The following is a 95,143-nucleotide window of genomic DNA, read 5'->3' on the forward strand; positions in this document are numbered from 1 at the left end:
GCTTCGGATCGTCTTTCGGAAGGAAGTCGTCGCCGAAGAACTGGATGTCGTAGGACACGATCTCGTAGCCGAGGTCCAGAAGCTGCGGGATTAGCAGGCTCCCAACATAGCCCGCGCCACCCGTGATCAGAACCTTGTTGAAACGTCGTGACAAAATACTTCCTCCTCACCCCCCACCTCTTCTCGACGCAGGGAAGCTCAGTTGATTTCTATGCTGAACCCCGCCGAGACCGCATCGTCGTGGAACATTTTCACGGTCTCGAGAGACAATGTGTCAAGGTCCCTGCCGATCCACTGCAGCTTCTTCAACAGGTCGTCCGTAACGGTGATGATATCGCAGCCGCATTCGTCGGCCTGGAAAATATTCAGCAGCTCGCGCGGGCTTGCCCAAAGCAGCTTCGCCTTCGGCTTTCCGGCCAGCAGGCGTTTGCTCTCGACCATGTAGGGGACCGGGTCCCGCCCGGTATCGGCAATGCGGCCCGCGAAGACGGAAACGATCGCCGGCGTATCGGCCGACAGCGCCTCTGCGACCTTGGCCACCTGCTCTGTTGTCAAGATCGCGGTCACATTCACCGTGATGCCATCCGCCGAAAGAGCCCTGATCAGCGGCGCGGCGGACTCTCCTCTGGTGTTCGTGACGGGAATTTTCACCGCAACATTGGTTCCCCATGACGCGATTTTCCGCGCCTGTTTTTCCATGGTCGGAAAATCGTCGGCAAAGACCTCGAAGCTGATCGGGCGGTTCCCGACAATCGCGAGTGCATCCTCGGCAAACCGCTCGTAATCCTCGATCCCGCTCTTCCTCATCAGCGTCGGGTTTGTCGTGAACCCGCTGATCCGCGGATCGGCGGCGCGCGCCGCGATGGTATCCAGATCGGCGCCGTCGGCATAAATCGCGATATTCAGTCCATTTTTCGAAATCATCGCTCTGCCTGTCTGCCGCGCAATTGTCTGGTCACCACTTGGTTGCGGTTATCTGTAGATCCGGATGACTGACAAGCGCATGCCAGACAACGGCCTGGAACGCTTCCGATATCGGTGTGACCAGGGCCGCGTCAACCTGCGGCACCACGACGGCGTGGGTGCTGTGCCTGGCGGCATGGCCCTGATCCCGGCCGACGACCGAACAGATCTTCATCCCGCGCTCGCGGGCGAGGTCGATGGCATGTACAAGGTTCATGGATACCCCGTGCTCGGCGTCTCCACCGCCGACGGAGAAGACGAGCAGCGCGTCCTCGCTCCGGGCACGGCTCGTCTTCAGCCATTCGCGAAACACGGTCTCCCAACCTTCATCATTGGTGCGTGCGGTCAGTTCGGAGACATTGTCGGTCGGCGCATAGGCTTCCATCCCGCACAGCTTGCGGAAGTCGTTGACCGCGTGGCTCGCATTTCCGGCGCTGCCGCCGACCCCGAGAATGAAGAGCCGCCCGCCCTGATCGCGCACCTCTTTCAGGCATCGGGCCATGGCTTCGATCTCCGAACAGTCGATCGCCCCGCATACCTTTGCGGCCAGAGAGAAAAACCGCTGAACATGAGCCAAGAACAGGTCCTCTTCGAAGCCGCGAAACCGCAAAAGCTCGCGCGTAGCTTGTCTCAAAACGCCATATTCATTGCAAGACCGATCAGATCACCCAACACCGGCATGACGGCTCTGTCAAAGCACCCGGCCGATCGATTATCCCGAACTGGGAAGGCTTTATCGATTGTTCGGCGACCGGAAGGCGGCCCGGCCGCATCAGTGGCTCTATGGCTATGAGGTCTGAAAATCGGGCGCGTCCAATCCGCTAATCGACCCGATTCCCCGAGTTTCTTTTCGTCATGCAACGGCGTCGTGATCGGTGACTGGGCGTCAGTCGCAGCGCGCGGTCATACCACCATCGACGACGATCTCCGTGCCGGTGACAAAGCGCGCCTCGTCGGAGGCGAGGTAGACCACTGCATTGGCGGTGTCCCGTCCGTCGCCCATGAAGCCGAGCGGGATCCGTTTCAGGCGTGTCTGCAGAAGGGCATCGACATCGCCTCCTGCGCGCTGGCCGGCGAGACGCGCCTCGACCATCGGCGTGTGCAGCTGGCCCGGAACCACCGTATTCACCCGGATACCCTTCGGCGCGTACTGCACCGCCGTCACCTTGGAGAACTGGATCACCCCGGCCTTTGTCGCGGCATAGGCGACCTGGGCGGCACCGGTCCAGCGCAGGCCGGAGGTCGAGGAAAGATTGACGATCGCGCCCGCACCTTGAGCTTCCATCTGCGGCAGCACATGCTTGCAGGTGAGGAAGACGCTTTTGAGGTTGCGGTCGATCTGCGTGTCCCAGACCTCCTCACTCAGCTCCACCGGACCGCCCGCCGCCGAGCCGCCGACATTGTTTACGAGGATATCGATCCTGCCGAACCGCACGATGCAGGCTTCCGCCATTTCGCGGACAGCATTGCTGTCCGTGACGTCGGTCAGCCGCGTCTCGATCTCGCCGCCGACGGCGTGAACCCGCTCGACTGTCTCTGCGAGCGCTTCCTCGCTCAGATCGACGGCGTAGACTTTCGCCCCCTCCTCGGCGAACCGTACCGAGATCGCCCGCCCGTTCCCCCAGCCGGGGCCAACGCAACCCGCGCCGGTCACAATCGCAACCTTGCCTTCGAGACGACCTGTCATATCTGTTCCTCTGATCCGATTTCTCAGGCGAAGCCGTAGAGCCTTGCCGGATTGTCCACCATCAGCGCCTGCCGCGCCGCTTCCGAGGGAGCGATCGTCCCGATCAGATCCACCAGCATGCCGTCGTCCGGCACCGGTCCCGCCAGGTTCGGATGCGGCCAGTCGGTGCCCCAGAGCACCCGATCACCGAACTCGGCGACCAGTGTCGAGGCGAAGGGCACGCCGTCGGCATAGGGCGGCCCTTCCTTTGAGGCGCGTTCGGAGCCGCTGACCTTGACCCAGAAATTGCTGTCTTCCAGCAGGTGCCGGAGCGCCGTGAAGGCAGGCTGTTCCAGGCCGAGGGAGGCATCGACCCGGGCCATATGGTCGATCACCACCGGGACACGGGACCGCTTCAGCTCGGGAACCATCTCCGCCAGCAGTTCCTTTTCCATATGGACCTGCAGGTGCCAGCCGATTTCGGCGAGACGCTCTGTCATCGCGATCACCTCGGCGAGCGACGCGCCTTTGCCGAGATGCCGCATGAAATTGAAGCGGACACCGCGGAAGCCCTGCGCGTCGAGCTCCCGCATCTTCGCAACGGGCGTCTCCACCGGCAGCAGAGCGATGCCGAGATAGCGCCCCGGGCGGGCCGCGATCGCGTCGGCGACCACCGAATTGTCGAAGCCGTGACAGCCTGCCTGCACGATGACGCAGCGCTCCAGCCCCATCGCGTCATGCATCGCGAAAAGCTTTTCCTTCGGGGCCTCGCCGGACGGGGTGTAGGTCCGGTCGTCGGCATAGGGGAAGGTCGCCTCCGGCCCGAAGACGTGGCAATGACAATCCGTCGCGCCCGCCGGAAGCTTCAGCGACGGTTCGGAAGGGCTCGGATGGTAGCTCGGTTTCTGGTCCATGAAATCTTGCCGGTCTCAGGTTTCTTTTCGGAACTGGGGCGGGACCTCGATCTCGAAAGCGTTCAGCGTCATTGAGATCAGGCTGTAATAACCAAGCACGCCGACCAGATCGATCAGCCCGTCGAGGCCGAGAATCTGTTCCGCTCGGCGATAAAGTTCGTCCGTCAGCCGGCGGTCGAGATTGAGCCGGCGGGAAACCTCGTAGACGACCGCCTCGTCCTCCGCCTCGAAATGTGGATCGCGGTCTTCCTTCAGCGCATCGATCACCGCGCGCGGCAGACCGGCTTTTTCGGCATGCGGCTCGTGCGCCGCCCATTCGTAGGCCGCGTCCCAGATCCGCGCCGTGGTCAGGATCGCGAGTTCGGAGAGCCGCGGCGAAAGCGAGCTGTCATAGCGGCAATAGCGCCCAAGCGCCTGCGCCCGGTCGGCGAGCCCCGGCCGCCGAAGCCAGACCGCGAGCGGCCCGCGGACACCGCCGCGCGGACCGGAGGCGATCTCGTCATAGATCCGCTTCTGTTCGTCGTTCAAGCACGCTGGATCGAGTTCCGGAATGCGCTGCATCTGGCTGCTTCCCTTCTCGGTTATTCGGCTGGCGCCGCAGTGCGCGCGAAGGCCGGCTGGATGCGCTCGAACTCCTCCAGCCAGCCGGCGAGCGGCGGAAACTCGGCCCGCCAGTCGAGCTGCTTGCGCCAGTCGGCGTAACCGAGCGCGCAGGCCAGTGAAATCGCGGCGATCCCCGGCGACCGGTAGGCATCAAGATTGCGGCAGACCTCTTCGAGGCCACGGCGGACCTTGCCGTACTGATGGTCGAGCCAGACCCGGCTCGCCTGCTCCGGCTCGCGGAAACGCCCCTCGTAGGTGATCAGCAGGAGTGCGTCGTTGATGCCTTCGGCCAACGCGGCAAGTGTCAGTTCCCGGAACCGGCGCCCCGGCTCGCGCGGGATGATCTTGCCGTCGTCATAGGTCGTCTCGAGGAACTCGACGATCACCCGGCTGTCGAAGATCGTCTGGCCATCCGCCAGCTCCAGGGCCGGGATCTTGCCGAGCGGATTCGCTTTGCGGAGCGGATCGTCCGGATCGAGAGTGCTTGCATGGCGGACCTCGATCCGGTCCGCCAGGCCAAGGATATCGATCACCATCCTGACCTTGCGGCCATAGGGAGAGGTCAGGGAGGAATAAAGCGTCAGCATGAGATTACCTGTCGTCAACGCGGTGCACGGAAGACCCGCACCAGCTCACTGTTTCATCGTATCCGGAAGGAAGGTCGCAATTTCCGGGAAGAGGCAGAGCAGGACCAGCATGACCAGCCCGGCAAGGAAGAAGGGCGTCAGCCCCCGGAACACCTCGTCGAGCTCGACGCGCCCCTCGGAGGCCGCCTGGACCACGAAGCAGTTGATCCCGACCGGCGGGGTCACGGCGCCAAGCTCGCAGAGCAGGACGACGAAGACGCCGACCCATATCTCGTCGAAACCGAGGCCAAGCATCACCGGGTGGGTGATCGGCAGGGTGATCGCCAGCAGTCCCGGCGCGTCCATCAGCATCCCGAGCACGAGATAGATCAGCACGATGAAGCCGACGATGACCCAGCGATTGGTCTCGAGCCCGGTCAGGAAGCCACCGAGCGCATGGGTGACACCGGAGAAAGCGAGGAACTTCGAGAACAGGATCGCCGCGATGATGATCGCGAAGATCATGCCTGAGGTCTTCACCGTGTCGAGCAGCGTTTCCGTGAGCTCGACACCCTTGAGGCCGCGATGGCGGATGGCGGCGAGGATCAGCGTCACCAGCGCACCGACACCGCCCGCCTCCGTCGGGGTGAAGAAGCCGAGATAAAGCCCGAGAATGATCACCACGATGACCAGCAGCAGCGGGCCGACCAGGCGCAGCGAGGCCATCTTTTCGCGCATCGTGAAGCGCTCGACCATCTGCGGCGCGGATTCAGGATAGATCCGGACCCAGAGATAGGTCGCGAAGCAGAGGATGAAGGCGAAGGTGAAGCCCGGAATCACCCCGGCGAGCAGCAGACCGCCGATGCTGGTATCGGTCAGGATACCGTAAACCACCATGAGCGCGCTCGGAGGGATCATCACGGCGAGCGTGCCCGAGATGGCGATCGAGGCGGAGGCGAGGCGCTTGTCGTAGCCACGCGCCAGCATTTCCGGCAGAGCGAGCCGCGTGAAAATGGTGGCGGAGCCGACGCTGGATCCGGCGGCTGCCCCGAAGGCGGCGGCGCCGATCGTGGTCGAGATCGCGAGCCCGCCGCGGAGCCCGCCGAGCCATTTCGTCGCCGCGTCGAACATGTCCTGCCCGAGCCCGGCGCGCATGGCGAAGAAGCCCATCAGCAGGAACATCGGAATGACGCTGAAATTGAAGCTGTGAGTGGTGTCGAAGAAGACACTGCCCATCAGCGCGGTCGCGACGTTGAAATCGCCTATGATTGCGAGCCCGATGGCGCCCACGAGGGCGAGCGCGACCATGACATTGGCACCCGAGAGGATCGCGGCGATCAGCACCAGCGAGCCGATGGTTCCGACGGCGAGGCTCATCGTCCGTTCTCCTCGGCGGAGCGTTCGCCACCGGCAATGATGCCGATTTCCAGCAGATAGCGCAGGGTGAGCGCACCGAGGCCGAAGACGATCAGCATCTTGACCGGCCAGATCGGATAGGTGATCGAGCCCCATTCCTGCTCGGACATGCGGAAGGAATCGAGGGCGTAGAGCCAGCTCGCATAGGTCGCCCAACCGAAACAAGCCGTGCCGAGCACGGGCGCAGAAAGCTCGAAGACCCGCTTCGAGAGACCGCTGAAATGACGGCTCAGGACATCGACGCTGATATGCGCGCCGACTTTCTGCGTGTAGGCGAGGCCGAGAAAGATCGCCAGCGTGAGCATGGACTCGGTCGCCTCGAAAGCGCCGGTGATCGGCCAGTTGAGGAACTTCCGGGTCAGCGTGTTCGCCACCACCAGGAACATCATCAGAAAGAGGACGGCTCCGGAGAGAACCGCCATCACGTCGAGCAGGCGGTCGAGCAGGTTTTCGGCACGGCTCAACGGGCCGGGGGCGGAACGCGGCGCGCTCATCGGGAACCCTCGTCGCTAGGTGTCGGGACGGTCAGGATAGCAGCAAGCGGCGCACACCGGAGGCTCCGGTGCGCGCCGGAAAGCGTCAGAACCTTAGCTCGGCGGCAATCTCGTCGCCCGGCAGGCCGGCCGCATTGGCCTTCTCGATCCAGGTCTTGCGGACCTCCTGCACACCGGCGTCGTCGACCAGTTTGGCGGCTTCGTCGGCCGGGAAGTCGATGACCGTGACGCCGGCGCTCTTCCAGCCCTTCAGCACTTCGGCGATCTGGACCTCGAGATCGACGGCATAGCGGACGGCATATTCACGGCCGAGGCCTTCGACGATGGCTTTCACGTCGTCCGGCATCGCATCGAAGGACTTCCGGTTCATCGCGACCAGATGGCCGAAGGACGCACCGAACGGGAACTTGATGAAGTATTTCGCGACCTCATCGTACTTCCAGCCGCGCGCCAGGGCAGGGCCGATCGGCGTGCAGTCGAGGATGCCGCGCTGCAGGGCCTCATAGGCTTCCGAAGTGGCGATCGAGACCGGCGTCGCGCCCATCGCTTCGACGATCTTCGGATAGGCGTGCCCGTAGGTGCGGATCCGCTTGCCCTTCAGGTCGGCGAGGGACTTGACCTCCTCGCGGCAGAGCAGGCCGTAGCTCTCGAGCGGACGAAAGCCGATGGCTTTCAGGTTGTGTTTCGCCAGTTCGGCATCGAACTGCGGATAGACCCGATGCCACTTCTGCATCATCAGCGCGACCTCGATGGTCGAGTTCGGCTGCGGGATGAAGAAACCAACCGCATTGTTCAGCGGAAACTTGTCCTGGAAATAGGGGGTGATGATGTCACCGAAATCGCCGGCGCCGGCTGAAAGTGCGTCCGGGATCTCGCGGGTCTTGGCGACGCTGCCGCCCCAGAAGACCTGGATCTCGTGCTTGCCGCCGGTGCGCCGCTTGAACTCGTCGACCATCCACTGGGTGCTGATCGCCTGCGCGTCGTTCGCGCCCTGCGGCTTCGAGGTGATCCATTTGTAGGTATCGGCGGAAACCTGGCCCGTGATCAGACTGGTTCCGGTGAAGACAAGGCCGAAAAGGCCCGTGACGGCATAGCGCCGCAGATTGCGGAACATCATGTGCACCTCCCATTGCTGAGTCCCAGCGGGCAGTCCCCGCTTTTCTTGACGGCCAGACTGGCGGGAAACATTCGATATCGCCAATGCATTATTTGTATATTATCCATGCCTCAATGAGATGTTTTGAGCCTGCATCGATCCCTCGCGCGCCCCGGAGTGGAAAATGTTCGATCACAGGATCCTCAGATACGTGATCACCGTCGCCGAGGAAGGCGGCTTCACCGCAGCCGCCCGCAAGCTGCGCATCGCGCAATCCGCAATCAGCCGACAGGTCGGAGCTCTTGAAGAGGAACTCGGCGGGCGGCTCTTCCTTCGCCAGAAGAACGGCATCGAAGTGACCGAGGCGGGCCAGCGTTTCCTGCTTCACGCCCAGCAGATCCTGACCTCGATGGGCCATGCCCGCGACGAGATCAGCTCCCTTCTCGGAGAGCCCGGCGGCTCCGTGGTGATCGGTGTTCCGCCGACCGCAGGAGAGACCCTGATGCCGGAACTGTTCCGGATCTGCGGCGAGAAATGGCCGGCGATCAGGCTGCATGTCCGGGAGAGCTATTCCGCCGCGACCTATGAGGCCGTGCTGCGCAAGGAGCTCGATCTCGGCCTCGTGCACGATCCTGAGCCGCGGGACGAGATGCTGGTGCTCCCCCTCGTTTCCGAGCGCATGCATTTCATCGCGCCCGCCGGCCGCGACCTGCCGGATCGGGTCCCCGCCGCCTGGCTCCAGGACCGTGAGCTGATCCTCCCCGACGCCGCTTTCGGCCTGCGCGACCTCTTGGAGAGTTATGCCGAAAGAAACCGCCTGAAGCTGAACATTGCCGCTGCAGTCAATGGTGTCTCCATCACCAAGGCCATGGTCTCGGCCGGCCTGGGCGCCACCGTCCTCACCAAGAGCGCGGTGACCCGGGAGATCGCCGGCGGCACCCTCATCTCGCGCCCGCTGGACCCGGAACTGAACTGGGGCCTCTGTCTGATCATGCGGATCGACCGGGCCGGCAACCGCAGCTTTTCCGAACTGCACCGGATCATGGTCCAGGTCGTCGAGGCGCTATCCCGCCAGGACGTCTGGTGACCTTCGAGATAGGGCTGTCACGCGCAATCCCGTCGCAGTAGCTTGGGATATCTTTTCACGCGAACGGGATCTTCGGTGCGTTTTACGCTGGATCAGATACGGGCCTTTCTTGCGGTCGCGCGGACCGGCAACGTGCGCAAGGCCGCCGAGGAACTGCATCTGACGCAACCCGCGATCACGGCCCGCATAAAGACCCTCGAAACCGCCCTCGGGGTGGAACTGTTCGACCGCTCCGCCTCTATGCAGCCGACCAAGAGCGGGATGGCGCTGATCGGCTATGCCGAGCAGTATCTGAAGCTGAACAGCCTAATCCAAAGCAATGTGGGCCAGCCGGAACAGGTGGAGAGCCTTTTCCGGATCGGCGTCTCGGAAACCATCGTGCAGTCCTGGCTGCCCGATTTCATCGCCGATCTGAGAGCCGAGTTTCCCCGTCTCACCGTCGAGATCGACGTCGACATCTCCCGCAATCTGCGTGAGCGGCTGCTCGGAAACGCCATCGACCTCGCGCTGCTGATGGGGCCGGTCTCGGATTACCGGGTCGAGAACATCTCCCTGCCGGCCTTCGAGATGACCTGGCTACGGGCGCCCGACCTCGCGGTCAGCGATCCGGCAAAAGGCGCGCCGGTGATCACCTTCGCCCGCGACACACGTCCGTTCCGCCTGCTGAAGGAGGAGCTGATGGAGCGCTACGGCTCCAGCGCGGTGATCTTCCCCTCCTCCTCGCTCTCTGCCTGCTTCCGGCTGGTCGCGGCCGGTCTCGGGATCGGCGCGCTGCCGCTCTCGCTCGCCGCGGACTATCTCGCGTCGGGCCAGGTCGAGCGCTTCGATCCCGGCTGGACGCCCGCGCCCCTCGCCTTCACAGCCTCGTTTCTCGCCACGCCCGACGCGATGGTGAGCGCCCGCGCGGCCGAGATCGCGCAGCGGACTGCCATCAAGTACGATAAAAATAATTAATCGATTTTCTGCAAAATTACTAATTTGAACGTGATCGTTTTCGCTGCCTAAGGTTTCACCCGAACGGGAGGCAGCGATGCTTGAACACAACAATCCGGCGCACCCATCCTTCGCGGCGCTCGCGGAGATGGATGTCAAAACGGTACGCGCCGCGATCAGGAGCGGCGCCTATCGCGGCCATACCGCGGGGCTCGCCGCCGGCAAGCTGCAGGTCAATCTCGCCATCCTGCCGTCGGACTACGCGGGCGATTTCGAGACCTTCTGCCGCCAGAACCCTCAGCCCTGCCCGCTCGTCGGCATGACCGAGACCGGCAATCCGCTCTGGCCGGGTCTCGGAGAGATCGACGTGCGGACCGACACCCCCTCCTACAACATCTACCGGGACGGCAAGCTGGCGGAGACAGTGCCCGACCTGAAGCAGGTCTGGCGCGACGACCTCGTCGCCTTCGCCATCGGCTGCTCCTTCACCTTCGAGAACGCCCTCGTCGCCGCCGGCATCCCGGTCGCCCATATCGAGGCCGACACCACCGTGCCGATGTACCGGACCAATATCGACACCGTCCCCTCCGGCCCGTTCGGCGGCGGCATGGTCGTCTCGCTGCGCTACATTCCCGAGCATCAGGTCGAAGAGGCGCGCGAGATCACCAGCCGCTTCCCGTGGGCGCACGGCGCGCCGGTCCATATCGGCGACCCGTCCGAAATCGGAATTGCCGACGTCCAGTCCCCCGACTGGGGCGACCCGCCGGTCTCGACCGACGGCGTGCCGATGTTCTGGGCCTGCGGTGTCACCCCCCAAAACGCGCTCGCAGAAGCGCGCCCGCCGATCTGCATCACCCACACACCGGGGCGGATGCTGATCACGGACATAGAAGACTCCACCAACAGTTTCATCGCCTGAACAGCAGACAAACAGGGAGACTACACATGAAGCGATTTTCCACTCTTGCCGCGGCGCTCGCCGTTGCCGGCGGCCTCACGATCTCCGGACCCGCACTCGCGGATGGCCCCACCGTCATCAAGGCCGTCGGCACCTGGGGCAGCCTGACGAATTACCAGAAGCACGAAGGCCCGTTCTGGAACGAACACATCGCCAAGGCCACCGGCGGCGCCATCGTCGGCGAGGTCAAGCCGCAGACCGAACTCGGCCTCAAGGGCTTCGAGATCATGCGCCTGGTGAAAAACGGTGTGTTCGACTTCGCCTTCGGCCTGCCGGGCTACGTCGCCGCTGAAAACGCCGTGTTCGAGGGCGCCGATCTCTCTTCCGTCACCCAGGACATCGAGACCCAGCGCACGGTGTCCAAGGCCTATTTCCCGATCCTCGAGAAGGCCTTCGCCGAGATCTATAACGCCAAGCTGCTGATGCTCTATCCGTTCCCGAGCCAGACGCTCTGGTGCAACGGCGAGGTGAACGGCATCAAGGATCTCGCCGGCAAGAAGATCCGCGTCTATGCGACCACGCTCGGCGATTTCGTCGAGGGCGTCGGCGGCACCTCCGTCACCGTTCCGTTCGCCGAGGTCATCCCCGCTCTCGAGAAGGGCGTCGTCGATTGCGGCATCACCGGCACGATGTCCGCCTACAAGGCGAAGTGGCACCAGGTCGCGACCCATGCCTATACGCTCCGCGTGGGCTGGGGCCTCGCCTTCGGCGCCATGAACATGGACAAGTGGAACGCCATGGGCGCCGAGAAGCAGGCGATGCTGCAGAAGGAACTGGCGATCCTGAACGACCAGATGTGGACCGAGACCGCCACCGAGGACGAAGTCGCGATCAGCTGCATCACCGGCGGCAAGTGCGACATCGGCGAGCCGGGCGCGATGAAGCTGGTGAAGCCCTCCAAGGAGGACCTTGCCCTCCGCGACAAGATCGCGAACGAGGTTGTGCTCGCCCGCTGGGCCGAGCGTTGCGGCGCCGAGTGCGCGGCCGGCTGGAACGACAGCGTCGGCAAGATCCTCGGCCTGACCGCCAAGGCGAAGTAACCTGAACGGACCGGCGCCGGATTGTCTCCGGCGCCGGCCTGCCCTTCCGAACCTGTCCCGGTCACCTCCTCGAGGGAGAATTTCCATGCTTCGCCTGATTGACGCCGGGCACCGGCTGTCCCGCTGGCTCGTATGGCTCGGCGGCGCGCTGATACTCGGATCCGCGGTTCTCGTCACCGTCGAGGTGTTCGTCCGGAAACTGTTCAACATGTCGATCGCCGGGGCGGACGAAATCTCTGGCTATGCCTTCGGCGTCGCCACCTCCCTCGGCCTCGCCTTCGCGCTCTTCGAACGCGCCCATATCCGGGTCGACGCCCTCTTCCTGATCCTGCCGCGCCCGCTCCGGATCTTCCTGAACTTCTTCGGCCTCGCCCTGCTGATCGGGTTCGCCGGCATCGTCACCTGGATGGCCTCTGGCCTTGTCGCCGACACGCTGGAGCACGGCTCGCGCTCGATCACCCCGATGCGCACGCCGCTCGCGATCCCTCAGATCCCCTGGCTCGCCGGCTGGATGTTCTTCGTGCTCTGCGGCGTCCTGCTCTTCGTCGGCTCGCTCTTCGCGACGCTGACCGGCAATGCCGCGGAAGGCGAACGCAGGATCGGCGTGAAGACCCTCGAAGAACAGATTCACGACGAGACCGCCTGATGCTGACCAAGACACTCCTGATCCTTCTGGGCCTCATCGCCCTCGCCGTCCCGGTCGCCGCCGTGCTCGGCTGGCTCGGCCTCACCATGCAGTACCTCGAGAGCCCGATGCCGCTGCACCGCGCGCTCGGCGACATGGTCTGGCAGACCGGAACCGACTTCCTGCTGGTCGCGATCCCGATGTTCATCCTGCTCGGCGAGATCCTGCTCCGCTCCGGCATCGCCGCGAAGATGTACGAGGGCATCGTCACCTGGCTCGGCTGGCTGCCGGGCGGGCTGATGCATGCCAATACCGGCTCCTGCGCGCTCTTCGCCGCGACCTCCGGCTCCTCCGTCGCGACCGCGGCCACCATCGGTACCGTCGCGATCCCAGAGATCGAGAAACGCGGCTACAACGAACGGATCTTCCTCGGCACCATCGCAGCCGGCGGCACGCTCGGCATCCTGATCCCGCCCTCGATCAACCTGATCCTGTTTGGTCTGCTGACCGACACCTCGGTGCCGGAGCTCTATCTCGCGGGCTTCGTTCCCGGCTTCCTGCTCGCCGCGCTCTTCATGGTCACGGTCATCATCCTCTGCCTTGCCAAGCCGTCCTGGGGCGGTGAAAGCGTGAACGCGACCTGGAGCGATCGGATCGCCGCGCTGCCGTCGCTGCTGCCGCCGATCGGGATCTTCCTCGTCGTGGTCGGCTCGATCTATGCCGGCGTCGCGACGCCGACCGAGGCCGCCGCCCTCGGGGTGATCGCCGCACTCGTCCTCGCCGCGGCGAACCGCTCGCTCTCACTTGAGATGATGCGGGCTGCGATCGAGGGCACCATGCGGACGACCTCGATGATCATGCTGATCATCCTCGCCGCGGTGTTCCTGAATTTCGTCCTCTCGGTCATCGGCCTGACCCAGGCGCTGGCGGATTTCGTCACCGGGCTCGGCCTCTCGCCGATGCAAACCATGCTGATGCTGATCGCGGTCCTGATCGTCGTCGGCTGCTTCATGGAGACGCTTTCCATGCTGCTGACCGTCGCGCCACTGGTGACACCGATCGTGATCTCGCTCGGTTTCGATCCGGTCTGGTTCGGGATCCTGCTCATGGTGCTGCTGGAAACCGCGCTCATTACCCCACCGATCGGGATCAATCTCTATGTCGTACAGGGAGTCCGCGAAAGAGGCGAGCTATCGGACGTTATGGTCGGTGCCGCCCCATTCGTCATCACTATGTTCGCGATGATCGCACTTCTGCTCCTCTTCCCCGATCTCGCATTATGGCTGCCAGGCCTGTTCTACTGATCAACTGAACTACCTTTCTGGGCTGACTACTGATGCGCTTTGGGCGCCAACGGAGAAACTTTGTCATGTGGCAATTCTGGGTCGACCGCGGCGGAACCTTCACCGACATCGTGGCGCAAAAGCCGGACGGGACATTGCAGACCCACAAGCTGCTGTCGGAGAACCCGGAGCGCTATCGCGACGCGGCCGTGCAGGGCATCCGCGAACTGCTCGGTCTCGGGCAGGACGATCCGGTGCCGTCGAACACGATCGACGCCGTGAAGATGGGCACGACGGTCGCGACCAACGCTCTCCTCGAGCGCAAGGGCGACCGCACGCTGCTGCTGATCACGAAAGGCTTCGGCGATCTGCTGCGCCTCGGGCACCAGACCCGGCCGCAGCTTTTCGATCTCCATATCAAGCTGCCGGAGCTGCTCTATGAGCGGGTCACCGAGATCGCGGAGCGGCTGGACGCGGCTGGCGAGGTCCTGACCGAACTCGACGAGGACGCCGCCCGCGCCGCGCTCCGGCAGGCGAAGGCGGACGGGATCGACAGCGTCGCCATCGCCTTCATGCACAGCTACCTCAACCCGGTGCACGAGGCCCGCGTCGCCGCCATCGCGGCCGAGGAAGGCTTCGGCCAGATCAGCGTCTCGCACCAGATCTCGCCGCTGATGAAGCTGGTCCCGCGCGGCGACACCACCGTGGTCGACGCCTATCTCTCCCCGATCCTGCGGCGCTACGTGAACCAGGTCTCCGACGCACTCGGCGGCGAGGGCCGGCTGATGTTCATGCAGTCGAACGGCGGCCTGACCGACGCCGCCCTCTTCAACGGCAAGGACGCGATCCTCTCCGGCCCCGCCGGCGGTGTCGTCGGCATGGTGAAGACCGGCGAGCTTGCCGGTTACGACCGCCTGATCGGCTTCGACATGGGCGGCACCTCGACCGATGTCTGCCATTATGCGGGCGCCTACGAGCGCTCCTTCGAGACCGAGGTCGCGGGCGTGCGCATGCGCGCGCCGATGATGAATATCCACACGGTCGCGGCCGGCGGCGGCTCGATCCTGCATTTCCGCGACGGCCGCTTCCAGGTCGGACCGGACAGCGCGGGCGCCGATCCGGGACCCGCCTGCTACCGCCGCGGCGGTCCGCTGACCGTCACCGACTGCAACGTCATGCTCGGCAAGCTGCAGCCGCACCATTTCCCCGCCGTGTTCGGCCCCGAGGCCGACCAGCCGCTCGACGCCGACGTGGTGCGGGAGAAGTTCGCGGAGCTGGCGAAACAGATCGCCGCCGAGACCGGCGAAGCGGAACGCACGCCCGAGGACCTGGCCGAGGGTTTCCTGCGCATCGCGGTCGAGAACATGGCGAACGCGATCAAGAAGATCAGCGTGCAGCGCGGCTACGACGTCACGAAATACACCCTGCAATGCTTCGGCGGCGCCGGCGGCCAACATGCCTGCGCCGTCGCCGACGCACTCGGCATGGAGACCGTCTTCGTGCACCCCTTCGCCGGCGTGCTCTCCGCCTACGGCATGGGCCTCGCCGAGATCCGGGCGCTGCGTGAACGCCAGTTCGACGCGCCGATCGCCTCCGTTGCCGAAGCCGAAAAGGTGCTGGCCGAGGCGGCTGCCGAAGCCGTCGCCGAAGTTCAGTCTCAGGGTGTTGCGCCCGATGCGATCCGGGTCGAGAAGCGCGCCCATCTCCGCTACCGCGGCTCGCACCAGGCGCTCGAGGTTTCGTTCGGCGACGAGGCGGCCCTACGCGCCGGTTTCGACGAAGCCCACCGCGCGCGCTTCGGCTTCACCGCCGGTGAACGCGAACTGGTCTTCGAGGCGCTCGCTGTCGAGGCCGTCGGCGGCGCGGCGGAGATCGCCGACACGAAGCTGCAGCTGGGCAGCGCAGACCCGGTCCCGGTGGACCATGTCGCCAGCCATTTCGGCGGCGATACGACACCGCTCTACGACCGCGAGACCATGCAGCCCGGCCAGACGGTCGCGGGACCGGCGATCATCAAGGAGCCAACCGGCACCAACGTGATCGAGCCCGGCTGGCGCGCATCGCTCAACGAGTGGGGCCACCTGATCCTCTCCCGCGCCTATCCGATGAAGCGCAGGGAAGCCGTCGGCTCCGCGGCCGATCCGGTGATGCTGGAGGTCTTCAACAACCTCTTCATGTCGATTGCCGAGCAGATGGGCGCGACCCTCGCCAACACCGCCTATTCGGTCAACATCAAGGAGCGGCTCGACTTCTCCTGCGCCCTCTTCGCGCCCGACGGCGGCCTCGTGGCGAACGCGCCGCACGTGCCGGTGCATCTCGGCTCGATGTCGGAATCCATCCGCACCGTGATCCGGCTCAACCCGGACATGAAGGAAGGCGACGTCTATGTCCTGAACGCCCCCTTCAACGGCGGCACGCACCTGCCCGACGTCACCGTCATCACGCCGGTCTTCGAGGGCGGCAAGCCGATCTTCTATGTCGCCTCGCGCGGACACCACGCCGATATCGGCGGCAAGACGCCGGGCTCCGCCCCGCCGGACAGTCGCCATATCGAAGAGGAAGGCGTCCTCATCGACAATTTCAAGATGGTCGACGGCGGTGTCTTCCGCGAGGCGGAAACCCGCGCGCTGCTCTCCTCGGGGCGCTATCCCTGCCGCAACGTGAACGAGAACATGGCCGATCTCGCCGCCCAGGTCGCGGCGAACGAGACCGGCGCGCGCGAGGTCGCCAAAATGATCCGGCAGTTCGGCCTCGAGACCGTGCACGCCTACATGCGGCACGTGCAGGACAACGCCGAGGAGTGCGTCCGCCGGGTGATCGACGCCCTGAAGGACGGCTCCTTCGACTACGAACTGGATAACGGGGAGTTCATCCGCGTCGCCGTCCGGGTCGACCATGCCAGCCGCTCGGCCGAGATCGACTTCACCGGAACGGCTCGGAACGCGTTCAACTACAACGCCCCCCTCGCCGTCTGCCACGCCGTCGTGCTCTACGTCTTCCGCACGCTGGTCGGCGCGCCGATCCCGCTGAACGAAGGCTGCTTCAAACCGCTGAAGATCATCGCGCCGGAAGGCTCGATGGTGAATGCGCAGTATCCGTCGGCCGTGATCGCAGGCAACACCGAGGTCAGCCAGCTCGCCTGCAACGCCCTGATGGGCGCGCTCGGCGCCATGGCCGGCTCACAGGCGACGATGAACAACTTCGTCTGGGGCAACGAGAAGATCCAGAACTACGAGACGATCTGCGGCGGCACGGGCGCCGGTCCCGGTTTCGACGGCTGCTCGGCGGTGCAGACCCACATGACCAACACCCGCGGCACCGACCCCGAGGTGCTGGAGCACCGCTTCCCGGTCCGGCTCGAGGAATGGTCGATCCGGCGCGGCTCCGGCGGCAAGGGCCGCTGGACGGGCGGTGACGGCTGCACCCGCAAGCTCCGTTTCCTCGAGGACATGACGGTGACCACGCTCGGCTCCCACCGCCGCGTCCCGCCTTTCGCGGGGCCGGGTGCGGAGCCGGGAGAGGTCGGACGGGAATGGATCGAACGGGCGGACGGCACCCGCGTCGAGCATGCAGGCAACGACCGCAACGACGTCCATGCAGGCGATCTCTTCGTCATGCAGACGCCGTCGGGTGGAGGATGGGGCAAGCCGGGTTCCTGAGGAACCCGGCAGCTACCCGAGGAGCGCGCCGGTCAGCCTTGCGCGCGCGACTGCCGCCTCGGCTTGGAGCGCTTGCCCGGACGCGAACGCCCGCCCGATCCCTCGTCCATCTCGACGGGACGGTGCGGCAGCTTCCAGCCGGCCTTGGTGCCTTTCGGGGCCGGCTTGCCCGCCCCATCGGCGCGCCGCCGCCGGCCCTCGCCGCCGGCCTTGCCGGTACCCACCGGCTGCCAGCGCGGGATCAGGTGCTGCTTGCCGTTGCCGATCAGGTCCTCGCGGCCCATCTCCTTCAGCGCCTCGCGCAGCAGCGGCCAGTTCTCCGGATCGTGGTAGCGCAGGAAAGCCTTGTGCAGGCGGCGCTGCTTCATGTCCTTCGCCGTCTCGACCCGCTCCGAGCCGGTCCGGCGCACCGGGCGCAGCGGGTTGCGGCCGGAATAGTACATCGCCGTCGCCATCGCCATCGGGGTCGGCGTGAAGGTCTGCACCTGGTCAGCGCGGTAGCCGTTCTTCTTCAGCCAGAGGGCGAGGTTCATCATGTCCTCGTCCGAGCAGCCCGGATGCGCGGCGATGAAATAGGGGATCAGGAAATATTTCTTCCCCGCTTTTTTCGCCGCCGCGTCGAACATCTCCTTGAAGCGGTCGTAGGAGCCGATGCCCGGCTTCATCATCATGTCGAGCGGACCGGTCTCGGTATGTTCGGGCGCGATCTTCAGGTAGCCGCCGACATGGTGGGTCACCAGCTCCTCGACATATTCCGGGCTCTCGACGGCGAGATCGAAGCGGAGGCCCGAGCTGATCGAGATCTTCTTCACGCCGTCCGTCGCCCGCGCCGCGCGATAGAGATCGATCAGCGGCTTGTGGTCGGTATTGAGGTTCTTGCAGATCGTCGGGTAGACGCAGGAGAGACGGCGGCAGCTCTGCTCGATTTCCGGATCCTTGCAGGCCATGCGGTACATGTTCGCGGTCGGCCCGCCGAGATCGGAGACCTGGCCGGTGAAGCCCGGCACCTTGTCGCGCATGTCCTCGATCTCGCGCAGGATCGACTCCTGGCTGCGGCTCTGGATGATGCGGCCCTCGTGCTCGGTGATGGAGCAGAAGGTGCAGCCGCCGAAGCAGCCGCGCATGATGTTGACCGAGAAGCGGATCATCTCCCAGGCCGGGATGCGGGCGTCGCCATAGACCGGATGCGGCGCGCGGGCATAGGGCTGGTCGAAGACCCAGTCCATCTCCTTGGTCGAGAGCGGGATCGGCGGCGGCGTGATCCAGACGTCGCGCTCGCCGTGGCGCTGCACCAGCGGCCGCGCGTTGCCAGGATTGCTCTCGAGATGGAGGATGCGGGAGGCCTGCGCATAGACCTCGCGGTCGTCGCGCACGGTCTCGTAAGCGGGCAGACGGATCACCTGGCGGTCGTCGTCGCGCGCCGCGCGCTCCGGCGCATCGTCGATCGAGCTCATGTCGATCTCGCGGTAGTCCGGCGCCTTCTCGTTCCTCACCAGCGCCAGGCCGCGCACGTCGAACAGGTCGCGCGGGTTCTCGCCGCGGGCGATGCGGTGCGTCACCTCGATCACCGCGCGCTCGGCATTGCCGTAGAGCAGCACGTCCGCCTTGCTGTCGAGCAGGATGGAGCGGCGGACCTTGTTGCTCCAGTGGTCGAAATGGGCGATCCGGCGCAGCGAGGCCTCGATCCCGCCGAGCACGATCGGCACGTCGGAATAGGCCTCGCGGCAGCGCTGGGTATAGACCAGCACCGCCCGGTCCGGCCGCTTGCCGGGCTCGGAGCCGGGCGTGTAATCGTCGTCCCGGCGCGGGCGCTTGTCGGCAGTGTAGTTGTTGACGAGGCTGTCCATGTTGCCAGAGGTCACGCCGAAATAGAGGTTCGGCCGCCCGAGCGCGCGGAAGGCGTCGGCGCTGTTCCAGTCCGGCTGGGCGATGATGCCGACACGGAAGCCCTGTGCCTCCAGCGTCCTGCCGATCACCGCCATGCCGAAGCTCGGATGGTCGACATAGGCGTCGCCGGTCACCAGGATGACGTCGCAGCTGTCCCAGCCGAGCCGGTCCATCTCCTCCCGGTTCATCGGCAGGAACGGCGCTGTGCCGAAGCGCTCGGCCCAGTATTTCCGGTACTTGAAGATTTCCCTCACGTCCTCGCGGGGGCGAACGGCGGTCACGGTCATTGCCTCGTCGTGATGGCGCGGAGCGGCAGCTTTTAGCCGCTTTCTATCATCCTAGCAAATCCGTTGCATGGCGGCGAACCGCTTCGGCAACATAACATACCGGCATTTATTTCGATAATTTTCGAAATATATTGACAGCCGGCTCGGTCCGGGCATTCTATTTCCATGAACATCGAATTAGCGTCAAAGCAGCTTGAGGCCCTCGGGAACCGGTCGAGGCTCGAGATATACCGGATCCTGGTCAGAGCCGGGCAAAGCGGGCTGCCGGTCGGGGGGCTTCAGGAACGGTTGGAAATGCCGGCATCCACCTTGTCGCACCATCTGAAACGCCTGATCGGCACGGGTCTCGTGCGCCAGGAAAGGACGGGAACCAGCCTCATCTGCCACGCGGAATATTCTGCCATGCTCGGCCTCATCGGCTTCCTCGCCGATGAGTGTTGCGCAGATCAGGAGAATGCAGGCTGCGTCATGGAGAGCGCTGCGTCCGAACTCTAAAAAATTTTGCCGATGTATTTCGGTAATTCCGGAATAACCGAAGGAAAAATCATGTACGGAAACCTTGCGTCCGCGATAGCAATCATTGGTGCCGGCCCGGTGGGTCTCGCGGCAGCCGCCAGGTTGCTGGAACGCGGCATGACACCCCTTATCTTCGAGCGCGGCGCAAGTGCCGGCGCCTCGATATCCGAGTGGTCCCACGTCCGTGTCTTCTCGCCATGGCGGTTCAATGTCGACAGCGCCGCGAGCGCTCTTCTGAAGCAAAACGGCTGGCGGGAACCCGACGGCGATTACCTCCCGACCGGCGGCGAGCTGATCAGGGACTATCTCGCCCCGCTTGCCGCCCATCCCGGGATTGCTCCGCACCTCCATCTTGGGGCCGAGGTCGTATCGATCAGCCGCCAGGGCCGATCGAAGCTCGTCACCGAAGGACGGGACGAAAGTTCGTTCGTCATCGTCTGGCGCGATCGAGACGGGCAGCAACACCGGGCTTACGCCCGGGCGGTCATCGATGCCTCCGGCACTTGGCAGCAGCCGAATCCCATCGGCCTCGACGGATTGCCGGTCGAAGGCGAGCAGGAAAATGCCGCTCTCATCGCCTACGGCATTCCGGATGTGAAGGGACGGTCGAGAGCGGTCTATGAGGGCAAGCATACGCTTGTTGTCGGCGCCGGACACTCGGCGATCAATACAGCTCTCGACCTCATCGACCTCCAGGACGAGGCACCGGATACGCGGATCACCTGGGCGACCCGTAGCGGCGGTATCGAACGGCTGCTTGGTGGCGGCCTGAACGATGCCCTTCCGGGCCGTGGAATGCTGGGAATGCGGGCCGCCGAAGCCATCCGCTCCGGTCGCGTCGATCTGAAATCTCCTCTGGCGCTTCAGAGCCTGCGAAACCTGTCGGGAAGACTTTCCGTCTTTGCGCTGCAGGCATCCGAAGAGCTGAGCTTCGAGGTCGACCGCATCGTCGTGGCGACCGGATTCAGACCTGCGCTTTCGATGCTCAGGGAATTGCGCGTCTCACTCGATCCTGCGGTCGAGGCTCCCCCGGCACTGTCTCCCCTCATCGATCCCAATCTGCATTCGTGCGGAACGGTGCGTCCGCATGGCGTGGTCGAGCTTTCGCATCCGGAGAAAGATTTCTTCATCGTCGGCTCGAAGAGCTACGGCCGGGCACCGACCTTTCTCATGACGACAGGATATGAGCAGGTTCGTTCCATCGCAGCGGAACTCGCCGGCGATCATGCGGCGGCGCGGGAAGTTCATCTCGAGCTCCCGGAGACCGGCGTCTGCCGATCCGCTCCGGTCGAAGGTGCCGTCGGGCGCCTGACCCCGGAGGGCTCCGCCTGTTGCGGAGCTGAAGCGCCCGCGGCCAGCGAGCCGGGCTGCTGCGGCGGCGCCCCCGTCCGGAATTTGGATGCCTGCTGCGCGAAGGATGAGGAGGCCAAAGCGTTCGGAGAGACGGGATGCGGCTGTAATGCGTCACACTCTACCCCGGAGCGTGCCCCTGCATGACGCCGAAAGAGAGGATGTTCACGATCTCCCTCCTGGGCCTGGTCGAGATCTTCGCCTGGGGAAGCACCTTTTATCTGCTCGCGGTACTTGCCGGCCCGATTGCCGAGGATACCGGCTGGAGTCCGATCCATGTTACGGGCGGGATATCACTCGGCCTCCTTGTTTCCGGTATCTGCGCGCGGAAAGTGGGCCGGCTGATCCAGGCGACCGGCGGCCGGAAAGTCCTGGCATCGGGAATGCTTCTGATCGCCTGCGGACTCGCGCTGCTCGGGTTTTCGAACAGCATTCCGGTCTACCTCGCGGCCTGGTGCATCCTCGGCATGGGCATGTCCGCGAGCCTCTATGACGCGGCTTTCTCCGCCCTCGGACGGATATTCGGCGCGGGCGCGCGTTCGGCGATCACGGCTCTCACCCTCTGGGGCGGATTTGCGAGCACGGTGTGCTGGCCGATATCCGCCTATCTGGTCGAAAGCTACGGCTGGCGCTCAACCTGCCTCGCTTATGCCCTTCTGCACCTTCTCGTCATGGCGCCGCTGTGCTGGTTCAAATTGCCGAAAGGTGACGCGTCACCGCGCCGTTCGGCCGAAACGGATGCCGCCGAAACGGCCGTTGCAGCGGCTTTTCGCGTGCGTTTCTGGTGCATAGCTTCCGCCGGGATCATGCTGGCCATGGTCGCTTCGGTCTGGTCGGTTCACCTGATCACGATCCTGACCGCACAAGGATATGCTCTTGCGGCGGCGGTCGGGCTCGGAACCCTGATCGGGCCGGCACAGGTCGGAGCACGCGTCCTGGAAATGCTCGGCCGCGAGCGACATCATCCCATCTGGACCATGATCAGCTCGACGGCCCTCGTTTTTCTCGGCTTCCTCGGACTTCAGCTCGGATTGCCGGCCGCGGCCGCCTTGCTCGCCTACGGCGCGGGCAACGGATTGTGGTCGATCGCGAGGGGAGCGTTGCCTCTGGCAGTCTTCGGGCCCCGGGACTACCCCGTAATCATGGGACGCCTCGCCACCCCGACGCTGATCGCCGCTGCGGCCGCTCCGCTGCTTGGATCGGTTCTGATCGATCGTTTCGGGGCCGACGGCACCCTGTTCCTGCTCACACTGGCGTCGGTACTCCCGTGCCTCTCGGCACTCTTGCTCTGGTCCGACCTGGCGAGGCGCCGCGATCCCGTGCCTCTCGAATAACATGCATCGCGCCGGCTTTGCTTACACCCGGAGCGCCCCGCGTTCCAAGACCGTCCTGCCGTCGAGTTCCAAGGTCGCGTCGGTATAGATCACGTCGATATGGCACGGCGCCTTCACGTTGCCGCCGATGGCGTAATTGCTGCCGATCCCGTGATGGCCGAAACCGAGCTTGCCGAGATCCTCTAGATTGGTGGCATAGGACCGCGCCTTCGGATTGAGGCCGACCGCGAATTCGGCGAGATTGTAAGCCGAGCGGTCGTTGAAGGAGGCGAGCGTCGTGTTCAGATAGTCCGCCGCCGCCCCGCCCCAAGCCTTGGTCACCTCCCCGTTCTTCACCTCGATGGTGATCGGCTCCTCGCGCAGGATGCCGAAACCCATGAGCCGGACATTGCCGACGATCACGCCCTCGGTGCTGCCCTCGATCGGCGAGATGTTGAGCTCGCTGTTCGGCAGCGCGCCGAATTCGCCCGGATTGCGGAACAGCCCGGTCTCGTACTGGATCGGGCGCTTCGTGACCTTGCCGGTCAGGTCCGTGCCGCCGGCCGAAGTCATCCGGATCGTGTCGCTCTTCTCCAGCACGGCACCGATCTTTCGCGCGAGTGCATCCGCGGCCTCGAAGTCCCCGAGGATCCCGCCGGCGCAGAGACAATCCTCCGTCACCTCGCACATGGTCGCGCCGCGCGCGCCGTTCTCGGAAGCCGCGATGCGCGCGTCCGTATGGGTCATGGACCAGCTGGTCGGCAGGAAGAAAACGTCGGCGCGGGCACAGGCGCCGACAACGGGGTCCGGGACCTGGGCGCCGTGCGCGCCGGTTGGCGGAAACATGGTGATGGTCGGAATGCCGCCCACCGCATAAGCCGCCGCCGCCAGCACCTCGGCGAGGCGCAGCTTGTTAGTGTCGCAGGCGATCACGACGTTCTCGCCCGGCTTCACCCCGGCGCACTGGCTCATCGCCTTCAGCGCGCCCGGCATCATCTCGATGATGCTGGATGAGCCCGGGACGTAATGAAAATGCTGGATCGGCCAAGACATGCGAATTCCCCCTGTGCGGTCCTGATCTTGTTTTCTCTAGAAGACGCCGCGCGTCGCGCCACCGTCAACGGCGATCGCGGTTCCCTGTATATGACGTGCCGCGGGCGAGCAGAGAAAGGCGACCAGTGCCGCCACGTCCTCCGGCTCACCCAGCCGTCTGACGCCCTCGCGGGCAATGGCTGACGCTCGCGCAGTTTCGAGATCGGTCCCGCCGTCCGCCGCCTGGGCTTTCAGAAGATCCTCCATGCGCTCGGTCACGGTCATTCCCGGATGAACGATGTTGACGTTGACATGCTCCTCGATCCCGAGCGCGGCCAGTCCCTTGGTGAAATTCGCGAGCGCCGCGTTGACCGCACCGCCGACAAGGAAGCCGGGCGCGGGCGTCCGCGCCGCGCCGCCGCCGACATTCACCACGCTGCCGGAACGCTTGACCAGCTCCGGCCACAACAGTCGAGTCAGGCGAACCGCGCCATGGAACTTGAGGGCAAATCCCTCGATCCAGTCAGCATCCGGCTGGGCGACGAAGCGTCCGGCCCGTGTCGCACCGGCATTGTTGACCAGAATGTCGACTCCCCCGAACGCGTCCAGCACCGCGTCCGCGACCCCGGCGCAGCCTGCCTCGGTCGAGAGGTCTGCGGCGGCGAATGTCGAGCGCCTTCCTGTTTCCCGCTCGATCCGGGCAGCGGCCTCCGCCAGCCGGTCGCCATCGCGGGCCACCAGGAAGGTGTCTGCCCCCTGGCGGCTAAGCTCGAGGGCAACCGCGAAGCCGATCCCCTTGCTCGCACCGGTCACCACGGCCACTCGATTTTCCAGATTTCTCATTGGCTTGCCGTTACCCCGCCATCGACATAGACGACCTGCCCGGTCATGTAGCTTCCCGCATCCGCGACCAGAGCGATCACCGGCCCCGCGACCTCGACGGGATCGCCGATCCGGCCGAGCGGATTGCGGTCCAGAATGAAATCCCGGAACTCGGGCTTTTCGAGATGGGGGCGTATCCTGTCCGACTGGATGAAGGTCGGCGCCACGCCGTTCACGGTGATGCCGTGAGGTGCCAGCTCCATCGCATGCTGTTTCAGCAGCATCAGGAGACCACCCTTGGTGCTGCAATAGGCCGAGTAGCCGCGACCGCGTAGCGCGAGCTGCGAGCGGACCGACAGCAAGTGGACATGGCGCCCGCCGCGTCCCCGCGCGATCTGCTGTTTGGCGACCGCCTGCCCCAGAAACATCGCCGACTTGAGGTTCGTCTCGTACATGTCGTCGAACGTCTCCTCGGTGACATCGAGGATGCTTTCCTCCCTCTGGATCCCGACGCAATTGACCAGAATGTCGATGCCGCCGAACCGCTCAGCAACCTCGTCGACCGTCACGCGGATGTCAGGGACCCTGCGCGCGTCGAGCAGGTAACCCGCCGCCTCATGCCCGGAGCCCGAGATCGCCTCGGCAAGCGCGGCCGCCTTGTCTTCTCTCGGCCCCGCGACCGCCACGCGGGCGCCATGCATGGCAAGCGCCCAGCAGACCGCCTCGCCAATGGCACCGTAACCGCCCGGAACGAATGCGGACTTGCCGCTCAGGTCGAAGAGCGAGCCAAGCCGCGCCAGATCGACATTCGGTGTCAGACTCGCGATATCGGCGGCCTCGCTCATGCCCGGCGCCTCCGCACTCAGTTATATCCGTAGAGCCAGCGGGATCCCGCGGCCGAAAGTGTCTTCAGGGAATGGTTTACGCCGCGCGGGATGAAGACCAGATCGCCCGGATCGGCGACGAAGGTCTGGTCTCCGACACTGATGCGGACCTGCCCCTCTGCGACCGCGACATACTCATCCGTCGCATGGACGAAATCGTTCCATTCCTGCCCCGGCGGATCGGTGAAGACACAGAAGGAATAGCCCTCTTCCGTCCAGTGCCGGCGGACCTTGGCCTCATCGACGGGCGCCCCATAATAGCCTTTCTGGAAAAGCTCCATCGTTTCCCTCCTAGTGCAGCAGATCGCCGAGATAGGCCCTGACCGGCTCGATCCCGATCAGTTCCTCGAAACTGGCGGCATGGGTCAGACGGCCTTTCTGCACGAAGATGAACTGCTCGCAGATCTCCTCGAGGATCTCGAGATGGAACCGCTCGTTCGGATGCACACAGAGAAACACCAGCCGGTCCTCCCGCCTCAGCTTGCGGAAGAATTCCAGCATGAAACCGATATAACCGTCCTGGGTGTTGAATTGCGGCTCGTCGAAGAGATGCACGACCGGATAGTCTCCACCCGCCGGCTGCATCATGAAGCTCGGCTTGACCCGCCGGAAATGCCGGACCTGATAGGACTGGTGGTAGTGGATGGCGAGCCGGTCGCGCTCGTCGTACCGCACGTCGTGGATGTTGCGACCGAGACAGCGTACCTCACCCTCGCTCGGCTGGTTGGAGCCGGTGATAAGTTCGAAGAGCGTCGTTTTCCCCGACCCGTTCGGCCCCATGAGACCGACGACCTTCGGCTCGGTGATCTCGAAATCGGCCTCGAGACGGAAGGTCTCAGAGCGGTCGAACATACCCTTGCGGTAGACCTTCTTCAGTCCATCGACCTTCAGCAGCGGTGCACTCATGCTCAAATCCCCAACAGCTCGCCGCGCAGCACCGCGTTCTCGCGCAGTTCCGCCGCCGGACCTTCGTGAACGATCCGTCCGTGGTCCATCACATAAACCCGGTCGGCGACGCCGAGGACACTGAGCGCATTCTGCTCGACGACAAGTACGGAAATCCCTTCGGACTTCAGCCGGCCGATCGTCTTCATCACGTCCTGCACGATCTTCGGCGCCAGCCCCTGGGACGGCTCGTCGAAGAGAACCAGTCCCGGCGCTCCGATCAGCGCCCGCGAAATGGCGACCATCTGCATCTCGCCGCCGGAAAGGTTCTCGCACTCCCGGCCCATGAGGTGTTCGAGGGCGGAGAAGATGCCGAAGCACTCGTCGAGCGACCACGAACGGAACCGCGTGCGCTTGCGGGCGATGGACAGATTGCGCGACACCGTCAGCGTCGGGAAGACCCGCCGGTCGTCCGGCACCCAGCCGATGCCCTTCCGGGCGATCTGGTGGGTCTGCATCCGCGTGATGTCCTCGCCGTCGAAGGTGATGTTCCCGTGCCTGACCGGCGTCAGGCCGAGAATGGAGCGCAGGGTCGTGGTCTTGCCCGCGCCGTTCGGCCCGAGCAGCGCCACGACTTCACCCTCGCCGACCTCGATCGAGGCGCCGAACAGGGCCTGGGTTTCGCCGTAGTAGGTCTCGATATCCCGGATCGCCAGCATCGCGCGCTCCTAGTTCAGGGTGCCAAGCGCCGAGCGCTGGACCCATTTGTTCTCCTGCAATTCCTCCGGCGTGCCTTCGGCGATCACCTGCCCCCAGTGGATGACGGAGATCCGGTCCGCGAGACCGAAGAGGAAGCGCATGTCATGTTCGATGACGACGATGGTGTAGCGGTCGTGCAGGCTGCGGACGAGATCGGCGAGACGCGCCGTCGCCTCCGTGCCAAGACCCGAGGTCGGCTCATCGAGGAAGAGGATCGCCGGGTCCGCCGCAAGGGCCACCCCGATCTCGAGCGCCCGCCGCTCACCATAGGAAAGCGACGCGGCCGGAATATGCTCCTTACCCTGAAGGCCGACGCTGGCCAGAATGGCCTCCGCCCGTGCCTCCGCCTCCGAAGCGCCGTCGAAGGAATGCAGGATGTCGAAGCGCCGGCCCCGGATCTCCGGGAGGGCGACCTTGATATTGTCGATGGTGCTGTATTCGTCGAACAGGTTCATGATCTGGAAGGAGCGGGCGATCCCGCCCTGGACGATTTTCTCCGGCGCGAGCCCCGTGATGTCCCGTCCGTCGAATGTCACCCGTCCCCGATCCGGCTTGTAGCGGCCGGTCAGAACATTGAAGCAGGTCGTCTTGCCGGCGCCGTTCGGCCCCATGATCCCAGAGAGGGACCCGGCCTCGAAGCTGAGGTTGATTTCCTCCAGAACGACCTGATCGCCGAACCGCTTGTGCAGGTTTCTGGCTTCGAACAGTGCCATGACCTACCTCCCCGCTTCCGGTTGCGCCAGGCTGGAGACAGCCTCGCCATCGCGCTTGGCTGCACGCCGTCGCGAGACCAGATCCCGCCAGATGCCCGCGATGCCCTCCGGCTTGAACATGACAAGAAGAACGAACATCAGACCGAACCAGAGCAGCCAGGTTTCGGTATAGGCGCCGAGCACGTCGCGGGCGACGAAGTAGAGAATCACTCCGAAGACCGGTCCCCAGAAGCTGACGAAACCGCCGCCGATCAGCGTCATCAGCACGATGATGCCGGACCATTGCAGGCTCATGATGTTGATGTAGGCGCCTTCCTGGGCCATCGCGAAGAGCCCGCCCGCGAGACCGGTCACGGCGCAGGACAAGGTGAAGACGGTCCATTTGAAGAAGCGCACGTCGTAGCCGACGAAACGCACGCGCATCTCGTTCTGCTTGATCGCCCTGAGGATCCGGCCATAGGGCGAATTGGTCAGGCGCCAGAGCAGGATCACGGTTCCGACGAAGAGCGCGAAGGCGAGGTAGTAGAGCCCCACATTGTCCTCGATGGAGAAGGACGTAACGCCCAGTTCGACAGGCAGACGGGCTATGTTCAGCAAGCCGTCCTCGCCGCCGGTGACATCCGTCCATTTGCTGGCGATGAAGAAGAAGATCTGGCTCACGGCGATGGTCATCAATGCGAAATAGATCCCGCGCCGGTGCGACAGGAAGAGCGCCGATATTCCGCCGATCAGGCCGGTGACCACGACAGCGGCCAGCAGGCAGAACCAGAGATTGGGCCAGACATTGAACTGCGCCAGTCCGAAGGTATAGGCGCCGATCCCGAGGAAGGCCCCGTGGCCGAAGGACGGAAGGCCGGTATAGCCGAGCAGCAGGTTGAACCCGAGGGCGAAGATCATCCAAATCATCACCTCGACCCCGAGATACTGATAGAGCCCGACGCTCTCGATCCAGAACGGCATGGTTCCGAAGAGGAGGAACGCCACCAGCATTTGCGGCGTGATCCAGGCGGTCGTCAGTTTGCGGTCGTAATCCATTCCCACCTCACGCTTCGAGAACACTGGCCTTGCCGGCCAGACCGCGGGCGCGGAACGTGACGACTGCAAGCAACAGCAAATACATGGACAACATCGACCAGTCGGTCAGGAAGGCGGCGGTCAGTCCGACCACGAGACCGACCAGGGTACCGGCGGTGACCGCCCCCCAGAAGCTTCCGACGCCGCCGAGCACGATGACGACAAAGGCCGGAATGACCGCGTCGACCCCGACAACCGGACGGATGCCCCAGATCGGCGCCATGATGATCCCGGCGATCGCCGCCAGCGCCGCCCCGAAGGCGAAGACGAACAGCCGGAGCCGCTTCAGGTTGTAGCCGAGCGCCCGGACCATTTCGCTGTCATGCGCGCCGGCCTTGATCACCGCGCCATAGGGCGTGCGGTTGAGAAACAGCCAGAGCACGCCGATCATCGCCGCGGCGAACACGGCCGCGTAGATCCGGTAGTTCGAATAGATCAGGTCGCCGAAGATGAAACCGCCGGAGATCGCCTTCGGAACCGGCAGGTAATATTCGGTCGATCCCCAGATTTCCCGGATCGTCTCCTCAAGCACCAGGGCGGCGCCGAAGGTCAGTAGCAGTCCGTAGAGCGGATCCGTTCCGTAGGTCCGGCGCAGGCAGAGCTCCAGCCCCATGCCGACCAGACCGACGAGCGCGGGTCCGACGATGAGCGCGATGACGTACCGGACGACCGCCGGCAGCGCGTAATAGGGCTCCATGAAGGCGAAAGGCAGCCCGCCGTCCGGCGCCATCAGCGCGAGCGCCAGATAGGCTCCGAGCGCGAAGAGTGAGCCGTGTGCGAGGTTGATCACCTCCATCACGCCGATGATGAGCATGAAACCCAGCCCGAGCAGGGCGAAGAGAAGCCCGAGGGCAAGGCCGTTGATGAGATGCGGAATGAGATCGTACATGCGGGTTCCGGAGACGCCGGCGGCAACCGGCGGAATCGTCTGGGGAAAGAACCGCGGAGCGTGACGGAGCCAGGGCCGTCACGTCCGCGGGACAGGGAGCAGTCAGCCGATCGAGGAAATGCGGCTCAGCCCTGATCGTAGTTCGGTGTATCCGCGTAGGATTCGAGCCCGCAGGTCGCGTTGGCGTCGGCACGGATGGACTCCGGATCCGAATTGCTCAGGATCTTGAAGTAGTCCGTGTCGTCCCGCGGATTCTTGTTACCCTCCGCGAGATAGATCGTCTGCTGCACCTGGTGCGAGGTCGGATCAATCACCGCATCATGGTGCTGCATCCGGTCGGCCGCGCTCATGGTGCGGCCTTCGAGCGCCTTGATGATCTTGATGTTGTCGGTCGAACCGACTTCCGCGACCACCCGGAGCAGCTCGCGCATCGCGATATAGCCGTTGTAGGTGACGTTGCCCGGAACGTTGATCCGCGTCGTCTCGTAACGCGCCTGATAGCGCTTCACGAAATCGGAGACGCCGGGCAGGTCGAGATAGTGATACCAGGTGGTCCCGAAGACGCCGAACGCGGCATCCGCGCCGAGACCGTAAATATCCGGCCAGTCCTGCTGGTTGTTGATCCAGGCCGGCTTGCCGTCGAGGCCCATGTCCCGGACCTGCTGGCGCATCACCTTGAAATCGTCTCCGCCGACAGCGGCGGCGACAACGTCTGGCTTCGCCTGCTGGATCTTCAGCAGGATGCTCGACCAGTCCCGGGTTCCGACCGGAACCGCGATCTCGTCGAGGATTTCCGCACCGTAGCCGGTTGCGACCTTCTTGGTCGCCTCGTTGGTGTTCTGGCCCCAGACATAGTCGTTGTAGACCAGCAGCCATTTCTTGCCGAAAGCCTTGATCGCGTTGTTCGCGGCGGCGCGGCTGAAATTCTCGCCGTTGCCGTCCCAGACGAATTTCACCCGGTGGCAGTTCTTGCCGGACTCGGTCGGCGAGCTCGAATTGGTGTTGAAGTAGATGCAGCCGTACTTCTGCGCCACCTGACTGATCGCGTTCGCGGTGCCGGACTGGATCGCGCCGACGAGGAAATGCGCGTTCTCGCGGGTGATCATGCGTTCAGCAACGCGTGTGCCGGTCTGCGGGTTGGTCTCGGTATCCATCCAGACATATTCGACCTTGCGGCCGAGCACGCCGCCCGCCTCGTTGGCCTCCTCGATCGCCATGATCGTGCCGCGCTTCTCGGCCTGTCCGGAATTGGCGAACTGTCCGCTGGCATCGTGGGTCAGACCGATTTTAATCGGCTTGTCGGACGCCGCGGCGAAGACACGATTGTGTTTCCACGGCCCCATGAAGGCCGAGCCGGCTCCGACAGCGGCAGCCGCACCGAGGAATGTCCGGCGTGTGAGAAGGCTTGAGGTGCTTCGTGGTGTCTCTTTCTTCTTGGTCATGTGGTGTACCTCCCATTGTCCCTTTGTTTGTTATGCGCGTCCGTTCTGAACGCATTGCGGTGCGCCGCTTTCCGGTCCGGGGTCAGGCCTGTGGCCATCGCGCGCCGTCCCCTAATGCGTGCCCGTTTCCTTCCGGCCTGCCGATGGCCGGGCATTCTCGAACGCGAAGAGATGGCCGACCGTCCGGTCGCCGAGACCGTGATCGAGCGCCTCGACGAAGCGCGCCGAAATCGACCCCCCGATCCCGGCATCGAGCCCTGCGTCTTCCCGCATCCGGTTGTGATAGGTGAGATCCTTGGCGGCGTTCCGAATGGCGAAATTCAGTCCGTCCATGTCCCCCGAGAGAATGGAGCCCGCGACCATCTGAAAAATGCCGCTGTTTCCGCCGCCCGCCGAGACCAGTTCGAAGAAACGATCCATCGGCACGTCGAGAGTCCGGCAGCCGTGCATCGCCTCGGCGATCATCGCGGCCTGCCCCATGGTGATGTAATTGTTCAGCAGCTTGGCTTTGTGACCCGCCCCGACCGGGCCCATGTGGAAGATGTTCTCGCAAAAGGCGGCGAGAACCGGCCGGGCCCGGGCGAAGTCCTCTTCCGACGCGCCGACCATCGTGTTCAGCCTGCCTTCGGCGGCTTCCTTGGGCGTCCGGGCCAGGGGCGCATCGACCAGAACCGCGCCCTTCTCTGCCAGACGGGCTGCAATCTTGAGGGTGGAAGCCGGCTCGCTCGTCGAACAGTCGATCACCATCAGACCGGGCCGGGCGCCCGCGAGAACTCCGTCCGCCCCCAACACGACCTCTTCCACCTGCGGTGTTCCGGTCACGCATAGGATGACAATGTCCGAGTTCATCGCGAGCGCTTTCGGGCTATCCATTTCCCGGGCCCCGAGCGCCGCAAGCGCCTCAACGTTCTCCCGCTTGAGATGTCCCAGCACCGAAAGGGGGTAACCCTTCCGGAGCAGGTTTTCGGACATCCCCCGGCCCATCAGGCCGAGACCGACGAAACCGATCCTGTTGTCGAGATTTTCCATGACTCCCCGTGAAACGAATTTTTGTTCGATTTTTTTGAATTGCATAAATTTTCTATCCCGGAGTCAAGAATGAATTTTCAATTTCTTATTTATTGAATGAATTTTCATTCCTGTTGATGCGATATGCCGGACGCGATATGAAGAAATTCAGACCTTTAGAAGGGATTTGGATTGGCAGAGACAGACGCCGCTCCGGAATCGTTCGACCGGCTGAGACACTCGATCCAGTCGCACTACGACGACCTGAGTCCGCATTTGCAGAAGATCGCCGGTCGCGCGCTCGAGGATCCGAACGGTTTTGCCCTGGAGACCATCGCGGTGCTGTCGGAACGGATCGGCGTGCAACCGTCCACCCTGGTGCGCTTCGCCAAGGAGTTCGGCTATTCAGGCTTCTCGAACATGCAGAAGGTCTTCAAGCTGCGGCTGATCGAGGGCGCGCCCGTCTCACGGGAACAGATCTACGAACACCGGGAAAAACTGGAGACCCTCGCGGGCGACGACCCTAAGGCGATTCTGGACGCCTTCACCGAAGCGTCGGAGCTCTGTCTCGACCGGCTGCGGGACTCCGTGCCCGCGGAGACTCTCCGCAAGGCGATCGAAATGCTGCACGGCGCCGACTCGATCTACGTCATCGGCCAGCGCCGCGCCTTCCCGATCGCAGCCTATATCGCCTATGGCCTGACCCGGCTCGAATATCGCTGCAATCTTCTCGACTCCGTCGGTGGCATGGTCCCGCAGCAGGTCGCGACGCTCCGGCCGACCGACCTTCTGGTCGCCATCTCCTTCGCCGAATATGCGCCCGCCGTGGTCGAGGTCGTCCGCGATGCCCATATCCGCGGCGTGCCGACCCTCACCATCACCGATACGGATACGAGCCCGCTTGCCCGACACGGCTCGGTCTATTTCACGGTGGACGACGCGGAGATTCACCGTTTCCGGCCGATCGCAGGCGCAATCACGCTGGTTCAGAGCCTGATCGTCGCGCTCGGGTACTACCGGGACAATCTGAAGTAACTGCCAGCCTCTCTTCGGACTTGCGGATGCGGAAAAATTGCCAGCAAGAGTACGGCCGATGGAGAACCGTCCGGCTTATGCGAGATTTCGAACTACCGCTCCGGGCCTGATCGTCGGCGGCGCACCGTTCAGCTTCTCCATGGCGAAACCGGCGGCGGACTGATAGCCGGCCATGAAGGCGGCCCGGTCCTTCGCCGGGATCACATCATCTATATTCTCGAATTCGCCGCCGCATCTTTCATCGACCATATTCAGCAAACCGAAGGGACCTGCCCCGCGGTTGCGCAGGACGACTTGGGAGATCGGCTCGCAAAGCTGGCGATCGAAAGCGCGCAGCGCCTCTCCGGTTACCCCATGCTCGATCATCGCCGCCCCGAGGACGCGCGCATCCACGATGGCCTGGCTGGCTCCGTTCGATCCGGTCGGGTACATCGGATGGGCCGCGTCCCCCATCAGCACCACATTGCCGTCGATCCAGGTCGGGATCGGATCCCGATCGATCATCGGGTTCTCATAGGCGATATCCGCGCCGCGCAGCAGCGCAGGCACGTCCAGCCAGTCGTAGGTCCAGCCCTCGAAATGATGGATGAAGGCATCGATCCCGACGGGCTTGAACCAGCCGCTGTTCTGCCATCCTTGGGAATTGTCGACGGTGACCTCGGCGATCCAGTTGATCGTCGCCAGCCCGGTCGCCGGATCGGGATGGGAGATCGGATAGATCACCATACGCTGTCGATGCGTTCCGAGCCCGACAAAGGACGAGCCGGTCCGGATCGGTTTCGCGCGGGTCGTTCCGCGCCACATGATGGCACCGCCCCAATTGATCGGCGGCTGGTCCGGATGCATCTGCGCCCGAATGGCAGAATGGATACCGTCGGCGCCGATCAGCAGCGATCCCGTCGCCCACTCGGTCGTGCCGTCGGCGCGTTCGATCAGCGCGCTTACCGTCCCGTCCGGATTGTTCTCGTAGCCGGTCACGCGATGGCCGAGCCGGATCGCTCCCTCACCCGCACGCTGCCGGAGTTTCTCCAGCAGAAGCATATGGAACAGGCCGCGATGGACCGCATATTGCGGCCATTTATAGCCCGCCAGCTCGCCGCGCGGCTCGGAATAGATATCGTTGCCGTTGAGACCGACGAGCGCCCATTCGCGTGCAGGCACGCCGACCGCGTCGAGATCGTCAGCCCCGATCCCCAGATCGTAGAGCTCACGCACTGCGTTGGGCTGCAGATTGATCCCCACACCGAGCGGCCGCAGGTCCTCGACGGCTTCATATACGATGAAGGGCACACCGATCTGCTCGAGGGTCAGCGCCACGCAAAGTCCGCCGATGCCTCCGCCGGCGATCAGTACAGGAGGTTTGGTCATCTATCGGTTGTTCCGGTCGTGTTTCCACTCTTGCCCCCGCGTTCTTAGCCAACGGGACTCCGGAAAGCCAGAACATAGAGGTTTCCGGCACGCCCGGACACCTCCCGCTCCGGACGCACCGCGTTCGACAAGTAAGCCGGGTGTCTTAGCCTCGCAGGGGCAGAGATTGGTCAGCTCGATTTTCGGACACTGCGCAGGCGGTCGATGGCGACCGCGATGATGATGAAAGCGCCGACGAAGCTGCCCTGCCAGAACGTGCTGATGCCGAGCAGGATCAGGCTGTTCCGGATCACTTCGATGAGCGCAGCGCCGATCACCGCCCCGAAAGCCGTCCCGCTGCCGCCGGCCAGATTGGCACCGCCGATCACAGCGGCCGCGATGACCGTCAGTTCCATACCCTGTCCGAGATTGGTCGTGACGCCCCCGAGCCATCCGACCTCCAGCACCCCGGTCAGTCCCGCCGCCAGCGCGGACACGACATAGACGGAGAGTTTCACCCGGCGGACCGGAACGCCGGTCATGGTGGCGGCTTCCTCGTTGCCCCCGATGGCGAAGACGTGACGTCCCCAGCGCGTCCAGTGGAACACGAAGCCAAGCACCAGAGCGAGAATCAGCAGGACGATGACCGGATTGGCAATACCGAACAGGGACCCTCCACCCAGCTCCAGCAACACGTCCTGATCCGGGCCGAACTGATAGATCATCTTGTTGTTCGAGAGCACCATCGCCAGGCTGCGCGCGACCGCCAGCGTCCCCAGCGTGACCACGAAAGGCGGCATGCCGACATAGGCGATGAGCAGACCGTTGACGATGCCTATGCTCGCCGCGGCGGCCAGCGCGACCGGAAATGCAATGACGAGGGGATGACCGGCCTCCATCAGACCGCCGACGACGATCCCCGCCAGCACCAGGGTCGAGCCGACCGAGAGATCGATCCCTCCGGAGGCGATCACCGTCGTCATGCCGAGCGCGACAATCCCCACAAAAGCGAAATTGCGCGTGACGTTGAAGAGATTGCGTTCCGTCGCGAACGTGTCCGTGCTGAGTGTCAGGATCAGGCACGCAAGCACGGCCGCGACCGAGATCCAGAAGGTTTGATGGCCCGAAAGCCAGCTCAACAGACCGGCATGCTGGCGGTGCCCGATCGCCGCCTTAAGCTCGTCGCTCATTCCGGCTCCGCCCTCCCCGTCACGCGGCATGTTCGATCGCCCCGGTGATCAGTCCCGTGACCTCCTCCGGCGAGGAATCAGAGGCCCGCTTGTCCGCCACCAGATGTCCGCGCCGCAGAACCACCACGCGGTCCGCGACCGCGAAGACGTCCGGCATGCGATGGCTGATGAGAATGACGGCAATCCCCTGGTCGCGCAGCCGCCGGATGAGCTCCAGAACCTCGGCCACCTGCCGCACGCTGATCGCCGCCGTGGGTTCGTCCATCAGAACGATTTTCGGATCGGAGAGCCGGGTCCGCGCGATGGCGACCGCCTGGCGCTGGCCGCCGGACATGCGCCTGACGAGATCGTAGGGGCGGGTCTCCGATTTCAGCTCTTCGAACAGAACCGCCGCGCGGGCATACATGGTGCGGTAGTCCAGCACCCGGAACGGTCCAACGCGCCGCATCAGCTCCCGCCCAAGGAAGACGTTGGCCGCGGCGGTGAGATTGTCGCAAAGCGCGAGGTCCTGGTAGACCACCTCGACGCCCGCATCGCGCGCCGCGCGCGGATCCTGAAAATCCGCGGCGATACCGCCCACCAGCATTTCGCCCGTGCTTGGCCTGAAATTGCCGGCGATGGTCCGGACGAGCGTCGACTTGCCGGCCCCGTTATCCCCCATCAGCCCCAGGATTTCCCCGGGTTCGACGGAAAGCGAGATGTCGACCAGCGCCTGGATCGCGCCGAAACGCTTCGACACGCCCCGCAATTCCAGCACAGGCATGCAGTCCTCCCTTTTTTCGCAGGCTTTCCGCCCTTGCTATTTTTTTCAATTTATCAACTTATTAAACCTCCAGCAATATCGATTTCGCCCTCATTACGTGTAAAACGCACTTGACGATGCCATATTTCGCCCAAATACTTCATTTACTAAATAAATAAATTGCGGCACCGCCCGGTTGGTGGTGAACCGTGAATTGGGAGGAAACAGTGATGAAACACATTGCAAGACTGGGCGCGTTCGCCGCCGTGCTTGCCATGGTCTCGGCTCCGGCCGGCGCCCAGGACAAGAAGGTGCTCGCGATCGTCGTCAAGGGACTCGACAATCCGTTCTTCGAGCAGATCAATCTCGGCTGCCAGAAATGGCAGAAGGAGAACCCCTCGTCCGAATATACTTGTCTCTATACTGGCCCGGCCTCCAGCGCGGACGAGGCCGGCGAGGTCCAGATCGTCGACGACCTGCTGACCAAGGGCGTCGCCGCGATCGCGATCTCGCCCTCCAACGCACCGGCCATGGGCAACCTGATCAAGCGGCGCGCGCCGGACATTCCGGTGATGACGATCGACGCCGATTTCATCGATGCGGATCGGGGGCTCCGGAAAACCTATCTCGGAACCGATAACTACCTGATGGGCGTGAAGATGGCCGAACATGCGGCCAAGCTGAAACCTTCGGGTGGCACGGTCTGCCTGCAGCTCGGCAACGTCGCCGCGGACAACATCAATGCCCGTGCCGCCGGCTTCAGGGACACCATCGCCGGATCGAAAGGCACCGACCGGCTGACCGGCCAGGGCGGATGGACGGAGATCGACGGCTGTCCGGTCTTCACCAACGACCAGGTGGATCTCGCGAACCAGCAGATGGCCGACACCTTCACCGCGCATCCGGATCTCGACGCCTTCATTCTGATCGGCGGCTGGGCGCAGTTCGCGCCCCAGGCCTATGCCCAGGTGACGGACCAGGTGATGGACAAGCTGAAGAGCAAGGAAATGATCATCGTCGCCGGCGATACGCTTCCGCCCCAGATGGAGGCGCTCAAGCAGGGGCGCAGCCATGTGCAGGTCGGCCAACGTCCCTTTGAAATGGGCTACCGCGCACCGACGGTCATGATCGAACTGATCGAGGGCAAGCAGGTGGCGGATCCGCTCTATACGGGCCTCGACGAATGCACCCTGGTGACCGCCGGCACCTGCCTCGCGCAGTAACCGGTTCGGTACCGGCCCCGGAGCAAGCTTACGGGTCCCGCTCCGGGGTCCCTTTTTTCCGGAAGATCGAACGAACGCACGAAGGCGACAGATGGACTCCCTCTCCCCTCCCACTCCCGATATGCTTGGCGGCATCGCCCCCCGGGGCAGTTCCCGAGGAGCGACAGGACCTTACGTGGTGGAGAGAGACAACAACAGGACGCGCGTGCTGAGGCTCCTGCGCCGGCATGGCGCAATGCCGCGGGTCGAGCTCGGACGCCGCACCGGCCTCAGCCCCGGCGCCATATCCACCATCACTTCGGATCTGATCTCCGACGGCATTCTGAGGGAAGCGGCGGAAGAGACCGCAATGGCCAGCGCCCGAGGGCGGCCGCCCGTCAATCTCGTCTTCAATCCGGATTACGCCTGCGTTGCCGCCGCCTCCATGCGCATGGGCGTGATCGACGCCGTCATCGCCGACTTCCAGGGCAACATCCTGGCGCGCGAGATGGTCCCCTGCACCACCCGGGATCTCAGGGGCGAAGACATCGCCGGTGTTTGCGCGGCGGCGATCGAAACCGTCGCCGCCCGCGTTCCCGGCGCCCGCCCGGCCACTCTGGGCATGGCGGTCCAGGGCATCGTCGATCCCGTCGCGGGCCGGCAGCTCTGGAGCCCGATCCTGAACATCCGCGACATCGATGTCGTGACACCGCTGGTCAAACGCCTGCAGATTCCGGTGGTGATCGAGAATGACAGCGCCGCCACCGCGCTCGCCGTCGCCGGCAGCGACGGCCGCCTGCAAGAAGGTCTCGCCGCCGTGCTCATGATCGGACACGGCGTCGGCATGGGCCTGCTGCAGGACGGCGGCCCGTTCCCGGGCACGCATGGCTTTTCCTCCGAGATCGGCCATGTCAGACGACAGCCCGCGGGAGCCCAGTGCCGCTGCGGCCAGCGAGGCTGCATCGAGGCCTATCTCGCCGATTATGCGCTCTACCGGGATGCGCGATCGCTTACGAACCTGCCCATCACCAGCAACCAGCAGCCGAGCGAGGAACAGATGGAATCCCTCGTCCGCCGGGCCGAGGACGGCGACGCCATGCTGCAGCGCCTGTTCGACGAGGCCGGAACCAGCCTGGCCGACGCGGTTCGCGTCGTCGCCTCGGTTCTGGCGCCGCACCGGATCGCGATCGCCGGCTCAGGCATGCGGGGCTTCCACTTGATGAAGAAAGCCTTCGAGGCGGGACTCTCGGACTCCTTCGATCCGTCCTACGACCCGCTTTCCAGGATCGTGATCGCGGACGGCGGCGCCCAGCGGATCGTCGAGGGCATGGTCCAGCTTGCCTTGCAGCGTCTCGACACGGAGCTCGCAAATGCCGGAACCACGCAATCCTCCCTCCAGGCCGTTTGACCTCTTTCACACCGACTGTCCGACTGACTGATAAGGAACCAATCACTATGCAAGACGAGATCGCTACCTATCCAAGCCTCGCCGGACGCAGCGTGCTGGTCACCGGAGGCGGATCCGGGATCGGCGCCGAAATCGTGCGCCAGTTCGCCCGGCAGGGATCGAAGGTCGCCTTCATCGACATCGACCGCGATGCCTCGACCGCCCTCGTCGACGAGATTACCGCGGCGGGCCGGTTGGCGGCCTTCCATGAATGTGACCTGAAGGATATCGGCGCGCTCCGCCGGACCGTCGCCGGGATCGAGCAGGAACAGGGCGCGGTCACCATCCTGATCAACAATGCCGCGAACGATGAGCGCCATGACATGTTCGAGGTGACCCCCGAATATTGGGACGAGCGCTATGCCGTGAACCTGCGCCACCAGTTTTTCGCCGCACAGGCCGTCGCGCCGGGCATGAAGGCGGCGGGCGGCGGCGCGATCGTCAATATGGGCTCGATCTCCTGGATGGTCGGCCAGGGCGGCATGCCGGCTTACACATCCGCAAAGGCCGCGATCCTCGGCCTCACGCGCTCCCTCGCCCGTGATCTCGGCCCAGACAATATCCGCTCGGTCTGCGTCGTCCCCGGCTGGATCATGACCCAGCGCCAGATCGACAAGTGGCTGACCCCGGAAGCCGAGGCCGACCTGATGAAATCGCAATGCCTGAAACGCAAACTGACGCCGCTCGACGTCGCGCGCACGGTCCTGTTCTACGCCTCTGAGGAAGCCCGCGGCTGCACGGGCCAGGCCTATATCGTGGATGCCGGCTGGCGCTAGGGGCGCCGACCGTTTCCGGACGCAGAAAAGGCCTTAGCGAGTTTTGCGCTAAGGCCTTGGAATGCTTGGTTGCGGGGGCAGGATTTGAACCTGCGACCTTCAGGTTGCGAGCCTGATTTTTGTTTGGCAGAGAATCTAGCCTTTTGACCCTATCCCTCTGGAAATAAAGTAACTTTCAGGTCAAATATTCTTCACAGTTCTCGCGTGTTCTCGGCAGCACTGGCGCAAGAATGGCACACAGCGCCAATTCCGATCTCTTCGGAAAGCGCCCGCAGATATGTCACCCTGCCACTCTCCTGGCCACGGAGCGCGCTGATCACACCGACCTCGGTTCCGGATCGGAGTGCGTAGCGGAGCTTACGCAGGCTTTCCATCGGGGGGTCGGAATGCCGACGATGTTCGAGTCAACCTTCTTCAGGAGGTCCTTAGGGGTTCGCGTTATCTCGTCCTCGACCATGACCGCGATCAAATGAGCCTGGGCGATGTCGAGATCAGCCGTACGAGCGAGGTTCGCCGGAATGCCGACGCCGAGCAGTGCGGGATATGTCTGAAACGCTACGCTTCCAACAACGACGGCCCGCATGCGAAACACACCGGCATCCGAGAACGCGACCAGGACAGTTCCTGTCAGTCGGTCGGGAGCCGAAAGGCGTGCGCCGCGAAGGGATCGAACGAGATCACGGCGCAAGACCGAATGTCAGAGTAATATTCGAGCCGATTTCACCCAATTTTATCCATCTGCAACTGCGAGGATCAGATGCTGGTTTGATCTGATCCTCGCACTGTTCAGGTACGACCAAGGCGCTCCGCTGGGCATTGTTTCCAGCGATCAGGCAGCCACGCCGAGGTCCGTTTCATCCGTGTCTTCGACAATCACAGGTACTTCCGGGACAGCGTCGACGCTGTTCTCGCTGTCCGCAGGGGTGATGTCGAAGACGGACATCGCGTCAGTCATCTGCCCGGCGATCTCGGCGAATTCCGCGTCATCCTCCGAACTCTGATCCGCGCTATCGTCCGAATTCTCTTCGCCGGTTTCCGTCAGGAAGCTTGCCGGTTCGATTTCCTCGAGAGCTCCATCCTCCTCCGCATTCTCCGTGCCCTCCTCTTCAATGTCAGGATCGGCGTCGGCCGCCCCCTCGGCGTCCTCGTCGAAGATCTCCCCGGCGCCGACCTCGCCGTCTTCCTGTTCCTGCGCAAGTTCCGCGGCTTCCTCGCTGCCTGCTTCGAACGCGAAGCGGACATCGGCGGCCGTTCCGGTCTCGCCGGAGGAATTCGTATAGGTCCCGACAGTCTCGATCGTATTACCGTCGACTTCACCCCCGAGCGCCTCGGTCGCGAGAGAAATCTCAACGATGCCCGCGTCCTCAAGCGACCGGAGTTCCCCGTCCTCGCTCTGACCGTTCTCGTTGATATCCCGCCAGAGGAGCAGCTGGGCGAATTCCGCGTCGTCCCGATTGATCGCTGCATCGCCGTTTTCGTCCAGCGTGGCGAGAGCCGTGAAGCCGGTCGAGGCCTCGTCGGGCGCGAAATACTCGGAGAACAGCTCCGAGAGATTGTTGATGATCCCGTCCCCGTTGCGGTCAATGGCGAGCAGAGCGTCGTCCCCGGAAACCCATCCGGTCCGCTCTGCCGTGCCGTCGACATTCATGTCGAAATAGGCCGCGCTCTCGGAAAGAGAGATCAGCTCAATACCGTCACCGTCGAGATCGAGCACGAGCGGGTCTACGGTGTTGATCGCGGTTTCGAGCTCTGAGTAGGTAAAGGTCTGGTCTGTGAAAACGATGGTCTCAACATCGTTCACGACCTCCACCACGTTGCCGGAGTTGAAATCCAAGGTCAGAGACGAAGCGCCTGCCGCCTTTGAGACTGCCGAACCATAGGCATGGTCAATATAGACCGTATCCGAGCCGGCACCGCCATAGACCGTGTCGAGACCGTCGGCATGGATCAGGTCGTTCCCCGAACCGCCGTCGATCAGATCCGCTCCGGCGCCGCCATAAATCGTGTCGTCATCCTCCTGACCGGACAGGATGTCGTCGCCCTCGCCGCCATAGATCAGGTCGTTCCCCGCCCAGCCGCTCAGCGTGTCGTTGCCCGAACCGCCGTAGAGCGTGTCCGAACCGCCCTCGCCCCACACAGAGTCGTTCCCAGACCCGCCGTAAGCGACATCGTCCCCGGCACCGAGAGCCACCGCGTCATTGCCGCTCCCAAGCGCAAACACATCCGACGCAGCGCTCCCGTAAACCGTATCCCCGGCCGACGTCCCGGTAGTCACAGACGTCCCGTCCTCGAGCTGCACCACTTCGATATCGTGGAACCGCGACAGGTCAGACGCGTCCGACGTCACAACCGTGTCCTGGCCATCGCCGCCATAGACCACGTCCAGACCGTCATCGTAGATCACATCGTCGCCAGACCCGCCACTGACCGTGTCCACACCAGCGCCGCCATAGAGCGTGTCGTTGCCGTGGAAGCCGCCCAGCCAGTCGTTTCCGTCGCCGCCGGACACTGTGTCGCCGAGATCGCTGCCCCAGACCGTGTCCGCGCCGTCCCCGCCGTCAACAAGGTTCTGGCCGCCAGCGCCGCCAGCGACATAATCGTCACCGGCCCCGCCATAAAGCGTATCCGCCCCCGCCGCACTCGAGATCCAGTCGTTACCGGTACCGCCATGGATCAGGTCGTTGCCGACACCGCCGATCAGGCTGTCCGCACCATCCGTGCCGAACTGAACAACCGTACCATCCTCGAGACGCACTTCTTCCACGTCATGGTAACGCGTCAGATCCGTGCCCGCGGTCATCTCGGACAAGATCACCGTGTCCTGCCCATCACCGCCATAGACCACATCAAGACCGTCGTCGTAGATCACGTCGTCACCCGCGCCCGCGGACACGATGTCCGACCCCGCGCCGCCGTCCAGCGTGTCGTTGCCGGAACCGGCGCCATCGATCTGGTAAGCACCGTGGTCACCATAGAGCGTATCGGACCCCGCACCGCCGGACACCTCGTCCGAACCATGCTCGCCCACCACGATGTCATCGCCGTCGCCGCCTTCCAGATGGTCGTCGTTCAGGCCGCCATGCACGAAGTCGTTACCCGAACCCCCGCTCAGGCTGTCGTTCTCGTAACCGCCGTAAAGCGCATCGTCTCCCGCGCCGCCTTCCATCACATCGGCGCCCGTCGCTCCGCCCGCCAGGTAGTCGTCTCCATCGCCGCCGTAAAGCGTATCCGAACCGTCCAGACCGTTGATGCTGTCGTTGCCGGAACCGCCCTGGATCAGGTCTCCGCCGGAGCTGCCGTCGAGCAGGTCCGCTCCAGACGTCCCAGTCTGCACGACCGTACCGTCCTCAAGGCGAACCTCCTCCACGTCATGGAACCGCGACAGATCGGAGATATCCGACGTAACGACCGTGTCCTGACCATCGCCGCCATAGACAACGTCCAGGCCGTCGTCATGGATCACGTCGTTCCCGGCGCCGCCAGAGATCGTATCCGATCCCGACCCGCCATAGATCGTGTCGTCCCCGTCCAGACCGTTGATGCTGTCGTCACCCGCACCGCCATCGATCAGATCTCCGGCGGAGCCGCCGTCGAGCAGGTCCGCTCCAGACGTCCCAGTCTGCACGACCGTACCGTCCTCAAGGCGAACCTCCTCCACATCGTGGAACCGCGACAGATCACCGATCTCAGATGTCACAACCGTATCCGAGCCGGCACCGCCATAGACCGTGTCGAGACCGTCGGCATGGATCAGGTCGTTCCCCGAACCGCCGTCGATCAGATCCGCTCCGGCGCCGCCATAAATCGTGTCGTCATCCTCCTGACCGGACAGGATGTCGTCGCCCTCGCCGCCATAGATCAGGTCGTTCCCCGCCCAGCCGCTCAGCGTGTCGTTGCCCGAACCGCCGTAGAGCGTGTCCGAACCGCCCTCGCCCCACACAGAGTCGTTCCCAGACCCGCCGTAAGCGACATCGTCCCCGGCACCGAGAGCCACCGCGTCATTGCCGCTCCCAAGCGCAAACACATCCGACGCAGCGCTCCCGTAAACCGTATCCCCGGCCGACGTCCCGGTAGTCACAGACGTCCCGTCCTCGAGCTGCACCACTTCGATATCGTGGAACCGCGACAGGTCAGACGCGTCCGACGTCACAACCGTGTCCTGGCCATCGCCGCCATAGACCACGTCCAGACCGTCATCGTAGATCACATCGTCGCCGCTACCCGCGGACACAATGTCCACACCAGCGCCGCCATTCAGGATATCGTTTCCGGTGCCACCATCGAGAAGATCGCTATCGGCGCCTCCATAAAGAGTGTCTTCCTTATCGCCACCGATCAGCGTGTCACTTCCATCATCACCGTACAGAAGATCCTGCGCGTAATCGCGACCTGAGACGAGATCGTCACCGGCATCACCATACAGCGTGTTGATACCGCCAGATCCGCCTTCGAGCGTGTCGTTGCCGTCACCGCCGTAATAGAGCCGCGCACCGAAACCACCAGCGATATAATCGTCTCCAGCTCCCGCAATGGCCGCCTGGAGCGGTAAGAGCGAATCCGCCTGATCCGTACCGACTGTGATATTAAGCCCATCCCAATAAACGACCTCGACATCATAAAACTGACTTGGGACAGGCATCTCGGTGACATAGGCGACGTCGAAACCGTCTCCGCCGTACACAACATCCTGACCGTCGGCGTAGATCACATCGTCGCCGGCACCGCCAGACACCGTGTCCGCGCCCGCACCGCCACTCAGCGTATCCGCGCCGTCGCCGCCGGAGAGAACGTCGTTCCCCTCGCCGCCATCCAGAAGATCCGACGTCACCCCGCTGTGGTGATCGGTGCCCATGCCGCCGTCCAGCGTGTCGTCACCGGCTCCGCCAGACAGCGTGTCGCCGCCGGAACCGCCCGACAGGACATCGTCGCCCTCGCCGCCATAAAGCGTGTCCGTCCCGATACCGCCGTCGACCACGTCGTCGCCCGTGCCGCCATAGAGCACGTCCTGGTAGTCGAAGCCCTCCAGCGTGTCCGCACCCTCGCCGCCATACAGCGTGTCCGCGCCGTAACCGCCGTTCATACTGTCGTTGCCGAGCCCCCCGTACAGAAGGTCGTCACCGCTCAGGCCCAGAACCGTGTCGTCGCCGGCGCCAGCATCGATGTAATCGCCCGGATAGACGTCCTCGCCGACAAGACTGTCAGCACCCTCCGTGCCCTGTATGACGAGCGTTCCGTCCTCGAGACGCACTTCCTCGACCTCATGGAAGCGGGACAGGTCCGTCAGATCCGCGGTGTAGACAACGTCCACGCCGTCCCCGCCATAGATCACGTCCAGACCGTCGTCGTAGATCACGTCGTCTCCGTCTCCGGCAGAGATCAGGTCGGCTTCCGCGCCGCCGCTCAGTGTGTCGTTGCCGGATCCGCCAAGCAGCGTATCGACGCCGTCGCCACCGGAGAGAACGTCGTCATCCGCGCCGCCGTCCAGAACATCGGCTTCCGCGCCGCCGCTCAGTGTATCGTTGCCGGATCCGCCAAGCAGCGTGTCGGCGCCGTCACCACCGGAGAGAACGTCGTCATCCGCTCCGCCGTCCAGAACATCGGCGCCCGCGCCGCCGCTCAGGCTATCGTCACCCGAACCGCCGTAAAGCGTCTCGTCGTGCCCGCTGCCCGCAATCGCGTCGCCGCCGGCAGAACCTGTCACGATCTCGACACTAGAGATAACGTCGCCCTGCGCGTCGCCGCCACTTCCCGTGCCGCTGCCCAGATCCACGGTAACCGCACCCGAAGACTGCGTGTAATCGACAGCATCGTTCCCGTCGCCGCCGTCGAGGATATCCGCATCCACGCCGCCAACCAGAAGGTCGTCGCCTACGCCGCCACTCAGCGTATCCGCGCCGTCGCCGCCGGAGAGAACGTCGTTCCCCTCGCCGCCGTCCAGAAGATCCGACGTCACCCCGCTGTGGTGATCGGTGCCCATACCGCCGTCCAGCGTGTCGTCGCCGGCGCCGCCAGACAGCGTGTCGCCGCCGGAACCGCCCGACAGGACATCGTCGCCCTCGCCGCCATAAAGCGTGTCCGTCCCGATGCCGCCATCGACCACGTCGTCGCCCGTGCCGCCATAGAGCACGTCCTGGTAGTCGAAGCCCTCCAGCGTATCGGACCCCTCGCCGCCATACAGCGTGTCCGCGCCGTAACCGCCGTTCATACTGTCGTTGCCGAGCCCCCCGTACAGAAGGTCGTCACCGCTCAGGCCCAGAACCGTATCGTCGCCGGCGCCCGCATCGATGTAATCGCCAGGATAGACGTCCTCGCCGACAAGACTGTCAGCACCCTCCGTGCCCTGTATGAAAGAGAACGACGATCCATCCTCAAGGCGCACTTCCTCCACATTCTGGAAGCGCGACAGGTCCGTGCCCGCGGTCGTGTAGACGATGTCGTATCCGTCACCACCGTCGATCACATCAACGCCGTCGTCATAGGCAATGTCATTTCCGGCCCCGCCGGAGAGCGTATCGGTGCCTTCGCCGCCGATGAGGGTATCGACGCCGTCGCCGCCTGAGAGCAGGTCATTGCCCTCGCCCCCGACCAGATAGTCGTTGCCAAGACCACCATCGACCAGATCGTCGCCCGCATCGCCGGAGACCTCATCGTCCCCGTCCCCGCCGGAGATCTGGTCCGCGCCATCGCCGCCCGCGACGATGTCGGCACCCGCTCCGCCGTCGAGCGTGTCGTTGCCCGCGCCGCCGCTCACCGTGTCCGCATCGTCACCGCCGGCAAGACTGTCGTCTCCCTCGCCGCCCAGAAGACTGTCCGCTCCCGCACCACCATCGAGCGTGTCCGCTCCGGCGCCGCCGTCCAGCAGATCGTCACCGGCACCGCCATTGAGGCTGTCCGCGCCAAGACCGCCGCTCAGCGTGTTGGCATCACCGTCGCCGGTCAGCGTGTCGTCATAAGCCGATCCGATGACGCCCTCGATGCCGACAAGCGTGTCGCCCTCGGCGTGCCCGCCCGTACCCATACCTGCGGACAGATCGACCGACACACCCACATCAGAGTTCTCGTAAGTGACGACATCATCTCCTGAGAACGCCGCCGGTACCGTCGGCTCCGCCAGTCCATATTCGAACTGGAAGTCCCGCACCTCGAATACCGTCAGACCGGTCCCCGGGCGCGGCCATGCTTCCGCGGTCACATCGTAAGACGCCAGATAAGCTGTCGGCGTGCTGGTAAATTCTCCAGCCGGCACCGTAACCCAGACCTGATGCCAGTCATCCCCAAGGTCACGGATCCCCGCCGTCATCGACACCCCGGACGTCAGATCTCTATAGCTGTCGTCCGACATATCGAACGTCGCCGAATGATTGCCGCTCGTCGCGTCCTCGCGCAGGTTCAAGACCAACGTCGAGCGCGATACTCCCCGGACGACGAAGGACGCCGTCATGGACTGGGTCGTATCCGCGCCCGCAATCACCTGGCCAAGATGGTGATAGTTGTTGGAAGAATCTTCCTGGACCGAATAGATCCCGCCACCGGAAGCGCTGACCGATAGTCCTGTCTGATTTCCCCAAACGGTCAGATCGCCATAGCCGCCAGATAGATCACCTGTTGCCCCCGGGTCCGTATCGCCATAAAGCACATCCGCGCCGGCTCCGCCCTCAAGCGTGTCGTCGCCCAAACCGCCGTCAAGCGTGTCGTTACCATCGCCTCCAAGCAGAACGTCATTCCCGGCACCGCCCGACATCAGGTCCGGACCCGACGTCCCCACAAGCGTGTCGGTGCCGTCCGCGCCGACCTGCACCAGCGTCCCGTCATCAAGGCGCACTTCCTCCACGTCACGGAAACGCGACAGGTCAGACGCATCCGACGTATAGACCACATCCACACCGTCACCGCCGTAGATGACGTCCAGACCGTCGTCATAGATCACGTCGTTCCCGGAACCGCCCGATACCGTGTCGGCTCCCGCGCCGCCGTAAAGCGTGTCGGAACCAGATCCACCAAGAAGAAGATCGTTGCCGGAACCACCATCGACCACGTCGTCTCCCGCGTCGCCGGAGACCTCGTCGTCCCCGTCGCCGCCGGAGATCTGGTCCGCACCGTCGCCACCCGCAACGATGTCCGTACCCGCGCCACCGCTGAGCGTATCGGTGCCTTCGCCGCCGATGAGGGTATCGACGCCGTCGCCGCCTGAGAGCAGGTCATTGCCCTCGCCCCCGACCAGATAGTCGTTGCCAAGACCACCATCGACCAGATCGTCGCCCGCATCGCCGGAGACCTCATCGTCCCCGTCCCCGCCGGAGATCTGGTCCGCGCCATCGCCGCCCGCGACGATGTCGGCACCCGCTCCGCCGTCGAGCGTGTCGTTGCCCGCGCCGCCGCTCACCGTGTCCGCATCGTCACCGCCGGCAAGACTGTCGTCTCCCTCGCCGCCCAGAAGACTGTCCGCTCCCGCACCACCATCGAGCGTGTCCGCTCCGGCGCCGCCGTCCAGCAGATCGTCACCGGCACCGCCATTGAGGCTGTCCGCGCCAAGACCGCCGCTCAGCGTGTTGGCATCACCGTCGCCGGTCAGCGTGTCGTCATAAGCCGATCCGATGACGCCCTCGATGCCGACAAGCGTGTCGCCCTCGGCGTGCCCGCCCGTACCCATACCTGCGGACAGATCGACCGACACACCCACATCAGAGTTCTCGTAAGTGACGACATCATCTCCTGAGAACGCCGCCGGTACCGTCGGCTCCGCCAGTCCATATTCGAACTGGAAGTCCCGCACCTCGAATACCGTCAGACCGGTCCCCGGGCGCGGCCATGCTTCCGCGGTCACATCGTAAGACGCCAGATAAGCTGTCGGCGTGCTGGTAAATTCTCCAGCCGGCACCGTAACCCAGACCTGATGCCAGTCATCCCCAAGGTCACGGATCCCCGCCGTCATCGACACCCCGGACGTCAGATCTCTATAGCTGTCGTCCGACATATCGAACGTCGCCGAATGATTGCCGCTCGTCGCGTCCTCGCGCAGGTTCAAGACCAACGTCGAGCGCGATACTCCCCGGACGACGAAGGACGCCGTCATGGACTGGGTCGTATCCGCGCCCGCAATCACCTGGCCAAGATGGTGATAGTTGTTGGAAGAATCTTCCTGGACCGAATAGATCCCGCCACCGGAAGCGCTGACCGATAGTCCTGTCTGATTTCCCCAAACGGTCAGATCGCCATAGCCGCCAGATAGATCACCTGTTGCCCCCGGGTCCGTATCGCCATAAAGCACATCCGCGCCGGCTCCGCCCTCAAGCGTGTCGTCGCCCAAACCGCCGTCAAGCGTGTCGTTACCATCGCCTCCAAGCAGAACGTCATTCCCGGCACCGCCCGACATCAGGTCCGGACCCGACGTCCCCACAAGCGTGTCGGTGCCGTCCGCGCCGACCTGCACCAGCGTCCCGTCATCAAGACGCACTTCCTCCACGTCATGGAACCGCGACAGGTCAGACGCATCCGACGTGTAGACCACGTCCACGCCGTCGCCGCCGTAAACGACGTCCAGACCGTCGTCGTAGATCACGTCGTTCCCGCTACCGCCCGATACCGTGTCGGCTCCCGCTCCGCCGTAAAGCGTGTCGGAACCAGAACCGCCAACGAGGATGTCATCGGCTTCCGATCCGAGCAGACTTTCCGCCGTGTCGGAGCCAGATACAACCAGCGTACCGTCCTGCAGACGGATCTCCTCAACCTCATGGAAGCGCGATAGATCGGAGATATCCGAGGTATAGACAATGTCGGTCCCGTCGCCGCCATACACGGCGTCCAGACCATCGTCGTAGAAAACATCGTTTCCGGCGCCGCCGACCAGCGTATCGGAGCCGGCACCACCGATGAGCGTGTCGTCACCGTCGCCGCCGGAGAGCGTGTCATTGCCGGCGCCACCATCGAGGCTGTCCGCCGTTGAATTTCCGATCGCCAGCTCCGCATCGCTGCTGCCGGTGAAACTGTTCCCGTCGATATCGCTTACATGGACATAGGTGCCGTCGGCGAGCCGTACTTCCTCGACGTCATGGAACCGGGAGGTATCGGAAGCATCGGACGTGAAGACGGTGTCAGAACCGTCCCCGCCATAGACGATGTCCGAACCGTCATCATGGAGAACGTCATTCCCGGCACCGCCGTAGAGCGTGTCGTTCCCCGCTCCGCCGTAAAGCGTGTCGTCGCCGAGACCGCCGTTGACACCATCGTCGCCCGTACCGCCGTCGAGCACGTCATTCCCGGAGCGGCCATGCAGGTAATCGGCACCAGCATTGCCACTCACGGTATCCGCAGTCATCGAACCAACGACGAGCGCCTGATCCGCCGTGACTTCGACAATCTCTTCGACATCGTTGTCGATCTGGCCATCGACCGCCGCGAGGGACCCGGTGGTGAAGACGATATCGTAACCGTCGCCGCCGTTTATCTCGTCGGTATCCTCGTCTTGCGGAACATCGCCCCCATAGAGGTCGTAGATGACATCGTCACCGTCATCGGCATAGATCCGGCCGAACCCGCTGCCGCCGATAATGAAGTCGTCACCCTCGCCTGCGGTGACCTGATATTCCTCGCCATCGTTCAGGCCGCTTGCATCAAGCGTGTCGTCACCGGACGTTCCGATGACCAGCGCTCCGACAAAGTCATGCCGGATGACTTCGACATTGGTGTAACGCTCCAGATCCCAGGCACCGCCGCGCAGATGGACGATGTCGTATCCGTCGCCGCCATCGATCGTGTTTTCACCATCGTCGTAAATCAGGTCGTTACCGGCTCCGCCATAGATGACGTTGGCGTCGTTGCCGCCGTCAATTGTGTCGTCGCCCGCACCGCCGTCGAGGGTATCGAGGCCACCCTCACCGTAGAGAACATCATCGCCATCCGCACCGGAGACCAGATCCGCTCCGCCTCCGGCAAAAATCGTGTCGACCCCGGCGCTACCGATGAGAGTTTCGGCAACACCTGAAGCAAAGGTTACGACGCTCCCGTCATCGACCCGGATCTCCTCAACGTCATGGAAACGGCTGAGGTCGGATGCATCGGTCGTGTAAACGACGTCATGTCCGTCGCCGCCATAGATCACGTCGAGACCGTCGTCATGGATGACGTCGTTGCCGGCACCGCCATGGATCGTGTCCGACCCGGCACCGCCGTAGATCGTATCGTCGCCGGCCGCACCGTCGACAATGTCGTCTCCCGCCTGCCCCGCGACGTAATCCGCGCCCGATGAGCCTGTCAGACTGTCCGCGGTATCTGTGCCGGCAAGGACCAGAGTCCCGTCGAGCAGGCGGATTTCCTCCACTTCCAGAATGCGAAAAAGATCAGAGATATCAGAAACATAGACGGTATCGTTGCCGACTCCGCCATAGATCGTATCCACACCGTCGTCGTAAATCAGGTCATCGCCGTCGCCGGCCGAGACCAGGTCGGCATCGCCGCCGCCGTCGAGCGTGTCGTTGCCGGCTCCGCCGACGAGGGTGTCGGCGCCTGCTCCACCCTCAAGGCTGTCCGCACCGTCGCCGCCATCGAGAAGGTCGGCGCCCGCGCCACCGACGAGACTGTCGTCGCCGGCTCCGCCGGAGAGGGTTTCGTCAAGGCCGCTTCCGACGACATTATCGCCAACGTCCGAGCCGATCACGACCTCGACGTCCGAGATCACGTCGCCGTCGGCATCGCCGCCCGAGCCTGAGCCGCTGCCGAGATCGACGGTCACGCCGTTCGAGGATTGCGAATAGTCGACCGCGTCGGTTCCGGCACCGCCACGGATCGTGTCGCTGCCGGCGCCGGCCTGGACGGTATCGTTGCCGTCTCCGCCGACGATGCTGTCATTGCCCGCGCCGTCACCGAGAAGATCGTCGCCGCTCCCGGCCAGCAGCGTGTCGTCGCCGGCGGAACCGACCAGCGTGTCGTTGCCGCTGCCGCCGACCACGCCCTCGAAGCCCGAAAGACTGTCGCCTTCGGCATCGCCGCCGCTCGCCTGCCCGGTTTCGAGATCGACGGAAACGCCGATCGTGTCGTTCTCGTAGGAGACAAAGTCGTTGCCGGCCCCGCCGACCAGCGTATCGGCACCGCCATTGCCCTCGAGGAAATCGTCGTCGTCTCCGCCGTCGAGGCTGTCGTCGCCCTCGTTACCGATCAGGCGGTCGCCGCCTTCCATGCCGAGAAGCGTGTCGTTGCCGCCCGCGCCCGACATGAAGTTCGCACCCGCGTCGCCGGAGAGCAGATCGTCGCCTTCGGTTCCGGTCACCGCCTCGCCGAGCATGTCGTCGATCGTGATATCGGCGGACGCGCCCTCGATGATGCCGAGCACGGCATTGGTGAGCGCGACGGTCAGCATGACCGACTGGCCGTCGATCCGGCCGTTGTCCCTCAGATTGACCGAAACGGTCTTCGCCCGTTCCCCCTTGGCGAAACTGACCGTCGTCTCCGTCGGCACATCGTAGTCGGTGCCCGCGACCGCCGTGTTCGAACCGTCGGAGAAGCCAAGATCGACGGAGGCCGCACGGCTGACATCGCCCTCGCGGCGGATGATGAAATAGGCCTGTCCGTCGCCTTCGCTGACCGTGTCGGAGGCAGCTTCGATGATAAAGCGCCCGAAGCCGAAATCCTCCGTCGTCAGCGCCCGTCCGAGCCCGGAAACCGTCTGCAGCGCCCCGCCGGCATCGAACACCGCGTCGCCGTCGAACAGAGTCTGGTTGGCAATGATGTCCAGGATGGCCGCCGTCTCGGCCGCCGCGTCCGCCATATCGAGCGCGAGCCGGTCGCCCGCGTCGGCGTCGAAATCGGCGATCTCGGCACTGCCGGAACCGTCCGCGGCCAGCACGAAGAGATCGGCGCCGGCGCCGCCGGTCGCGATGTCGTTTCCGGCTCCGCCGACAAGCGTGTCGTCGCCGTCGCCGCCGTCGAGCGTGTCGTCGCCCGCGGCGCCCGAGATCAGATCCGCGCCGTCGCCGCCGGAGATTTCGTTCGCACCCGCATCGCCGGCGAGCGTGTCGTCGCCCACACCGCCGATCAGGTTCTCGATGCCCGAGAGCACGTCTCCCTCGGCCTCACCCACAAGGCCGGAGCCGGAAGCGAGATCGACAGAGACGGCGGACTCCGCCTGGCTGTAGTCGGCCGCGTCGATCCCGTCGCCGCCGTCGAGCGTGTCGGCACCGGCACCGCCCTGCAGCGTATCCGCGCCGGTTCCGCCGATCAGGCTGTCCTCGCCCACGCCGCCGGAGAGCGCGTCATTGCCCGCACCGCCGTCAAGCATGTTGCCGCCGTCGGAGCCGATCAAGGTGTCGTCGTGCGCCGAGCCGTTGACGTTCTCGATACCGGAATAGCTGTCCTCGTCCGCGTCGCCGTAGCTGCCGACCCCGCTTTCGAGATCGACCTGAACGGCCTCCTCGGACTCCGCGTAATCGACGAGGTCGGTGCCCTCGCCGCCGTCGATCGTGTCCGCGCCGTCGCCGCCGAGCACGGTGTCGTCGCCGGCCCCGCCGCTGATCAGGTCCGCGCGCGCGCCGCCGTCGAGAACGTCCGCGCCGTCGCCGCCGTCGAGCGTGTCGCTGCCGTCGCCCCCCTTCAGCAGGTCGGCACCGTCCCCGCCGGCGAGAGCATCGTCTCCCTCCTCGCCGTTGAGAACGTCGTCGCCGAGGCCTCCGTCGAGAAGGTCCGCGCCGCTTCCAGCCAGCAGCAGGTCCGCGCCGGCGCCGCCGGAAAGCGTTTCCTCGCCGTTGAAGCCGTAGAGGCTGTCGTCACCGGTATTGCCCAGCAGGGCGGTATAGCTCCCGTCAGTGCGGAGAGTGGAATTGATCCCGCTGTAGGCGCTGGCCGTTGTGCCGTCGGACGTCCCGTAATCGTTCTCCCAGGAATCCGTGCCATCGAGGTATCTCTTGACCTGCTCGGCAAACTCCGCGGTCGAACGGCCTTCGGCCGCGAAATCGAGCGAAAGCTGCGTGATCTTGTACTGATCCAGCGCGAAAGTGCTTTCCTTGCTGAAGGCACCGTTCCCCGCCATCCGGCCCGCATTCAGATCGTCGACGAAGACGATGTGCTCAACCTCGTAACTCTGCAGGACGGTGGAACCGCGGCCGAGATTGCTGGTGACGACCAGGTGGCCATCGGCGTTCTTGGTGATCGAGTAGTCGTTCTTCGAGCCCTCGAACTGGACGATGTCGTAATCGTAGACGCCGCCGAGATCCTGCACGACGTTGGTGCCGAGATCGACGCCGTTGCCGGAGATCACGATAACGTCGCTGCCCTCGCCGCCGTCGAGCGTGTCGTCGCCGAGGCCGTCGACCAGCGTATCGGTGCCGGCATCGCCGGAGACCCGGTCGCTGCCGCCGCCGCCGAACAGCGTGTCGCTGCCCTCGCCGCCGAACAGCGTGTCGTTGTCCGCGTTGCCATAGACCAGGTCGTCGCCCGAACCGCCATTGACGACGTCCGCGCCGTCGTTTCCGAACACCGTGTCACTGTCCTGCCCGCCATGGACGTTGTCGCTGCCCTGACCGCCGAACAGGCTGTCATTGCCCTCGTTGCCCTCGATGACGTCGTTGCCCTGGTTGCCGTAGAGCCGGTCGTTGCCCGACTCGCCGAATAGGTAGTCGTTGCCGCCGTTGCCGAAGCCGAGATCGTTGCCGTTGCCGCCATGCAGCGTGTCGGAGGCGTTGTCCTCGTTGTAGGGATTGTCCGGGTCGCTGTGGCCGAGCAGGGTGTCGTCGCCGTCGTCGCCGGCCAGCAGGTCGGCGCCCGCATTGCCGTGGATCAGGTCCTGGTCGTTGCCGCCATGCAGCTGGTCGCTGTCGCGGCCGCCATAGAGCGAGTCGTTGCCGCCATTGCCGTGGATCGTGTCGTTGCCGCCGTTGCCGTAGACCAGGTCGCTGCCGTTACCAGCGCTCCAGTACTGGTTGCCGGAACCGAGATAGGTGCCGCCGCCGCCGGCATGGGGCACGCCGCCGCTCTGCATCGAGGGAGGTGTGCCGCCGGTGAAGGGCCCGAAGCCGGGCAGCAGGCCGTTGGTGATGGTGCCGCCGAGATCGTTCCCGGCCTCGTCGACGAAGCGGATCTGCTCGATCGTGTTGCCGATCAGCTGCAGCTCGCCGCCGCCCTCGGTATAGACCGTGAGGACGGACTCGTCCTGGTGCAGCACAACGTCGTTGCGGCTGAAGCCCACCAGCTCGAGCACGTCGGTGTCGGAATCCGAGCCCGAGTCGTAGATCACCAGCGCCGCCTGGTCGCCGGTGATGAAATTGCGGGTGAAGCGGTAGATGTCGCCCTGGTTGCCGCCGTCGAGGAAGGCGAAGCCCTTGCCGCCGACCAGCACGTCGGACCCGTCCTGGCCGAGCACGGCATCGTCCTGCTGGCCGCCATAGAGCGTGTCGTCGCCGGCATTGCCGTTCAGCCAGTCGGAGCCCTGGTTGCCGTAGACCACGTCGTTGCCCTGGCCGCCAAAAAGCGTGTCGTCGGAGAAATCCTCCGAGATCTGGCCGCCCGCAGTGGTGTCGACATGGGCGTAGCCGCCATGCAGCGTGTCATTGCCCTGGTTGCCGTAGACCACGTCCGCGCCGGTGCCGCCGCGCACCAGGTCGTCGCCCTCGCCGCCGGACATGGTGTCGGAGCCGTCATGGCCGACCATGAAATCGTCGCCGCCGCCGCCGAGGATCTTGTCGCCCAGGTCGCTGCCCTGCAGATGGTCGCTGTGGGCCGAGCCCTCCAGCTCCTCGATGCTGAGCAGCGTGTCTGCGTCCGTGAATCCGCTTTGCAGGCCGATGCCGGCCACCACGCCAGACGTCGCATGGGCATAACTCACCCGGTCGATGCCCTCGCCGCCGTCGATCAGATCGCTGCCGGCGCCGCCTTCCAGCACGTCATTGCCGGCGCCGCCGAGCAGCGTGTCGTCGCCGCCGCCGCCGAAAATCGTGTCGTGGCCGAGATTGCCCTCGAGATGGTCGTCGCCCTGGTTGCCGTAGACGAGGTCGTCGCCCTGCCCGCCATAGAGCGTGTCGCTGTCCGCGCCGCCCTGCCCGGCGCCCTGCGTGCCGCCATAGAGCGTGTCGTCGCCATGGTTGCCGTAGGCGAGGTCGGCGCCCTCCTGGCCGGCGATGAGGTCGTTATGCTCGCCGCCATAAAGCGTGTCCGCCCCGGCTCCGCCGTCGAGCGTGTCGAAGCCCTTGTTGCCGTAGAGAACGTCGTCGCCCTCGTCGCCGCCGACCAGATCCTGGTCCTGCCCGCCATAGAGCGTGTCATTGTCGAGGCCGCCGTTCAGCGTGTCGTTGCCCTTGTTGCCATAGACCACGTCCGCCCCGGCCTCGCCCGCCGCGACATCGTTGTCGGCGCCGCCATAGACAATATCCATGCCGTCGCCGCCGGAGACCGTGTCGTCGCCCTGGTTGCCGTAGACCACGTCGTTGCCGGTCCCGCCGAAGACCTGGTCGGCGCCCATGTTGCCCTGGAGCGTGTCGTCGCCGGCATCGCCGAGGATCGTGTCCTCGTCCTGCCCGCCGAAGGCCCGGTCGTTGCCTTCCCCGCCGACGATCAGATCGGTGCCCTGGTTGCCGTAGATCAGGTCGTTCTCGCCGCCGCCATAGAGCGTATCCACGCCCTCGCCGCCGGAGAGGAGGTCGTCGCCGTGGTTGCCGTAGACGAGATCGTTGCCGGAACCGCCGTTCAGGCTGTCGGAGGCGTGGTCGTCACCGTTGACGCTGTCCTCGACGATGAAGCCGCCATAGAGAACGTCGTCCCCCGCCCCGCCATCGACCGTATCGGCTCCGCCGCGCGCATAGACCGTGTCATTGCCCGCACCGCCTTCAAAGTGGTTGGCAACACCGTTGCCGTGCATCGTGTCGTCGAAGTTCGTCCCGACCGCACCCTCGATGTCATGGAAAGTGTCGCCCGCGGCGTTGCCGCCGGTGATGGTCGGCGTACTACCGTCGAGATTCACGTAGATCGCAACGTCGTTGTCTTCGTACGACACCGCATCGACGCCCTCGCCGCCATAGAGCACATCGGCCCCCGCGCCGCCCTTCAGCGTGTCGTCGTCCTGCCCGCCGTAGAGCGTGTCATCGCCATCGTCACCGGCGAGGTAATCGTCCTGCTGGTTGCCGTATATGAGGTCATCGCCATCGCCGCCGGAAACGGTGTCATCGTCGTATTCTCCGTGGAGCGTGTCGTTTCCGCTGCCGCCGAAAACCTTGTCGCCTCCGAGACCACCGTAAGCAACGTCATCGTCGGCCATGCCGTCGATCCAGTCGCCATCCTTGCCGCCGTAAAGCGTGTCGTTCCCGTTGTTGCCGAAGAGATCGTCCGAGCCTTGGTTGCCATAGAGCAAGTCATTGCCCTCACCGCCCGAGACCGTATCCCAGCCGTCGTTTCCGTAGGCTGTATCGTGACCACCGCCGCCATTGATAACATCGAGCCCCTGACCACCATAAAGCAAGTCGTCGCCGAGATTGCCGTGCAGATCGTCGTCGCCGCGATTGCCATAGACAACATCATTGCCTTGGCCGCCATAGAGAGTATCAGCTGCGCCTTTCGTATAAATACTGCCGATATCGCCGTAAATCGTATCATCCGATTCGTTACCGTAGATAATGTCACGTCCGTCGGTACCAGTCAGAATGTTGGCTTCGCTCCCCCCAGAGGTCTCCGTCAGTGTTTTTTCAAGATCGTAGTCTCTTTGCGGGACCCGAAGAGAGGCAGTTGCCCACCAAGTGATCGCGTCCCTCATTGACACTTCTGTTAATCCAAGCTCCTCGGCGCGCGAAATGACGCTTTCCCACTGGTTCGCAATTTCGCTACCAGCGTCATTCTGACGGATAGCGTCAATTTCTGCCTGATTGAGAAGGTAATTTTCAAACAATTGGGTGGTCGTGAGGTCGACGAGGAAAGATGCTATCGAAGTATCATCTTCGGTGCTCTGAATGAGCTTCAAAACAAACGGACTGCCACTCGTATATTCCAGCCCCTTCAGAGTCCCGATGACCATGCTGTCAATGATAGTTAATGGCTCGTCGTCCGCATCTTCATGATCTTCTCGCAGAAGCGCGGTACTCCGGACCACATCAAGACCTGGGATATCGTTATCACCGGTCGTAGATTGTGCTTCATTGTATTTTTGCTTATGAATCTCGTACTTTTTCTCAGCCGCCTCTTCCAGCGCGCTCTCGCCAACGACACGTTCTCCTGTCTCCGGGTCGACCAGATAATATTCGCGCGGGATGAACTGTGTACCAAATCCGTCATCGTTTTCATTCGGCGGGCGGTAGTCGGGATTTTTAACCAGATCATTCTGTCGCTCGAAATGACCCTCGGTTCCATCCTCGTTTGTAGGGACGTAAAAGAGTTCATCATAGAAATCGTCGTGACGGACGAATGACGCGATATACTCGTCCTCTCTGAAATTCACTCCCATATCGTAAAGATGCAGACTGTTCGCCTCCGCACTCGCTACTGCGAGCACTTCATTCACGATATTTGCAACGCTGCTCGCCATGTTCTCAAGGCTTTGGATGGGCCCATCATCCCTGACGGTATATGAGAGAAGGCCTAGTTCCCCATCATTGTCGAACCCGAGGCTCACCGACGCCAACGGCTTTTCCGCAAAGAACTCCTGAGCAGCGACCACCGCAAAAGAGGCAACAGCAAAACCGATCGTCAGGCCCGTTGGAGCACCGGCAAGCATCAGCGATGTAATGGTAGAGGCCGCAGTAGACATCGCATTGGTTGCGCCTGTATCGATATCCAATACGTTTCCGAGTTCTGAAACGACAAAACCGACGGCTGCGGCAGCAACGCTGGTGGTTATGTTCGCGCTACTGACGAGATTCTTCGAGAAATCGCCACTCAGAAGCGACCGAGCTACATGCCCTCCGGCTGCACTACCTATAAAGCGGCCATACCGGGCGCCAATTTCTCCCGCGAGTTCCTCGCCGATCTCGCTGCCTAATCGACCGCCGAGGTAACTCGCCCCAGCGACGGCCGCAGCATTGACGAAAGCCGCCCCAAACTCCTTGAGAGCAGCTTCTGCGCTGATATCGTTGCTTGTAATGTTATCAAAATTCTTGTCGATTATCGAGGCAACCGTGCCGGCAAGGGAATTTACTGCGGAGTTAAAAGCAAGCTCGACTGCAGGATCGTCGAAATTTACCAGCGAGGTAATAACGCCTGCTGCAAACCCGACCGCGAATTGTGCTCCGTCAACTGAATCGAATTCTATCGATTGCTCTTCGGGGTTACTTTGCTTAACAAGAACCTGATTTTCCGAGTCATAATTAAAGTAATCGATATCTACTTTGCCTGACTCTGAATTAAGAACCCGCTCTTCAACAACTCTTCCGTCGCTGAATTTCACTCCCAAGACTGTCGGGTTTTCTCCGGGCGCGCCTGGAATTCGCATTTCCGTCGAGGAACGCTCCCAAACCGACTGGCCAGAATCAAGACGCCCGGTAAATTTGTAACGCGTTATTGTCGGGACTTCACCAAACACAGGGTGATTAATTGAACCAACCTCGACCAAGAAATTTTGGTTGCCGCCGTCTCTAATAAAATACCTAGGGCCTGCTTCGTAGGCACCACTGCCATAAGACTCTCCGAATGAGGCAGCGAAATAATCATTCAGACTGCCTTCCAAATTCCCATTTCTATTGTCAATAATATTACTTAGAAAAAAATCCCTGACAGGAACCCTGTCCCCAAACAATGCAGAGACTACATTCTGCGCATTCGTCAGATCATTCCCGCCAAGACCAAAATTAAAACGCGAATCGAAGCCGACATTGACAGGATTTTCAATCGCGTCATTCCCCTCGCCGCCATAAATACTGTCATTTCCAGCCCCTCCCGAAACGGAATCGCTTCCACTTCCCGTTGCCAGCTCCGGAAATAAATACCCCTCACTTGCCTCGCAATATGAGGCAGCATTTTGCCAATGACCAACATTAGCAGCAACCTGACCAAGGTAATTATCAACCGAGCCAAAGGCACCAACAAATGTTTCCTTATCAAATACAATAAACGCTTGAGGTGCCTCAACCGGCTGCCCAGTTGCATCCGACGACACAAACAAATCATATATAAACTCTGCGGCCTGCTCTGCGGCCAAGCCAACACCATTTGCTGTATCAGCTACGAATTTTGAACCGTAAATAAATGTCGTACCGCCGGCGACGACACCACCCAAAGGCCCACCAGCCGCTGTCCCGGCTGTGGCAGCAGCTCCTGTCAAACCAATAACGACAACTTCACCGCCTAAGGCATACGCGTTAGAAGCAACGATCCTGGCAGCACCTCCGATCCATTCACGCATCGGATCAACAGCATTTGAAATCTCTCCATATTCCTCCACCGCATCAAATGCCGCGCCGAACGCGACACCAGCGTAACCTGCCCTACGGCTAAAATTTAAAAGATTAGGATTATTAAGTTTAGGTAACTTCTCGATACCGATAGGAAGTCCACCATTAACACTGTCAATTAGAGTATTAGTCGTCGCCGGCGTCTTCAATACCTCTAGAACTGCTTTCCCCGCATCAGAAAGATTTTGAACAGCTTCATTTGCAGAATCATTGTTTGAGTCGGTCACGACATTCTCCACTAAAATAAGAAAATTATATTCCAATATTTTTCAATTACGGCCCATATCGAATTCGAAGTAACTTGACCACCAACCAATTAAACGGCGATAAAACAAAGCAAAAGAATACAGAAATTACCCACCTTATAAATATGTAATTTATATCCTCCAAAACAAATTCAAACCCCTCCCTTTTTGAAAAACACGAAATCAATAAAAGGGACGCCAACATGCAAATAAACCAATACTTTGAGAATTTCTTATTAACTAAATCTGAAAAAAATTTAACCCCATAAGCAAAATATATTAATATTAAAACAAAAAATGCGCCTTCATGGAGAAACTCATAAAGCGTATAACTTCCTTTATATGCTTCATCAAAAAGACTCATCGTTCTCGCATCCCTTCGCGTGCATAGCGCAGCACCGGCTGCAGCACGTATTCCAACACCCGTCTTTCCCCCGTCAGCAGGTCTGCCGTCACCGACATGCCCGGCACCAGACGCACGTCCCGTCCGTCGACGCGGAGATGCTCGCGCTCCAGTTCGATCCGTGCGGTGTAGGACAGCATCTGCGGCGCCGCCTGCGGGCCGCTGGTCGCCGCGCCCGGGGCGCCGGCGGCGTTGTTCGCGTCCTGCGGCACCACGGCGTCGGCGCTGAGGCTGACGACTTTCCCCTCGATGCTGCCGTAGCGCATGTAGTTGAAGGCATCGACCTTCACCGCCGCGCGCTGGCCGATCTCGATGAAGCCGATATCCCGGTTGGTCACCGTCGCCTCGACCGTGAGGCGGGCCTCCTCCGGCACGATGCGCATCAGCGCCGTGCCCGGCTGCACATAGCCGCCGAGCGTGTGCACGGCGAGGCCGGTCACCTCGCCCGCGACCGGCGCGGCAAGGGTCAGGCGGCCGACCCGGTCGCGCGCCTTGATCTGTTCCTGGCCGGCCGCGCTTTCCCGCTGCCGCGCCTCGTTCAGCTTGCGCTGCGTCTCCGCCTCGAAGGCGAGCAGCAGGTTGGCCGCCGTCGCCTCCGCGCTGGCGAGGGTCGCCGTCGCCTCCGCGATCCGGCTTTCCAGGATCAGCGCCTGGTGCTGGGTCTCCAGCAGCACCTGCTCGTGCTCGAGATAGACGGATTTCTGTGTCAGCTGCTTCTCGAAGAGGATGCGCTGGCCCGCGACCCGTTCGGTCAAGAGCGGCAGGACGGCGCGGACCTTCGCCTGCTCGGCGCGGAGCGAGGCCAGCGTCGCGCGCGCCCGGGCCGCGTCCTTCGCCGCCCGTTCGCGCTCGCCCGTCAGCGCCGCCCATTCCGCCCGCAGCACCGCGAGCGCCTCCGCAACCTCGTGCTCCGCCGCCCCTTCCGGCATCGCGAAGACCTCGTCCGGTGCGAGCGGCGCGCCGCCACCCGCAAGCGCCGCCGCACCGATCAGCGCCTCGTGCCGGGCGACGTCGAGCCGGGCCGCCGTCCATTCGCGGGTCAGTTTCTCGAGATCGGCGCCGCTCTCCGTCGGGTCGAGCGAGAGCAGCGGATCGCCGGCCTGCACATGGGCCCCGTCCTCGACATGGATCATCCGCACGATGCCCGGCAGGCTGCTTTCCACCACCTTCACCTTGCCGCCGGGCACGATCTTGCCCGGTGCCGCGACCACGATGTCGAGATGGCCGAACCAGGCCCAGATCCCGGCGAGCAGCAGCATCCCCGCCATGATGGCGGGCAGGGTGAGCAGCAGCCGCGAGGGCGGCGCGACCGCCGCCTCGACCCGGCTGGCGAGGAAGGCGTCGTGCAGGTCCTTCAGATCGTCATGGCCGAGGGCATCGCCGCCGCCGGCACTTGCCGCAGCGGGAGGAATCGCCGGGGTCCCGGGCGGCGTGCCACCCGCTGCGGCAGCCCGGAGTGCAGCGGCAGCGGCCTCGGGAACCGCGCCCTCCGCTCCGGCGCCGGCAGCGGGGGCATGCACGGACGCATCGCCCGCCGCCGCGCGTTCACGGGCGAGCTCTTCCGCCGAGATCCGTCTTGGCACTATGCGGGCGATTTCCGCCATGCCGTCCCCAACTCTGCCGCCGCCGCCCGGAGCCGCCGGGCGAATGCGGGATTTCCCCAATGACCGGGCGCTATGCGGCGCCCTGCCGCTCCTCGTTCTGCCGGTTCTGCAAGGCGTCCATCCTCGCGTACCAGCCCTCCCTCGTGCGCAGCTCTTCGTGGCCGCCCTTTTCCGTGATCTTCCCGTCCTCGACGACGAGGATGTGCCTGAAGCGCCGGACCGACGACAGCCGGTGCGTGATGACGATCACCGTCCGTCCCGCGCAGATCTCCCCCATCCGCTCCTGGATCAGCCGCTCCGCCTCGAAGTCGAGCGCCGAGGTCGCCTCGTCCAGGATCAGGATGCGCGGGTTGGTCGCCAGCGCCCGCGCCAGCACGATGCGCTGGCGCTCGCCGCCCGAGAGCTTGGCCCCGCGCTCGCCGATCACCGTGTCGTAGGCGTTCGGCAGCGAGAGGATGAAATCGTGCGCGCCGGTCAGCTTCGCCGCCTCCATGACCTGCTCCATCGGCATGGTCGGATCGGCGACCGCGATATTGTCGCGGATCGAGCGGTTGAAGAGGAACGGATCCTGCAGCACATGCGCCACCTGGCGGCGCAGCCAGGCCGGATCGACCAGCGCGAGGTCGACGCCGTCGACCAGGATCTTGCCCTTCTGCGGCCAGTAGAGCCGCTGCAGCAGCTTGGCGATCGTGCTCTTGCCGGAGCCGGACGGGCCGACCACCGCCACCACCTCGCCAGGCTGGATCGTGAAGCTCACATCCTCCAGCACCTCGGGGCTGTCCTCGCCGTAGCGGAAGGAGACGCCGCGGAACTCGACCCGGCCGCGGATGTCCGGCAGCGCCGCAGAGCTCGTCGTCTTCGGCTCCGGCACCGCGTTCATCACCTCGCCGAGGCGGGAGACCGCGAGCAGCACCTGCTGCAGCTGGTTCCACATCTGCGCCACCCGCTGGGCCGGCGCCAGCGCGCGCATGGTCATCATGTTGACCGCGACGAGCTGGCCCGCGCTGATCGAGCCGTCGATGACGAAGCGGGCGCCGAGATAGAGCGTGACGACGACGGCGACGCGGTTGATCAGGGTGACGAGCTGGTTGGCATTCTGCGTCAGCTTCTCGCTCTTCTCGCCCCAGACCGTCTGGTCCGCCATCTGCCGCTCCCAGGAGCGCTGCAGCGCCGGCTCGACCGCGAGGCTCTTCACCGTCTCCATGCCGAACACGGTCTCGACCAGGAAGCCCTGGTTCTCCGTCATGCCGGTCGCGCGCGACATCAGCCGCTTCTTCAGCACCGGCGTGATCACCCCGTAGACGGCGAAGATCAGCACCATGCCGATGCCGACCACCAGGGCGAGGAAGGGCGCGAAATAGGCGATCACACCGAGGAAGACGATGGAGAACAGCAGGTCGATGATCGCGGTCGGCGCCGAGCCGGTCAGGAACGAGCGGATCTGCTGCAGTTCCTGCGCGCGCTGCGTCGTCCGGCCGGTCTGGCGGCTGGCGAAGAAGCTCGCCGGCAGGGTCGAGAGATGGCGGAAGAAGCGCCCCGCCAGCTCCACGTCGATCCTGTGCGTGGCGAAGGACATCAGCCGCCCGCGCAGCACGCCCATGACGAACTCGAAGATCCCGACGGCGAGCAGTCCGATGGCGAGGATGTCGAGCGTGGTCAGCGCGCCGGTGCTCAGCACCTTGTCCATGATCAGCATGAAGAAGAGCGGCGTCGAGAGCGCGAAGATCTGCAGCAGGAAGGAGGCGATCGCGACCTCGGCGACGAGATGCTTGTATTTCAGCAGGATCGGCAGGAACCAGGAGAGCCCGAACGGCCGCCGCTCGTCCGCTTCCTGCGTCCGCGGCGGCGAGATCTCGATCAGCCGGCCGGAATAGAGGCGCTCGAACTCGCCGAGATCCCAGGTCGCGGGCTTGCCGCTCTCGGGATCCGTTAGCAGCACCTTGTCGGCGCTCGCCCGACCGACGAGCACGAAGGAAAGGTTGTCGCCGCGTTTCAGTTCCGCGATTGCGGGAAGCCGCGCCGACACGAGCTTGCCGGCCGGCATCGTCCTGACCGCCGCCGCGCACTCGAAGTGGCGCGCCACGGCGAGCAGATCCTCCGCCGTCGCCTGCTCTTCCGGCATCCCGAGCTCATGGCGGAGACGATGCGCCGGCACCGGGAAACCGATGAGCGCAAACAGCGCCGCCAGAGACCTGATGCCCCCGCGTTCCGCCCCCGCCGTCGCTGCCCCCGATCCCGTCACGCCAGCCCCGAATTTATCTAAATTTTTAGATGCATCGTCACCATCCGATACTAATACAGAGCTACGACGATTCCGAAAAACCGGTCAAGGTAAAGGAATGGTTAACGTGAATTTCTCTTGTTAACACTCCTCACCTGTTCTCAAGGCGATCCGATAAGCAGCTGATTTTAAGAGACTAACCGAATCACGAATGGCACCTTTTTGTATTCAGGAGCAGAAATCAGTACTTTTCGCGGCTGGATTGCAGCCCAAATCGCGGCGCGATAGAATCCGTTTAGAATCATGATCTTCTTTCAAAGGTTGAAAAACCCGCAAGAATTCTGCCTTGCGTTTAACCCTGCACAAAGACGCGACGGACGCAGGCGGTCAGGCACCGAGACACGCCTTGCGGCCCTCTTCGATCGGGTTTCATTTACGGTACAGGAATGACAGGTTACGAATGCTCGGCACTACGTAACGCGGCATTGCGGCACATGCAGGGATCGCGGCAGAGACGCTCTTCGAGCCCTAGACAATTCATCGGGAACCACCAACGCATTGTCCAAAATATTGCGCATCCTCGCCACCTGCCACCGGCTCGACTATTCCGGTGCTCCGTTGCTGCTGTTCAGGCTGCTCGAAGCGCTGGCGGAACGGCACGATATAACGGTTCTCGGGCCTGAAGGAGACACTGTCGAAAAAGCCCTCGTCCTGGACTACGAGAAAGCAGGCATACGCGTGGTCAGTTCGGCCACGCCGAGGGACTTCGATCTGCTCCTCGCGAACACGCTGTACGGCGGCCATCACATCGTTCAGATGGGTGGAAAGATCCCATCCGTCCTATGGGTCCATGAGCCCACAGCCGGTCGCCGGGGCATCGAACAGGGGATATTCCTCGCTGACGGCATCAGGCTTGCCGATAGCGTTGTCTTCCCGACACGCTGGCAGGCGGAGGAGCTTTACGCCCCCTATCTCGGAACGAGAGAATTCGAGGTCATACCTTACGGCATCAAAGCAAGAGTTGACCGTCGCGAGAGGCCATTCTCCCTGCCTCCGAACACCACGACATTGCTTCAGCTCGGCTGGATTGATCCGCGCAAAGGGCAGCATCTCACGGCAGCCGCACTCGATTACCTCAACGACCCGAACATTCACGTGTTCATGGCGGGCTCGGATTCTGTAAACCCCGATTTCGCCGCGCGCCTCAAAATGCGAGTTACCGAGGAAAAGCACATTGCAAACCAGGTGCATTTTCTCGGCGTGCTGGGACCCGACGAGGTCGACGCCTATCTGGCCCATGTCGACGCCCTCGTCTTCCCGACGAACGACGACCTGATAACTGTATCAATTTTGGAAGCCATGGCGCGGAAAACGTGCGTGATCTCAAGCGATTTCGGTCCGATACCTGAGACCGTCATCGACGGAGAGACCGGGCTTTTATTCCCAGTCGGCGACATCAATGCGTACATGGAATGTATTCGTCGTGTGGCATCGGACAGCGCGCTTCGCGACAAGCTGGCCTCAGGTGGCTACGAAATTTATGCGCGGAAGCACGGTTTTAAGACTCACGTCAAAGCGATGGAGCAGACTTTACTGAAGACCGCTGGCCGTACTTCCGCGTGAGGTGATCTATAAGCTCAAGAATGCAATCAAGAACAAGCCGTTCTCGATTGACGGCGCCGATATAAAATCTGGCATGAGTGATGGCTTCTGAGTCTTCCCCAATATCCTACTGCGGCCTCCCCTCAAAAAGTGAATTGCGACCGCTGTCGCGTGCACGGCGATAAAAAGCAAAAGGATCCGGCGCAGCCATCACGCGACTCTAGCCATAAACTGGACACACCCCAAATCGAGCTGCGCAACCCCGACTAGCTGTGACTTCTAAAGAGGCTATTCATTGGAGGTGAGGCCGGAAGGCTGGAGGCGCGCGCCACCCGGTCAACCAATCTTGAGGCTCGAATGAACCCGCATCGGAATGCCAAGAACACCGAACATATTCGAGAGCAGATCGTCTCGCGCCGGGCCAATTGAATCCGCTCGCCCCGGACATGCTGGCTCGCGGCCTGATGCTCTTTGCGGACGGACTCCAGGCTCCGGATGCCGTGCGGTCCAATCGTCCTCGTCATGAGCGCTCGCGGGAAGAGCGGCAGGCGGTCGCGAGCTGGAAGCGCCGGCGGAGACATCTGCGTGCCGTGGCGGCTGGGTGGATCCGTCTCAATCCGCTGGCGGCTTCCTTCAAGGTGCCGCCAGGTTACGAGGACCGCATGCGATACCGCACGGCGGCGGCCATCCTCTCGTCCGCCGGCGATCTCGCCGAGGACAATAGGGACTCAACCAACGAACGTGAATGCTGCTTCCAGCATGCTTCCGGACGCAGAAAAGGCCTTAGCGCGTTAGCGTCTAAGGCCTTGATAATGTTGGTTGCGGGGGCAGGATTTGAACCTGCGACCTTCAGGTTATGAGACGGATATGTAATTTCGTATCTCATTGTTTTATTTAACATTTCTCTCGGAAAACTGGGCATATGGGCACGATACTGGGCACAATCTAGGTTTGTTGCGGGCATCCCGTTCATGAGCTGAGCCCTCGTACCTTGGTAGCTGCATCGGTGATTTCAGCGATCAGGGCATCATAAACCTTGTCCAGTATGAGCCCGTAACCGCTGCCTTCTTCGCCTGGCGTTATCCCGAACCGATCTTCAAGCGTCGCCATCACTTTTGTAGGCTTGTCGGTGGCGCTATGCGTAGCGGCAATTCGCAGATCATACAGAGCGAAAAGATGGTCAATAGGGCGCTCAGGAGACGTGCCGTCTGTTTTGATCCGTTCGAGGATTTCCGCTATCCCCCCGTCGATACCGAGCCCGGTTTGATCTGCGACCTGCGCAATTACAACGATCTTATCGAGAAGTTTTAGCGGGCGCAGATTGCTTAGCTCGTCCTTGGGAACTCCGATCGCGGTCAAAAGAGATCGGAGACTTTTCTCGTTCATGCCTTCAATCAAAAACTCGTTAAGCGACGAACACCTCTCTAGGAAGCTGTCCAGTGACAGGCCCAACGGGACATGCCGTGCGATCTTTTCAATGCTGGGGGGCTTCCACCAGCCGTGGTACTCCAGAACAGGTCCGCTAAATCCGACAAATTTCTCCTCTTCAAGGCCACTAAGACCGGCCGCTCCGGCTAAATCTGCCAGTCGCTCGCCTAGCTCGATGAACGCCCACACCAGATCTTTCGCTCGGGAACCAATGTTGGGTTCCTGCAAAATTTTTGGAAAAGCATCTCGGGGCGGTGGCGCAACGGCGAAGCCATGCCAGTGTCGAATGACCTCTGGCCTGTTTCCCTCATAGAGTTTCTTCAATTCGATCTGAATCGTGTTTCTTCCTACACGATTGCAATTACCAACGCTCCACTGAAAGCCATGCGAAACTGATCCGCTTTCGGGATGAATCTCATATTGGGGGCGTCCCTCATAGGTCGCCAAAACAGCGTCATCCACATATACGGAGGCGAGAAGTCCCGATGATTGAGCCGCCGCGTTGGTAACCGGATATTCGATCCCAGGCCAGTCTAAGCCCTCAGAGTCGAGCGGATCTTCCGTGATGGGTAAGCTGCTTGGACGACCGACTATTCTATGGCCCCAAACTTGGGCAAATATCTTGCTCTTGTCATTTACGGCGCGCCCGATGTGAACCGTCAACCCGTCACAGGTCAGGTCAACCGCGCTCTCATTGCCCAGTTTTGCCTCAATATCGTCGTCGATTTTGGCCCAGCGCTGCTCCCAGTAGATATGAACGAGGACCATATTGCGGAGTGTTAGGTAGTCCTGGAGATAATCTTTAGCGATTGAGACGTGCGCGTGTTGTGTATATCGCGGAGAATCCCATATCGCGGGCGCGCTTGCGAAAACGATATCGGTCTTGGGAGCTTCGGGATCATCCCAAACTAGGCCTCCGTCGCGGACCGGACGTTGAACTAATCCATACGTCATCAAGAAACCGGGGTCCGGCCACAACGCGGTCTTATCATGTGATGTCCATGCCAAAATGAGCGGCTCATACCGCTCACTTGGCATTTTTGGAGCACTTACCCAGAATTTCGGCACATAGGCCGTTTCAGCGTCATAAACCGGATGAGGGCCACTGGTGCTAACTTGAAAATCAATATCGCTAAGTTCTGCTCCTGAATTTTCCAGTTCGTCCGCTGGGATGAGCGCCGAAAACAGACGACGCTGTCCGGGGTATGGGGAATCTTCAAAGCTGCGAATTTCCGCAACTACGACCTTCTCGTGTTCCCAAGGTGTCTCGTTGGGAATATGAGCGAGCGGAGCTGGCCACCAGCTATCAGTCATCTTGCTCAACTCCTTGCCAGGGCTCGCCGGGAAGCAGCGCGATAACCTCACGCATCACCAGCTCCGCACCAGCCGCAATATTCCACTCGTCCGCCTGCTGGGACAGAAGGGGTCCAATATCCGTCGAGAAGGCAGCGTTGGATAATTTCGTGATCAGATTCTGCTCGAACTGGGCTCGACTGATCTGTCCGCCATCGGATGCCATGTAGGCCTGAAACGCTTCAACCATCTGCGCCGGTTCTGCATCCGGCTGCTGTAGGGCAATCGCCAGATCGAACAGGTCACGTCCCTTGCGGCGCTGATACAGCGCGCGGATCTTGGTTCCGAGGAGTTCATTCAGGCTGTAGGTCTTGATAGATGCCTCTCCCTCGAACCAGCGCGACTTGGTTGAAAAGGGCACCTCGATAAATCCGAAATGCGCAAAGTGCTCTCGGGAGTTGATCTCGACCTTGAGGCGAAGCGGCAGTGGTGGCCGATCCTCGGACTCGAACCGGTAGGTAAGCGTGACACGGCCTTCGCCTTGCTTGCGGCGGGGCTCGCCAAGCCATGGGTCGAGCACTTCCCGCAAAGCGTCCATGGTCTCGCCGATCGGCCCGGCCGTGACCTGCACCAGATCGATGTCTTCGGAGTATCGAGCGGCTGGTTTGAGGAACAGCTTGTAAAGGGCGGTTCCACCACGAAACGCCAGCGCCTCTTTTAAATGCGGATGAGAGAAGATCTCCACCAGCGCGCGGCTAATCACCAGATCCTGCTCGACCTGCGCATCCTGCACCCAGGGCGCTTCGCTCCGCCATTCTGTGATGTAGTCGCGCGGGATCATGCTTCGCTTTCCGCTTCTGCGTTAATGACGATCTTCCACGTCTTATCACGTCCCGCTTCCGGGTCATCGGAGGATGGCAGAAGGGGCGTATATTGCTTGGCGTGCGTGCGCACATAATCCTGAAGCAGGCCTGTGACACCCTCCGCACCAACATGCTCCAGAAGATAACCAAGGCGCTGCGCCCATGAGATCGGCGCTGATTTTGCCGCTTCGACGAGTTTCTGTGGATCAAGCTTCTCGGATAACTCCTCCAGTATCGTTGCGATATTATCGAGGCCGCCGGCGTGCTGCGGATATCCGACGATATCCAGCGCCGTGGCTTCCACAGAAGCAACTCGGATGGGCCCGCGCTGAGTGCTGAAGCTGTTGACTACGGGAACCTCCTTGAGGTTCTTCCGGGCAATGAAGTTGACCTTCACCTTGCCGCAAGCGATCGGGCGCCGGTTCTTTTCCACCATCACCTGGAACGTCTGCGGGCGCTGATGCGCTGCACCGTGATATTCGGCAGCGGATAGCAGGCCCACATAATAGGGCTGCCGCACGTGTTGCATAAGGTCGGGAATGAACTGATCCGCCGGCAGACTGCCCAGACGGCGGTATTCCGGAGGAACGACGATATAGAAGCCACGTGCGGGTGATGCGATCTCCCCGCGCTTAGATAATCGCGCCAAGGCTTTGCGAGCGGCAACCTCATTGAGGTTCAGCGACTGCGCGAGCTGATCTATGGTAAAGTTGTACCGACCAACCGACATGAGGTTGGTGATAAAATCTTGCGCTTTGAGCATCGAATTTTCCGAAATCACTTGCAGAAAGTACCGTTTTTGGTCACTTTACGCAAGCAATTTAATTATCCGCCTCTATTCGCCGCAAGAAATGCGGTGAATAGATCGCCTAATCACCGCAGAACAAAAGACAATGGAAATAAGTAAAATTGGTTGCGGGGGACGGATTTGAACCGCCGACCTCAAGGTTATGAGCCTTGCGAGCTACCAAGCTGCTCCACCCCGCGCCATTGAGTTTTGGAGTTCTAAAGTATTACTTATCATTTTGCAACGAAAAATTGTTAATATTATTAGAAGCTGCCTCAATTACTGGAATATCACATGGAAAAACTCAATATCAACGGACTCTCGGACAGCGAGGCACTGCACAAGATCAGTCTACTGATCGATCAGGCGCAAGACGAGCGGGACCATGAGCTTAGCGAAGCAGCCAGAGTTCTGATCGATGAACTGGACGCGCGCCCTCTCGCTCCGACCGACAGCGCGTTGCTCCACTATTTCAGGGCCAATGCATGGTCTGCCTTAAGACCGACGGAAAACCAGACAGACACATGGAACTGGGATCAGCCGGCCCTCCAAGAAGAAATTCTCTCGCTGCGCAGGGCTACCCGGCATGAGGCTTTCAGAGACCTTCCACCGTTTCGCCAATGTCAGATCCTGACAAATCTCGGAAATGGCTTAGACACAGCAGGTCGATTTATCGAAGCCATTGAGGCCTGGGATCAAGCGCTCGCTATCGAGCCACGGTTCGCAATGGCGATCGGCAATCGTGCGCTTGGGTTCTCCCATTATGGGCGCGCCGTATATGACCCGGGCCACGCCGGAGTCCTGCTCCTTGAATCCCACGATGGATATCGCTCCGCGCTCAGCGGTCAGGCAATCTACGAAAGCGAGGGCCATGACTCTGTGATTCATGGGTTTCACGAACAAATGAAGTTTATCTCATCCATCATTCCTGTTGATGAGATTCGAGAATCCGTTGATCTGGATAGCTTTAGTTTGGGTGAAACGGGAGAAGAGCAGGCCTATCGCTCCTGGTGCCTGTCTCACAGGCTGTTCCTGAACCCGCTCAATGACCTCGGAGCACGATCTATCGCCGCGGCGGACGTGCTCACACTGCCAAACATGACCTTCAGGAATGAAGCGGACTGGAAGCCGCCGGCAATCATTGGCTTTTTCAATCAGATCAAGCAGGAGTTCGTCTCGGCAAGGTTCATGTTTTATGAGGCGCAACGAAGCCGCGAGCAGCATTATTCTGATCGAGAGGTCTTGCTCTACAACACGCTGGACTTCCCAGTGCACTCCTTCCGCAGCGAGCGGATGAGAGCGGCATTTCGTGCGTCGTACTCGATATTCGATAAGCTCGCCTACTTCCTGAACAGCTTGGCCGTCGCGAGAACTGGCCACTACGGGGCCTTTTCTGGTTGTCGAAAGACCTTTTCGACAAAGGGGCGACCAAAACAATGGAACCCGACGCTCAGATGATTGACGGCGTGCGCAATTATCTGGAACACCGCTACCTCAAGCTCACAGACGATCACTTCCACGATGAGAGCGAACCGCACGAAAGCGGGGGCTTTGTATATACGATGCCCGAAGAGGCTTTCGCGGCCAAAACGCTGCGCCTCCTAAAGCTTGTTCGCGCATCGATCATTTATCTGTCTTTGGCAGTGCATCGCGAGGAGCGTTTAAACAGCAAGGATGACGGCGCAGGATTGATCATGCCGATTGGCCTCTCGACCATTGACGACGATTGGAAGGTTTAACCTCCACGATCATGCAATTTGCTTCGTCTGGGTCCCGCTGTGCCGTGAGAAGGGGATGCGGCGCAAGCGGGTCAAGGGCTTGAGCGCAGCGCCCCTTGACGCCAGCGCAGCTACGCATCCCACACGGGCACAAACAGGCGGGATCAGGAGAAGCCGTCATTGCTTCGGTGGGAAGCTGGCTTTCTATTTCCGAGGGGAACCGACCCAAGGAGGTTACCGAGGAAAGCTAACTGATCTTATGCCGGTGCACATGATGCATCTTGTGACGCTGATCCTGCCGCTGAGCTTTGGCCTCCTGCCGGCGCTTCGCCGCCAACAGCAGCTCCCGATCCTCCTCACTGATCTCGGCACTCTGCACCTCTGACACGTCCAGCCGCCCTAACGCCTCGTTGTAGGCAGATTTCAGCTCGCCCTCGCGCGCCCAGGCATCCTCACCACCGGCCGCTTCAGACAATTCCGCACGCTCTGCTTCTACGGCCTGCAGCTCCTCCGACGACACCACACCTTGCGCAACGGCGTGCTCCAGCTGCATCGCCTTTGTTCGGAGCCGTTCCATACGCTCCATGCGCCCGCGCTGCTGCTCCAGCGCATCCCGCGCCGCCAACGCCGCAGACACCGAGCTGATTCCGTCTTCCTCTCCAGCGCCTTCCACCGGGGCGGGTTTGGGTGGGATACCGGCCCCCGGCCGCTCATCATTTGCAGCCGCTGGAGGCTGACGGACAGGTTGCCTCTGGCTCGCCTCGGCCAGCCAGCCCATGACCTTCGGCCAACGCGGATCCTGCTTACCTTCCGGCATGCGATCCAAACGGATCTCATGCGGCGCCACGCGACTGATGAGGCCAGTCCATCGCGCCACCGATCGGCGCCGCCGCGCGTGGCGCTCCTGCCGGTCTCGGCCAAGCGCCAGCTTCCCGCGCCGATAGTCCCGGTCTGCTGAGAGTTCCTGCTGGCGTGCAATCGCATAGCGCCGCTTCGCCTGTTTCAGCTTCTTCTCGGCAATGCCGATGAGCTGAACCTGCCGCTTCACCCGCCAGGGCCGATTGCGGAGCACACGCTCGACTCTCGATGCCCTTTGGCGGCTCTTCAGCACCTTGGTCCAGAACCGGATGGAGCCGTCCGCCGATCGGCGCGCCCGTCGCGCATCGCGCAGACGGGTGCCGGCACGCTTTACCGTCGCCTCCATGAACCGCAGCCGCATCCAGCTATCGACCGCATCGAACGCCTCGGCGATGCGCTTCGTGACCTGGCGCTCATTGAACTGAAGAATGCGCGCATTCTGCTGGGCGCGGGTGCGGCCTTCATCCAGCTCCTGATAGTTCAGCTGCCGACGGCGACCGGCATAGGTCTGCATGTCTATGACTTTGGAGGCGGGGCGGTATCCCTTATCCCGCGCCTTGCGGCCTTTCGGTCCTTCATGAATGGTCGGCATCCGATCGATGCCTTGGGCCTCCAGAGTACGGTGATCGATCTGCTCCTCATGCCCCATGGCTTCCAACGCCCGATTGGCATAGGCGCTCCAGGCCTCGCGTGTGTCAGTCAGGAAATCCTTGCTGTTCCACTCGCGGGTCCGCGTCTTCAGGAAGCCGTTATCGTTCACGGCATAGAAGCTCAGCATCACATGGGCATGGGGATTGTTGTTCTCTTCGTCGTGGTGGATCGCGAGATCCGCGACCATGCCCCGCGCCACGAACTGATCATCGACAAAGCGGCGCAAAAGTTCCTTCTGCTGCTCGAACGGCAGCTCGCGCGGTAGCGCGATATTCATCTCACGGGCAAGCTGCGCATCCACGCGCCGATTCTTGTACTCCAGGACGTTCCAGAGGGTCTCGCGGTCCTGCATCCATTCGGGAGCATTCTGCGGGGTTCGGATCTCGGTGTGGACGATCCCGCCCTTGTTCCGATAATCGGCGACAGTTCCGGTCTCGCGGTCCACGAGCCGTTCGCCGGCGCGATATGCGGCAGCCACGATCGCTGATCGTCCGTCCTTGCGCTTAATGATCTGCGCCGACAGGTGGTAGATCGCCACGGCTGCCTCCGCCTTTTTACCCCGCTCTCAGAGCGGCGCACCTATGTTGGGCTCGCCCAATGTATAAGTGCGCTATTAGCCCTTCCTCATACTTATGCCTTCAACCGAAAGACGCAACCCGACATCCGTCACGAATCCGCAGAAATTGGCAGATTCGCGCCCAAAATACCATCGTATGCACGGGTAAATAACTGTTTCGATGGGCAATTTTCGACGCCCTGCATACCAACAAAAATCGGATTAAGGTTGTGCTCAACCCTCAAACTGGAGGACACGCCTGATGGCCCGCTATTACGTCAACAAGAACGCCCAAGATAACGGCGATCACGAGGTGCATAAGCACGGTTGCTCATTCATGCCCGAGGAACATAACCGAAAATATCTCGGAGAATTCACAAGCTGCGGCCCCGCCGTGCGAGAGGCAAAGAAGACCTACCCGCAGTCCAACGGGTGCTACTACTGCTCGAACGAGTGTCACACGAGCTAGGGCACAAAAATTTTCCGCCCAGCCACTGGCTGGGCGGGGACCGAGAACGCCCGGTCATCGCTGGACGACGAAGCTTCGCTCATCGATCTCGATAACGGCGATATCATCGCCGAGCTGAAGGTCGCGAGCGAACGCCTCCACATCGAAATAGAAACGCAGGTTCTCGGGGATCTGGTCCAGCAAGCCAGTTTCTTTGATATAGCTCTCAGCGTATTCCGTTGCAGTGCCTTCGAAGAGATAGACGTCCTCCAGCTGCTCCAGAATCTGATCCATTGCGCAACCTTCGTGAGAAGCGAGATAGATGGCTTTGCGTGCTTCGTCGCCATCCAGGCCCTCAAACTGGTCGAACCAAGCTGAGAGCGTCGCCTGGGTGACTTCCAAGGCATCGAAGAGTGCGAAAGCATCTCCGTCGATAAACTGGATCTCGAACTCCTCGACAATCTGACCATAGGCATTCCGATGGTCGGCCGCTTTGGCGAGATAGTCGTCATAGCTGCTGAAATAGAAGCCCGTTGCCGAGATGTCGTAGGGCGTCGCGTGATAGGTATTGGTCATGATCGTTTCTCCGTTCGTTCATCGCCTCCTTGCTGGAAGCGCGGAACGGAGGGCCCTGCGGATCAGGGCGTGGGGCACATGGCCAACACGGAAAGCGCAGCGATACGGAGCGGGCGGCCATTGCGCCGCGCCCACGCTGGGCCACGATCAAGCGTAATTTCAGAGAGGCGAGAACTGGAACGACCAACAAGCATAAGAATCGCCGCTTTCCGCCGGCGATGGGTTAAGAACGACACCTTTCACAGCGAGATACATTGAGAGAGTTCGCAAACCGCATCCCGAAGGAATTGACGAATTTGCTTTCTTCCTACCAGATTATTATGGGAATCATACGATTCTAGCTCAAATTTCGGAACCAGACCCATCTTGCAAATTAGTTATAGATACACTGAATACGCAGGAACTAGAACAATCTCTAACATATTAGGGCAGCCCACATGGATTTAACAAGCAACATAAATAAACTCTGTGATAGCAATATATTCGAAAAACTCGATGACATTAAAAACATCGCCGTCTCTATTAAAAATCAAAATCTTGACGATTATAATGCTTCAATTTATAAATTAAACTCATGGATAGAAGATAATTCAAAAAATGAATCATTTCGATTCCTATCATTTTGCATATTATTACAACATCACAGACGATTTTTAAATCATGATAACGTCGAAAATTTGATAAATAAATTCTCGGATTTATTTTCAAATCAAAATCTTTTCCAGTTATATGCCGCAACATACAAAAACTCCCCGAATCAATTTGAGTTAATTCAAGGTATTCGAGTATCTTATAAAATTTCTTCGATGCATGAGGAAAATGCTTTTCTTGGAAATGCCTTTAGTGAATTAGTGGCAAAAGCGATAGAGCTATATCCTGAAGAAAAAATATTCACCAGGCATATGGATGACGCGCTAACCATAATTAATCGCTCTATTCAAATATCACCAAAATATGCGAAATTCTATCAAACCAATGCTCGCTTGTTATCTGCAATAGGCGAATACGATTTAGCTCTTTCGTCAGCTCAGAGATCAATCGATATAGAGAATAGTGATATTTCTGATTACGTATTACGAATTCAGAGTTACGCATCAACTTTACTTGAAATTGAATCAAAGAAACAGATTCATATTCTCGATACTAGGATCGATGAAATCGATAATTCGATAAAATCTGCAGTTCAAAAAATCGAAAGCGAAGCATCAAAAAACCGAACTAATGTGGTTGAAATTCTTGCTTTTTTCATCGCGGTTGTTACTTTTGTACTTGCATCCATCAATACCTCAGTACAATTTCCACCAACAGAGGCTCTATTTCTCATCATCGGTATCGGGGGCGTACTTTCGCTTTCATTCTCTGTACTAAACATAATATTGATGGACAACACAAAAATATTCCGACTAATGACTGGCGTGTTAATTGGAATTTCTCTATTATCAATGAGCTTATTGGGGCTGCAGGGATATTTTCCATCCCCCTAAGCAAGAAAAAGGTGGACCATGAAAATTCTTGATCATTTTTCCGAATCAGAATCTAAAACTAAGAATAATGAAGATGTTATAGGGTTCTCTGAGATTGACGAAAACACTTCCGCTGTCTGGGTAATTGACGGAGGAAGTTCAGTTGCTGACAAAAACTACATAGACAGCGAGAATGGTGATATCAACTGGTTCGCCAATTCAATTAGTAGAAAATTAAGAGCGTACTCCCAGATACACAAAAATTACGTAGATGTTTTGCAAAACACAATAGATGACGTAAAGTCTGAATATGTAAATTGCGTTGGTTCTTTACAAAACGTTCCAAAATATGCTTGGCCTATTGCAGCCATGACATGGGTTAAATTCACAAAAATGAATAATGGTAGCCAACTGGTCGAACAAATTGATCTTGGTGATTGCAGCTCTATTTTTCGATCTGACAATAGTGTGTGGCAAATTCGCCCACCTGCGGAGAATTTAGTTGAAAATGCGATAAGATCGAAAATAGCATCTATGCCGAAAAAGAAATCAGGTAATGATGATGAAAAACGAAATACATTGATTGACGGTTTGCGCGCCAGAAGGGAAGAGCAGCATTCTTTCGAGACCCCAACAATTATTGGATTTAACAGCAAAAATATTAATAAAATCCCATATCGTAGGAAAATTATTCATACAGATAAGATAGAATTTCTGTTATGTAGCGATGGTTTTTTCCGACTGGTTGATTTATTTAAAAAATATAGCGCACATGAACTAATAGAAAAAGTCTCGAAAATCGGTTCGGAGAAACTAGTCAGAGAATTGCGAAATATAGAGATGGATGATAAGGATTGCCATACATATCCGAGACTTAAAATTTCCGATGATGTGGCCGTAATATTTGGAGTTATGAATTAGAATACAAAAAAAGAACTTTTTTAGAAAACTATAATTCATCAATATTCTTTCTACCCCGAACAAATGCCATTTCTTCAATAAGGTACAATTGTCTTTTGCTCAATGAAGAGCTTGATTGAGATACTTTTTCCCGCCGCCCTTCATGCATCGGTGTCTCCGGAAGATTATTAGCTTTAAATGTAGGCTTGCGAAAAGCGAGTCCTCTTGGACAATACCTCAGAAATATACTTTTACGCTTAAACTTTGACGAAGGAAATCGCGTTCCATGCAACAAAGCTTCATTGAATAAAATTGCTGATCCAGCTGATTGAGGCACACTCACTAAGTGATTGTTATTCCTTACAGAGAAATATTTATCTGGCGTAGGAAAATAACTCTTGTGCGACCCTGGCACGCATATAAACCCACCTTGATCGTCTTTTATATCATATAAAGAAATACTAATTGTTACCAGACCAGGTGAGATCTTTCCGGCATGATAAAAATGGTATAAACCCAAATTCGGATTCGGAGAATGGTGAAGTTTCTCTACATTATCTAGAAACTTTTCATCCGCACAATAGGCGTGATCTAGACGGAAATTCCCATCAAACAAATAATTCAAAATATCGAAATATTTTTCATTATCTATTAAATTCGACCATTCATTTGACCATTCGAAATTTATGTCGCACAATGAAAAGTCTACTAAATTTTTCTCCCAAAACGACGTAATTTTATTAATTTGATTGGCGTTCAGGCATTTTTCTATCACTGTATATCCTAGAGTATCAAATTCATAAATTTCCTGCTCCCATTCATTTTGCATTATTTATAATCCTTGATTCTATGACATTCTGCCCTGTCAGACAGATATATTTTCGAGGCCAGCCTCGAATAGCAATCGTATTCCTAGAATAATAATTTTTAAATCGCACAGTGAGTTTTCTTGCCAAAATTAATTTGGCCATTTATCCCATGTTCCTCTAAAGCTCCGTCCCTCGCGATAGTCAAGTTTCTCGGCTCGCACCGGCCATCCCTTACAGAACAAGATCATCTCGTCGTCCTCTAACGTCAGGATCTCTCCAGGCGTTAGAAGTGCACGCCCGGCCTCCGACTGGTTCTCGTTGCGCCGCCCTAGGATCTGATCCACATTGCTCGTATAGCCTTCGCTATGTGAGTGCACGGTGGTTGTCCCGAGCATGCGAGAAACCAGCTCCGCCGTATCCGCGTCCTGTACGCCGAAGCACTGCCGGATCGTGCAGTTCGCCACCATGCTCTTCCACGCTTCACCCTTATAGACCGTAGCAACCTGGTGCAGGTCCTGCGTGACCAGCCAGAGCGACACACCGTACCCGGCCAGATAGCCGATGCCTTTCTCGATCGCGGCCATGCGGCCCAGCGCCGGAAACTCATCGAGCATAAACAGCACGGGGTTTTCCGGCTTAGCCGGCGCGCGGGTCATGGCAGCTATCAGCTGCCCGACCATGACCCGTAGCCACGGGTAGTAGGTATGCAGCGCATCCGGCGGGATGGTGAGATAGATGCTCACCACCTCGCTCTTCAGGTCCTCAAGATGAAGATCCGACGTACAGGAGACCTCCTCTACATTGGGCTTGTCCCAGACGCCCATGTTGCGGCTGGCGGAGGTCAGGATCGAACTCAGCTCCTCCGGCGCTGCTTTCTGTATGGTCGCTGCAGCGTTCCGCACCGCCGTGACCGGCGAGCGCATTAGCGTGCTCTCAAGAAACTCCTCGAAGTCGTCTCTGGACATCGCAAGCAGCCGGCGCACCTCCTGAAGTGTCCGGGCCTCCGGTTCACTCCAATGGGTGTGATGTACATGGAGCACCATCGCCATGACCGTCGCCCGTGCCAGCGGGTCGAAGTGCTCATGGCCGGAAGGGATCACTAAGAGATCCGCCAAGGCCTCGGCATCATCCTCGGCGTGATCCGGCCGGATGAAGTCCATGGGGTTGTATCTGGCCGAGTGTTCCAGATTGAAGGGATTGAAGATTAACACGCGCCCGAAGCTGCGCCGCCGGCGCGCCGTTATGGCCGCGTTCTCTCCCTTGATATCCATCACTACGGCAGAGCCCGGGTGATCCAACAAGTTCGGGATCACCGCGCCAACACCTTTGCCCTTTCGCGTCGGGGCGTAAGTCAGAAGGTGCTCACCCTGGCCGTAGCGCAGCAGGCGGCCCTTATATTTTCCGACGATGAAGCCGCGGTTGCCGAAGAGTCCTAGCTTGCGCATGCGTCGGCGATTGGCAAAACGCGCCGATCCGTGCGTATCCCTAGTCTGCGATCCAAGGAGATAGCGGATAGAGCGAGGCAGCCGGTGCACCCCAGTTCCCACCAGCATGAGTCCGAACCAGACCAAACGAAGTGTCTGGCGGACAAACCACGTAAAAACATCCACGATAAATCGCCCTCTAATATAATTTTAGGAACAAAATCAGAGAATTACGAGCCCGCAACCGCACAAACAGGAGCGAAACCCGTCTCTCGTTCGAGGATCGACCAGAAAATGGGGAACACGGCGGGGAGCGCGATTGCGGCTGCCAGCTTGAATTTCCTGAAAGCGGCAAAGATCAACGCGAGCGCGCCGATCGTGGCGCCATAGAGGTAGGTCAACGCCCCGATCTGTATGCGGATCCAACAATAAGCACCCCAGCCCGCAAGCCAGTCCAAGGCCAGGCCGGCTAAGAGCACGAAAGCGAGGACGGCGAAGACGTTCCCGGTCCATCGCATCGGATTGCCGGTCGGCATATACCTCTGATCCATGAATTTACCCCAAAGAAAGACTCGTATTGATTGTATTGTCTGATTAATCTTCGCGCATTGAAAGGGGCTATTTGGGGAGTGGGGAATGGGACTCTTCAGCAGGATCAGATCCGGCATCGATGCGCATAACGCCAAACTCAAGGCTCGCGAGGATCAGCGCATCGCTGATTTGATGCGCCGCGCGGAGGAAAGTGAAAGACGCCGAGAAGTCGAAGCCGAGCGCCAACAGCAGGCTGCACTCCAGCGGCTAAAAGATCTCTGTGTGACGTTCACCGATCCGAGCAATCAATTGTCGATCGATGTCTCCGCGTTCTTCGCGCTCTACGACAAACCTCATCGACTTAAAGCGCCTTACGTCGATCGCTTCGCCGGCCAACACAGCGGCGTCCAGATGCACAGCAACACGGCGATGGTGGGTTCCATCATCGGCGCCAGCGCAACGGCATATCGCCGGTCATCACTGGAGTTCGGCATGGAGAACTTTGAGCTTGCCCGATACGTCTATGACCTAAGCGCGCAAGAAATCGCCATGCTGAAGATCACAAATTTCCTGCATGGCTTGGGAGAGATTAACGACGCGCACTTCAACAGCGTCTCCTGCGCGGTTCTCTTCAATCGGGGCGATTGCATTCTGCGACCGGCCAAAAACCAGAAGACAGGAGCCCCGGTAAAGGCAACCAACATTCAGGAAATGGCCTGCCGCGCCTGCCTCCAGGACAATGTGCTTTCCGCTAAGGCTGCGTTCGATCCGGTGTTTCAGGTCGCTATGCGAACATGGAAAAAGATCATGGCCGACGGCGAGCCGAGCGAGATCTCTGAGTTCCTCCTCGGTGAGCCGCTCTCCGTCATCATGAGCTGATGGAAAGCTTCATCCGCATGATCGCTCAGCTTGCGGCACTGGTGATGCGGTTAACCGTCCAGATCCTCGTGGCAATGATTCAAGGGGCCGTCGCCCTGATAATGGCACTGATCGAGTTTCGCCCGCGCGCTGCAAGACGCCTCCCCCAAGACCCCGCCGACAATCGGCGGGGTCCAAGTGGTCGATCGCCTAGAAGATGAACCCGATATCGGATTTATCGACCTGAACGCCGACAAGCTCCACGATGTCGCGGAATTCATCGCTTCCAGGCGCCGCACGCACGAAGGTGCTGCCATCCCGTACTTCGACCTCGATCTGCTCGTCTCGGGAGATAACGAAGAGGTTTGAAGCCCTCACGAGATCAACGTCGATCGTTTCGCCTTTCTCGAAGTCGAAGATCTGGTCCACGTCCGTGTCGTAGATACCTCGATTGCCAAAGCGGAACACATCGGCACCAGCACCGCCATACAGCTGATCTACGCCGCGCTCACCATGGAGGGTGTCATCACCGCTGCCGCCGCGCAGCACGTCGTTCCCTGAACCGCCGGACAGCGCATCGTTTCCCCGATTGCCGTTGATCGTGTCATCCCCGTTGTTCCCGAGCATTAGGTCGTTACCCTGACCGCCATAGAGCGTGTCAGCACCATCGCCACCAATCACATCGTCATTGCCGAGGTTGCCGTAAAGCATATCGCCGGCCGTGTCGTTGCCAGCACCTCTGATGACATCGTTGCCCTGGCCGCCGAAGATGGTGTCGCTGCCATTCCCGCCGACAAGCACATCATTCCCAGCGTTTCCGTAGATGAGATCGGCACCGTCGAACGCGGAAACCGTGTCGTTGCCTTGACCTCCATACATGGTGTCACGCTCTTCGGCAGGGCTCGATCCTGAAGCTCCCGCATCATAGAGAAGATCATCGCCCTGATTGCCGTAGAGCAGGTCTGCGCCGCCCGAGCCTGTCAGTTCGTCATTGCCCTGACCGCCGAAAAGCGTGTCGTTGCCAAAGCCGCCGTGGAGGTCATCATTCCCTCGGTTGCCATAGAGGAGGTCATCACCGGAGTAGGTGGCGACGAAATCGTTACCGTCGAGCGCGAACACCGTGTCACGTCCATCGGTTCCGAGTAGAAAAAAGTCCGAGCTATTGGTGCCGTTGATAACAGGCATGGCAGTCTCCTCATTTTCTTAGATTTAAGAAAGCGACGTGCCTTTGGCGGGAAATAAGATTCCGAGAAAGAGCACGCCGATTAGGCTCACAAATCTGCGAATTGCGAGCTGCGAACGTGCTCAACCACTAACGAGAATTTGTGGTCTCACGCGTATTGGGATGGGGTTAAGCAAAGGCTCTCTGACACATGAAATCCGACACGCGAGCCAAATATGCGGTGGCGAATTTAGAGAGCTGATTTTAGATACTTCTAGACGCACTGGTCGTGCAAAACGGCGCAACAATTCTTCTAAAAATATATTAAGAAGGGCTGTTTTGCATGGACCTAGTCGCTCATCTAGCTGTCTGGATCGCGCACTCAACTGAGCACGTTCGGCTAGTATGTTTAACAAGTGCGTGCGGCTCAAGCGGGAATATTCCATGCACGCTTCTCCTTCACAAAAGAAAAGCGGGGCTCACGCCCCGCTGAAGTTTCTCGGGACGTGGGTTCAGAAACCGGCTTTGCCTTTGCCGCCGCCGGATTTGAAACCGCCGGCTTTGTCGAAGTTCATCCGGCCAGTGGTGCCGGTGTGCTTGCCGCCGGCGGTGTGATGACTGGTAACGCCACGACTGTTGGTATGGCTGTGACCGGTGTATTTGCCATTGCCGTTGTAGTGATTGGTCCGGCCTTGGCCGTTGGACTTGGAGTACCCTTTACCGAAAACAGACATGAGACACCTCTCGGGCTGGAGTGCAGAAGTGCGATGCCGCAAGGAGGGGAGAAGCAAGAAATAAAAAAAAGCGCCACTTGCGCTGTTTTATTACGATCACCTGACATAACGCCCTTTGTGTCAGGCTTTTTTATTAGTTAACGCGCTTGAATTCTTCGAATCTAGATGTCAGACTCCCCTTGCGATCAACCGCAGCGAAGTGGAGCCCAAGCAAGAACGACTGATCCGATTACCCGGACCTCGCCTGCACTCTTCATGAGTTAAAGGGTATTCCGCCACGAGTCCGCGACGAAGGCTCACCGGTGCGGTTAACCCGACATAAAGGGCGTTATGACGGACAAAGGAGGAAAGGTTTACGGATCAGCGCGTTACACAAATGGACTCTCTTCAAGGGCCGCGCGGCCCAAGCATCTCATTGCCGGCGATCGTGCGCGAAGCCGATCAGAATGCGATCCTCGCTTACCTCGAATTTTTTACCGTACGCATACGGAACCCGAATACGCGTTCGGCCTATCATCATGCCGTTCGGGCTTTTTTCACCTGGAGCCACGAAAACGGCCTGACGCTCTCATCGGTGCGGCCAATCCATGTGGCCACCTATATCGAGATGTTGACGGAGATCCGGCAGCCGCAGACGGTTAAGCTGCACCTCGCGGCTATCCGCATGCTCTATGACTGGTTCGTCATCCAACAGGTTGTGCCGAGCAATCCCACGAGCCCCGTGAAGGGACCGCGCTATAGCATCCGAGTGGGCAAAACGCCTGTTCTGACCGCAGCAGAGGCGCGGCAACTCCTGGACTCGATCGAGACTGACACGCTGATAGGCCTTCGTGACCGCGCCCTCATCTCCTTCATGCTCTACACTTTCGCCCGCGTCAGCGCGGCCGTCGGCGTCAATATCGGGGATCTGTTCGCCGAGGGCGGGCACACATGGGTCCGGCTGCGCGAAAAGGGAGGAAAGGACCACGTCATGCCGCTACACCCGGAACTGGAGGCTGACATCGGGGCATATTTGGGCGTCGTCCCGACCTCTGTCGTCAACATGCCTCTATTTCGTGCGATGGACCGACGAGGCGGCATATTCAGCGGTAGACGTCTCGATCGCAGAGATGCTTGGGCTATTGTACAGAGACGACGGAAAGCTTCTGGATTGGCAACCCACACAACCTGTCATTCATTTCGAGCCTCCGGCATAACAGCATTCCTTGAAAACGGAGGGAGTATCGAATTGGCATCAATTATGGCAGCCCATTCGAACACACGAACCACCAGCCTATATGACCGAAGAACGCTAATTGATCAAAATACGATAAAAAATATACTTTTTGATTTCTTATAAAAAATTTCAACAATCTTTCTTTTATTATTTTTCCTTATACAATCAATAAAATCTATTTACGATAACGCGAGGAATCATAAATACCATTAAAGTAGAAATTTGACTGACTATCCGTGATAAATCCGTTAGTTGTGAGAGCATATTTCTACTTTTTCTGGTCCAGATAAGCAAATGGCTGGTTATAAAGCGACAGAGATCCGAAAGCCTTCAAACGACAAAGAGTTTGAAGAAAATTGCGTTGTTCTATTTAGAGAAATCCTCTCGGATCCACATGTTAAGACCGTCGGCACCTCAGGGCAGGGGCAAGATGGCGTAGATGTTGTTGGAAACAGATTTAGCGACCCTGAGCATATTGTCGGAATACAATGCAAACTAAAAACAGGAAAGTCGAGGCTCCACGAATCCGAAGTTAAAGAAGAAGTTAAAAAGGCACTTAAATATACCCCTCCGCTACGCGAATATATCATTGTCGCAACATCTAAAGATGACACGAAACTTGATCAACTCGCTCAAAGACTCGCCATTGAGCAAGAAAGAGCGGGACGATCACTCCGGATTACTGTCTGGGGCTGGGATACCCTCTGCCAGAAAATCAACCAACATGATGCCGCCAAGGAAGCCTTCGACCCTGGACACAGTCCTGCAATAGCCGCCAACACAAAGAGGTTGGAGGCGATCGAAGCGAATCAAGCCAAAGCCGCGACTAGCAGTCAGATTGATCAGCTTTCCCGAAAACTGGACTCTCAGCTGCCGCCAATGGCCGGCGTACTTTCAGAGGAGTATGCAAACAAGACGGCCCAACGTGAGCTTAGAGACATCCTCATAAAGCGAGGGTTTGTTGGCTCAGATACTGGCAGCGAACTAGCTAAGCTGGCTGAGCGTGTAATATCAGGAGATCTGGCTCTGACGTCAGACCGACTACGTGCAGAGATTTCCGATCGAGCGGTACGCGCCAACTGGACAGACACCCCAATCGAGCAACTGAAGTTTTGGTTGGAATCCTCTGCGCGACTTGATCCCAATAGGGATCTGACTATTGCAAGGGCGCTCCTTAAAGCGGCTGAGGGTAGTAGCGACGAAGCTCTTCGAGCATTACGTTCGCGACTCGACCCTGATAGCCGTGCAGCATTGATGGGCGTCCTTGACCAAACCCATGGCCAGGGCCACGGGCTAAACTGGGTTTTAGATCAGGAACTGTCTTCCTCTGATCTTTCGCCAATGGGCATTCATAATGTCTTAGTACAGCTCTCGCTAAATGAGAGATTCGACGCCGCAATCGAATTCATCAACGATGTTCCCGAGCCCTATTTTGAAGAGGCTCCCGTCTTACTGCTGATCCGATCGGAACTGCGCCTAGCATCAATCCTCCCGCGTGATCGCCGAAGGATTATCTTCAAGGGACTGCCAATTGCTTTGTCACGAATTGGTTTTGAGCCCGGCCCTCGCGGGCAAACGACGCTTAAAGAAGCGCTTGGCGATCTATATCGGCTGGAACGATTTCTCGATGGCTTCAGTATCGACGTCATCCCTCAGTATGTAGAAAACTTGATTCTATGGATTTCGCTCGAGAATGAAGAAACACGAGACGCAGCTCTCGATCGATTGAAAGCCGAACTAAGCGACCCAAACCGGACCTATTCCAGAGTAGGATTCGCGTTATCTTATGGCGTGCCTTTTGATCAAGACGCTCTTATGCGTAGTCTCTCAGCCCAAAAATCCGTTGGCGGCTGGACAGAAGATCAAACGACCGCCGTCATCGCAATCGCAGTCCATGCGGAAAATGCCGAAAAGATCTGCAACCTTTTCGACCTTCACGGAGAGGAAATCCTAAAGTCAGAAGCGATCGGCAAATCGCTCATTTGGCGCTTAAGAATTGAAGCTCTTGCGAGATGCTCGCGTTTCGGAGAAGCCTATGAGTTATTAAAAAATGAAGCGTCAAAGGTATTCGACCCGAGTGACGCATCAGAAATTCTCGATCTTATTGAAAGCATTGAAAACAAAGATGAAATCGGACGCTTGCGACACCGATATGAAAAAGAAAAAAATACGACCGACCTACGATTATTGATTGAGCAACTAAAATTAAATGGCGAAAAATCGGACCTAGCGCATTTCACATTAATCCTCGCTAACGAAACAAATGGGTACGACGATTTTAGTACAGCTCTGAAATGCTTGTACGACGATGAGCGTTTTGAAGATGCTATTTTACTCTGCGATAAGTTTGATGCCTTTATCCAGAATTCCATTGAACTCCGACTGATCAAAGGTTGGGCTCTTTGTCGATTGGGACGCGTGATGGAAGCTCGCGAAATCAGTCGATCTATTCCTCTCGATGCCGGCTCTGGCAGCGCCCGCGAACTTGCAATTATGACAGCGGTAGAAAGCGGTGATTGGGGCGACCTACAGAGGATTCTCGCGCATGAAGCCGCTCGCTCTAACGAGTTGCCTATAAATGATCTAATCCGGCTCTCCCTTTTTGCTCACGAATTGGATAGCCACTATGTGAACCATTTCAGGGATGCCGCACTTACGCGGGAGCCAGAAAATCCTGAAGTGAATCTTAGTGCTTACAGACTCGCTATCGTACGCGGGACAGAGGCCGAGACGGACTGGCTTGAGAAGGCAATACAGACCTCTGGTCCCGATGGGCCGGTACAGCGTGTCTCGATCAAAGAAATGCTAGAACGCCTTCCTCAATGGAATGATCGCTCCAGAAACATTGAAGAAAAACTTCAACGCGCCGAGATCCCTTGCTTTATTGCTGCATCTGCAGTCAATCGCCAAATATTAGATAGGACACTGGGCCAAGCAATTAGAAATCTGGAGCGAGATCAGAGTTTGGTGCCATATCCGGTCTTTGCTGCCGCCGGTCACGGCCGCATGTGTGATCTTAGTAATATCGATACCGTCGCTTTCGACATCTCTGCCTTAATTTCTCTACACCATCTTGGTTTACTTGAGCGTGCACTCAAATCAGTTCAGACCCCCTTGATTGCACCATCAACCCTCCACCTCCTTCTTCTTGAGCGACAACGCTTGAACGATTACCAGCGTTCGCAGGTTAAGAAGGCTGAGCGCCTACTCTCTCTGGTGAATAACCGCGAGCTTAAAGAAATGCAGCTCAGTTCAACGCCATCAATCGCTCAAGCTGCAGAGATATCGGACGATCTCGCTGCAATGATTGCGGCGGCCGACCAAGATGGCGGCCTGGTAGTGACACGAGCGCCCATTCCCAAGAGGGGATCTCTGCTAGAAGAGTGCGTTGATGTCAGTGTATTTCCCTCAGTGTTGACCGATACGCATTCTGTGCTGACGTTCCTACGCTCAAAAGGCGCCATCGAGGAAAAAATTGACGAAGCCGCTACCCACTACCTCAGTAATGTCGATGTGGGCTGGCCTTCGCCCCTCGCTATTTCTGACAAGCAAAATATCTACCTTGATGATATTGCGGTAACCTACTTAGATTTTGTCGGAATACTTCACCCTCTAACTCGTTTTGTTAAGGCCGTATACATTCATCCTGATATCGTGCGTTTGGCTCGCGATACGATCAAATACCAAGCGCAAACTAGTCAGTTGGTTAAAGCGATCGACGAAATTCGAGAGATAATCCAACGGCTACTTGACTCTAGAAAGCTGAATTTCACGTCGCGACGTCTATCTTCGGGGGAAGATTCCGATGGAGATTTGGCCGAAGCATCTCCAACGCCGACCATGGATCTACTGTCAGATGTGTCAGGCGCAGATGCCGTAGTCGTAGACGATCGGTACCTCAATCACTCGCCGACTTGGACTGACCGCAAAGGTCACACTTGTAACACTTCAAATGTATTCGACGTCATCGATCTTGTATTCACAGGCAAGCCTTCCGGCGCACCAGATCAAAAGGCACGCTGGCAATCACGGCAGAATCTCCGGAAGGCAGGTTTCTACGCCGCGCCCCTTGAAACTGACGAGTTGTTAGCAAAAATTCTCGCCGCGCCGATTGCCGAAGGCCAACTGGTCGAGACACTGGAACTGCGCGCAATTCGCGATAGCATCCTGCTTCCCTTGATGACGCCCTGCTTTGCGCCCATCGATCGACCTTGGTTTGATAACGTCCGGATGGCAGTGGTCCAGGCTCTGCGTTCAGTATGGACGGAACCTCATGATCTAGATCACGCTATCGCGAGGTCGGATTGGATGTTTGACCTGTTGCCGGTGCCTACGGAGTGGATCCATGATCCGACAAACGCAGATCATTGGCGAGTCGCTGAAGCTCAGACTGCCGGACAGTTGGGAGCGATCACTGTCTCTATCAATTTGCAAGGTGAGCGCAGGGCCGCATTTCACCAATGGGTTAGCCAACGGATCACTTCCTCACTCCGTCGTTACCGAGGCCACATTTGGAATACGTTGCTTGAATTCACTAAGAATATGATTGAGCAACATTCAAATGATCTAGCGAAAGACATCGAGCAATCCAGCACTCAAATGGCCGCTTTATTTCTACTCGATTCCATTCCCATCGAAATGCGCGAAGAATTACTTTCCGATAGCGCGCTCTGCAAGCGGCTCAACATTGACACTACTACCTTCGTAAACCTAAGCTCGGGCATTAAGATAACGCAAAATGAGCTCTTCCGTGCCGCGCAAAATGCCGTCGATAATAAAAAAACGGCCAAGATTAACCTTTCAAATGGAAAAACCATCCACGCTCAAGTGAGGTGCCGTGACGGCCGTACCGCTGAAATCAAAATTAAGGGAATTTGGTTCACACTTGACGATGTCGCACCAGCATCACGTAAAGCGATAATCCGCCAAACCGCCATTGGCCGTCTCCTCGCCGAGTTTCCTCTTTCCGAATTAGACGAAAATTTTTGGAGAGATGCCGGACAAAAGGGCGCGCTAACGTCCGATCTGTTTTTCAAATTTAAGCAATCCGTATCGAGTACGCCTGAGGCGCTTCATCGCTTTATTCAGTCCACAACAACGTTCAGTTCTGAAAACCTTGTCCCTGAAAATCTCTCGTATTGCAGTGCGCTCCTTGCCCTGCCGACGGATGGGGCATCTTTCGAAGATTATATAGTTGGACCGCTACGACTAGAGCGTGAAAGCCTTATCAAACGCCACCCACAAGTCGCCCTCCGGCGTATCGCTTTTAGTTCGATCGCGGATGCGTTGGTGCCGCATGATTTGCTGGATGGCTATGGTTTTGACGACATATCAGACCTTCTCGACGCGGATGATCCGTTCTCGCTGATATTCGGGTTTCAAATTTGCGCCGCGCGGCTGGAAATTGATCCCAGATATGAAGAGCTCGGCAGCAAGTTCCTTCACAAAGCCATCGCTGATGAAGCGGCGTTGACCCGCTGCCAAATCGCTTCGGGCGTTTCTATCCTGGCAATGCAACATTTGGCAGAGAATCCAGAGCACTCGGGTTTTCCCGTCTTCTGGAGGCGCCTCCTCGCATTGACTCACGCCGGCCTAGTTACAGACGCGATGAATGGCATCAAAGATGGGAGCGGCTTCTTTGATTGGGTAATTCAGGGGAATGCTTTTGAATATGTCTGGCTTAGCTTGCTCGATCGGCAATCTGCCCCGCGGTGGAAGTCTGATTGGATACTCCCAGAGCAGCTTTATGCAGAAACGATTGGCCGCGCTGTTAATGCATTCGGTCGGCTACCTCAAGATCAGCAACCTGCTGAATGGAAAAGTATCCTTACATCCGCTGTGAAAGCCTCGGAAGGTAAGCCTAAATCGGGCTATCATTTCTTTCCTGGACCGCTGGATGAGTTCATCGAACATCCGACTGAAAAACTCCCTGACGAGATGCTGCAATCGATCAAAGACGGAATGGCAAGCGCCCAACCGATTAATGATGTCCCCGGATTAATGCATATTGCATATACTTCTAAACCTCCGGCGGACCTGTTATCTTGCATCGTAGAAAGAGTGAAAGGAAATAGAGACAAGCCACTTGGCGAAAATGATTTCGAATTGTGGCTCCTCGAAATATTTGCTCATATTTCTGGTACCACTAAATCTGAAGAACTAGCATCAGCAGTTATGGAACGATGCTTCGACGAGGCAACGTCTTTTGAACCGAGAACAAACGCAACAGGCCTATTTGCGATTATCTTGAGTGCGTGTGCAGGATTCTCAGATATTGACGAATACCGAACACAATTAGGTACTGCCGCAAGAAGGCTTGCACTCATTTGCAAGCCCGGTGAAGAACTCTCTGACCTAAATGCTGTTTTCCGGGTTCTAAGAAAACTTTCCAAGGAGCTTGATCCGTATCTAGCGCCAGCGCGAGCAGTCTCAAATTGTAAGAAATGACGCGCAGAAAGGCCTCAAATATCTAAACGGTATATCTGGAAATAGAGATAATTGGCTCAAGTCAAAGCCACTACTCGGTCCGAAAGCCGCCTCGACAATACCAATCTGACTGGGCCAAGGCGTCATACAAAGCCGCCCTCCACGAGTTTAAATTAGCTCTGCGACGCGAACGGCATTGCGTAGATAGGTGGGCTGAAACAGCAGCTTCTCCGCCCGCGTCAAAAACTTCGATAAGGGCATCTTCAATATCAGCGATCTCTTCTGCTGCTGCATCTGAATAGACACGGTCAAGCTCAAGGTGTGCAAACTGCTTCTCCACGCGGGCGAGCAAGTCGCTATCAAGATTGGGAGCCCCTACTCTAAAGGTAGCGGCTGCTGGCGTCGTACGCTCGATATCGGCGACCAGCCAAGTTACGTGGTTAACATGCTCGAAATAAGGGTGAAGAAAGCCATCATCGGAGCAAGTTGGAAATGCATCGTCTTTTTTCTTGTTACATCGGTCGCAACAACCAACGAGGTTCATTGGTTTTACGGAAAACTCGGGATAGACGGCTTTTGGCAAAATATGGTCCAAAGATTCTATCGAACCAAAATTGCAGTAAGGACAACGATTGTTCTTTGGTAAAATCATCAGGGCGTCATAGATGGCACGTGCGGGCACACCTTTGCGAGCCATCCGGAGCGTATAATTCTTGATAAGATCTTTTCCTTCGACATTCCCTACTCCAGAGGTGTGCGAAGAAATTAGATGCATTTCACCGTCTTCAGCCAGGCTGTCATAATCATCCGATAGATCCAGAATATCTTGCCGGATGCCTGCCATACGGCCTCTAAGATCTCTATTCCGGATCAGCCCTGTGCATTCATCGAACGTGTCACCAACGTCAAATGTTGGCTGTCTAACCTCCCACATTAGTCGCGCCCTCGACGTTCGCGCTGCGCTAACATCGCACGGATCAATGCTTGGCCCTGGGCGCCAATTTCATCATCGAACTCGCTCATAACCGCCTGAAATGAATCATGCCGGCCAACGACTTCACGTATCATTTTATGGAAGCCTGATCGGTCCACCTCCAACCCGAACACTTCTCGGGTTAGGACGCTAACCGTTTCAGCAAAAGTTTCTATCTCAGGTCGATCGGCCGCAGACGATAATCCATGCCGTGAAATCTTCCAAACACATGACGCCGGCACCTCTTGCACCACCACAGGAGAATGTGTGGCGATAATCGCCACACCGTTACGATTAGTGAGCAGATTGGAGAGGGCTCGAACGAATGCGGAAAGGAGAGGTGGGTGAAGGTGCGCCTCCGGCTCATCCATGAGCACAAGGCTTCTTTCTTCAACCAGCTCAACCAGCTTTGTGATCGTTAACAGCACGATCTTGTGCCCAGAGCTTAGGTTTTTGTACATGAACTTAGCTCTTTCGAGGAATTCATCTTCATCCTCGATGTCAGCCAGCTCAGCGACCTCGATCTCGCCAAATAGACTGTCGGTCTCAAGCGTCTCCAGTGCACGTTTCCAACGTTTTCGTCGCAGGCCTCTTGAGCAGATCATTGCACTTTTTGCGAAGTCCGAACTCAAACTCTCGATGTTCAGCGTGGTAATTCTTTGTCTATCACCGCTTCCAACGCGCTTGCGCAGGCCGACGTTGGTATATCCAATTATTGCTCTTTGGGCGCGTGGCGTCTCTTCAATCGAGAGAAAATCATCAAACGCACTAAATGTTACACTCACTAAATTTGCAAAAGTCTCCGTATCTTCACCTAGGAATTCAAAGTCCATTTCTTGAAATGAAAAAGCTCCATCTCTCCGTCTTGTCGATTTTGGATCAACCAGAGCCCGCGTCATTCCATTTAATAGTCGAGTTTTTCCGACACCATTTCGCCCGATTATTATGTGAATGTTATTTGGCGGTGATGCGCCAGGCTCTACTTCAAACTCAAGCTCTACTGGGTCAGTAAGAGATTTCGGCGTTCTAGCCGCTCTATAAGAAAATTTGTACGGGGTGAGCTCAACACCATCCTGCAAGACAGCTCTGTATTGAATTTCGACTTTGCGCGGTCCTGTTGACCGCATCAAAGATTCCTTCATCACCTCTTCTTCGAGTGCTCTAGCATAAAGCTGCTCATCGAAAGCAACATCGCGGAGCGCCTGAAATATCTCATAACGCTCGTTTTCGGGGATTTCCATTAAGGCCTGGTAATAGTCGATGTCCTGACCTAGTGAGAAAAATTCTCTCGGTAGACGGTCAAAATTCCTCGGTAGCTTGGGCCGTCTTTGACCTGTCTCCCAATCAAATTCGCCTATTTTTACCTGACCGATTTCGTGCTTTTTTCCATTTTTATCAAAATAGGTGAAGAAATACATCGTTCGATAAACGAACCAATCGTTCCAATTATCTTCCCACAAATATCCTTTTGATATCGCATCTTTGGGCGCGTGACGCTCATCATTTGGGACGACTATAAATTTCATTTCTTCTTTTCTTTATTTTCACAAAGACTAAACGCACATATGTATTTTGAATATAATGCTTTTTTGAAGCTACTTTCAATATGCCTCGTTTTTTAATTTCTTTTCTAACGCACTTTGATAACGAGGTTGACGCGAATTGTTTAGTCGTCAGATCGACGTTCACCTTGACGATCGTCCATTCTCCTATCCTCTCAGGGTCTTTCAACCCGTCGGCGCGGCGCAAGGCGGTTCACTCCCTCAGTCCGGATCGCCGTCCGGATGTGCGAGGCATAGAACTTCTCGATCATCTCAACGCTGGTGCGGCAGTTCTTGGCGATCTGGTAGATATCCGCGCCTTCCATAAGGCGGAAGCAGATGTAGGAGTGCCGCAGGCTGTAGGCAGTTCGCCGCTTACCCTCGCGATCGAGCTTCAGATCACACTCTGCAAGCACACTGTTGAACGCCTTCTTATGATCTGACGGAAACAGAAGATCTTCCGGCCGCGTCTCGTGCCAATCTTCGCCCTCGCGCCACGTCAGCTTCCTTTGGCGGTCCCTGAGGCGCTCGAACGGGTGCACGGCATTCGGCATACTCTTGCACCAGCCTTCACCGCGCTTGCCGCGTACCCTGATCTCCAAAATGAGGTCGCCGCTCCATTCGTCTTTGACGATCTCCACGTCTCTGAACTGAAGCAGCTTCACCTCGTCGGGGCGGAGCCCCGTATTTGCCATTAGAAGCACATAGTCATGCAATTGCTCGGCGTGCCATCTGTCACGCGTACCTTCTTTAAGCTCCTGCGCCCTCCGGCGCGTGGTCTCGTACAACTGCTTGTACTCAGCATGACTAAACCATGCCCTGGTCGTGACCTTCGTCTTCGTCCCATAGGGCATGGAAAGATCCGGCAAATACGGCATCCAGCCGTGGCGAAGCCCGGTCTTCAGGACCTGTCGAAGCGTGACGATCTCATTGTGAACGGTGTTGTGCGCCGGCGGCTTACCGGTAGGGGAGGTTTTCTTACGGTGCACGCGATAGTCCATCAGCGTGCCGGCATTGATCCGTGAGAGGCCTATGTCCCCGAAGAAGGGGAGAAGATGAAGGCGGAGCCTGTCTTTATGTCCTTGTACCCACTTCGGGCTTCTAGTGCCCTCCGTGAGGATCTCGTATTCCTCGATGAACTTAGCGGCGGCTTGACCGAATGTCTTTTCCTTCGGCTTCAGCTCGCCGTTGACCTGCTTGCCGCGCATTCCGAGGTACCAGTCCTCGGCATAGTCCTTGGCTCGTGCCAGGCTGTCTTCCTTGGTGCTGGTCTTGATGTTGCGCCCCTTAAAACGGGCTGCGCAGTACCAGTATTGGCTGTTTTCTCGTTTATAGACGCGGACTTTGCCGCCTAAAATCGTGTGAATTGTCATGATCACACTCTCCTCAACTATTAATTATGGGCATATGGGAAAGTGGGCACAATATGGGCACGCCATTCTTGGCCCTAAAATGCAAAAACCGCTTAGGGCGGGATACGCCTAAGCGGTTGTAATGTTTGGGGATATTTGGTTGCGGGGGCAGGATTTGAACCTGCGACCTTCAGGTTATGAGCCTGACGAGCTACCGGGCTGCTCCACCCCGCGATATGGGTGCTGA

At 60.0% G+C, this 95,143-nt stretch carries 63 protein-coding genes, 3 tRNA genes and 2 pseudogenes; 22 read left to right on the forward strand and 46 right to left on the reverse strand.

Annotated elements, in window-relative coordinates:
- The 10 genes from IG122_RS23085 to IG122_RS23130 all read right to left on the reverse strand — a co-directional run.
- The coding region (locus tag IG122_RS23085) for an NAD-dependent epimerase/dehydratase family protein (protein ID WP_193186530.1) at positions 1-154 on the reverse strand (154 nt) is incomplete at its 3' end.
- Between the two features lie 44 nt (positions 155-198).
- Positions 199-924: a transaldolase gene (locus tag IG122_RS23090; RefSeq protein WP_193188931.1), complete on the reverse strand. Its 726-nt coding sequence runs from the start codon at positions 922-924 to the stop codon at positions 199-201.
- Between the two features lie 31 nt (positions 925-955).
- Positions 956-1,573: an SIS domain-containing protein gene (locus tag IG122_RS23095; RefSeq protein ID WP_404924915.1), complete on the reverse strand. Its 618-nt coding sequence runs from the start codon at positions 1,571-1,573 to the stop codon at positions 956-958.
- Between the two features lie 276 nt (positions 1,574-1,849).
- The gene (locus IG122_RS23100; RefSeq protein ID WP_193188933.1) at positions 1,850-2,650 is read right to left on the reverse strand and encodes an SDR family NAD(P)-dependent oxidoreductase; all 801 of its coding nucleotides are present in this window, start codon (positions 2,648-2,650) and stop codon (positions 1,850-1,852) included.
- A gap of 23 nt (positions 2,651-2,673) precedes the next feature.
- On the reverse strand, positions 2,674-3,543 hold the full coding sequence (locus IG122_RS23105) for an amidohydrolase family protein (RefSeq protein ID WP_193188934.1): 870 nt from the start codon (positions 3,541-3,543) through the stop codon (positions 2,674-2,676).
- Positions 3,544-3,558: 15 nt separating this feature from the next.
- Positions 3,559-4,104: a carboxymuconolactone decarboxylase family protein gene (locus IG122_RS23110; protein ID WP_193188935.1), complete on the reverse strand. Its 546-nt coding sequence runs from the start codon at positions 4,102-4,104 to the stop codon at positions 3,559-3,561.
- 20 nt (positions 4,105-4,124) lie between these two features.
- Positions 4,125-4,733 (reverse strand): glutathione S-transferase family protein, encoded by a 609-nt coding sequence (locus IG122_RS23115; protein ID WP_193188936.1) that lies wholly within the window; start codon positions 4,731-4,733, stop codon positions 4,125-4,127.
- Positions 4,734-4,778: 45 nt separating this feature from the next.
- A complete protein-coding gene (locus tag IG122_RS23120) occupies positions 4,779-6,089 on the reverse strand; it encodes a TRAP transporter large permease (RefSeq protein WP_193188937.1) in 1,311 nt (436 codons plus the stop codon).
- Positions 6,086-6,622 (reverse strand): TRAP transporter small permease subunit, encoded by a 537-nt coding sequence (locus IG122_RS23125; RefSeq protein WP_193188938.1) that lies wholly within the window; start codon positions 6,620-6,622, stop codon positions 6,086-6,088. The genes IG122_RS23120 and IG122_RS23125 overlap by 4 nt, the downstream gene beginning before the upstream one ends.
- A gap of 85 nt (positions 6,623-6,707) precedes the next feature.
- On the reverse strand, positions 6,708-7,739 hold the full coding sequence (locus tag IG122_RS23130) for a C4-dicarboxylate TRAP transporter substrate-binding protein (protein ID WP_193188939.1): 1,032 nt from the start codon (positions 7,737-7,739) through the stop codon (positions 6,708-6,710).
- Between the two features lie 163 nt (positions 7,740-7,902).
- Here IG122_RS23130 and IG122_RS23135 point away from each other — a divergent pair, with 163 nt between their 5' ends.
- The 7 genes from IG122_RS23135 (at position 7,903) to IG122_RS23165 (ending at position 17,303) form a co-directional block, all read left to right on the forward strand.
- Positions 7,903-8,805 carry a LysR family transcriptional regulator gene (locus IG122_RS23135; protein ID WP_193188940.1) on the forward strand — a complete coding sequence of 301 codons (903 nt, stop codon included), beginning with the start codon at positions 7,903-7,905 and terminating at the stop codon, positions 8,803-8,805.
- 75 nt (positions 8,806-8,880) lie between these two features.
- Positions 8,881-9,759, forward strand: coding sequence for a LysR family transcriptional regulator (locus IG122_RS23140; RefSeq protein ID WP_193188941.1), 879 nt, complete (start codon positions 8,881-8,883; stop codon positions 9,757-9,759).
- A 76-nt stretch (positions 9,760-9,835) separates the two neighbouring features.
- Positions 9,836-10,657, forward strand: coding sequence for a putative hydro-lyase (locus IG122_RS23145; RefSeq protein WP_226893889.1), 822 nt, complete (start codon positions 9,836-9,838; stop codon positions 10,655-10,657).
- Between the two features lie 26 nt (positions 10,658-10,683).
- Positions 10,684-11,736, forward strand: coding sequence for a TRAP transporter substrate-binding protein (locus IG122_RS23150; protein ID WP_193188942.1), 1,053 nt, complete (start codon positions 10,684-10,686; stop codon positions 11,734-11,736).
- Positions 11,737-11,821: 85 nt separating this feature from the next.
- Positions 11,822-12,382, forward strand: coding sequence for a TRAP transporter small permease subunit (locus IG122_RS23155; RefSeq protein ID WP_193188943.1), 561 nt, complete (start codon positions 11,822-11,824; stop codon positions 12,380-12,382).
- Positions 12,382-13,665, forward strand: coding sequence for a TRAP transporter large permease (locus IG122_RS23160; RefSeq protein ID WP_193188944.1), 1,284 nt, complete (start codon positions 12,382-12,384; stop codon positions 13,663-13,665). Before IG122_RS23155 ends, IG122_RS23160 begins: the two co-directional genes overlap by 1 nt.
- A 65-nt stretch (positions 13,666-13,730) precedes the next feature.
- Positions 13,731-17,303 carry a hydantoinase B/oxoprolinase family protein gene (locus IG122_RS23165; protein ID WP_193188945.1) on the forward strand — a complete coding sequence of 1,191 codons (3,573 nt, stop codon included), beginning with the start codon at positions 13,731-13,733 and terminating at the stop codon, positions 17,301-17,303.
- Positions 17,304-17,335: 32 nt separating this feature from the next.
- On the opposite strand, the gene IG122_RS23170 is transcribed toward IG122_RS23165, so the two are convergent.
- Positions 17,336-19,378 (reverse strand): YgiQ family radical SAM protein, encoded by a 2,043-nt coding sequence (locus IG122_RS23170; protein WP_226893892.1) that lies wholly within the window; start codon positions 19,376-19,378, stop codon positions 17,336-17,338.
- Between the two features lie 264 nt (positions 19,379-19,642).
- On the opposite strand from IG122_RS23170, the gene IG122_RS23175 reads away from it, so the two are divergent.
- Genes IG122_RS23175 through IG122_RS23185 form a run of 3 tightly spaced genes read left to right on the forward strand, consistent with a single transcriptional unit; the run spans position 19,643 to position 22,677 of the window.
- Positions 19,643-19,972 (forward strand): ArsR/SmtB family transcription factor, encoded by a 330-nt coding sequence (locus tag IG122_RS23175; RefSeq protein WP_193188947.1) that lies wholly within the window; start codon positions 19,643-19,645, stop codon positions 19,970-19,972.
- A gap of 51 nt (positions 19,973-20,023) precedes the next feature.
- Complete coding sequence (locus tag IG122_RS23180) at positions 20,024-21,490, forward strand: NAD(P)-binding domain-containing protein (RefSeq protein WP_193188948.1); 1,467 nt, start codon at positions 20,024-20,026, stop codon at positions 21,488-21,490.
- A complete protein-coding gene (locus tag IG122_RS23185; protein ID WP_193188949.1) occupies positions 21,487-22,677 on the forward strand; it encodes an MFS transporter in 1,191 nt (396 codons plus the stop codon). Before IG122_RS23180 ends, IG122_RS23185 begins: the two co-directional genes overlap by 4 nt.
- 21 nt (positions 22,678-22,698) lie before the next feature.
- On the opposite strand, the gene IG122_RS23190 is transcribed toward IG122_RS23185, so the two are convergent.
- The 11 genes from IG122_RS23190 to IG122_RS23240 form a co-directional block, all read right to left on the reverse strand.
- Complete coding sequence (locus IG122_RS23190) at positions 22,699-23,709, reverse strand: aminopeptidase (protein ID WP_193188950.1); 1,011 nt, start codon at positions 23,707-23,709, stop codon at positions 22,699-22,701.
- A 36-nt stretch (positions 23,710-23,745) separates the two neighbouring features.
- A complete protein-coding gene (locus tag IG122_RS23195; RefSeq protein ID WP_319024960.1) occupies positions 23,746-24,510 on the reverse strand; it encodes an SDR family oxidoreductase in 765 nt (254 codons plus the stop codon).
- Between the two features lie 17 nt (positions 24,511-24,527).
- Complete coding sequence (locus IG122_RS23200; protein ID WP_193188952.1) at positions 24,528-25,355, reverse strand: SDR family NAD(P)-dependent oxidoreductase; 828 nt, start codon at positions 25,353-25,355, stop codon at positions 24,528-24,530.
- A 17-nt stretch (positions 25,356-25,372) separates the two neighbouring features.
- A complete protein-coding gene (locus tag IG122_RS23205; RefSeq protein ID WP_193188953.1) occupies positions 25,373-25,675 on the reverse strand; it encodes a cupin domain-containing protein in 303 nt (100 codons plus the stop codon).
- Positions 25,676-25,685: 10 nt separating this feature from the next.
- Positions 25,686-26,300: an ATP-binding cassette domain-containing protein gene (locus tag IG122_RS24590; RefSeq protein WP_193188954.1), complete on the reverse strand. Its 615-nt coding sequence runs from the start codon at positions 26,298-26,300 to the stop codon at positions 25,686-25,688.
- A gap of 2 nt (positions 26,301-26,302) precedes the next feature.
- Positions 26,303-26,998, reverse strand: a complete 696-nt coding sequence (locus IG122_RS23215) for an ABC transporter ATP-binding protein (RefSeq protein WP_193188955.1) — start codon at positions 26,996-26,998, stop codon at positions 26,303-26,305.
- Between the two features lie 9 nt (positions 26,999-27,007).
- Positions 27,008-27,751, reverse strand: coding sequence for an ABC transporter ATP-binding protein (locus IG122_RS23220; RefSeq protein ID WP_193188956.1), 744 nt, complete (start codon positions 27,749-27,751; stop codon positions 27,008-27,010).
- 3 nt (positions 27,752-27,754) lie between these two features.
- Complete coding sequence (locus tag IG122_RS23225; protein ID WP_226893890.1) at positions 27,755-28,786, reverse strand: branched-chain amino acid ABC transporter permease; 1,032 nt, start codon at positions 28,784-28,786, stop codon at positions 27,755-27,757.
- A 7-nt stretch (positions 28,787-28,793) separates the two neighbouring features.
- Positions 28,794-29,714 (reverse strand): branched-chain amino acid ABC transporter permease, encoded by a 921-nt coding sequence (locus IG122_RS23230; protein WP_193188957.1) that lies wholly within the window; start codon positions 29,712-29,714, stop codon positions 28,794-28,796.
- A gap of 125 nt (positions 29,715-29,839) precedes the next feature.
- Positions 29,840-31,156, reverse strand: coding sequence for an ABC transporter substrate-binding protein (locus IG122_RS23235; RefSeq protein ID WP_193188958.1), 1,317 nt, complete (start codon positions 31,154-31,156; stop codon positions 29,840-29,842).
- A gap of 111 nt (positions 31,157-31,267) precedes the next feature.
- Positions 31,268-32,185, reverse strand: coding sequence for an NAD(P)-dependent oxidoreductase (locus tag IG122_RS23240; protein WP_193188959.1), 918 nt, complete (start codon positions 32,183-32,185; stop codon positions 31,268-31,270).
- 171 nt (positions 32,186-32,356) lie between these two features.
- Between IG122_RS23240 and IG122_RS23245 the strand changes: the two genes are divergently transcribed.
- The gene (locus tag IG122_RS23245) at positions 32,357-33,199 is read left to right on the forward strand and encodes a MurR/RpiR family transcriptional regulator (protein ID WP_193188960.1); all 843 of its coding nucleotides are present in this window, start codon (positions 32,357-32,359) and stop codon (positions 33,197-33,199) included.
- Between the two features lie 75 nt (positions 33,200-33,274).
- Here the strand turns inward: IG122_RS23245 and IG122_RS23250 are convergent, their stop codons facing one another.
- From IG122_RS23250 to IG122_RS23260, 3 genes are all read right to left on the reverse strand, one after another.
- Positions 33,275-34,567, reverse strand: coding sequence for a flavin-dependent oxidoreductase (locus IG122_RS23250; protein WP_193188961.1), 1,293 nt, complete (start codon positions 34,565-34,567; stop codon positions 33,275-33,277).
- A 170-nt stretch (positions 34,568-34,737) separates the two neighbouring features.
- Positions 34,738-35,736, reverse strand: coding sequence for an ABC transporter permease (locus IG122_RS23255; protein ID WP_193188962.1), 999 nt, complete (start codon positions 35,734-35,736; stop codon positions 34,738-34,740).
- A gap of 19 nt (positions 35,737-35,755) precedes the next feature.
- A complete protein-coding gene (locus IG122_RS23260; protein ID WP_193188963.1) occupies positions 35,756-36,499 on the reverse strand; it encodes an ATP-binding cassette domain-containing protein in 744 nt (247 codons plus the stop codon).
- A gap of 209 nt (positions 36,500-36,708) precedes the next feature.
- On the opposite strand from IG122_RS23260, the gene IG122_RS23265 reads away from it, so the two are divergent.
- The 3 genes from IG122_RS23265 (at position 36,709) to IG122_RS23275 (ending at position 39,903) form a co-directional block, all read left to right on the forward strand.
- Positions 36,709-37,701, forward strand: a complete 993-nt coding sequence (locus IG122_RS23265; protein ID WP_193188964.1) for a sugar-binding protein — start codon at positions 36,709-36,711, stop codon at positions 37,699-37,701.
- A gap of 178 nt (positions 37,702-37,879) precedes the next feature.
- Entirely contained in the window at positions 37,880-39,088 is a 1,209-nt protein-coding gene (locus tag IG122_RS23270; protein WP_193188965.1) for an ROK family protein, read from the forward strand.
- A gap of 47 nt (positions 39,089-39,135) precedes the next feature.
- Positions 39,136-39,903 (forward strand): SDR family NAD(P)-dependent oxidoreductase, encoded by a 768-nt coding sequence (locus IG122_RS23275; RefSeq protein WP_193188966.1) that lies wholly within the window; start codon positions 39,136-39,138, stop codon positions 39,901-39,903.
- 66 nt (positions 39,904-39,969) lie between these two features.
- On the opposite strand, the gene IG122_RS23280 is transcribed toward IG122_RS23275, so the two are convergent.
- The 3 genes from IG122_RS23280 to IG122_RS23290 form a co-directional block, all read right to left on the reverse strand.
- Positions 39,970-40,062 (reverse strand) — tRNA-Leu (locus IG122_RS23280).
- Positions 40,063-40,219: 157 nt separating this feature from the next.
- Positions 40,220-40,591 carry a GSU2403 family nucleotidyltransferase fold protein gene (locus tag IG122_RS24595; RefSeq protein ID WP_193188967.1) on the reverse strand — a complete coding sequence of 124 codons (372 nt, stop codon included), beginning with the start codon at positions 40,589-40,591 and terminating at the stop codon, positions 40,220-40,222.
- 141 nt (positions 40,592-40,732) lie between these two features.
- Positions 40,733-57,628, reverse strand: coding sequence for a beta strand repeat-containing protein (locus IG122_RS23290; RefSeq protein WP_226893894.1), 16,896 nt, complete (start codon positions 57,626-57,628; stop codon positions 40,733-40,735).
- A gap of 297 nt (positions 57,629-57,925) precedes the next feature.
- Between IG122_RS23290 and IG122_RS24245 the strand changes: the two genes are divergently transcribed.
- The gene (locus IG122_RS24245; RefSeq protein ID WP_226893898.1) at positions 57,926-58,276 is read left to right on the forward strand and encodes a hypothetical protein; all 351 of its coding nucleotides are present in this window, start codon (positions 57,926-57,928) and stop codon (positions 58,274-58,276) included.
- A gap of 1,422 nt (positions 58,277-59,698) precedes the next feature.
- On the opposite strand, the pseudogene IG122_RS24600 reads toward IG122_RS24245, so the two are convergent.
- From IG122_RS24600 to IG122_RS23300, 3 genes and pseudogenes are all read right to left on the reverse strand, one after another.
- Positions 59,699-60,205, reverse strand: a pseudogene (locus tag IG122_RS24600) (hypothetical protein); the annotation flags it as partial.
- A 654-nt stretch (positions 60,206-60,859) separates the two neighbouring features.
- Positions 60,860-62,506, reverse strand: coding sequence for an HlyD family type I secretion periplasmic adaptor subunit (locus IG122_RS23295; protein WP_193188969.1), 1,647 nt, complete (start codon positions 62,504-62,506; stop codon positions 60,860-60,862).
- Positions 62,507-62,576: 70 nt separating this feature from the next.
- Positions 62,577-64,748: a peptidase domain-containing ABC transporter gene (locus IG122_RS23300; protein ID WP_193188970.1), complete on the reverse strand. Its 2,172-nt coding sequence runs from the start codon at positions 64,746-64,748 to the stop codon at positions 62,577-62,579.
- A gap of 537 nt (positions 64,749-65,285) precedes the next feature.
- On the opposite strand from IG122_RS23300, the gene IG122_RS23305 reads away from it, so the two are divergent.
- A complete protein-coding gene (locus tag IG122_RS23305; protein WP_193188971.1) occupies positions 65,286-66,350 on the forward strand; it encodes a glycosyltransferase family 4 protein in 1,065 nt (354 codons plus the stop codon).
- Positions 66,351-67,298: 948 nt separating this feature from the next.
- Here the strand turns inward: IG122_RS23305 and IG122_RS23310 are convergent.
- From IG122_RS23310 to IG122_RS23325, 4 genes are all read right to left on the reverse strand, one after another.
- Complete coding sequence (locus tag IG122_RS23310; RefSeq protein WP_193188972.1) at positions 67,299-69,071, reverse strand: hypothetical protein; 1,773 nt, start codon at positions 69,069-69,071, stop codon at positions 67,299-67,301.
- On the reverse strand, positions 69,064-69,891 hold the full coding sequence (locus tag IG122_RS23315) for a nucleotidyl transferase AbiEii/AbiGii toxin family protein (protein ID WP_193188973.1): 828 nt from the start codon (positions 69,889-69,891) through the stop codon (positions 69,064-69,066). The genes IG122_RS23310 and IG122_RS23315 overlap by 8 nt, the downstream gene beginning before the upstream one ends.
- Entirely contained in the window at positions 69,888-70,676 is a 789-nt protein-coding gene (locus IG122_RS23320) for a type IV toxin-antitoxin system AbiEi family antitoxin domain-containing protein (protein ID WP_193188974.1), read from the reverse strand. The genes IG122_RS23315 and IG122_RS23320 overlap by 4 nt, the downstream gene beginning before the upstream one ends.
- 147 nt (positions 70,677-70,823) lie before the next feature.
- A tRNA-Met gene (locus IG122_RS23325) sits at positions 70,824-70,900 on the reverse strand.
- A gap of 898 nt (positions 70,901-71,798) precedes the next feature.
- On the opposite strand from IG122_RS23325, the pseudogene IG122_RS24255 reads away from it, so the two are divergent.
- A pseudogene (locus IG122_RS24255) lies at positions 71,799-72,439 on the forward strand (LA2681 family HEPN domain-containing protein).
- A 226-nt stretch (positions 72,440-72,665) separates the two neighbouring features.
- On the opposite strand, the gene mobQ reads toward IG122_RS24255, so the two are convergent.
- Positions 72,666-74,465, reverse strand: coding sequence for a MobQ family relaxase (gene mobQ / locus IG122_RS23340; protein WP_193188976.1), 1,800 nt, complete (start codon positions 74,463-74,465; stop codon positions 72,666-72,668).
- 541 nt (positions 74,466-75,006) lie between these two features.
- Positions 75,007-75,507, reverse strand: coding sequence for an antirestriction protein ArdA (locus tag IG122_RS23345; RefSeq protein WP_193188977.1), 501 nt, complete (start codon positions 75,505-75,507; stop codon positions 75,007-75,009).
- A 437-nt stretch (positions 75,508-75,944) separates the two neighbouring features.
- Here IG122_RS23345 and IG122_RS23350 point away from each other — a divergent pair, with 437 nt between their 5' ends.
- Both IG122_RS23350 and IG122_RS23355 read left to right on the forward strand, forming a co-directional pair.
- Positions 75,945-76,991: a tetratricopeptide repeat protein gene (locus tag IG122_RS23350; RefSeq protein ID WP_193188978.1), complete on the forward strand. Its 1,047-nt coding sequence runs from the start codon at positions 75,945-75,947 to the stop codon at positions 76,989-76,991.
- Positions 76,992-77,009: 18 nt separating this feature from the next.
- Positions 77,010-77,891: a hypothetical protein gene (locus tag IG122_RS23355; RefSeq protein WP_193188979.1), complete on the forward strand. Its 882-nt coding sequence runs from the start codon at positions 77,010-77,012 to the stop codon at positions 77,889-77,891.
- Positions 77,892-77,919: 28 nt separating this feature from the next.
- Here IG122_RS23355 and IG122_RS23360 read toward each other — a convergent pair whose 3' ends face one another.
- The 3 genes from IG122_RS23360 to IG122_RS23370 all read right to left on the reverse strand — a co-directional run bounded on the left by IG122_RS23360 (position 77,920) and on the right by IG122_RS23370 (position 80,639).
- Complete coding sequence (locus IG122_RS23360) at positions 77,920-78,699, reverse strand: phytanoyl-CoA dioxygenase family protein (protein ID WP_193188980.1); 780 nt, start codon at positions 78,697-78,699, stop codon at positions 77,920-77,922.
- A 129-nt stretch (positions 78,700-78,828) separates the two neighbouring features.
- Positions 78,829-80,289, reverse strand: coding sequence for a type IV secretory system conjugative DNA transfer family protein (locus IG122_RS23365; RefSeq protein ID WP_193188981.1), 1,461 nt, complete (start codon positions 80,287-80,289; stop codon positions 78,829-78,831).
- A gap of 44 nt (positions 80,290-80,333) precedes the next feature.
- Positions 80,334-80,639, reverse strand: coding sequence for a hypothetical protein (locus tag IG122_RS23370; RefSeq protein ID WP_193188982.1), 306 nt, complete (start codon positions 80,637-80,639; stop codon positions 80,334-80,336).
- Positions 80,640-80,739: 100 nt separating this feature from the next.
- Between IG122_RS23370 and IG122_RS23375 the strand changes: the two genes are divergently transcribed.
- A complete protein-coding gene (locus IG122_RS23375; protein ID WP_193188983.1) occupies positions 80,740-81,513 on the forward strand; it encodes a hypothetical protein in 774 nt (257 codons plus the stop codon).
- Positions 81,514-81,702: 189 nt separating this feature from the next.
- On the opposite strand, the gene IG122_RS23380 is transcribed toward IG122_RS23375, so the two are convergent.
- Positions 81,703-82,677, reverse strand: a complete 975-nt coding sequence (locus IG122_RS23380; protein WP_193188984.1) for a calcium-binding protein — start codon at positions 82,675-82,677, stop codon at positions 81,703-81,705.
- A gap of 489 nt (positions 82,678-83,166) precedes the next feature.
- Complete coding sequence (locus tag IG122_RS23385; protein ID WP_193188985.1) at positions 83,167-83,388, reverse strand: hypothetical protein; 222 nt, start codon at positions 83,386-83,388, stop codon at positions 83,167-83,169.
- A 415-nt stretch (positions 83,389-83,803) separates the two neighbouring features.
- On the opposite strand from IG122_RS23385, the gene IG122_RS23390 reads away from it, so the two are divergent.
- Positions 83,804-84,727 (forward strand): tyrosine-type recombinase/integrase, encoded by a 924-nt coding sequence (locus IG122_RS23390; protein ID WP_226893891.1) that lies wholly within the window; start codon positions 83,804-83,806, stop codon positions 84,725-84,727.
- Positions 84,728-84,898: 171 nt separating this feature from the next.
- Positions 84,899-91,051 (forward strand): HTH domain-containing protein, encoded by a 6,153-nt coding sequence (locus tag IG122_RS23395; RefSeq protein WP_193188987.1) that lies wholly within the window; start codon positions 84,899-84,901, stop codon positions 91,049-91,051.
- Between the two features lie 70 nt (positions 91,052-91,121).
- Here the strand turns inward: IG122_RS23395 and IG122_RS23400 are convergent, their stop codons facing one another.
- From IG122_RS23400 to IG122_RS23415, 4 genes are all read right to left on the reverse strand, one after another.
- The gene (locus tag IG122_RS23400) at positions 91,122-91,874 is read right to left on the reverse strand and encodes an HNH endonuclease (protein WP_193188988.1); all 753 of its coding nucleotides are present in this window, start codon (positions 91,872-91,874) and stop codon (positions 91,122-91,124) included.
- A gap of 89 nt (positions 91,875-91,963) precedes the next feature.
- Positions 91,964-93,529, reverse strand: a complete 1,566-nt coding sequence (locus tag IG122_RS23405; RefSeq protein WP_193188989.1) for an ATP-dependent nuclease — start codon at positions 93,527-93,529, stop codon at positions 91,964-91,966.
- Between the two features lie 191 nt (positions 93,530-93,720).
- Positions 93,721-94,917 carry a tyrosine-type recombinase/integrase gene (locus IG122_RS23410; protein ID WP_193188990.1) on the reverse strand — a complete coding sequence of 399 codons (1,197 nt, stop codon included), beginning with the start codon at positions 94,915-94,917 and terminating at the stop codon, positions 93,721-93,723.
- A 136-nt stretch (positions 94,918-95,053) separates the two neighbouring features.
- A tRNA-Met gene (locus tag IG122_RS23415) sits at positions 95,054-95,130 on the reverse strand.
- Between the last annotated feature and the right edge of the window lie 13 nt (positions 95,131-95,143).

It is taken from the genome of Nisaea sediminum, from assembly GCF_014904705.1.
Classification (GTDB): Bacteria; Pseudomonadota; Alphaproteobacteria; order Thalassobaculales; family Thalassobaculaceae; genus Nisaea; species Nisaea sediminum.

What these genes read in the sequence shown, in the direction of transcription:
- IG122_RS23090 (WP_193188931.1), bottom strand. Translation starts at nt 924, where the DNA reads ATGATTTCGAAAAATGGACTGAATATCGCGATTTATGCCGACGGCGCC.
- IG122_RS23100 (WP_193188933.1), bottom strand. Translation starts at nt 2,650, where the DNA reads ATGACAGGTCGTCTCGAAGGCAAGGTTGCGATTGTGACCGGCGCGGGT.
- IG122_RS23105 (WP_193188934.1), bottom strand. Translation starts at nt 3,543, where the DNA reads ATGGACCAGAAACCGAGCTACCATCCGAGCCCTTCCGAACCGTCGCTG.
- IG122_RS23110 (WP_193188935.1), bottom strand. Translation starts at nt 4,104, where the DNA reads ATGCAGCGCATTCCGGAACTCGATCCAGCGTGCTTGAACGACGAACAG.
- IG122_RS23115 (WP_193188936.1), bottom strand. Translation starts at nt 4,733, where the DNA reads ATGCTGACGCTTTATTCCTCCCTGACCTCTCCCTATGGCCGCAAGGTC.
- IG122_RS23120 (WP_193188937.1), bottom strand. Translation starts at nt 6,089, where the DNA reads ATGAGCCTCGCCGTCGGAACCATCGGCTCGCTGGTGCTGATCGCCGCG.
- IG122_RS23125 (WP_193188938.1), bottom strand. Translation starts at nt 6,622, where the DNA reads ATGAGCGCGCCGCGTTCCGCCCCCGGCCCGTTGAGCCGTGCCGAAAAC.
- IG122_RS23130 (WP_193188939.1), bottom strand. Translation starts at nt 7,739, where the DNA reads ATGATGTTCCGCAATCTGCGGCGCTATGCCGTCACGGGCCTTTTCGGC.
- IG122_RS23135 (WP_193188940.1), top strand. Translation starts at nt 7,903, where the DNA reads ATGTTCGATCACAGGATCCTCAGATACGTGATCACCGTCGCCGAGGAA.
- IG122_RS23145 (WP_226893889.1), top strand. Translation starts at nt 9,836, where the DNA reads ATGCTTGAACACAACAATCCGGCGCACCCATCCTTCGCGGCGCTCGCG.
- IG122_RS23150 (WP_193188942.1), top strand. Translation starts at nt 10,684, where the DNA reads ATGAAGCGATTTTCCACTCTTGCCGCGGCGCTCGCCGTTGCCGGCGGC.
- IG122_RS23155 (WP_193188943.1), top strand. Translation starts at nt 11,822, where the DNA reads ATGCTTCGCCTGATTGACGCCGGGCACCGGCTGTCCCGCTGGCTCGTA.
- IG122_RS23160 (WP_193188944.1), top strand. Translation starts at nt 12,382, where the DNA reads ATGCTGACCAAGACACTCCTGATCCTTCTGGGCCTCATCGCCCTCGCC.
- IG122_RS23165 (WP_193188945.1), top strand. Translation starts at nt 13,731, where the DNA reads ATGTGGCAATTCTGGGTCGACCGCGGCGGAACCTTCACCGACATCGTG.
- IG122_RS23170 (WP_226893892.1), bottom strand. Translation starts at nt 19,378, where the DNA reads ATGAACCGGGAGGAGATGGACCGGCTCGGCTGGGACAGCTGCGACGTC.
- IG122_RS23175 (WP_193188947.1), top strand. Translation starts at nt 19,643, where the DNA reads ATGAACATCGAATTAGCGTCAAAGCAGCTTGAGGCCCTCGGGAACCGG.
- IG122_RS23180 (WP_193188948.1), top strand. Translation starts at nt 20,024, where the DNA reads ATGTACGGAAACCTTGCGTCCGCGATAGCAATCATTGGTGCCGGCCCG.
- IG122_RS23185 (WP_193188949.1), top strand. Translation starts at nt 21,487, where the DNA reads ATGACGCCGAAAGAGAGGATGTTCACGATCTCCCTCCTGGGCCTGGTC.
- IG122_RS23190 (WP_193188950.1), bottom strand. Translation starts at nt 23,709, where the DNA reads ATGTCTTGGCCGATCCAGCATTTTCATTACGTCCCGGGCTCATCCAGC.
- IG122_RS23200 (WP_193188952.1), bottom strand. Translation starts at nt 25,355, where the DNA reads ATGAGCGAGGCCGCCGATATCGCGAGTCTGACACCGAATGTCGATCTG.
- IG122_RS23205 (WP_193188953.1), bottom strand. Translation starts at nt 25,675, where the DNA reads ATGGAGCTTTTCCAGAAAGGCTATTATGGGGCGCCCGTCGATGAGGCC.
- IG122_RS24590 (WP_193188954.1), bottom strand. Translation starts at nt 26,300, where the DNA reads ATGAGTGCACCGCTGCTGAAGGTCGATGGACTGAAGAAGGTCTACCGC.
- IG122_RS23215 (WP_193188955.1), bottom strand. Translation starts at nt 26,998, where the DNA reads ATGCTGGCGATCCGGGATATCGAGACCTACTACGGCGAAACCCAGGCC.
- IG122_RS23220 (WP_193188956.1), bottom strand. Translation starts at nt 27,751, where the DNA reads ATGGCACTGTTCGAAGCCAGAAACCTGCACAAGCGGTTCGGCGATCAG.
- IG122_RS23225 (WP_226893890.1), bottom strand. Translation starts at nt 28,786, where the DNA reads ATGGATTACGACCGCAAACTGACGACCGCCTGGATCACGCCGCAAATG.
- IG122_RS23230 (WP_193188957.1), bottom strand. Translation starts at nt 29,714, where the DNA reads ATGTACGATCTCATTCCGCATCTCATCAACGGCCTTGCCCTCGGGCTT.
- IG122_RS23235 (WP_193188958.1), bottom strand. Translation starts at nt 31,156, where the DNA reads ATGACCAAGAAGAAAGAGACACCACGAAGCACCTCAAGCCTTCTCACA.
- IG122_RS23240 (WP_193188959.1), bottom strand. Translation starts at nt 32,185, where the DNA reads ATGGAAAATCTCGACAACAGGATCGGTTTCGTCGGTCTCGGCCTGATG.
- IG122_RS23250 (WP_193188961.1), bottom strand. Translation starts at nt 34,567, where the DNA reads ATGACCAAACCTCCTGTACTGATCGCCGGCGGAGGCATCGGCGGACTT.
- IG122_RS23255 (WP_193188962.1), bottom strand. Translation starts at nt 35,736, where the DNA reads ATGAGCGACGAGCTTAAGGCGGCGATCGGGCACCGCCAGCATGCCGGT.
- IG122_RS23260 (WP_193188963.1), bottom strand. Translation starts at nt 36,499, where the DNA reads ATGCCTGTGCTGGAATTGCGGGGCGTGTCGAAGCGTTTCGGCGCGATC.
- IG122_RS23265 (WP_193188964.1), top strand. Translation starts at nt 36,709, where the DNA reads ATGAAACACATTGCAAGACTGGGCGCGTTCGCCGCCGTGCTTGCCATG.
- IG122_RS23275 (WP_193188966.1), top strand. Translation starts at nt 39,136, where the DNA reads ATGCAAGACGAGATCGCTACCTATCCAAGCCTCGCCGGACGCAGCGTG.
- IG122_RS23290 (WP_226893894.1), bottom strand. Translation starts at nt 57,628, where the DNA reads ATGAGGGACGCGATCACTTGGTGGGCAACTGCCTCTCTTCGGGTCCCG.
- IG122_RS24245 (WP_226893898.1), top strand. Translation starts at nt 57,926, where the DNA reads ATGATCTTCTCGCAGAAGCGCGGTACTCCGGACCACATCAAGACCTGG.
- IG122_RS23295 (WP_193188969.1), bottom strand. Translation starts at nt 62,506, where the DNA reads ATGGCGGAAATCGCCCGCATAGTGCCAAGACGGATCTCGGCGGAAGAG.
- IG122_RS23310 (WP_193188972.1), bottom strand. Translation starts at nt 69,071, where the DNA reads ATGACTGATAGCTGGTGGCCAGCTCCGCTCGCTCATATTCCCAACGAG.
- IG122_RS23315 (WP_193188973.1), bottom strand. Translation starts at nt 69,891, where the DNA reads ATGATCCCGCGCGACTACATCACAGAATGGCGGAGCGAAGCGCCCTGG.
- IG122_RS23320 (WP_193188974.1), bottom strand. Translation starts at nt 70,676, where the DNA reads ATGCTCAAAGCGCAAGATTTTATCACCAACCTCATGTCGGTTGGTCGG.
- IG122_RS23345 (WP_193188977.1), bottom strand. Translation starts at nt 75,507, where the DNA reads ATGACCAATACCTATCACGCGACGCCCTACGACATCTCGGCAACGGGC.
- IG122_RS23350 (WP_193188978.1), top strand. Translation starts at nt 75,945, where the DNA reads ATGGATTTAACAAGCAACATAAATAAACTCTGTGATAGCAATATATTC.
- IG122_RS23355 (WP_193188979.1), top strand. Translation starts at nt 77,010, where the DNA reads ATGAAAATTCTTGATCATTTTTCCGAATCAGAATCTAAAACTAAGAAT.
- IG122_RS23360 (WP_193188980.1), bottom strand. Translation starts at nt 78,699, where the DNA reads ATGCAAAATGAATGGGAGCAGGAAATTTATGAATTTGATACTCTAGGA.
- IG122_RS23370 (WP_193188982.1), bottom strand. Translation starts at nt 80,639, where the DNA reads ATGCCGACCGGCAATCCGATGCGATGGACCGGGAACGTCTTCGCCGTC.
- IG122_RS23375 (WP_193188983.1), top strand. Translation starts at nt 80,740, where the DNA reads ATGGGACTCTTCAGCAGGATCAGATCCGGCATCGATGCGCATAACGCC.
- IG122_RS23380 (WP_193188984.1), bottom strand. Translation starts at nt 82,677, where the DNA reads ATGCCTGTTATCAACGGCACCAATAGCTCGGACTTTTTTCTACTCGGA.
- IG122_RS23385 (WP_193188985.1), bottom strand. Translation starts at nt 83,388, where the DNA reads ATGTCTGTTTTCGGTAAAGGGTACTCCAAGTCCAACGGCCAAGGCCGG.
- IG122_RS23395 (WP_193188987.1), top strand. Translation starts at nt 84,899, where the DNA reads ATGGCTGGTTATAAAGCGACAGAGATCCGAAAGCCTTCAAACGACAAA.
- IG122_RS23400 (WP_193188988.1), bottom strand. Translation starts at nt 91,874, where the DNA reads ATGGCAGGCATCCGGCAAGATATTCTGGATCTATCGGATGATTATGAC.
- IG122_RS23405 (WP_193188989.1), bottom strand. Translation starts at nt 93,529, where the DNA reads ATGAAATTTATAGTCGTCCCAAATGATGAGCGTCACGCGCCCAAAGAT.
- IG122_RS23410 (WP_193188990.1), bottom strand. Translation starts at nt 94,917, where the DNA reads ATGACAATTCACACGATTTTAGGCGGCAAAGTCCGCGTCTATAAACGA.